Source organism: Streptomyces sp. NBC_00683 (assembly GCF_036226745.1).
In the GTDB taxonomy this organism is placed as follows: domain Bacteria; phylum Actinomycetota; class Actinomycetes; order Streptomycetales; family Streptomycetaceae; genus Streptomyces.
This window is the reverse complement of sequence record NZ_CP109013.1, coordinates 6,933,938-7,045,957: the sequence shown is the minus strand read 5'-3', so window position 1 is coordinate 7,045,957 and position 112,020 is coordinate 6,933,938. Positions and strand designations below refer to the sequence as shown.

Genomic DNA, 112,020 nt, shown 5'->3' with positions numbered 1-112,020 from the left:
TCCTGGTGGACACGGGGGCTGCTCCCTTCCGATGTCTCGTGGAAGCGCGGATGGACGGGGCGTATGCACTCGTTGGCCACGAAGCCGACGATCAGCAGCCCGATCATGATGGTCAGGGAGGTCGAGTAGAGGCTGGGACCGCTGTGGCCTGCGCGCTCCCCCGCGTCGGCGACCCTGTTGACGATCAGCGGACCGAGCACGCCCGCCGTGGACCAGGCGGTCAGCAGCCGGCCGTGGATGGCTCCGACCTGGTACGTGCCGAAGAGGTCCCTCAGATAGGCGGGAGCGGTCGCGAACCCTCCTCCGTAGAAGGAGAGGATCACCAGCGCGCAGCAGATGAAAAGCGGCTTGGAGTCGTTGCCGAGCCGGTCGATCATCACGTACATCAGCGCGCCGACACCGAGGTAGACGCGGTACATGTTCTTGCGGCCGATCAGGTCCGAGGTGGACGACCACAGAAGACGGCCGCCCATGTTGGCCAGCGAGAGCAGGGCGACGAAGCCTGCCGCCGCGGAGACCGACACCGGGGTGGAGGTGTCCGCGAAGAAGTCCTGGATCATGGGCACGGCCTTCTCGAGGATGCCGATGCCCGCGGTGACGTTCATGCACAGGACCACCCACAGGCACCAGAACTGCGGTGTGCGCAGGGCGTTGCGGGCGGAGACCTGGGCGTTGGTGACGAGCCTGCGGGTTTCCTGCTTCGGCTCCCAGCCGTCGGGGAGCCAGCCGTCCGGCGGCACCCGCACCAGGAGGACGCCGAGCGCCATGAACGCCGCGTAGACGACGCCGTGGACGAGGAAGGCGGTCGCGATGCCGGAGCGGTCCGTACCGAAGCTCTCGAGCATGCCCGTGGACCAGGGCGAGGCTATGAGGGCGCCGCCGCCGAAGCCCATGATGGCGATGCCCGTGGCCATGCCGGGGCGGTCGGGGAACCACTTGATGAGGGTGGAGACCGGAGAGATGTAGCCGATGCCGAGCCCGATCCCGCCGATGAAGCCGTAGCCGAGGACGACGAGCCAGTACTGGCCGGTGGCCGCGCCGAGGGCGGCTACGAGGAAGCCGGAGGAGAAGCAGACGAGGGAGACGGCCATCGCCCAGCGGGGACCGTTGCGTTCGACGAGTGTGCCGCCGAAGGCCGCGGAGAGGCCCAGCATCACGATGCCCAGTTGGAACGGGAGGGCGCTCACGGTGCCCGACAGCCCGAGGGCGGATTCGAGCGGGGGCTTGAACACGCTCCAGGCGTAGGCCTGTCCGATGGAGAGGTGCACGGCGAGCGCGGCGGGTGGCACGAGCCAGCGGCTCCAGCCCGGGGGCGCGACAGTTCGGGACCTGTCGAGGAAGTTCATGGCCCCGCACTCTAGGCAGCGATCATGCTCATGACTAGATCAGGAACCGAACTTCGTCGACGGTATGCAATGCGGCGCGACGGGCCCGGACGCAACGCGCCCGGGCCCCGCAGGGGTTCAGGAGGAGAAGAGCATCCGGCCGAAGCTCTTCTGGCGGTGGTGTCCGTGGTGCCCGCCGTGGTGCGGCGCACCCCACGCGGGAGCCGGGGCCGCGGGGTACGCCTGCGGGGCGGCGGGGTACGCCTGCGGGGCGGGCGGAGCGGGCGGGGCCTGCTGCGACCACTGCGACTCCAGGCGGGTCAGCGACTCCAGCTCGCCGTAGTCGAGGAATATCCCGCGGCAGCCGGTGCACTGCTCGATCTGGACACCGTTGCGGTTGTACGTGTTCATCTGCGCATGGCACTTGGGACACTGGATCATCGGGCCGGCTCCTCACCGTCGTTTCGATGTCGCCGGAATGCATGCCCGGCGGCAGTCGGTTCACCCTACGACGAGAGGTCGGGTGTCAACTCGGGCGGGAGGGACGCAATTCGGACACACGCGTCGATCATCAACTGTTCCACCTCATCCGGACTTCGGCCCTCCGCCGCGGACTTGGCGAAGGCGAGCGCCGCCGTCTGCACCGTGAGTGCGCGCGCGGCGACGTCCAGGTCGGGCCACGGGTCCCCCTCTGCGCGTACGGCGGGGCCGCCCGCGGCCCGGTAGGCGGCCAGGAAGCGCAGCCAGACCTCGGGCGCCAGCAGCCCCGCCGCGTACCAGGCCGCGGGGCGCGCCAGGTCCCAGGCGGGGTCGCCGAGGCCCGCGTCGTCGACGTCGATCAGCAGCCAGGGGCCGTGCGGGGCCGGATGGCGGACGAGCTGCCCGAGGTGCAGGTCCCCGTGGCAGACGAAGCGGGCCCGGAGTCCGTCGGCCGGCGCCTCGTCACGGGCCCAGGCGGGCAGGCCGCGCCAGGCTGCGAGCACCGGAGCGGTGTCCGGGTCGCCGGGCCGGGCGGCACACATCCGCGCGACGGCCCGGGCGGCCTTGGCGGGCCCGCGCATGGGCGGCAGCGGATGGGGCGGCGGGGTGCGGTGCAGCCGGGCCAGGAGGGTGCCCGCCTCCTCCCAGGGAGCGGCGTCGGGGTCCGAGGGGTCGACGGGTTCGCCGTGCGGCCAGAGGCTGACGGGGCGCCCGTCGGGTGTCACCCCGGGAAGGACGGCCGGAGGCGCGCCCGCCGGGCGGCCGGGTGCGGGACGCACCGCGGTTTCCGGCTCCTGACGGGGTGCGGGTACCGGCAGGGGCGGGAGCAGGATGCCCGCGAGGAGCGGTGCGGCGGCCAGGGCGATGCGGGCCGCCAGGGCCGGGCGGTCGGTGTCCGGGGCGTGCGCCTTGGCCACCACCGGCCCGCTGCGGACCACCGTTCCGTCGGGCCGGTCGGCGAGCACCCGGGGCGGGGCGCAGTCGCACGCGACGGCGCGAACGTGGCTGCCGGCATGGGCGAGGTCGCCCAGTACGCGTACGACAGGGGTGGTGGTCATCGGTGGGGCTCCCCCGGCGGTGATCGGCCGGCCCGGCGGCCGGTCCCGGCGACGAGCGTACGGGGCGTGACCGCCCGGCCGGAGGTCGCCCGGCAGCCCTGAAGCGGCCCGGACAGCGCGATGTCCGGCCAGCTCCCCAGCTGGCCGGACAAACGCTGCCGTCCGCCGCACCCCCGTCCCCACGGGGTTGTTGGCCGGATGTCCTGGTCCGGACCGCTCTTCCGGACCCGGGACGCCGCTCAGCGCCCCAGCATCACGCCCACGGACGACGCCTGTGTGACCACTGCGTCCCAGCCGCCGAAGACGACTACGAGCAGGGCCGCCAGGGGAAGGACCATGGCTGTCGCCACCAGGGGGTGGCGCGTACCGGACGGGCGTGCACCGAACGAGGCGTAAGCCCTGCGTCCCTGTGCGCGGATCATGGTCCGCGTTGCCGTGTCCGCCATGGTTCCTCTCCTGACCTGTTTCGGAGCGGCGGGCGTTCGACCTCGGGGGACGAGTTCTGCGCCCGCCGCTTGACTTCAACATTAGGGAGGCGGAAGCCCTCGGGCGTCATGCCCGCGTACCGATTACCGGGCCTCCCGGAGGATGAGCCGTCGGCATTCGGTGTACTCCCCTGGGTGGAGACGCGGCGCTACGCCTTGGGGTCTTCCCGGAGGGGACGCTCGGAGTCGTCCTCCCTGGGGACCGGTTGTTCGACCAGGGCGAGCACCCTGGTCGCCATGAAGCGGGCGGTTCGGACAACTGATCCACTTCGGGTGACTTCGCTCACTTCGACCACCCCTCGACGGACTGCTGTCTCCACCCGGCGGCCTGCCCTGGAGGCCACCACCTCGTACGTCCGAGTCGTGTCTCCCGCGTCCACGACTATCTCCACGCGATCGCCCTTCATTGATCCAATCCCCCTTCTGCGACGGTCCTTTGAGATCTCGCACGGGTCACAGGGCCTGGATCTCCGGCTCCCTGACCACTCCTCAATTCTCCCACCGGGCACTGACAATCGATGGGACGGCGAGGGCGCGGCCTCTGAGCGCGCCGCGCCACGGGTACGTAAGCTGTGCCTCGTCAGGCGGACCGGCAGCGGGGATGGGCAGACGATGGCGATGATGCGGCTCCGGCGCGAGGACCCGCGTGTCGTCGGCTCGTTCAGGCTGCACCGGCGACTCGGTGCCGGCGGCATGGGTGTGGTCTATCTGGGTTCCGACCGCAGGGGCCAGCGGGTGGCGCTCAAGGTGATCCGGCCGGATCTGGCGGAGGATCAGGAGTTCCGTTCGCGCTTCGCGCGCGAGGTCTCCGCCGCACGACGGATCCGCGGCGGCTGTACGGCGCGTCTGGTGGCCGCCGACCTGGAGGCGGACCGGCCGTGGTTCGCGACGCAGTACGTACCTGGGCCTTCGCTGCACGACAAGGTCGTCGAGGAGGGGCCGCTGTCGGCGGCGGAGGTGGCCTCCATCGGTGCGGCGCTGTCCGAAGGACTGGTGGCGGTGCACGAGGCCGGGGTCGTCCACCGTGATCTGAAGCCGTCGAACATCCTCCTCTCCCCCAAGGGCCCCCGGATCATCGACTTCGGTATCGCCTGGGCGACCGGGGCGAGCACGCTCACCCATGTCGGGACGGCTGTCGGCTCGCCGGGCTTCCTGGCGCCCGAGCAGGTGCGGGGCGCGGCGGTGACGCCCGCCACGGACGTGTTCTCGCTGGGCGCCACACTGGCGTACGCGGCGATGGCCGACTCGCCCTTCGGGCACGGCAGTTCAGAGGTGATGCTCTACCGCGTGGTGCACGAGGAGCCGCATCTCTTCGAGGTGCACGATGCGCTCGCTCCGCTGGTGCGCGCCTGTCTGGCGAAGGACCCGGAGGAGCGGCCGAGCACTCTGCAGCTCTCGATGCGGCTCAAGGAGATCGCCGCGCGCGAGGCGCAGGGACTGCAGGAGCGCAGGCCGCCCGCCCAGCGGGCCGAGCAGGAACTGGACCGGCCGACCGGTCTCCTCGACGGCCCGTACACCGAGCAGCACACCCGGCGCGCGGCGGCCGGGCCCACTCCGGCGCCCCGTCCTGCGGCCGGGCGCCCCTCGTCGTCGCGCTCGGCTCCGCCCCGTACCGGCGGCTCACGCCCCCAGGCATCGCGCGGCAGCGCACACCCCGGGAAGCGTCCGCAGGGCACCGGCGGAACGAACGGTCGACCGGGCACCCGCCCCGGGGTCCGGACGACCTCCACCGGGAAGGGCGGCAAGCGGCGGCCCGCCAATCCGCGGCTGCTGCGCCAGCGGCTCGTCGTGTTCGTCGTCGTGACCCTGCTCGTGGCGCTGGGGATCGCGGCCGCGCAGGGCTGCCAGGGCCCCTCGCAGGGGCTGGGCGGCAACCCGTCCGGGACCCACGAGGCGTACCGGGCCGTGGATCAGCAGGTGGCGCGGTCCACGTCCACTCAGGCGGAAGCGGGCCGCGTCGCGTAGAAGGCGACGGCCGAGGCCGCGGCGACGTTGAGCGAGTCGACGCCGGCGTCCATCGGGATGCGGACGTGTGCGTCCGCGGCGGCGAGCGCCTCGGGGGTGAGCCCGTCCCCCTCGGTACCGAAGACGAGCGCCAGCTTCTCGTGCTGACGTGCGGCCAGGGCGTCCAGGGTGATCGACTGCTCGCTGAGGCAGAGCGCGGCGGTGGTGAAGCCGGCCGAGCGGATCAGGTCGACGTCCTCGGGCCATGAACCGAGCCTGGTCCACGGGACCAGGAAGACGGACCCCATCGACACCTTCACCGCCCGCCGGTACAGGGGGTCGGCGCAGCGCGGGGTGAGGAGGACGGCGTCGACGCCGAGTGCTGCCGCGTTGCGGAAGGCCGCGCCGAGATTGGCGTGGTCGACGATGTCCTCGAAGACGGCCACCCGGCGGACGTTCCCGGACTCCGGGGCCAGGAGGGAGCCGACGCCGGGCAGCGGCTTGCGCTGCATGGAGGCGAGGGCGCCGCGGTGCACGTGGTAACCGGTGACGCGTTCGGCGAGCTCCGGGGTGACCGCGTACACGGGTGCGCGGGCCTCGTCGATGACATCGCGCATCACCTCGACCCACTTGGCGGAGAGCAGCATGGACCGCATCTCGTACCCGGCGTCCCCGGCCCGTCTGATGACCTTCTCGCCCTCGGCGATGAAGAGGCCTTCGGCGGGCTCCCGACGGCGCCGGAGTTCGACGTCCGTGAGGCCGGTGTAGTCACTCAGACGCGGGTCGTCGGGGTCGTCGACGGTGATGAGCTCAGCCACGGGACGATGCTTCCTCACCGGTGACCGGGCCGGTGCCGACGCCGACGACGGCACCGATGACGATCACGGCAGGCGGACGCACGTCCTCCGCGACGACCCGCTCCCCGACGTCCGCGAGGGTCGCGTCGACCCTGCGCTGAGCGGCCGTGGTGCCCTCCTGGACCAGGGCGACCGGGGTGTCGGGGGACTTGCCGTGGGAGATGAGCGCACGGGCGATGGCGCCGATCTTGTCGACGGCCATCAGGAGGACGAGGGTGCCGCGCAGCTGTGCGAGGGCCTCCCAGTCGACCAGCGAGCGCGGGTCCTCGGGGGCCACGTGACCGCTGACCACGGTGAACTCATGGGCGACTCCGCGGTGGGTGACCGGGATGCCGGCCGCCCCCGGTACGGAGATCGAGCTGGAGATGCCGGGGACGACGGTGCAGGCGATGCCTTCGGCGGCCAGCGCCTGGGCCTCCTCCATCCCGCGGCCGAAGACGAAGGGGTCGCCGCCCTTGAGGCGGACGACGGCCTTGCCCGCCTTGGCGTGGTCGATCAGCGCCTGGTTGATCGCCTCCTGGGCCATGTAGCGGCCGTACGGGATCTTCGCCGCGTCGATCACCTCGACGTGCGGCGGGAGTTCGTCGAGCAGATCGCGGGGACCGAGCCGGTCGGCGATGACCACATCGGCCTCGGCCAGGAGCCGCCGGCCCCGGACCGTGATCAGGTCGGGGTCTCCCGGGCCGCCGCCGACCAGGGCGACACCGGGGGCACGGGTGCGGTGGTGCGGGGCGGCGAGGGTGCCGTCGCGCAGGCCCTCGACGATCGCGTCGCGGACCGCGGCGGAGTGGCGGGGGTCCCGGCCCTGCGAGGTGGTGGTGAGGACGGCGACCGTGATGCCCTCGCTGCGGCCGGTGGCCGGTGTCCAGGCGGTTGCCGCCTCCGCGTCGTCGCTGCGGACGCACCAGGTGCGGGTGCGCTCCGCCTCGGCGGACGCGGCGTCGTTGGCTGCGGCGTCCGTGGACGCGACCAGCGCGTACCAGGTGTCCGCGAGGTCCCCGTCCTCGTACCGGCGGCGCTCCCAGCGGATCTCACCGGCGTCGGCCATCGCCTCGACGGACGGGGTGGCGGACGGGGACACCAGGGTGATGTCGGCGCCGGCAGCGATGAGGGCGGGCAGCCGGCGCTGCGCGACCTGGCCGCCGCCGATGACGACGACGCGGCGCCCGGTCAGGCGCAGTCCGACTGGGTAGGCAGGGTGATCGTCGTGCTCGGCCATGGCGGTGCGGGCTCCTCGTGCAGGGGTGCAGGGTGCGGTGTGCTGCGGGCCGCTGCGGCGGTGGAGCGGCTGTGACGTGAGGCTGTGACGTGTGGCTGTGGCGGTCGGAACCACGATACGGGGTGGTGGGGGCGGTGGTGGGGTGGCGGTGCGGGGGTCCGGTGGGCGCGCGCGGCGGGCTTGTGTCCCTGCCCGCCCTGCCTGTGACCGGGGCTCCGCCCGTCCCCGGTCCTCGGTCGTGCCCGCACACGCGGACCGGTCCCACCCGGGTGGGACCGGTCCTCCTGCGGTGCGGAGCCCGCTACTTCTCCGTGACTCCTGCTGAGTCGAAGGTCGCCACGTCGTGCATCGCACGCGCCGCGCTCTGCACGATCGGCAGGGCGAGCAGGGCGCCCGTGCCCTCGCCGAGCCTGAGGTCCAGGTCGACCAGCGGGCGCAGGCCCAGCTTGTTGAGGGCGGCGACGTGGCCGGGTTCCGCGCTGCGGTGTCCGGCGATGCAGGCGGCGAGCGCCTCGGGGGCGATCGCACGGGCGACCAGGGCAGCCGCGCCCGCGCTCACACCGTCGAGGATGACGGGCGTGCGGAGCGAAGCGCCACCCAGCAGGAAGCCCGCCATCGCGGCGTGCTCCAGGCCGCCGACGGCAGCCAGCACGCCGATCGGGTCGGCGGGGTCGGGCTGGTGCAGCTCCAGGCCGCGCCGGACCACATCGACCTTGCGGGCGTGCATCTCGTCGTTGATCCCGGTGCCCCGCCCGGTCACCTCGGCCGGGTCCATGCCCGTGTACACGCAGATCAGGGCCGCCGACGCAGTGGTGTTGGCGATGCCCATCTCACCTGTGAGGAGGCCCTTGTTGCCCGCCGCCACCAGGTCCCGCGCGGTCTCGATGCCGACCTCGATCGCCGCGAGGACCTCCTCGCGGGTGAGCGCCGGGCCGGTCGTGAAGTCGGCCGTCCCCGGGCGTACCTTCCGGGGAAGGAGGCCGGGTGTCGCGGGCAGGTCGGAGGCGACTCCGACATCGACCACGCAGACCTCGGCGCCGACCTGGGCCGCGAACGCGTTGCACACGGCTCCGCCGCCGAGGAAGTTGGCGACCATCTGGCCCGTGACCTCCTGCGGCCACGCGGTGACGCCCTGGGCGTGCACCCCGTGGTCACCGGCGAAGATCGCGACGGCGGCGGGCTCCGGGACCGGCGGCGGGCAGATCCGCGAGAGTCCGGACAGCTGGGCGGAGATGATCTCCAGCATGCCGAGCGCGCCTGCGGGCTTCGTCATCCGCTTCTGGCGTTCCCAGGCCTCGCCGAGCGCCTTCGCGTCCAGCGGGCGGATGCTCGCGATCGTGTCCTGCAGCAGGTCGTGCGGCTCCTCGCCGGGCAGGGCACGACGGCCGTACGTCTCCTCGTGGACGACCCAGGACAGCGGGCGGCGCTTGGACCAGCCCGCCTGCATCAGCTCGGGCTCCTCGGGGAACTCGTCGACGTAACCGACGCAGAGGTACGCGACGACTTCGAGGTGATCGGGCAGGCCGAGGGCGCGGACCATCTCACGCTCGTCGAAGAAGCTGACCCAGCCGACTCCGAGGCCCTCGGCACGGGCGGCGAGCCACAGGTTCTCGACGGCGAGCGCCGAGGAGTACGGGGCCATCTGCGGCTGGGTGTGCCGGCCGAGGGTGTGGCGGCCGCCGCGGGTGGGATCCGCGGTGACGACGATGTTCACCGGGGTGTCGAGGATGGCCTCGATCTTCAGTTCCTTGAACTGCTTGGCCCGGGCCTTGGGGAGCGACTTGGCGTACGCCTCCCGCTGGCGCTGCGCCAGTTCGTGCATCGAACGGCGGGTCTCCGCGGACCGGATGACGACGAAGTCCCACGGCTGGGAGTGGCCGACGCTCGGTGCGGTGTGCGCGGCTTCGAGCACGCGGAGCAGCACCTCGTGCGGGATGGGGTCGCTGCGGAATCCGTTGCGGATGTCGCGGCGCTCGCGCATGACCTTGAGGACGGCTTCGCGCTCGGCGTCGTCGTAGCCGGGGGCGGGCGGGGACACGGGAGACGGTTCGGCGGCCTCGGGGGCCGCGGCAGGAGCGGCCTCGGCGGCAACAGCCCCGGCAGGAGCCGCTTCGACGAAGACGGCCCCGGCGGGAGCCGCCTGCGCGGACACCGCCTCGGCCTCGCGGGGCTCGGCGTCCGTCGTCACGGCTTCGGGCGCCGCACTGTCCGGGAGCTCGGCGGCCGGGGCAGGGATCTCCAGGGCCGGAGTCTCGATGATCTCCGGTCCGGTACCCGGTTCGGCCTCGGCCTCTGCGGGGAGTTCGGCCTGCGGTACGGGGACGGGCTCCGCGACGGGCTCGGGCTCGGGCTCGGGCTCGGCGACGGGTGCCGGCGTCACGAGCGCGACCGGCTCGGGCTCCGCCACGGCAACCGGCTCGGCCACCGCGACGGGCGCCGGTTCGGCAACCGTGACCGGCTCGACCGGGGCGACGAGGTCCTGCGCCTCGACCGCCTCCTCGGGCTCCGGGGCCTCCACCGGCACCGGCTCGACGGTCACCACGGGAGCGATGGGCTCCGGCGCGATCGGCGCAACGGCTTCCGGGGCGGCCTCGGGGGCGACAGGAGTGGCCGGGGCGGCCACATAGGGCTCCGGCTCGACGACCGCGTCGGGCCGGGCCTCCTCAGCCGTCACAGCCACGGCTTCCGGCTGTACGGGGTCGGCAGCCGGGGCGGCGGGCGTCGGGGCGAGGTGCGGAGTCGTCGGCACGGAGCCTTCCACGGGCACGAACTGCCCCATGGGCTCGGCTGCGGCGGTCTCGACCGGCGCATCGAGGGGCGTCGTGAGGGGAGTTCCCTCAGAGACCTCCTCGGGAAGTCCTTCAGGAGTCCCGTTCTGCGCGGCCGGTGCCGTCTCGGCGACCGGTTCCGGGGCGACCGGTTCCGAAACGACCGGTTCCGGGGCGACCGTTTCTGCGGGGGTCGCCGGCACGGGTTCGGGCCGGAAAGCCTGCTCGGGTGCCTGCGCGCCCCACGGGCCGGCGAGCTGGGGCGGGATCTCGCCCAGCTGCGGGCCCGGCAGCGGGGCCTGGCCGTCGGCCGGGATGTCGAAGTACTCGGGGCCCGTCGTGGGCGGCCCGGCGTGCCGTGCGGGCATCGGGCTCTGCGGGGCGCCGGCAGGGCCGCGGTCGGCGAGTGAGCGCACGACGCCGCCGCTCGGCGCACCGCCGTAGGAGGGGGTGTCGCCGGAGACGGGGCCGCGGTGCAGCGGGCGCCGCGCGGGGGCGGCGGCCTGGGCGGCGACGGGGACCTGGGCGGGAGTCTGCACCGGGGCGGGGGCCGGGATCCGCACCCCGTTGAGGTCGACGGAGCCGGAATCACGGCCTCCGGACTCGTGCGTGCCGGTGGCGGCCGTCTGCGCCTCGGCGGCGTACAGGGGCTGGCCCTGTGCCGGAACATGCGCGTGGTACTGCGGCTGCTGGAAGGCGGACTGCTGTCCTGCCGGCTGCTCGGGCAGGCCCGACGGCGCGGGCGCCGGTGCGGCGGGTGCGTCGCTCCACGCGCCCTGCGGCGCGGGCATCAGCAGAAGGTCTTCGTCCTCGGGTGCGTGCTCGGAGGGGTCGAGGTAGGTGTACGCGTCCGGGGCGGGGATGCCCGGCTGCTCCACCATGCCTGCGTTCTCCGGCAGTCCCTCGCCCGGGATCTGGCCGGTGTCAGTCATGCGTACCCCTCGCCCATCGTCAGTGCTCCTTCGGCCCTTCGCCCGGGATGCCCGAACCACGGCACGCCGGTGCTCGTCAACAAGAACGAGCGGGCTCGCCGCGCGGCACGAAACGCGCGCGGAGCTATACATTCTCGCGGTCGTTCGCCGCCGCGACAGGTAGTTCTGCCACGGCTTGCTGTGGACTGCGCCACGTTGCGCGTCCCCCGGGTTCGCCGTACCACATCGCGGACCAAAACGGGCCACTTTTCCGGACATTGACGAACGAAGCGACGAACGGCCGGGCGCGGTACAACAATCGGTCAGCCTACCTCGCGCTCCGTGGCGAGCAGCTCAGGGGGCGAGGTCGGAACGGAGTGCGGAGAGCAGGAACACCACGGACCGTTCGCGCTCGACCCAAGCGGAGGTGTCGAGTTCGACGGACTGGAGCAGTGCGCATTCGACGGTGTAGCCGTTCTCCGTGAGCGCCGCGCCGAGGGCTTCGGCCTCGTCCCGGTTGGAGGCATGGGTGACGATGCGCTCCGGGCGCCGGGCGGCGACGGCGGTGACGACGGGAACGCCGCCGCCGCCTATCCGTACGACATCGGGCTCGGGCAGGCGTTCGAGAACGTGCGGGGCCCGGCCGTGGACGACCTGGACCGGGACCTGGAAGGTCCGGGCCGCCGCCGTCGTACGGGTACAGGCGTCCGGGTCGCTGTCCACGGCCAGGACCGCCGCGCCGAAGCGGGCGGCCTCCACCGCCAGGGCGCCGCTGCCGCAGCCGATGTCCCAGACCAGGTCGCCGGTGCGCGGGCCGAGGCGGGCCAGCTGGGCGGCCCGCAGGCCGGGCGACTCGCCCTCGCCGGGCTCCGCCCCGACGGGTCCGTAGGTGCCGGCCGGCAGTGCCCAGCCGCGGGCCCCCCGGGGAGGGACCGGCTCGCGGCCGGCGATCCAGGCGCCGGTGGCGGGACTCTCGGGCCCGCCGCCGATGACGATGACGACGTTCGGGTCGCGCCAGGTGTGGTCGGCGGTCTTGTCGGAGGTGAGGACGGTGACCCGTTCGCGTTCGGTGCCGAGCTCCTCGCAGATCACGAAGGTGCGGTGGACGCCTTCCATGAGCAGGGCGAGCTCGGCGGGTCCCGCGCCCGGGGAGGTGAGGACGGCGACCTTGTGGTGGGCGCGGCAGACATTGACCGCGCGGCGCAGTGTGCGCGGGTGGGCCACGACGACCTGGGCGTCGTCCCAGGGCATTCCCGCACGGGCGAAGGCGGCGGCGACCGAGGAGACGGCGGGGACGACTTCGACCTCGAGGCCGTGCTCGGGTGCGCGCAGGGTGCGTACGACCCCGAAGAAGCCGGGATCGCCGTCGGCGAGGACCACGGCGCTGCCCCGGTGGCCTGCGATCCTGCGGGCGGCCAGGTCGATGCTGCCGAGGCGGATCCGTTCGGCGCTCCCGGGGACCTCGGGGAGCGCCAGGTGGTGGGCCGCTCCGGCGACGAGCGTGGCGGCCGAGAGCGCGGCCGTGGCCGCTCTGGTCAGTGGCGAGCCGTCCCAGCCGATCACCGTGACCCGGTCGGCCATCGTCGTCAGTCTCCTGGTGTGTCGCAGGCGTGGGCTCTGCGCGGGGGCGGCGGAGCAAGGGTGAGCGTATCCGGTCCGTACCAAGGGCCGGCCAGCGGCTTCCTGGAAGCCGGAGGAGGCCGTCAGTTCCAGTCGTTGTAGGTGCCGTAACCGCCCGCGTCGGCCAGTTGCTCGGCGACGCCTTCGAGGTCCTCGGGGAGGAGCCCCCAGACGATCAGGTCGGTCCTGATGTCCGTCCAGCCGCCGTCCGTGCCGTTCTCGGTCCGGGTCCGCGCTATCCGCGCGTTGCGCAGCACTCCCTCGCTGATGCAGCCCAGCTTCTGGGCGACCTGCTGGGAGGCGGTGTTGTCGGCGGCCGTGCGCAGCTCGATGCGCTCGAAGCCCTGGTCGCGGAAGAGCCACTCGGCGAGGGCCAGGACGGATTCGGTGGCGTATCCCTCGCCCCGCGCCCAGGGGGCGGTGATGTAGCCGACCTCGGTCGCCAGGGTGCGCCAGTCGGTGTTGAGGAGCCGGACGGAGCCGACGAGGCGCTGGGTGAGGAACTCGGTGACGGCGAAGACGATGCCGTTGCCCTGGGTGCGCTCGGCGGGAGCGATCCTGCGTACCCACCGTTCCGCGTCGACCTGGGTGTAGGGGTGTGGCGCATCGGTCCAGGCGGTGACCAGCTCGTCGTTCATCATTTCGATGTACGCGGGGATGTCCGCCATGTCGAAGGGGCGCAGCACCAACCTGTCCGTGCTGATGGAGATGGACGGGAAGGTGGTATTCATGCGCAGCTCCATGCCGAAGACCGTGTAAAGGCACAGCATGCAGCATCGGGCCGTTGATGTGCATGGCCGGGTCCGCACGGCGGAGCCCCGCACACCCCGGGCGGGGTGTGCGGGGCTCGTGTGACAAGTGGCCCCGGAGGGTCAGGACTTGGCGGGCGCTCCGAAGGCCGGGACGATCGAGCCCTGGTAGGTGTCCTCGATGAACTTCTTGACCTCGTCGGAGTTGAGGAGCTTCGCGAGCTTCTGGACGCGGGCGTCCTTCTCGTTACCTTCCTTGACGGCGAGGAAGTTGGCGTACGGGTTGCCGTCGGCGCTCTCCAGCACCAGCGAGTCCTTGCCCGGCTTCAGGTCGGCCTCGATGGCGTAGTTGCCGTTGATGACCGCGGCGTCGACATCGTTCAGGGCGCGGGGCACGGTTGCGGCCTCCAGCTCCTTGAACTCCAGACCCTTCTTGTCCGTGATGTCGCTGAGCTTGGCGTCGGTGCCGACGCCGTCCTTGAGGGTGATCAGCCCGTTCTCGGCGAGCAGCTGGAGCGCGCGGCCCTCGTTGGTGGTGTCGTTGGGCACGGCGACCGTCTGGCCGGCCTTGATGTCCTTGACGTCCTTGATCTTGTTCGAGTAGAGACCGAGGGGCTCCAGGTGAACGTTGACGACCGGGACGATGTGCGTCTTCTGCTTCTTGTTGAAGTCGTCCAGGTACGGCTTGTGCTGGAAGAAGTTGGCGTCGACCTGGCCGTTCTCGGTGGCGGTGTTCGGCAGGACGTAGTCCGTGAACTCCTTGACCTCGAGCTTGAGGCCCGCCTTGTCCGCCAGGTTCTCCTTGACGAAGTTCAGGATGTCGGCGTGCGGCGTCGGGGACGCGGCGACGACGAGGGCCTTGGAGGTGTCGGCATTGGCGCCGGTCTCGCCCTTCGCGGCCGGGTCGGAGTCCGTGCCGCAGGCGCTGAGGCCGAAGGCGAGGGCGGCGGTGGCGGCGGCTGCAGCGGTGATCTTGATGTTCTTACGCACGAAGAGTGCCTCTTTCCGGTGGTGATGGTGGTGCGCCCGGACAAGGAGTTCGGGCTTCTTGGGGAGGAGAAGTCAGGAGGTGGTGCGGCCCCGGCGGGCCAGCAGGCGTACGGCTCCGTCGCCGATCAGCTGGATCAGGGTCACGATGACGATCAGCAGCACGACGGTGATGAGCATGAACTGGTTGTCGAAGCGCTGGAATCCGTAGGTGACGGCCTTGGAGCCGAGCCCTTCGCCGCCGACCGCGCCGGCCATCGCGGAGTAGCCGATGAGCACGATGACGGTGGTGGTCACACCGGAGACGATCGAGGGCAGCGCCTGCGGAAGCAGGACCTTGCGGACGATCGTGGGGATGGATCCCCCCATCGACTGGACGGCTTCGACGAGCCCGTGGTCGACCTCGCGGATCGCCGTCTCGACGAGGCGCGCGAAGAACGGAATGGCGCCGACGGCGAGCGGCACGATCATCGCCGACGGACCGATGAAGGTGCCGACGACCCAGGTGGTGAAGGGGATCAGGGCGATCAGCAGGATGATGAAGGGCAGCGAGCGGCCGATGTTCACGATCACGCCGATGACCTTGTTGACCACGGTGTTCTGGAGCAGCCCGCCCTTGTCGGTGAGGACCAGCAGAACACCGAGCGGCAGTCCGCCGAGGACGGTGACGACTGCGGACCACAGCACCATGTAGAGGGTGTCGATGGTTCCCTGGGTGAGCAGTGGCTGCATTTCGGACCAGGTCACTTCGCCACCTCCTTGGTGAGCGGGGCGGGGGTCTGTGCGGGGATGGCGGTGGTGCCGGCGGGCGCGCCGTCCACGATCTCGGCCTGGAGGCCCTGCTCGCGCAGGAAGCCGATCGGGACGACGTTCTCCTCGAACCTGCCGGGCAGTTCGATGCGCATCCGGCCGATCTGCCTGCCGCCGACGGTGTCCATCGCGGCGCCCAGGATCGAGATGTCGACGTTGTACGTACGGGACAGCTGCGAGATCAGCGGCCGGGCCGCGGCCTCGCCGTGGAAGGTGACGTCGACGACCGTGCAGTCGGGGCCGGAGGCCGTGCCGCCGACGGGGAAGAGCTCGTGGGCCAGCTCCGAACCGGGCGTGGCCAGCAGTGTGCCGACGGTGCCCGACTCGACGATGCGGCCCTTCCTCATCAGCGCGGCCGAGTCGCAGACCGTCTTGACGACGTCCATCTCGTGCGTGATGAGCAGGACGGTGAGGCCGAGCTCCTGGTTGAGGTCGCGCAGCAGCTGCAGGATGGAGCGGGTGGTCTCGGGGTCGAGCGCGGAGGTCGCCTCGTCGGAGAGCAGCACCTTCGGGTCGCCGGCCAGGGCGCGCGCGATACCGACGCGCTGCTTCTGACCGCCGGAGAGCTGGCCCGGGTAGGCCTTCGCCTTGTCGGCGAGTCCGACGAGGTCGAGGAGCTCGCGGGCCTTGCGGGTGCGTGCCTGGCCGGAGACGCCGAGGATCTCCAGGGGCAGCTCGACGTTGCCGAGGACGGTGCGTGAGGCCAGCAGGTTGAAGTGCTGGAAGACCATGCCGATACGGCTGCGCGCCTCGCGCAGTTCCTTGCCGGCCCGCTTGCCGCGGCCCGCGAGGGCGGTGAGGTCCTGGCCGGCCACGGTCACGGTGCCGGCGGTGGGGCGTTCCAGCAGGTTGACGCATCGGATGAGGGAGGACTTGCCGGCGCCGCTCTGTCCGATGACGCCGTAGACCTCGCCTTCGCGGACATGGAGGTCCACGCCGTCCAGGGCGGTGACCTCACGGCCGCGTGACTGGTAGACCTTCGTGAGGCCCGAAGTGGTGATCACAGGGGGTTTCCGTCACTGTCGAGTGCACGGCGCGGTGTCCGCCGGGCACGGGGCATTCGTCTGAAGAGACTGTTCTCGGTGGTCTCGTGGTCGACCGGTGGGAGTCTCGGCACGGCCGGGCCCGTCGGTGGACGGGGGCGCGGCGCATGCCCGGGCGGGCTCGATCCGTTGGCTACGGACGGCGCGGGCTCGGTCTCGCTTCGGGGCGCGAGGCTCAGGCGGGGGCCCTCAGAAGGCGCGCATTCGACACATACAACGAGCACCGGGCGTGGTGATCGCCTCGGTCGCAGGGATGCGGTAGCTCGTCGTGGTCATGGGCCCAAGTAAAACAGACGTAACGTTCCGGCAGGCCCAACTGTCCGGATAGCGGACAGTCGTGGATGGTCACTCCGCGACACCCGCCCTCCGGCCCCGTTTCCCCCGGACACCGCCCTGACCTGCGGTGATACGAGGGGCGGCATGCCGCCCCCGCCGTGCCCGGCCCGCCCTCGCCGGGCGCGTGCTGTGGTCAAGGCCACGATGTCCGGACGCCCGGGCGGTCCGGACGCCGGTGCCCGCCCGGGGGCCGGGCCCGCACGCAGCGGGTCCCGGGGTCCGTAATACCCTCACTGCATGCTTGACGCCCTGACGGTCGCGGTCGCCGTGACCGCGCTCGCCCTCGCCGCCTGGTGCGGTTACGCCGCGTACCGGGACCAGCCCACGAAGGACTGGCACTTCATCGGGATGGCCGTCGTATCCGTGCTGGCACTGGTCCAGCTGCTGGTGGGGATCGTGCAGATGGCCAGGGGCGAGCGGCCCGACCAGGGCATGACGATCTTCATCGCCTATCTGATCGGCGCCTTCGCGGCCGTGCCCGCGGCGGGCTTCCTGTCGCTGAGCGAGCGGACCCGCTGGGGTTCGGTGACGGTGGCGGCCGGCGCGGTCGTACTGGCCGTGCTCGAAGTGCGGCTCTACGACATCTGGGGAAACTGACCGTGACCGACACCGACCGCACCGGGGACTCCGTCGTTCCCCCCGTACCCGCGGGCCCGAAGCAGCAGTTCGAGCTCGGCACCGGACCCGGGCGCGTACTGGTCTGGTTCTACGGGGTGTTCACCGTGGCCGCCGCGTCCCGCTCGATCGTCCAGATGATCCTGGACTTCGACAAGGCGCCGCTGGCCTACGTCCTGTCCGCCGTCGCCGCAGTCGTATACGGCTTCATCACGTACTCGCTGGTGCGGGGCGGCGAGAGGGCGCGCAGGGCGGCGCTGGTGTGCTGCGCCGCCGAGCTCGCGGGGGTGCTGGTCATCGGCACCTGGACCCTGCTGGAGCCGTCCGCGTTCCCCGATGCCACGGTGTGGTCGGACTTCGGCATGGGCTACCTGTTCATCCCGGTGATCCTGCCGGTCACCGGGATGATCTGGCTGCGCCGCGCGCGGAACGCGTGACTCTCAGGCCTGCCGCGGTCCTTCAGGCACTGGCCACGTAGGCCGGTGCGGCAGCGTCCTTCTCCAGCAGGATCAGACGGACGCCGTCCTCGCCGGTGGCGTTGCCCACCCTGGCGTAGCCGGCCTTGCTGTAGAGCCGCAGGTTCGCCTCGCTGCGCTCTCCGGTGTGCAGCCGGAAGCGCCTGGCCGAACGCCCGTCGGCCAGGCCCGACTCCGCGGCGCGCAGCAGACGCGCGCCGAGGCCGTGCCCCTGGAGCCTGGGGTGGACGCAGAGTTTGCCGATGAGGCCGGTGCCGTCCCCGTCGGTGAAGCCACGTACCGAACCGACGACTTCCTCGCCGAGCCGGGCCACGAACACCAGGTCCGTCGCGACTTCTCCGCGTACCGATTCGAGGGTCTGGATGAGTGGGTCGATCCGGTAGTTGCCGTAGAGCTCCGCCTCGCTCTGGAAGCAGAGGTACTGAAGCTTGAATATCTGCTCGACGTCCTGTGCTGTCGCCGCCGAGATGGTCACGCTCATGCCCATGTGTGCATGCCTCCCGCTCACCTGGTCCGCCGGTTGTCTACCGCTCCTATCCCCGCACTTCAGGAGCTACAACCTCCGCCGCGAGCATTCTGCGCAGACATCCAAGGCATCGGGAACGGATCGGGCCCAAGCTCCCCTGTGACATACCCAACTCCCCTGCGATTTCCCGGTAGGTCGGATCGTGGGGAGCGAGTATCGCCGCCAGCAGCCGGGGGCACCGCCCGGGCAGCCGGTCCACCGCCGCACGCAGCACCCGGCGTTCGTCCGCACCCAGGGCGAGCCGCTCCGGGCAGCCGCTCCAGTCTCCCGGGGGTTCGCCCGCGGTGTACGCGCGCTCGCGCCGGGCTCTGCGGCGTGCCCGGCGCACCTCGGCCCGTACGGCGGCGCGGACCCAGCGGGCGGGATCCGCGGGTGCCCCCTGCCCCGCCGGCCGCTCCAGCAGCCGCAGCCACACGGCCTGTTCCAGGTCCGCCGGATCGACCTCGGCGGCCGGTGCCTCGGCCGTCGCCTCCGCACGCACCAGAGGGAGCAGGGCCCGGACGACAGCGGCCGGGGTGAGCGGGCCCCGGGCCGCCGGAGCTTGATCGGGAAGCGTCATGCCCCGTCAACGCTCCCCGTCCACGGCCGGTTGCCGTGCACGGGGAGCTCCACCCGACCGGGGCATCCCGGCCGGGCCGCTGACGGCGGTGGCTCAGTGGCCGGCGGTGTCCCCGGCGAAGTCGGCCGCCGCGAGCAGCGCGGTGTCCGGGTTGTCCGAGAAGACCCCGTCGATGCCGGCCGCGAAGTACGTGCGGAAGGCACCGAAGGCGTCGCCGTACGCGTTCGGGTCCGTGCCGCGCCGGAAGTCCGCCGGCAGGAAGGAGTTCTCGTTGCGCATCGTGTAGGGGTGCAGGATCAGGCCGCGCGCGTGCGCGTCCCGGACCAGGGTGGTCGGTGTGGTGAGCCGGCCCGAGGAGTCCTTGGGAATGACCAGGTCCAGCGTCGGGCCTATGCCCTGCGCGAAGGACGCGATCCACGTCAGCCCGGCAGGCTTCACGAGGTCGGCGACGGTGCGCGGGTCGCCCGCCTCGACGAAGTCCCAGGGCCGCTCCTTCGGTCCGGACAGCAGGACGACGCGCGGCGTGGCGACGAGCTTCGACAGCCGCTGCACGGAGGTCGGCTCGAAGGACTGCAGGATCAGCGGGGAGTTCGCGCGGTGCCGGTTGTGACGGCGCAGCAGCCGGGCCAGCGGCTCCTCGAGACCGAGCCCGAGGCCACGGAAGTACGAGGGGTGCTTGGTCTCGACGTACAGCCAGACGGGCTTGTTGCGCCTGCGTCCTTCCTGGTCGGCCCAGCGCAGGACCTCCTCGAAGGTGGGGATCTCCCAGCGGCCGTCGTAGAGGGTGTTCTCCTGGCGGGTGCCGGGGATCCGCTCCTTGGCGCGCAGCGTCTTCAGTTCGGCGAGGGTGAAGTCCTCGGTGAACCAGCCGGTGAGGGAGACGCCGTCCACCGTCTTGGTGGTCCTGCGGCCCGCGAACTCGGGGTGGTCCGCGACGTCCGTCGTGCCCGTGATGTCGTTCTCGTGGCGGCAGACGAGATGGCCGTCCTTGGTCGGCACCAGGTCCTGCTCGACGATGTGCGCGCCCATGTCCAGGGCCAGCTGGTAGGAGCCGAGGGTGTGCTCGGGCCGGTAGCCGCTGGCGCCGCGGTGGCCGATGACGGTCGGCACGGGCAGGTCCCGGTAGGAGCCGTGGCCGCCGCCCTGTCCGGCCCTGCCGTGCTCGGCCGCGTTCGCCGTACCGATCGGTCCGAGGGCCGCCGCACCGAGGACGGCCGCTCCCAGCAGGGTCCGCCGGCCGGGACTCTGCGCACGCTCTGTCATGAGTACTCCTCGCATGTGATGTCCGGCACCTGTCGAGCCGGGGTCTTCCGTTTGGATCAGGCCGGATCGGGTCGGGGTCAGGTGCCGTGGATCGCGGGGCGGAGGAGCTGCCCGACGACGAGGAGACGGGGTAACGGTGCACGCGAGCCCGGCCCCATCCGTACGAGAGGCTCGAGTGGCTTGATCGTAGGCAGCTACGCCATCGGTGGGGCGGCACGTGGACGAACATGGCGGAAACACACGTCAACACTGCGTATCCGCTTGGTGAACCCGATGTGCGATTCGGGGGTACCCGCGAGTATCGTCCTCACCTGCACAGACCCTTTAAACTCCCGACCCGGCCGGCCCGGCCACTACACCGGAGGATGCGTTGTCCCGACTCACGGTCATCAAGGCAGTGCTCGGACCGATCCTGCGCCTGATGTTCCGCCCCCAGGTGGAAGGCGCCAAGAACATTCCGGGGACCGGGCCGGTGATTCTCGCGGGCAACCATCTGACGTTCATCGACTCGATGATCATGCCGATCTGCTGCGACCGGCCGGTGTTCTACATCGGCAAGGACGAGTACGTCACCGGCAAGGGCCTCAAGGGCCGGCTGATGGCCTGGTTCTTCACGGGCTGCGGAATGATCCCGGTCGACCGGGACGGGGGCCGCGGAGGCGTCGCCGCCCTGATGACGGGCCGCCGGGTGCTGGACGGGGGCAACGCCTTCGCCATCTACCCCGAGGGCACCCGCTCCCCCGACGGCCGGCTCTACCGGGGCCGTACGGGCATCGCGAGGCTGACGCTGATGACGGGTGCGCCGGTGGTGCCGTTCGCGATGATCGGCACGGACAAGCTGCAGCCGGGCGGCGCCGGGCTGCCCCGTCCGGGCAAGGTGACGGTCCGGTTCGGTGAGCCGATGGAGTTCTCGCGCTACGAGGGCATGGACCGCGACCGCTATGTGCTGCGGGCGGTGACGGACTCGGTGATGGCCGAAGTGATGCGGCTGTCCGGCCAGGAGTACGTCGACATGTACGCAACGAAGGCCAAGGCCGCCTGATCCGGCCGCGCCCGGCGTGAAAGGGCCCATACCCCCGGATGGCGGGGTACGGGCCCTTTCGTGTGTCCGCCGCTCGGGTGGACCCTGTGGCCGGCGTGAGAGGCCCTACTCCACGATGCCTTCCTCCAGCTTCTGGCCGCGCAGCAGGAACCACGCGGCGACGGCGGTCGCCAGCAGCACCACGGCACCGACGGCGGCCGCGACCCTCAGCCCGTTGACGAACGCCTCCTGCGCGGCCCAGATCAGCGCGTCCGCCTGCTCGGAGGGGAGCGCCTCGGCCGAGTCCACAGCGCCGCCGAGTGATTCGTGGGCCGCCTCGGAAGTGGCCGCCGGAACTCCCCTCGGGGTGGCGAAGCCCTGGTAGACGGTGGTGACGATGGAGCCGAGCACCGCGATACCGAGGGCCGCGCCGAGCTCGTACGCCGTCTCGGAGACGGCGGACGCGGAGCCGGCGTGCTCCTTGGGGACGCTGCCGAGGATCACGTCGGCGGTGACGGTGAAGGAGAATCCGGCGCCGACGCCGACCACCAGGAGCACGGCTCCGAGCAGCGGATACGCGGTCTCCTTGTGGATGACGGTGACCACCGCGAGCGCCACCCCGATCGCACCCAGCCCGCCCGCGACGACGGACCGCACCGAGAAGCGCCGGGCAGCCCTGCCCGCCAGCAGCCCCGCGGTCACCGCTCCGATCGCCGCGGGCAGTTCGGCGAGACCGGCCTCCAGCGGGCTGCGCCCCTGGACCAGCTGCAGGAACTGCGAGAGGAAGAAGACCAGGCCGGACAGGCCGAGGATGGTCAGCAGGTCGGCGAGGACCGCGCCGGAGAAGCCCCGGTGGTGGAAGAGCCGCATGTCCAGCAGGGGTGAGGGGAGCCGGAACTGCCGTCGTACGAACCAGACGAGGGCGAGCGCACCGCCGACGGCCGTGAGGGCGACGGCCCAGCTGGCCCCGTGAGCGGCCAGGTCCTTGATGGCGTACACGACGCCGAACATGCCGATGAGGGAGAGCCCCACGCTGGGCAGGTCCCAGGGCCCCGGCTCGGGGTTCTTCGACTCGGGGATCATCTTGATGCCCACGGCCACCAGGACCGCCATGACCGGCAGGTTGATCAGGAAGACCGAGCCCCACCAGAAGTGCTCGAGGAGCACACCGCCGATGACGGGGCCCACGGCCGCACCCGCGGAGGCCATGGCACCCCAGATACCGATGGCGAAGCTTCGCTCGCGCGGATCGTGGAAGAGGTTCCGGATCAGGGCGAGCGTCGACGGCATCAGGGTGGCGCCCGCGACACCCAGCAGCGCCCGGGCCAGGATCATCATCTCGGCGCTGTTCGCATACGCGTTGAGCACGGAGACTGCGCCGAAGGCGGTGGCACCCGTCAGCAGCAGCTTCTTGCGGCCGATGCGGTCGCCGAGGCTGCCCATGGAGACGAGGAGTCCGGCGATGACGAAGGAGTAGACGTCGCCGATCCAGAGCAGCTGGGTCGCCGTCGGTTCGAGGTCCTCACTGAGGAACGGGGTCGCGAGGCCGAGGACTGTGGCGTCGACGGCCACCAGCAGGACGGCGAGGACGAGGACCGACAGGGCGATCCACCGCCCGGGGTGGTACGGGTCGCCCGAGATGCCGGGGCGGTGCTCGCTGCTGGTCATTTCTCCACGCTCCGGCGTGCTCCGCCGAGCAGCAACTCGACGATCATGTACTGGAAGTCCTGTCCGGCGACCCGGCCGGCCTGTACGGCCCATGCCCCGGTGCCGATGAGCCCGTACAGGGCCTCGGTCAGCCAGGCCGGTGTGAGGTCGATCCGGAATTCGCCGCGCTCCTGGCCGCGGCGGAAGAAGGCGGAGACCCGGGCGTCGAGCCGGTTCCATCCCTCGTTCATCTGGTCGCCCTCGAAGAGCTGGTTCTCGTTGACGAGGAAGGACAGCAGTCCGGCAGCGGGCTCGACGGCGGCGACGAGGCGCCGCAGGCCTTCCTCGGCGGTTCCCTCGTCGAGTTCGGCGGTGTCCAGTGCGGCCTCGAATTCCTGGATTCCCAGGTTCTCCAACGCCCTGACCAGTGCATCCCGTCCGGCGAAGTGGCGGTGCAGGGTGGCGCGGCCGATGCCCGCGGCCTTGGCGACCTCGTCCATGGTGGCGGTCGATCTACGGGTCAGCAGTGCGGCGGCACTGCGCAGCACCTGCTCACGGTCGAGAGTCATGAGACGACACTAACCCATCTGAGACATGAATGTCTCACTCCGAGAGCTGGGTGCGTCGCACCCCACGACCGTGCCGCGCATCATGAAGGAATTCTCGAATCCGTCGCCGCATCCGTAGGCTAACGGGAGACCCTCCTGGGCCGACGGCACCGGCGTACGCGGCGCACCGCGGATTCGCGAGGAGGTGGTCCGTCCCGAGCGGACGGCAGAGGGAAAAGAGGAGTACCCACTCCTTTCCACTTTCAACATATAGCGCATGGGGGGCCTTGCGGCAAGGCCCCCGTCATGCCGCAGAATCATCCGTCGAAGCCACTACCTGCGGAAATGGGGGAACCACGACGTGCGCGTGCTGTCGTCTGCGTACGGATCGCGCGGGGATGCCGAATCACCGGTGGCGCCCCGGCCGCCGGGACGGCCGTACTGGGCCGGACGGGTGGCCGCCGAGGGGCTGCCCGGTTCCGCGTGAGCCACGCGGACACGAGCGGCCCGGAAGCCCGGAACACGAGACCTCAACACCCCTGGTGGCCGTTGCCCGCCACGGTCACCAGATTCTTCACGCCGGTCCAGACACCTTGCTGCGCGCAATGGTTGCAAGCGACCTCAGATCGGAGCCAACGCCGTGAACCCGCTGTCCACCAGCGCCTTTGACCTTCCCGACCGCCTCTCCCCCAAGGCCGACCCGGCACTGATCGCCGACGACGAGCAGCACTTCGCGGCCATCGCGGAGTGCCTCGAGCAGTCGATCGCCGAACTGTCCGACCGCCTCGCCGCCGAACTCAGGACCCCCGGCGGGGTGGGCCGGCAGGCCATGGACCGGGACTCCGAGATCCACCGGCTGACCGCCCGTCTGCGCACACTGCGCCGCTTCGGCATGGACCTGTGCCTCGGGCACATGGTCGGCGCGGACACCTCCGAGCCGGTGTACGTCGGACGCCTGGGCCTGACGGACAGCTCGGGCCGCCGGCTGCTGCTCGACTGGCGCTCACCCGCGGCCGAGCCGTTCTTCGGGGCCACTCACGGCAACCCGATGGGGCTGGCGAGCCGCCGCAGGTACCGCTGGACACGCGGCCGCATCAGCGACTACTGGGACGAGGTGTTCACCCCGGACGGCTTCGCCGGGCACGCCGCGCTCGACGACCAGTCCGCCTTCATCGCCAGCCTGGGCAGCAACAGGTCGCCACGGATGCGGGATGTGCTCGGCACCATCCAGGCCGACCAGGACGCCATCATCCGCGCGGGATCACGTGGCGCTCTCGTCGTCGACGGCGGTCCGGGCACGGGGAAGACCGTCGTCGCGCTGCACCGCTCCGCCTACCTCCTCTACTCCGACCCCCGACTCGGTCACCGCCGGGGCGGCGTCCTGTTCGTCGGTCCGCACCAGCCCTACCTCGGCTACGTCGCCGACGTCCTGCCCAGCCTCGGGGAGGAGGGCGTGCAGACCTGCACCCTGCGGGACCTCGTCGCCGAGGGAGCCGCGGCAGCCGTGGAGAGCGACCCGGAGGTGGCCCGCCTGAAGTCGTCCGCGAACCTGGTGAAGGCGGTGGAGGCGGCCGTCAGCTTCTACGAGGAGCCCCCGACCGAGGGGATGACGGTCACGACCCAGTGGTCCGACATCCGGCTGAGCGCCGCCGACTGGGCCGTGGCGTTCGAAGCGGCAGGACCCGGTGCCCCGCACAACGAGGCGCGCGACCTGGTCTGGGAGGAACTGCTCACGATCCTGATGGACAAGTACGAGGGCGAAGGCTCGGAGTACCTGCTGCGCAAGTCGCTGCTGCGGAACAGGGAACTGCTCACGGCCTTCGACCGGGCGTGGCCGCTGCTCGAAGCGGCCGACCTCGTCGGAGACCTGTGGTCGGTACCCGCCTACCTGCGCAAGTGCGCTCCCTGGCTCGGCCCCGATGACATCAAGCGGTTGCAGCGCGGGGACGCCCAGGCCTGGACCGTGTCCGACCTGCCGATCCTGGACGCGGCACGGCAGCGGGTCGGGGACCCCGAGGCGGCGCGGCGCAGGCGTCGGAACGAGGCCGCTGTCGCCGACGAACGCGAGCGCAGGGCCGAGTCCATCACCAGCATGCTGCAGAACATGGTGATCGACGAGAGCGAAGGCGCGCTGGGGATGCTGCACGGCCGGGACCTGCAGGACTCCCTGATCGACGAGAGCGCGCTGCCGGGCACCGAACCGGACCTGCTCGCCGGCCCGTTCGCCCACGTCGTCGTGGACGAGGCCCAGGAACTGACCGACGCGGAGTGGCAGATGCTGCTGCTCCGGTGCCCGTCCCGCAGCTTCACCATCGTCGGGGACCGCGCCCAGGCCAGGCACGGGTTCACGGAGTCGTGGCAGGAACGGCTCGAGCGGGTCGGGATCAACCGGATCAACCTGGCCTCACTGAGCATCAACTACCGGACGCCGGAGGAGATCATGGCGGAGGCCGAGCCGGTCATCCGGGCCGTGCTCCCGGACGCAAACGTTCCGGCCTCCATCCGCAGCAGCAACGTTCCCGTCGTGCACGGGTCCGCTTCGGAGCTGGGCTCGGTCCTCGACACCTGGCTCGCCGAGCATGCCGACGGGATCGCCTGCGTCATCGGCGATCCGGCATTCCGCTCGACGTCCCGCGTCCGGTCGCTGACCCCGGAGCTGTCGAAGGGGCTCGAGTTCGACCTGGTCGTCCTCGTCGACCCGGAGGAGTTCGGCGAGGGCGTCGAAGGGGCGGTCGACCGCTATGTCGCGATGACCCGGGCGACCCAGCAGCTCGTCATCCTCACGAGCTCCTGACGCCTTCCACCCTGTCGGGCGGTGACAGCGGGCACCATGAGGCGATGAAGCCGCTGCTGCTGATCGACATCGACGGCCCCCTCAATCCGTACATGGCGCTGTCCCGCCGCAGGACGCCGGAGGGCTACCGGCGGCACAGCATGCGGCCGACGGGGTGGACGGCGGGGCCGGCGCTGCCGGTCCTGCTCAACCCGGAGCACGGCGACGAACTGCTGGCCCTCACCGACCGGTACGAACTCGTCTGGGCGACCACCTGGAAGGACGAGGCCAACGAGTGGATCGGCCCGCACCTCGGGCTGCCCCCGCTGCCGTACATCGACTGGCCCGAGATGCACGGCGCCACCGCGGACGGGACGTACTGGAAGACGCGGTTCATCGTCGAGTACGCGGCCGGGAGGCCGTTCGCCTGGGTCGACGACGAGATCACGGACCTCGACACGGGCTGGGTGGCGGGGCACCACCCGGGGCGGGCGCTGCTGCGCCCGGTCGACCCCCGGGTGGGGCTGGTGCGGGCGGACTTCGACGCACTCGCCGCCTGGGCGTGATGCCGGCTCAGCTCCAGGGCAGCGAGGAGCGGTGCCGCCAGTACGCCTCCGGCTCCTCCACCAGGGCGTCCAGCCGGTCCAGCCGGTCCGTGTCCAGGTCGAGGAGGGGCGCGTGCAGATTGCCGGCGAGCTGGGTGACGGTGGCCGCTCCGGACAGGACGACGCCCGCCCACGGCCGGTGGAGCACGAAGGCCAGGGCGGCGGCGTCCGCTCCCAGTTCCGCCTCGGCCGCGATCTCCTGGACGACGGCGGGGGCTTCGGTCCCGGCGAGCCTGCCGTTGGCCATGGCCTCCTTGACGATGACGGTGAGCCCTGCGTCGTGCGCCTCGGCGAGTGCCTGCCCCGCCGAGGTCTCCAGCGCGTTGTACGTGGCCTGGACGGTGCGGAAGAGGGGCTCGCCGTCCACCGTGACGGCAAGGGCGGCCCGGATGGCGTCGGCCTGGGCGGGGCCGCTGGTGGAGAGGCCGACGGTGGTGCCCTCCGCGGCCAGTGCGGCCAGGCGCGCGTGCAGGTCCTTGTCGCTCAGTGCCGGGCTGTCGGCGGTCACCGAGTGGATCTGGTAGAGGTCGAGCCGCTCGCCGAGCAGTCCGGCCGTTTCGGCGCGCTGGCGTTCGAACGTGGCGAGGCTGTGGTCCTTGACCTCGTGCGCCTCGGCGTCGACGCGCCAGTCGGCGGTGTAGGTGTAGCCCCACTTGCTGCCGATGACCACGTCCGTCACCTCGGGCCGGGCGGTCAGCCAGTCCGCGAGGAACTCCTCGGAACGGCCGTAGGAGCGGGCCGCGTCGAAGTACCGGACGCCCTGCGCGTAGGCGGCGTCCAGGAGGTCGTGGGTGCGGGAGCGCAGCGCGTCCGCGCTGCGGTCTGCGGGCAGGTCCCGGTCCCGGTGCAGATTGATGTAACCGGGCCTGCCGACGGCGGCCAGGCCCAGCCCGATGTGGGCGGTCGGGGTGGTCGCTCGGTTCAGGCGGGCGAAGGGCATCGCGGACTCCTCCTGGTCGGTTTCATGTACCTGCCCGACCAACGTAGCCCGCGATGCCGCCGGATCAGCCGCGTGCGGTCGCCCAGGCGTGCTGCGTCGCCAGGTCGGCCTTCACCTCGGCGAGCTGGACGGCGACGGCCGACGGGGCCGTGCCACCGCGGCCGTTGCGGGAGGCGAGTGCGCCGGGCACGTTCAGTACCGTGCGCACCTCGGGGGTGAGGTGTTCGGAGATCTTGGCGAACTGCTCGTCCGTCAGTTCGTCGAGTTCGATGCCCTGCTGCTCGCACACCTTGACGCACTCGCCCGCGACCTCGTGCGCGACCCGGAACGGGACGCCCTGCTTGACCAGCCACTCGGCGATGTCCGTGGCGAGCGAGAAGCCGGCCGGGGCAAGCTCCTCCATGCGCTCACGGTTGACGGTGAGCGTGGCCATCATGCCGGTGAAGGCGGGGAGCAGGACCTCCAGCTGGTCGCAGGAGTCGAAGACGGGCTCCTTGTCCTCCTGCAGGTCGCGGTTGTACGCGAGCGGCAGGGCCTTGAGCGTCGCCATCAGGCCCGTCAGATTGCCGATGAGACGGCCGGACTTGCCGCGGGCCAGCTCGGCGATGTCCGGATTCTTCTTCTGCGGCATGATCGAGGACCCGGTGGAGAAGGCGTCGTGGAGGGTGACGAAGGAGAACTCCTTCGTGTTCCAGATGATGATCTCCTCCGCGATCCGGGAGAGGTTGATGCCGATCATCGCGGTGATGAACGCGAACTCGGCGACGAAGTCCCGGGACGCGGTGCCGTCGATGGAGTTGGCGACGGATCCGTGCTCGAAGCCGAGGTCGGCGGCGACCGCCTCCGGGTCGAGCCCGAGGGACGATCCGGCCAGCGCGCCGGAGCCGTACGGGGAGACGGCGGTCCGCTCGTCCCACTGCCGCAGCCGCTCGGCGTCCCGGACGAGGGGCTGCACATGGGCCAGGATGTGGTGGGCGAACAGGACGGGCTGGGCGTGCTGCAGGTGCGTACGGCCGGGCATGGCCACGTCGGAGTGGGCCACGGCCAGTCCGACGAGCGCGTCCTGGAGTTCGGCGATCAGCCCGCCGATGATCCTGGCGTGGTCGCGCAGGTACATCCGGAAGAGCGTGGCGACCTGGTCGTTGCGTGACCGGCCGGCCCGCAGCTTGCCGCCGAGGTCCGGACCGAGACGCTCCAGGAGACCGCGCTCCAGCGCCGTGTGGACGTCCTCGTCGGCGATGGTGCCGGTGAACGAGCCGTCGGCGACGGCGGCTTCGAGCGAGTCGAGGCCGGCGATCATGCGGTCGAGCTCGTCCTCGGTGAGCAGGCCCGCCTTGTTGAGCACCCGCGCGTGGGCGCGGGAGCCGGCGATGTCGTAGGGGGCGAGCCGCCAGTCGAAGTGGACGGAGGCGGACAGCTTGGCCAGCGCCTCGGCGGGTCCGTCGGCGAAACGGCCGCCCCAGAGGCGTACGTCGCTGTTGCCGGTGCCGTTGCTCACTGCGTGCTCCTCGGGAGTGCAAGGGTGGGATGTGCGACCGCCTCCCCGCACGCGTACGGAGGGGAGGCGGTGGGTGACGCCGGGATCGGACGAGGTCTGGTAGGCATAACTATGCAGTCCTCCGTATGGTTTGTCAAAGCTGCTGGTGGGAGGCGCGCGCGATCCCTAGGCTGGTCCCATGCGGAACGTGATCCCCCTGTCCCCCACGTTGTTCCTCTCCCCGCAGGACCGGCTCCTGGTGGGCAAGCCCCTGGCTGCGGCGCTGGACACGGCCGATCCGGAGGCCTGGGTCGATCTCGACCGGCGGATACGTTCGGAGACCGCGCGGCGGAGCGGGGTCCTGCCGCTGGTGTCCCTGCTCCGGGAACGCCGTACGGGCGGACGCGGATCGGTCGACTGGTCGACCGCACCCCACTGGGACGAGGAGGCCGAGGACGTCACCTGGTCGCAGTTCCCGCCCCGCGAAGCGGAGACGGCGATCGCCCTCTGCCACGACCGCCGGCAGGTTCGCGAGGCCGCGCTGGCGTTCACCCCCGGACAGTCCGCCCTCCTGCCCCTGCTGCTGACGCGGTGCGCCGACCGTGACCTGCACGTACGGGAGCGGGCCCGCCGGATGATGCGTGCGGCCCTGCAGGAGCCGGAGGCAGAGCCCGCGGCACTGGTGCCCCTGGCCCTGCGCCTGACCCTGTTCCCGCACGGCGGCTGGGCCCTGGACCGGGTCCTGGCCGCCGCGGGACCCCTGCCGGGGCTGCCGGGCCTGCTCTGCGCGAGCCAGGCGCCGGAGGTCAGGATCTTCGGGGCACGACTGGCACTGGAACGGGAGCTGCTCACGCCCGCCGGGCTGACGGAGCTCACGCTCACCGCCCCGGACCGGATCGTCCGCCACCGGTGCACCGGCGAGTTGCTGGCCCGGGTCACCGCAGGTGATCCGGAGCGGCTCCTGGACCCCCTGCTCGACGCTTCCTCGGCCGTGACGCGGTCCTCCGCGGTGACGGCCCTGCACCGGGCGGACCGCGGACCGGAGGCCGCGTCCCGCCTGACCGACCAGTCGGCCCGCGTGCGTTCCGCCGCCCGCCTGGTCCTGCGCCTGGAGGGCCTGGACTCGCGGGAGCTCTACCACCGGATGTGCTCCGACCCGGCCGCACCGGACCTGCCGCCAGGAGCCCTGTTCGGCCTGGCCGAGTCCGGAGCGCCCGACGCGACGGCCCTGCTGCGGCCGCTGACGGCCCATCCGGAGGGCCGGGTGCGCGCCGCGGCACTCGCCGCCCTGCGCATGCTGGACGCGGTCTCCCCCGACGAGCTGATGGCCGCCATGGACGATCCGCATCCGCCGGTGGTGCGCACCGCCTGCAAGGCGCTCGTCCCGTACGTCCTGCTCGTCCCGGAGGAGTGGCTGGCCTCCTTGGTCGCCCCCGGCCGCCCCCAGCACGTGCGGCGTTCCGCCCTCCGCCTGCTCTGCGCCCACAGCCTCGCTCTGCGCAAACGCGTACTGGCCGCGATGGAGGACGACGAGGACCCCGAGGTCGCCCACGAGGCGCAGCGTGCCCGCTACGAGCCGCTGCCGCCCTTCAGTTCCGGTGGATGAGAAACGCTACGGGCCGAGCCGTCCGGCGACGGATACTTCACTTCATGGGAAAAACGTACGAGCGTATCGACGGACGGCTGCGGACCTTCATCGAGGAGCAGCACATCTTCTTCACCGCCACCTCCCCTCTGGATGCCGACGGCACGGTGAACCTCTCCCCCAAGGGCGTCAGCGGTTCGTTCGCCGTCGTCGACGAACGGACCGTTGCCTACCTCGACTTCGCGGGGAGCAACGCCGAGACCGTCGCCCACCTGCGGGAGAACGGGCGCATCACGCTGATGTGGTGCGCCTTCCAGGGGCCGCCGAACATCGTGCGGGTGCACGGCCGCGGTGAACCGGTCTTCCGCGACGATCCACGGTTCCCGACCCTGCTCGGCCACTTCCCCTCGGTCGACCCGACTCCGCACGGGCTGCGCGCCATCATCGTGGTGACGGCCGAGCTGATCCGGGACACTTGCGGATACGGGGTGCCCTTCATGGCGTACGACGAGGACCGCACCCTGCACGCCGACCGCTTCCGGCGCGAGGACGACGCCAGCCTGAGCGCGTACTTCGGGAAGAAGGAGTACATCGCGACCAGCATCGACGGGCTGCCGGGTCTTCCCCTGCCGCTGCCCGCCCTGCCGGCGCCGCCCGCGGGGTGAGGCGCTGGGCCGTACGGAGCAGGCGCGGTGGGGCCGCGCCGCCGCGGGCCTTACGGTCCGGAACATGCGCAGATCCCTGGTGACCGTGTCGGTTCTGCTGGCGCTGGCGTCCCTCGCGGCCCGGCCGGCAGAACCGGCGCCCCTCCCTGAACGGCTGGCCGACACGGGCGGCGGCAGCCAGCTGATCACCGCCGAGGCCCCCGGCACGGACTCCACCACGGGCACGGTGACGTGGTGGGACCGGCGGTCGGGGACCTGGGTCCGTGCGGGTTCAGCGCCTGCCCGCTTCGGGGCGAACGGACTGACCGAGGGTGCCGCACGTACGCAGGGCACGAACACCACGCCCACCGGCCTGTACGACCTGCCGTACGCCTTCGGCGTCGCTGCCGCCCCGGACAGGACCCGCTATCCGTACCGCTTGGTCAACGAGCGCTCGTGGTGGTGCCAGGACAACGAGTCGCGGGCGTACAACCGCTGGGTGGAGCCGCTGTCCGCGGACTGCCGGGCGGACGAGGCCGAGCATCTGGTGACGTACGGGACCCAGTACGCGCGTGCGCTCGTGATCGGCTTCAACTACCACCGGCCGGTACGGGGCCGGGGTGCCGGGATCTTCCTCCACGTCAACGGCAAGGGCGCGACAGCCGGTTGTGTCTCCGTACCGGCCGCCGACATGGACCGGATCCTGGCGTGGGCCGACCCGGCCCGGCGTCCGCACATCGCGGTCGGGACCGAGTCCGGCCCGACCGCGATCACGCGCTACTGACGGGCGGCCGCTCAGCGCTCGTTCTGGGCGAGCCGCAGCAGGTGGTCGGCCAGTGCCTGGCCGCCGTTCGGGTCACGGCTGATCAGCATCAGCGTGTCGTCACCCGCGATCGTGCCGAGGATCGCCTGGAGTTCGGCCTGGTCGATGGCCGAGGCGAGGAACTGGGCGGCGCCCGGCGGCGTGCGCAGCACCACGAGGTTGGCCGAGGCCTCCGCCGAGATGAGCAGCTCGGAGGAGAGCCTGCGCATCCGCTCCTCCTTCGCGGACCCGCCGAGCGGTGCCTGCGGGGTACGGAAGCCGCCCTCGCTGGGCACCGCGTAGATCAGCTCGCCGCCGGTGTTGCGGATCTTCACAGCGCCGAGCTCGTCCAGGTCCCTGGAGAGCGTCGCCTGGGTGACGCTCAGCCCGTCGTCGGCCAGCAGCCTGGCCAGCTGGCTCTGCGAGCGCACCGGCTGCCTGTTCAGGATGTCCACGATCCGCCGGTGGCGGGCGGTGCGGGTCTGTGGCACCGACGGCCCGCCGTGCTCGGATTCCTGCGCCTCGGTCATCGTCGTCGCCTCATTCTCCGGATCGTCCGTCCCCGTGGGCCGCGTCGAGGGCTCCGGGCAGAATCCGCAGGAACGCGTCCACCTCGGTGTCGCCGATGATCAGTGGCGGCATGAGCCGTACGACATCGGGGGCGGGAGCGTTCACCAGGAGTCCGGCTTCCTGGGCCGCCTTCTGCACCTGCGCCGCGAGGGGCCCGGTGAGCACGATGCCCAGCAGCAGGCCTGAGCCGCGGACGTGGGAGACCAACGGGTGGCCCAGCCCCTCGACACCGTCCCTGATCTTCTCGCCGAGCCGCTTCACCTCGTCCAGGGCGCCGTCGGCGGCGAGGGTGTCAAGGACGGCGAGACCGGCGGCGCAGGCGACCGGGTTGCCGCCGAACGTCGTGCCGTGGTGGCCGGGCTTCAGCAGGTCGGCCGCCGCACCGAAAGCGACGGTCGCGCCGATCGGCAGTCCCCCGCCGAGGCCCTTGGCGAGCGTGACGAGGTCGGGCTCGACGCCCTGGTGGGCCTGGTGCTCGAACCAGTGCCCGCAGCGCCCGATCCCGGTCTGCACCTCGTCCAGGACGAGCAGGGTGCCGGTGGCCCGGGTGATCTCCCGGGCTGCCTCCAGGTAGCCCCTGGGCGGTACGACGACACCGTTCTCGCCCTGGATGGGCTCGATGATCAGCAGGGCCGTGTCGGTCGTCACCGCGGCCCGGAGCGCCTCGACGTCGCCGTACGGCACGTGTGTGACGTCACCGGGCAGCGGCACGAAGGGCTCGCGCTTCTTGGGCTGGCCGGTCAGGGCGAGCGCGCCCATGGTCCGGCCGTGGAAGCCGCCGTCGGTCGCGACCATGTGGCTGCGCCCGGTGAGCCGGCCGATCTTGAAGGCGGCCTCGTTGGCCTCGGCGCCGGAGTTGGAGAAGTAGACCTTGCCCGTCCGGCCGAAGAGCTGCAGCAGGCGCTCCGCGAGCGCGATGGGCGGTTCGGCGATGAAGAGGTTGGAGACATGGCCGAGTGAGGCGACCTGGGCGGAGACGGCTTCGACGACGGCCGGGTGCGCGTGGCCGAGGGCGTTCACCGCGATACCGCCGACGAAGTCGAGGTACTCGGTGCCGTCGGCGTCCCACACACGGGCGCCCGCGCCGCGGACCAGGGACAGCTGCGGGGTTCCGTAGTTGTCCATCAGCGCCCCCTGCCAGCGCTGCGCGAACTGCTCGTTGCTCATGACTCCCCCTGCGCGTGCGGCTGCGTCTCGGTGTGTACGTCGGTCTGTGGATCGGCCGGTGCGCCGGCCTGTGCGTCGGCCTGTGCGTCGGGCACGACCATCGTGCCGATTCCCTCGTCGGTGAAGATCTCCAGCAGGATCGAGTGCTGGACCCGGCCGTCGATGACGCGGGCGGTCTCGACGCCGTTGCGTACGGCGTGCAGGCAGCCCTGCATCTTGGGCACCATGCCGCTGGAGAGATCGGGCAGCAGCTTCTCCAGCTCGGTGGCGGTGAGCCGGCTGATCACGTCGTCGCTGTTGGGCCAGTCCTCGTAGAGGCCCTCGACATCGGTGAGCACCATCAGCGTCTCGGCGTTGAGCGCGGCCGCGAGAGCCGCGGCGGCGGTGTCGGCGTTGACGTTGTAGACGTGGTTGTCCTCGGCGGAGCGCGCGATGGAGGAGATGACCGGGATCCGGCCGTCGTCCAGCAGCGCCTGGATGGCTCCGGTGTCTATGGCGGTGATCTCGCCGACCCTGCCGATGTCGACGGCCTCGCCGTCGATCATCGGGCGGTGCTGGGTCGCGGTGATGGTGTGGGCGTCCTCGCCGGTCATACCGACGGCGAGCGGGCCGTGCTGGTTGAGCAGGCCGACGAGCTCGCGCTGGACCTGGCCCGCCAGCACCATGCGTACGACGTCCATGGCCTCGGGCGTGGTGACGCGGAGGCCTGCCTTGAACTCGCTGACCAGGCCCTGCTTGTCGAGCTGGGCGCTGATCTGCGGACCGCCGCCGTGCACGACGACGGGCTTGAGACCGGCGTGCCGCAGGAAGACGACGTCCTGCGCGAACGCGGCCTTCAGCTCCTCGTCGATCATGGCGTTGCCGCCGAACTTGATGACGACCGTCTTGCCGTTGTGCCGGGTCAGCCAGGGCAGCGCCTCGATGAGGATCTGGGCCTTCGGCAGCGCCGTGTGCTTCCTCGCGGCGCTCATGAGCTGTACGCGCTGTTCTCGTGGACGTACTCGGCGGTGAGGTCGTTGGCCCAGATGACGGCCGTCTCGGTGCCTGCGGCGAGGTCGGCGGTGATCTTGACTTCCCGGTAGCGCATGTCGACGAGGTCGCGGTCCTCGCCGACACTGCCGCTCTTGCAGACCCACACGTCGTTGATGGCGACGTTCAGCTGGTCGGGGTCGAAGGCCGCCTTCGTGGTGCCGATGGCGGACAGGACACGGCCCCAGTTGGGGTCCTCCCCGTGGATGGCGCACTTGAGGAGGTTGTTGCGGGCGATGCTGCGGCCCACCTCGACGGCGTCGTCCTCGGTCGCGGCGTTGATGACCTCGATCCGGATGTCCTTGGAAGCGCCCTCCGCGTCACCGATCAGCTGGCGCGCGAGGTCGGCGCAGACGGTCTGGACGGCGGCCGCGAACTCGGCCTGCCCGGGGGCGATTCCGCTCGCGCCCGAGGCGAGCAGCAGCACGGTGTCGTTGGTCGACATGCAGCCGTCGGAGTCGACCCGGTCGAAGGTGGTCCGGGTCGCGTCGCGCAGTGCGGAGTCGAGGCCCGCGGTGTCCACGTCGGCGTCGGTGGTCAGGACGACCAGCATGGTGGCGAGGCCGGGGGCGAGCATGCCGGCGCCCTTGGCCATACCGCCGACGGTCCAGCCCTCGCCGCCCGCGACCGCGGTCTTGTGCACGGTGTCGGTCGTCTTGATGGCGATGGCGGCCTTCTCGCCACCGTGCTCGCTCAGGGCCGCTGCGGCCTTCTCGATGCCGGGAAGCAGCTTGTCCATGGGGAGCAGCAGGCCGATCAGTCCGGTCGACGCGACCGCGATCTCGCCCGCGCTGTGACCGCTGAGGACCTCGGCGGCCTTCTCGGCGGTCGCGTGGGTGTCCTGGAAGCCCTGGGGGCCCGTACAGGCGTTGGCACCACCGGAGTTGAGGACGACGGCGGTGACTTCGCCGCCCTTGAGTACCTGCTCCGACCAGAGGACGGGTGCGGCCCTGACGCGGTTGGAGGTGAAGACGCCCGCGGCGGCGCGACGGGGCCCGTTGTTGACCACGAGGGCCAGGTCCGGTCCGCCGCTCTCCTTGATTCCGGCGGCGATGCCCGCCGCCGTGAATCCCTTGGCTGCCGTGACGCTCACTGCATCTCCTCGTTCGCTTCTCCGCCCGCGCTGCGCGGCGGCGCGGTCTTCGTCGTTTCCCGCAGCCCGGCGGCCGCGCGTGCGTCGCTCACGGTGCGACTCCGATGGTGGAAAGACCTGTGTCCTCGGGCAGCCCGAGCGCGATGTTCATGCTCTGCAGGGCTCCCGCCGCGGTGCCCTTGGCGAGGTTGTCGATGGCGCTGATCACGATGATCCGGCCGGCTGCCTCGTCGTACGCGACCTGGATCTGGACGGCGTTGGATCCGTACACGGCCGCGGTGGCGGGCCACTGGCCCTCGGGCAGCAGGTCGACGAAGGGCTCGTCCGCGAAGGCCTTCTCGTAGGCGGCGCGCAGTGACTCCGCGCTCACGCCGGGCTTCGCCTTCGCGCTGCATGTGGCGAGGATGCCGCGGGGCATGGGCGCGAGGGTCGGCGTGAAGGACACGGTGACCGGCTCACCGGCTGCGGCGCTGAGGTTCTGGATCATCTCGGGCGTGTGCCGGTGGACACCGCCGACGCCGTACGGGGTCATGTTGCCCATGACCTCGGAGCCCAGGAGGTGCGGCTTGGCGGCCTTTCCCGCCCCCGAGGTGCCGGAGGCGGCGACGATGACGGCCTCCGGTTCGGCGAGCTGGGCCGCGTACGCCGGGAAGAGGGCGAGGGAGACCGCGGTCGGGTAGCAGCCGGGCACCGCGATGCGCTTGGATCCCTCCAGCGCGCTGCGGGCCCCTGGCAGCTCGGGCAGGCCGTACGGCCAGGTGCCCGCGTGCGGGGAGTCGTAGAATTTCTCCCAGTCGGCGGCGGACTTCAGCCGGAAGTCTGCGCCCATGTCGACGACGAGCACCTCGTCGCCGAGTTGCTCGGCGACGGCGGCCGACTGCCCGTGCGGCAGGGCCAGGAAGACGACCTCGTGTCCGGCGAGCACCTCGGCCGTGGTCGGCTGGAGCACCCGGTCGGCCAGCGGCCTCAGGTGCGGCTGCAGGGCGCCGAGCTTCTGCCCGGCGTTGGAGTGGCCGGTGAGGGCGCCGATCTCGACCTGTGGGTGGGTGAGGAGCAGGCGGAGCAGTTCCCCGCCGGCATATCCGCTCGCCCCTGCCACTGCCGCACGTACCACCATCGGAATGCCTCCTAGTCGATGGCATGACTATACGCAGGCCTGCAGTTTTATGCAAAGATTTACTGCTTGGGCGTCAGCTTGTGCAAGCGCGAAGCGGCACAGTGGCCGTTGTGCACGCCTTCGACGTTCTCGGGGCCCCGGTCCGGCGCCGGATACTGGAGCTCGGTCCCGGTCGGCAGTGTCTCAGCATCTGCGGGAGAAGGCGCGAGCGCGGACCGGCAGAGGAAGTGGGCGGACATGACTGGCATCGTCGACGAGATCGACAAGGTGCACCGCGAGGTCGGCACGCGCCAGGGCGGGGCTCAGGAGGCCGGCACGGTGCTGCTGCGGCGCATCTATGAGGCGCCGGCCACGGACGTGTGGGACGCGGTGACCTCGCCCGAGCGGATCGGGCGCTGGTTCCTGCCCGTGAGCGGGGAGTTCGTGGTCGGCGGCCACTATCAGCTGGAGGGGAACGCCGGGGGCGAGATCCTCGAGTGCGTCCCGCCGGGGCGCCTGCGGGTGTCCTGGCTGTTCGGGCCGGAGCCGGGGTTCAGCGAGGTCGAGGTACGGCTCGTGCCGGAGGGCGACGGCCGGACGGTGTTCGAGCTGGAACACGTGGCCGTGGTGCCCGAGGAGTTCCGGGCACAGTTCGGGCCGGGAGCGGTCGGGATCGGCTGGGACCTGACGCTTCTGGGCCTCGCCACGCACCTCGCCGGCGGCGACATCACGCCGGAGGAGGCCGCCGCCTGGCAGTCCACGCCCGAGGCGAGGGCGGTCATGGCGCGCTCCGGCCACGAGTGGGGCGCCGCGTACGCCGCGTCGGGCGCGGACCCGGAGGTCGTGGCGGCCACGACGGCGGCGACGGTCGCGGCCTACACCGGGGCGCAGAGCGCGGAGTAGAGCCGTGCGGCCGGGTTCCCTCACCGCTTCGGGACCCGGCGGCCGTCACCGCCCCGGCCCGCGTCAGGAACGCGAGTCGCCGGACTCCTCGGACCGCGCCGCGTTCTTCTCCTTGATGCGGACCGCTTCCTTGCGGACCTCGGCCTGGGTGGCGCGCTCCTTCTGCAGCCACTCGGGGCTCTCGTTCTTGAGCGCGTCGATCTGCTCGGTGGTGAGCGGCTCCGTGACTCCGCCCCGCGCGAGGCCGGCGATGGAGATGCCCAGCTTCGAAGCGACCACGGGCCGGGGGTGCGGACCGTTGCGCCGCAGCTCCTGCAGCCACTCGGGCGGATCGGTCTGGAGTGCGTTCAGCTCGCTGCGCGAGACGACGCCCTCCTGGAACTCGGCGGGGGTGGCTTCGAGGTACACACCCAGCTTCTTCGCCGCGGTGGCGGGCTTCATTGTCTGGGTGGTCTGGTGCGACGTCATGGTGTCCAGGGTATCGAGCATGTGCGCCGCCTCCGACCACGGCCGGTAACCTGGCGGAGTGACAGGCTCGGAAACCCCCTCTTCGTTCCGGCTCGCCTACGTCCCGGGCGTGACCCCGACCAAATGGGTGCGGATCTGGAACGAGCGGCTGCCCGGCGTCCCGCTGACCCTCGTGGGCGTCCCCGCGGCCGAGGCGGCCGGTGTGCTGCGCGGCGGCGACGCCGACGCCGGTTTCGTACGCCTCCCGGTGGACCGTACGGATCTGAGCGCGATCCCCCTCTATACCGAGACGACCGTGGTCGTGGTTCCCAAGGACCACCTCGTGGCGGCCGTCGACGAGGTGTCGGCCGCGGATCTCGCCGACGAGATCGTGCTGCACCCCCTCGACGACACCCTGGAGTGGGAGCGTCCTCCGGGCCGGCCCGCGCTGGAGCGCCCCGCGACGACGGAGGACGCCGTCGAGCTGGTGGCGGCCGGGGTGGGGCTGCTCGTCGTCCCGCAGTCGCTGGCCCGTCTGTACCACCGCAAGGACCTCACCTACCGGCCGCTCTCGGACGTGCCCGAGTCGCGCATCGCCCTGTCCTGGCCGGAGGAGAGGACCACCGATCTGGTGGAGGAGTTCATCGGGATCGTCCGCGGGCGCACCGTGAACAGCACCCGGGGCCGCCCCCCGACACCCCCGCAGCCGAAGGCCAAGCGCCCGGAGAAGAAGGGCGGCGCACCGCGCAAGCCCGCAGCCGGCAAGGCGACGGGCAAGAACCCCCGCGGGGCGTCCGGCGGGGGCAAGCGCGGCAAGCCCCGGCGTCGCCCGTAGCGGGCATCTGGAGGCGGAGCACCCCCTACTCGTAGTACTCCAGAGCTACGTGACAGGTGCGCTCCTCAGCGGGACGCCGACCACACGGGGCGGTCCATAGCTTCGGTACCGGATTCATCAGGCACATCCGGTACGGAAGGACCACCCATGGCGTCCCGCCCACGCAGCAGCCGTTTGCGTCGCGCGTTGCTCTCCGCGCTCGTCACCGCGACCGTGGCACTGCCGGTTTCGGGGGCGGCCCGCCCCGCCGCTGTTCCGGCACCCGCCCCGGCGGCCCTCGGCCCGCTGGACACCGCGGCCCCGGGCGCGCTGGCGGCGCGTTACGACGCGAACCGTGACGGTATCCGGGCGGCCGAGCGCATGGCCGCCCGGAACGGGGACCGGCAGCGCGCCGCTTCACTGCGGGACATGGCCGGGTCCGCCCGGCACTTCCTCGCGTTCGACGGGCGCGACGGCGGCCGCACCGCCGAGGTCTTCGGGGATCTGTCCCGGGCCGGACGGATCGCCGTACTGGTGCCGGGCGCCGGAGTCGACCTCGACCACTACTGGCGTTTACGGCGCGATGCCGAGGCGCTCCTCGGGGAGCTCGGCGGCGGGTCGGCCGTCGTCGCCTGGCTCGGGTACCGGACACCGGTCACGGTGAGCCCCGGGGCACTGACGTCGGGACGGGCCGCCGAAGCGGCCCCTGGACTGACCTCCTTCGTACGGGAACTGAGTGCGGCACAGCCCGCCGCCCGGGTCTCCGTGCTCTGCCACTCCTACGGTTCCGTCGTCTGTGCCCGGGCGGCGTCACGGCTCGATGTCGCGGAGATCGTGCTGTACGGCAGTCCCGGCACCGGCGCCGACAGCGCCGCCGCGCTGCACACCCGGGCCACCGTCCGGGCCGGCCGGGGCGGTGACGACTGGATCGCGGACGTACCCCACATACGGGTGCGACTGCCGTTCGTCACGGTCGGGTTCGGCACCGACCCGGTCTCGCCGGAGTTCGGCGCCGAGGTCTTCGACGCGGGCGACGGCGGACACAGCGACTATCTGAAGCCCGGATCCGTCTCGCTGCGCAGCATCGGCCGGATCGTCGCGGGGACGGCGGGCCGTCATGCGTGAGCTCGTGCGGCGTATCGAGTCCGCGACGCCTCCGGACCGCGACCGTGCGCTCGACGCCCTGCGCGGCCTCGCCATCCTGGGTGTGGTGTGCGGCCACTGGCTGGTGACGGCTCTGGTCGCCGACAGCGGCACGGTGCACGGTGCGAGTCCGCTCCAGTACATGCCGCAGTTCACCCCGGTCTCCTGGGTGTTCCAGACGCTCGCGGTCTTCTTCCTGGTGGGCGGGCACGTGGGAGCCAAGGGCTATGCCTCCGCCCGGGCGAGGGGCGAGTCCTACGGGCGGTGGCTGCGGGCCCGGATGGGGCGGCTGTTCCGGCCGGTCGCCGTCGTCCTGGTGGTGTGGGCCGTGGCGGCGTGCGTGATGCTGGCCTCCGGCGTGGACCAGGACACCGTGCGCGCGCTGGGCAAGCTGGTGTGGTCGCCGCTGTGGTTCCTGCTGGTCTTCGCGGCGCTGACAGCGGCGACCCCCCTCGTGGCGCGGCTGCATCCGCTGTGGCCGCTCGCCGTGGTCCTCCACGTCGACCTGATCCGCCTGGGCCTCGACGGCCCGGCCGCCCTGGGCCGGGTCAACGTGGCGGCGGGCTGGCTGGTCCCGTACTGCCTGGGCGCCGCCTGGGCGCGGGGCGGGCTGCGCAGCCGCCGGACCGGTTGGGCGCTGTTGCTCGGGGGCGCGGCGGCAACCGCGGGGCTCGTCCTGTTCGCCGGCTATCCGGCGTCCATGGTCGGGGTGCCCGGCGGCGAGCTGTCCAACCTCGATCCTCCGACGCTCGCGGCCGTCACGTTCGGCCTCGCCCAGTGCGGGGCGGCGCTGCTGCTGCTCGGACCGCTGCGCCGGGTCCTGGCGCGTCCCGCCGTCTGGGCGGCCGTGGCGCTGGTGAACCTGTCCGCGATGACCGTGTTCCTGTGGCACCAGACCGCGATGATCGTGGTCACCTCGACCGTCCTGTTCGCCAGCGGCCCGTTGCCCGGTCTGCACACCGTGCCCGACGGCCCGGTCTGGGTCCTCGCACGGCTGGCCTGGCTGCCGGTCTTCGCCCTGGTGCTGCTGGTGCTCCGGCACGCCTTCGGTGCGTACGAGCAGGGGCGGAGCAGCGGATCGACGGTCGTACGGAAGAGTTCCCCCGCCCGGATCCGGGAGTCGCGACGTGCTTAAGGTGGAGAACATGACGGGGTGGGCGGGGGCCGGGGCGGCCGGGCGACGGCTGGCGGCCGCTCTGCGGAGGCTGCCGCGCACGCTGCGCGAGGATCTGTGGACCTCGCCCGTCGATCCGGTACCGCCACCGGGCCGGCCGGGCGCACCGATATGGCGGCCGGTGTTCGGGATGCTGCTGGCGATCGTCGCGTCGGCGATCACGCTGTTCCATGTGTACGACCTGATACCGGACGGCTCCGGCATCCCCGTGTACGCGGTTCTTGTCGCCGTGCTCCAGTCGGCGGCGCTGATCTCCGGTATGGCCCGGCCGCTGTACGCCTGGTGGGCGTCGCTCGGACTCATGGTCGTCAGCGTGCGGCTCGCCGAGCCGGTACTGGGGCCCGACGAGCTGTTCCCGTGGACCATGCCCGAGATCGCGCTGCAGAGCGGTGCGTTGTTCCTGCTGGCACTCCGGGTCCAGCCACGCCGCGCGGTCACCGCGCTGGTGGTCAGTCTCCTGACGGGGCTTGCCGCCAGCACGTTCGCCACGCAGGCCCACAATTACGCCCTCGACCGCGCCGCCCTCGTCGTCGTCGCGGCCGTCGTGGTCGGCAGCGCGCTGCGGGCCCTGCGGGTGGCCCGCACCCAGTTGGTGGAGCAGTCGGAGCTGACGGAGGAGGAACGGGCCCGGCGCACGCTCCTGGAGGAGCGCAACCGGATCGCGCGCGAACTGCACGACGTGGTCGCCCACCACATGTCCGTGATCTCCATCCAGGCCCAGGTCGCCCCGCACCTGGTGGAGAACCCGTCGGACGAGCTCAAGGAGAACCTGGCGGGCATCCGGGAGAACGCCGTGGAGGCGCTCGCCGAACTGCGCCGCGTGCTCGGCGTACTGCGCTCGGAGGACGCCCTGGCGGACGGCGTACGGCACGCGCCGCAGCCCACCCTCGACATGCTGCACGAACTGATCGGGAAGGTACGGGGTGCCGGCATCACCGTCACCACGGAAACGGCGGGTACCCGGCGGCCGTTGCCGCCCGGCGTCGAGCTGTCGGCGTTCCGCATCGTGCAGGAGGCGCTCAGCAATGTGATGCGGCACGCCCCTGGGGCACGCGCCCGGGTGGAGGTCGGCTACCACACGGCGGCCGTCACGGTCCGGGTCACCAACTCCGCCCCGGACGTCCCGCCCGCGCGGTCCGCCGGTGTCGGGCACGGGCTGCTCGGAATGAACGAACGCACCGCCATGCTGGGCGGCGAACTCACCCACGGCCCCACCCCCGGCGGGGGTTACGAAGTAGTGGCGACACTTCCCCTGGAGGAACCCGCATGACCATCCGCGTGCTCATCGCCGACGACCAGATGATGGTCCGCCAGGGCTTCACGGTGCTGCTGAACGCCGAGCCCGGCATCGAGGTCGTCGGCCAGGCCGTGGACGGCGTCGACGCGGTGGAGAAGGTCGCCGAACTGGCTCCCGACGTCGTCCTGATGGACATACGGATGCCCCGTCTCGGCGGGATCGACGCGACCCGCCGCATCACCGAAGCGCCGGGCGCCACCGTCAAGGTCCTCGTCCTGACCACCTTCGACCTCGACGAGTACGTGTACGAGGCGCTGCGCGCGGGCGCCTCGGGTTTCCTGCTGAAGGACGCGTCGGCTGCCGAACTCGCGCAGGCGGTACGGGTGGTGGCGGCCGGCGACGCGCTGCTCGCCCCGAACATCACCAAGCGCCTGATCGCCGAGTTCTCCCGGGTGAGCACCGCGCCGCGCGCCCCGAGCAGGGACCGCGTCGGTGATCTCACGGAACGCGAGACCGAGGTTCTGTTCCTCGTCGCGCAGGGGCTTTCCAACGCGGAGATCGCCGGGCGGCTGATCGTGGCGGAGCAGACGGTGAAGACCCATGTGAGCCGGATCCTGGTCAAGCTGGGCCTGCGCGACCGGACGCAGGCCGCGGTGTTCGCGTACGAGTCGGGGCTGGTGCGCCCGGCCGGCTACTGACCGGACGCCGCCGCGGCCTGGAACGGGGCACGCCGCTGGCCCCGCTCCGGGTCAGAGGGACTGGTACACCGCGTCGATCAGCGCCATCTTGCGTGGGTCGTCGGCGATGTTCGCGCCCATGCGGTTCATGACGTAGCCGAGCGCGATCCCGGCCTCCGGGTCGGCCAAGCCACAGGAACCGCCCGCCCCGTCGTGCCCGACGGCGCGCGGGTTGGGACCGTAGGAGGCGTTCTCGCCGCTCAGCCAGAGGCCGAGTCCCAGCTCGGTGTCGTGGGCGAAGCCCGCGCCGAGTACCAGGTCACGGCAGCTTCCCTGCCCCTCACGGACCCGTTCCGCGGCCTTCTCGGAGAGGATCCGACGGCCGTCGACGCTGCCCCGTCCGGCGAGGATGCCGTAGAGCGCGGCGACCGCGCGGGCTGTTCCGTGGCCGTTCGCGGCGGGGATCTCGGCGGCGCGCCACTCGGGGGTGTTGGCGGCGGCCGTGCCCGTACCGGGGTTGAGCAGGGAGGCGATGGCCACCGGCTCCATCCGGGCGAAGAGGGCGGCCTGTTCACGTGAGACGGTCTTGGGCTGGACGAGCTCGGCGACCCGGTGGGCGTCCTTCTCCGGGAGGCCGATGGTGAAGTCGATGTCCAGCGGGCCGGTGATCTCCTGCCGGAGGAACTCCCCGGGCAGCAGGCCGGTGATCCGGCGGACGACCTCGCCGACGAGGAAGCCGTACGAGATGGCGTGATACCCGGAGCGGGTGCCCGGCTCCCACCACGGCTCGGTCGCGGCGAGCCGGGCCGTGGTCAGCTCCCAGTCGTACAGCTCGGCCAGGGTGTGCGGATCCCGCAGGCCCGCGACGCCCGACCGGTGCGAGAGCAGATGGCGTACGGGCACGGATTCCTTGCCGGCGGCAGCGAATTCGGGCCAGTACGTGGCCACAGGAGCGTCCAGGTCGAGGAGGCCGCGGTCGACGAGGATGTGGGCGCAGAGCGCGGTCGGGCCCTTCGTCGTGGACCACACGTTGACCACGGTGTCCCGCTCCCACGTACGGGTCCGGTCCTTGTCGGCCCAGCCGCCCCAGAGGTCCACCACGGGGGAACCGTCGACGAGGACGGTGACGGCCGCGCCCAGTTCGTCGCGCTCCTCGAAGTTCGCCGCGAACGCGTCGCGCACCGCCGCGAACCGGTCGTCGCAGTGGCCATGGAAGTGCGGCACGGATCACTCCTCGTCTCGGGAGCCCCCACCGTACCGACTGGTCGGACTGGCGGGAAGAAGCCGTGCTCCGGGTTCCTTCGATCGAGGGGAACCGTCAGCGCGGAAGCGCTTCGAGGCTCAGGCTCCAGCGGCCGGGCAGTCCGGTGAGCGTGACGGTGGAGAGCGGGCGGACGTCGACGTTCCAGTACGTCGACGGCGGAGCCTTGAGCGCGTAGACGAGGGCGGCCCGGACGACGGAGGGTTCGGCGACGGCCACGATGGAGCCGTCGCACGCCGGACGGGTGTCGAGCCAGCCGCCTATCCGGGAGATGAAGGCGAGCAGCGGTTCGCCGCCGTGCGGGGCGGATCGCGGGTCGGCCAGCCAGGCGTCGACGGAGGCGGGCTCCCGGGCGGCCACGTCCGCGAGGGTCAGGCCGCGCCAACGGCCCATGTCGCAGTCGCGGAGCGCGGGCTGAGCCATGGGGGCGAAGCCGAGGGCGTCACCGGTGGCGCGGCTGCGCGGCGTGGGTGAGCAGTAGCGCAGCTCGGCCGCGCCGAGCGGCACCAGGGCGTGCGCGGCGAGCTGCACCTCGTGCCAGCCGGTGTGGTCGAGCGGCCGGTCGTCGTCGAAACGCTCGGCGAGCAGGGCGGAGCTGCGCGCTGCCGCGACCAGGGAGACACGAACACTCATGGGCGCGATCGTGGAGCCGAACGCCGCGCCGGTCAAGAGGGCGGCGCGGCGGACACAAGCGCTTCCGGTCAGCTCACCTGGAGGCACATCCACTTTCCCGGTACTTCGAGCGGGGTGAAGCCGACCTTCGCGTAGACCCCGTGGGCGTCGTCCGTGGCGAGGAGGAACCTGCGTACGCCCGTCGGAGCCAGCCGGTCCCGGATCTCGGTGACCAGCCGGGTGCCGATTCCGTGGCCGCGGGCCCCCCGGTCGACGTACACGTCGCAGATCCAGGCGAACGAGGCGTGGTCGGTGACCACCCGGGCGAAGGCGGCCTGTTCACCCGAGGTCACGTCGTACGCGCCGAAGTTGAGGGATCCCGCTATCGCACGGTCCTGCTGCTCACGGCTGCGGCCCAGGGCCCAGTAGGCGTCCGTGGAGAGCCAGTGGTGAATGCGGGCGGGGTCCAGCCGGGAGGGGTCGCTGGAGATCTCGTAGCGCTGCTCGAAGGCCCCTGCGGAGGAGACCTCTACGGAGGAGGCATCGGCAGAGGAGGCAGCGGTCGCATCGGTGGCGGAGGCGTCGGTATCGGTCATGCGCGCAGGCTATCCGTCGGGCCCGGGCGGTCGAACAGCTCGTCGCAGGCGGCCCGCAGACGCCGTACGCCCTCGGCGATCTCCGCGGGGCCGGCGACCGCGGCGAAGCTCAGCCGGATGTGGCCGGCAGGGGGCTCGGCGCAGTGGTACGGGCGGCCGGGAGCGACGGCGACGCCGGCCCGCAGGGCGGCGGAGACCAGGGCGGGCTCGTCGGCCCCCGGCCCGGGGAGCCTGAGCCAGAGGCTGCCGCCGCCCGACGGCACGTGGGGCAGAACGAGCTCGGGCAGCCGGCTCCTCACCGCGGCAGTGATCGCGGTGCGGCGGCTGCCGAGCTCGGCGGCGACCGCACGCAGATGGCGTCCCCAGGCCGGTGAGCCGACGAGTTCGAGTGCGGCCTCCTGGAGCGGGCGGGGCACGAAGAAGCTGTCGACGACCTGGATGGCCCGCAGCCGCTCCAGGACGGGGCCGCGGGCCGCCAGCGCGCCGACGCGCAGGCTCGGCGAGGTGACCTTGGTGAGGGAGCGGACGTGGACGACGACACCGTCCTGGTCGTGCGCGACCAGGGGTACGGGCAGCGGGCCGGCGTCCGCGTGGGCGAGGTGGCGGGCGAAGTCGTCCTCGACGACGAAGGCGCCCGCCTCCCGGGCGGTCCGCACGATCTGCGCACGCCGGTCCGGCCCGAGGACCGCGCCGGTCGGGTTCTGGAAGAGCGGCTGGCAGACGAAGAGCCGCGCCCCGGTGGCGCGGAAGGCGGCGGCGAGCAGGTCGGGGCGTACGCCGTCGGTGTCCACCGGCACGGGAACCGGCCGCAGCCCGGTGGCACGGGCGGCGGCCAGCATGCCGGGATAGGTGGGGGATTCGACGAGAACGGGGGCACCGGGCGGGGCGAGGGCCCGCAGCGCGGTGGCCAGCGCGCTCTGGCCGCCCGCGGTGATCAGGACGTCGGCCCCGGTGAGCGTGCCGCCGATCTCGCGGGCGAACCAGGCGCGGAGCTCGCTCAGGCCGTCGGTGGGCGGCCTCCCCCACGCTCCGGGGCGACGGCCGGCCCGGGCCAGCGCGTCGGACATGGCCCGTTCGGGCTGGAGCGAGGGGTGGAGGTAGCCGCCGTTGAACTCGATGACTCCGGGCCGAGGGGCGGCGAGCGTGACCAGCACTCCGGAGGCGTCGACGGTGCGCGGTACGACCTCGGGTCCGCTGTCGCCGCTGAGCGAGACCTCCTGCCAGGACGTGTCGCCCGGTGCGGGGGCGCCGGTGCGGGCCTCCGCCCGGAAGGCGCCGGAGCCGGGCCGGGTGACGACCAGGCCTTCGGCGGCGAGCTGCGCGACGGCCCGGGAGACGGTCACGGGACTCACCCGGAAGCGCTCGACGAGAGCTCGGCTCGATGGGAGCTTTCCACCAGGTGAGTAGCGGTTGAGTTCCTCACGCAGGGAACTCACCAGCTCTGCCATACTGCTACGCTCATGCATGACAGCACAGGATAGCGCTATTGCGCCCACCACGATAGCGGTCGGCCGGCACGCGGGCCGTGGCGGCGTCCTGCTCGCCGGACTCGGCGTCCTCGCCTTCTCGCTGACCTTTCCGTCCACCGTGTGGGGGCTGGAGAGCTTCGGCCCCTGGTCCCTGGTGGCGCTGCGCAGCCTGGTCGCCGCCCTGATCGCGGGCGGCTTCCTTCTCGCGGGCCGGGTGCCGGTGCCGGACCGCCGCCACTGGGGCGGCCTCGCGGTCGTCGCGGGCGGGGTCGTGGTCGGGTTCCCCCTGCTGACGACGCTCGCCCTGCAGACCTCCACGACCTCGCACGCGGCCGTGGTGGTGGGGCTGCTGCCGCTGACGACCGCGCTCTTCGCGTCGCTGCGCACCGGCTCCCGGCCGCCCCGCGCCTTCTGGATCGCCGCGCTCGCCGGCGCCGCCGTGGTGATCGCCTTCACGGTCCAGCAGAGCGGCGGGGTCCTCTCCCGCGGCGATCTGTACCTGTTCGGCGCGCTGCTGGTCTGCGCGGCCGGGTACACGGAGGGCGGCAGGCTCGCCGGTGTCATGCCGGGCTGGCAGGTCGTCGGCTGGGCCCTGCTCCTCTGCCTGCCGCTCGCCGCGGCGGGCGCTGTCGTGGCCCTGCCCTTCGAGCCGGTGCGGATCACCGCGCACGGGGTGATCGGACTGGTCTGGGTCGCGGCGGGGTCGACCTTCCTCGGCCTGTACGTCTGGTACCGCGGCATGGCGGAGATCGGGGTCGCGCGGGCGAGCCAGCTCCAGCTGGCGCAGCCGCTTCTCACCCTGGTCTGGTCGTTCTTCGCGCTCGGCGAGGAGGTGCCCGCAGCCGCTCCGGTGGCGGCGGTGGCCGTGCTGGTGTGCATCGCCGTCACCCAGCGCGCGGGCAGGGGCGCAGGGCGCTCCGGGGCCCGTGCGGCCGACCGCACGAGAGGCGGCGACCGCGTCCGGCCATAGACTTGTCGACATGGATCGCCACCCGTGAGGAGGTCACTCCCGATGGAGGCACACACGGGCGACCGGCTGCTGATGCACGGCAGGACCGTGGGACAGCACGACCGGGTCGCAGACATCATCGAAGTGCTCGGTGACGGAGGCAGCCCCCCGTACCGCCTGCGCTTCAAGGACGGGCATGAGTCGATCATGTCCCCGGGCCCCGACAGCGTCGTCCAGCACACCGCCCCCGAGGACCGGGACCGGTAACAGGGCAAGCACGCGTGTGCCGGTGACCCCGTGCGGGTCTCCGGCGCACGCGTCCCCGGTCAGCGCGGCGTGCGGGCCCGCACCTGGTAGTGGTCGGCGACCACGCGGGCCATGGCTCCGATCCTGTCGGCCTCGACGTGCTGCGCGGAGAAGAAGACGTGGCCGCCCACCTCCGGGTGGGTGGCGGCGAGGTCGAGGTGGCGGGAGAGTTCGGCGGGGTCCTGCCAGGCGGCGGGCTGGGCGGGATCACCGGCCTTGTAGAGCGCCTCCCCCACGTACAGACCCACTCCCGTGCCCCGGACCGTCTCGGCCCACCAGGGCAGCAGCTTCGCGTAGTCGGCGGCGGCGAAGCCGATGTTCCAGTAGATCTGTGGACAGATGTAGTCGATCCAGCCCTCCTTCACCCACTTGCGGGTGTCGGCGTGCAGGTCGTCGTACGTCTGTACGCCCGCCCTGGTGTCCGAGCCCAGCGGATCGGTCGCGGCATTGCGCCACACCCCGAAGGGGCTGATCCCGAAGCGGGCCCCCGGCTTGATCTCCTTGATCCGTTCGGCCATCCCGCTGACGAGCAGGTCGGTGTTGTCCCGGCGCCAGGCGGCCCTGTCCGGGAAGTCCGCGCCGTACTCCTCGTATGCGGCGTCGTCGGCGAAGACCTGGCCCGCCACCGGGTAGGGGTAGAAGTAGTCGTCCCAGTGGACCCCGTCGATGTCGTAGCGGCTGACCGCGTCGAGCATCGCGTCCTGGACGAACGTCCTGACCTCGGGGAGCCCGGGGTTGTAGTAGAGCTTCCCGCCGTAGGGCAGTACCCAGTCCGGATGAAGTCTGGCCGGGTGGGTGGCGACGAGCCGTGACGGATCCGTGTGGTTCGCGACCCGGTACGGGTTGAACCAGGCGTGCAGCTCCAGACCGCGCGCGTGCGCCTCGCGCACCGCGGTCCCCAGCGGGTCCCAGCCCGGGTCCTGGCCCTGCACCCCGGTCAGGCACTGCGCCCACGGCTCGTACGGCGAGGGCCACAGGGCGTCGGCGGTCGGCCGCACCTGGAGGAACACCGCGTTCAGCCGCAGCTCGACCGCACGGTCCAGATGGGCGGCCAGTTCCGCCTGCTGGGCCGCGGCGGTCAGGCCGGGGGCGGAGGGCTAGTCCAGATTGGCCACCGTCGCGATCCACACACCCCGCAGCTCACCCGGAGCCGCTCTGCGTCGCCTGTGCGCGGCGCCCGGCCGGGGCCGGGCGACCGCATCGCCCGCCGTCATCAGCGCGGCCACCATCCCGGCCGCACCCATCGCGAAGGATCTCCGGCCCATATGCCGCATTCATCACACCTTTCACGCGTCTGTCCCCTGTGCCGTTCCGGTACCGCTCCGGTCATGGCCGGTGACGCAGATCATGCCCACCCCGGGACCTCCCGACCCGCAGGTCACCGCGGCCGGATCGCGGAGTAACGTCGTGGGGTCGAGGCGGGCACCGGAATCAGACGGGAACTGCCGCACGAAGATCAGCGAAAGGCACGAGGTGACGGACTCTATGGCCGACATTGCACGCGTCGGAGTGGTGGGCTGTGGCCAGATGGGCGCAGGCATCGCGGAGGTGTGCGCCCGCAGCGGCCTCGATGTCATGGTGGCCGAGACCACCGGCGAGGCCCTGGAAATAGGGCGTACCCGGCTGCACAACTCCCTCTCGAAGGCCGCCGAACGCGGCAAGATCACTGCGGAGGAGCGCGACGAGACACTCGGCCGCCTCAGCTTCACCACCGACCTCGGTGAGTTCGCGGACCGCGATCTCGTCATCGAGGCCGTCGTGGAGAACGAGCAGGTCAAGACCGAGATCTTCCAGGTGCTCGACCAGGTGGTGACCCGGCCGGACGCGATCCTCGCCTCGAACACCTCCTCCATCCCGCTGGTGAAGCTCGCCGTGGCGACCTCCCGGCCGGACCAGGTCATCGGCATCCACTTCTTCAACCCCGCGCCGGTGCAGAAGCTCGTCGAGCTGATCCCCGCTCTGACGACGTCGGACGAGACGATAAAGCGCGCCGAAGCCGTCGTGCAGAACGTGCTCGACAAGCACGCGATCCGCGCCCAGGACCGTTCCGGTTTCGTCGTCAACGCCCTGCTGATCCCGTATCTGCTCTCGGCGATCCGGATGTTCGAGTCGGGCATCGCCAGCCGCGAGGACATCGACAACGGCATGGAGATGGGCTGCGCCCACCCGATGGGGCCGCTCAAGCTCGCCGACCTGATCGGTCTGGACACCGTGGCCTCGGTCGCCGACTCGATGTACGCCGAGTACAAGGAGCCGCTGTACGCCGCTCCCCCGCTGCTCCAGCGGATGGTGGACGCGGGCCGTCTCGGCCGCAAGACGGGCTCGGGCTTCTACCCGTACGACTGAATTCCCACGGCGCCGTAATCACGCGCCAGGTGCTTTCCGTGTACGTGAAGGGGCCGGCCGGGACACCCCCGGCCGGCCCTTTCGCGCGTCCGTGTGCACTCAGCCCAGCTGCATGTGATGGAGCATCATCAGACCGGCCGCCATGTTGGCCGCCGGGATCTCGCCGCGCGCGATCATGTCGGGCACGAGTTTGAGCGGTATCCACTCACGGCGCGAGGACTCGAAGCCGTCCGCCGGGGGGCCGGTGTACGTCGCCTCCCGCGTCCAGAAGAGATGGTGCCGGGCGTCGATGAGGCCGTTGGCCGGCTCCACCGTCATCAGCGGGCGCAGCTCGCCCGGGCGCCAGCCGGTCTCCTCCTCCATCTCCCGGGCGGCCCCGGCCGCGATGTCCTCGCCGTCCTCGACGACACCCGCGGCGAGCTCCCAGCCCCAGCTGTTGGTGATGAACCGGTGCCGCCACAGCAGGAGTACCTCGTTCGCCTCGTTGACGACGGTCGCCGCGGCCACCGGCCGCAGCCGGATGAGGAAGTGCTCGAGATGCCTGCCGTCAGGGAGGACGACATCTGCCAGATTGACCCGGAACCAGCGGTTCTCATACACAGTCTGTTCGCCTAAGTTCATCCACTGCACAGTTTTGCCACCTTCCGACTGGTCGATGGCAACATCGGAGCAGGGTCAGCCCCGCAAGGGAACGTGCGGCGGCACCTGGGGCGGAGCTCACAGAGGCACGCGCAGCGCCCCGTCGATGAGGCCGGCCGCCGCTTCGGCGTCCGCGCAGCCGCTCGCGGCCAGATGTTCCCGCACGGAGCGCAGCCGGTCGCGCAGCCGCCGCGACTCCATGCCCCGGGCGCGTTCTGCCATTTCCGAGGCGGTGCGGGCCGCCTTGTCCGGCTCTCCCTGGAGCAGTTCGAGATGGGTGAGCATCGCCAGCCTGTGCACGGTGCCGCGGTCGTGCGCGGGGGAGCGTACGGCCGCCGCGGCGTGCTCCCTGGCCCCGGGGAGGTCCCCGAGCCTGAGGAGCGCCTCCGCCACCTGGACGTTGACGAGTCCCGGCTGCACGTATCCCGTCTCGTCCGGTTCGTGGCCCGGGTGGATGCGGCCGTCCTGGGACTCGGCGCGGCGGATGCACTCCAGGGCGCTCCGGTGGTCGCCGAGTTGCGCGTAGGCCTTGGCCTGCATCGCGTACAGATCGGCTGCCAGGGCCGGGGTGATGTGGGAGCCCGCGGCCCGCAGCGCCGCCTCGGCGAACGCGACGGACCGGCGGTAGTCGGCCAGGAACAGCGACTGGTTGACCAGCAGCGCGATCACATAGCCGCCGAGCCCCCGGTCCCCACTGGCCTTGGCGAGGCGCAGCGCCTGGTGGAAGTAGCGCTGCGCGAGTCCATGGGCGTCCGAGTCGTAGGCGCAGATCCCCGCGACGGCCACCAGCCCGCCCGTCGCACGGTGCAGTTGACGGCCCGTCGCGTCGCTGTACCCGCCGCGCAGGAGCGGTGCGGTCTCGGAGTTGAGGAAGCCGACGACGCGCGCCCTGGTCGCGATGCCGCCCGCCTTTCGGTACATCTGCTCGTAGTGGGCGCGGGCCGCACGCAGCATCGCTATGTCGGCCATGCTCACGCGGGACGGCCCGGGGCGGGACACATCGGCGTCCTCGGGCGGGTTCTCCCACTCCCAGACGGGCATCACCGCTGTCGTACCCGTGACGGCGGGAGCGGAGACGAGGTTCGGGCGCTGCTGTTCGTCGGAGCGCCACAGCGCGGTCGCGTGCTCGACGAATCCCGGGAGGGTCGAGCCGTGCGCGACCGTGTACACCCCGGAGGTCCCCATACCGATGTCGTCGAGCGTGACGGGCCGGTCCAGCCGGCTGCCGAGGACCTCGCAGATCAGGTCAGGCACCTGACCGCGCGGGCGCTGCCCCTTGAGCCAGCGGGAGACCGCGGTGTGTTCGTACTTCAGGCACAGGCCGCGGGTGCGGCCCGCCTGGTTGACATGGCCGGCGAGCCCTGCGCGGGACACACCCGCCTCGTCGATCAGGGATTCGAGCAGGACATTGGGCTCCATTGCCCCCCCATGTGCGCGTCGCAATGACCCTAGTGGAGCACGATTCACACGGGGTGTGAACGGAATGCCCGAACCATCCTGCTGTGCGCTCTGCCGCGCCGGGGCACCGGTCGCTTGAATGAGTGCCTCGCAAGAGGCGGCCGGGTCGTCGGCTCCCCCTCGTAAAGTTCGACGACCCGCACCCGCGCCGTCCGTTCTGCCGACCTGCCCGACACTCCGTGGCAGGGCGGACGGCGCCGGATCGCACGACCTACTGCCCCGATGACAGGAGGGTGGATGCGGGACCGGCCGGACCGGGGTTCCCCCCGGCGCCGCCCCGGGGCCCGCGTGCGGTCCACACGCCCGGCGAGACAGAAGAAGGGGCGTATCCGGTGGCCGGATACGCCCCTCCTCACTGTGCGCGAGCCCTGCGCGAGCCCTGCGCCGGCCCTCGTCGCCGAGGGCAAGGGTGCTACGCGCCGCGCAGCACCGCGCCCGTGCGCTCGGCGGCCAGTGCGACCGCGGTGTCACGGGCCGCGGAGGCCTCGTCGACGGTGAGCGTGCGGTCGGTGGCGCGGAAGCGCAGCGCGTACGCCAGGGACTTCTTTCCCTCGCCGATCTGGTCGCCGGTGAAGACGTCGAACAGCCGCAGCGACTCGAGGAGGTCGCCGGCGCCTTCGCGCAGCGCCTTCTCGACCGCGTCGGCGGACACGTCCTGCCCGACCACGAGCGCCACGTCCTGGGTCGCCACCGGGAAGGTGGAGATCCGCGGCGCCTGGAGCGCACCGTCGACGGCCTGCTCCAGGACGTCGAGCTCGACCTCCATGGCGCAGGTCCGCTCCGGCAGGTGGAGCTCCTTGACGACGCGCGGGTGCAGCTCGCCCGCGTGCCCGAAGAGGGTCTCCTCGCCGTTCACCGTGACGTACAGCGCGGCGCACCGGCCGGGGTGCCACGGGGCGTGCTGGTCGCCGCGGACGGTCAGCTCGACGCCCGCCTCACGGGCGATCGTGCGTGCCGCCTCGACGGAGTCCGCCCAGTCGGCGGGGCGGCCCTTGCCCCACCAGCCGGCCTGCTCGCGGGCGCCCGCGAGGACGACGGCGGCGCGGCGCGGCTGACGCGGGAGCGCCGCGTCGAGACCCGCGATCTCCTCGTCGGTGGGACGGCGGTCGACGGGCAGCCGTACGGCCTTCGTCTCCTCGCCGGACGGCCGGAAGACCAGACCGGTCTCGAAGAGCGCGAGGTCGTGGCTGCCCCGCCCGTCGTTGCGCCGCAGTGCCCCGAGCAGACCCGGCAGCAGCGTCGTGCGCAGCGCGGGCTCCTCGTCGGACAGCGGGTTGACCAGCTTGACCGTGCGGCGGCGGGCGTCGTCCTTGTCCAGGCCGAGCTGGTCGAGGGCGGCGTCGCCGATGAACGGGTAGCTGAGCGCCTCGACGTAACCGGCGCCCGCGAGTGCCCGGCCGATGCGCCGGTGCAGCCGCTGGCGGTCGGTGAGCCCCCGGCCGGACGGCGGCGTCGGCAGCGTGGACGGGAGGTTCTCGTAGCCCTCGAGCCGGATGACCTCTTCGGCCAGGTCGTTCGGCGCGGCGAGGTCGGGGCGCCAGGACGGCACCGTGACGATCAGCTCGTCCTGACCGTAGACGTCGCAGCCGACCTGCTGGAGGCGGCGTACGACAGTCTCGCGGCCGTAGGCGACACCGGCCACCCTGTCGGGGTGATCGGCGGGCATGGCGATGGTGCGGGGTGCGGACGGGGCGCTGATCTCGGTGACGCCCGACTCCGCGGTGCCGCCCGCGAGGAGGACCAGCAGGTCGACGGTGCGCTGCGCGGCAGCGGCGGCGGCCTGCGGGTCGACGCCGCGCTCGAAGCGCTTGGACGCCTCCGAGGCCAGCTTGTGGCGGCGCGCGGTCCGGGCGATGGAGATCGCGTCGAAGTGCGCGGCCTCGATGACGACCTCGGTGGTGCCGGCCTCCTCGGCCTGCACGTCGGCGATCTCCGTGTCGGCACCGCCCATGACGCCCGCGAGACCGATCGGCCCGCGGTCGTCGGTGATGACCAGGTCCTGGGCGTCCAGGACGCGCACGGTGCCGTCGAGCGTGGTGAGCTTCTCGCCCTGCTGGGCGCGGCGCACCCCGATCGCTCCCTGGATGCGGGTCCGGTCGTAGGCGTGCAGCGGCTGGCCGAGCTCGAGCATCACGTAGTTGGTGATGTCGACAGCGAGCGAGATCGGGCGCATCCCGGCCTTCTGCAGCCTGCGCTGCATCCAGATCGGGGAGCGTGCCTCGGGCTGCAGACCGACCACGGTGCGCGCGGTGAAACGCGAGCAGCCGATCGGGTCGGCGACCTTCACCGGGTAGCCGTACGCGTTCGGCGCGGGCACGTCCAGCAGCGCCGGGTCGCGCAGCGCCAGACCGTACGCGATCGCGGTCTCGCGGGCGACACCGCGCATCGACAGGCAGTAGCCCCGGTCGGGGGTGACGGCGATGTCGAGGACCTCGTCGATGAGCTCGAGGAGCTCGATCGCGTCGGTGCCGACCTCGTGCTCGGGCGGCAGCACGATGATGCCGTGCGTACCGTCGTCGCCCATGCCGAGCTCGTCGGTGGAGCAGATCATGCCGTGCGAGGTCCTGCCGTACGTCTTGCGCGCGGCGATCGCGAAGTCGCCGGGCAGGACGGCACCCGGGAGGACCACGACGACCTTGTCGCCGACGGCGAAGTTACGGGCGCCGCAGACGATCTCCTGCGGTTCGCCGGTGCCGTTGGCGGTGCCGACGTCGACGGTGCAGAAGCGGATGGGCTTCTTGAAGCCCTCCAGCTCCTCGATGGTCAGTACCTGACCGACGACGAGGGGGCCCTTGAGGCCCGCGCCGATCTGCTCGACGGTCTCTACCTCGAGGCCCACGGCGACGAGCTTGGCCTGTACGTCACGGCCGGTCTCGGTCTCCGGCAGGTCGACGTACTCCCGCAGCCAGGAAAGCGGGACGCGCATCAGATCTCCATCCCGAACGGCCGGGTGAACCGGACGTCACCCTCGACCATGTCTCGCATGTCTTCGACGTTGTGGCGGAACATCAGCATCCGCTCGATGCCGAACCCGAAGGCGAATCCGCTGTACTTCTGGGGGTCGACCCCGCAGGCGACGAGCACCTTGGGGTTGACCATGCCGCAGCCGCCGAGCTCGATCCAGCCCTCGCTGCCGCAGGTGCGGCAGGGGCGGTCCGGGTTGCCGACGGACTCGCCGCGGCAGACGTAGCAGACCATGTCCATCTCGGCGGACGGCTCGGTGAACGGGAAGAAGTTCGGCCGCAGCCGGGTCTTCATGTCCGGGCCGAAGAGCGCCTGGACCATGTGGTCGAGGGTGCCCTTGAGGTCGGCCATGGTGAGGCCCTCGTCGACGGCGAGCAGCTCGATCTGGTGGAAGACCGGGGTGTGAGTCGCGTCGAGCTCGTCGGTGCGGTAGACCCTGCCGGGGCAGACCACGTAGACGGGGGGCTTGCGGCTGAGCAGCGAGCGGGCCTGGACCGGCGAGGTGTGCGTGCGCAGCACGACACCGGACTCGTCGTTCCTGGCACCGTCGGCGCCCTGGACGAAGAAGGTGTCCTGCATCTGCCGGGCCGGGTGGTCGGGCACGAAGTTCAGGGCGTCGAAGTTGAACCACTCCGCCTCGACCTCGGGGCCCTCCGCGATCTCGTAGCCCATCGCGACGAAGACGTCGGCGACGCGCTCCATGATGGTCGTGAGGGGGTGGCGCGCACCGGCCGGGATGCGGTCGTAGGGCAGCGTGACGTCCACTGCCTCCTCGACGAGCACACGGGCGTCACGCTCGGCCTCCAGCTCCGTCTGGCGGGCGGCGAGGGCCTTGGACACGGCGCCGCGGGCCTGGCCCACGCGCTTGCCCGCCTCGGCCTTGGCCTGCGGCGGCAGGGCGCCGATCTCGCGGTTGGCGAGCGACAGGGGCGAGGTGCCACCGGTGTGCGCGGTCTTCGCCTGGGCGAGCGCGTCGAGGTCGCCGGCAGCGGCGAAGGCGGCGAACGCCTCGTCCCGCATGCGCTCGATCTCTTCCGGTTTCAGTGCCTCGACCTCGACTGGGTCGTACGACTTGTTCGGTGCCGACATCTCTTCCCGTGCTTCCGATTGGCTGATACTGCGCTGAACCGGGGAAACCCCGGACCCCGCGGCCCCTCGCTCGACGACTGAGGACGCAAAGGTGCCAAAAGTCGAGTCTAAGGGCCGGGGAGAGGCGAAGGAGCCCGTGGGCCGCTCAGGCCCTCCCGTCGCCCGCCACCACCCTGTCCGATTCGCTGGCGCGAAACCCCTTTATTTCAGATAGGCCGGGGCGCTCACGGGCAGGATAAATCGGAACTCGGCGCCGCCGCCGGGCCCCCGGTCGACGGTGATCGTGCCGCCGTGCGCCTCGACGATGCCCTTGACGATGTAGAGGCCCAGGCCGGTCCCGCCGCGCTTGCTCCCCCGCCAGAAGCGGGTGAAGACGCGGCCCATCGACTCCTCGGGGATGCCGGGACCTTCGTCGCTCACGGTGACTGCCGTTCCGCTCTCGTCGCTCTTCCCCGGTGCGGGTGCAGGGGCGATCTCAATAGTGACCGTTCCCTCGCCGTGGCGCACCGCGTTTTCCAGGAGGTTGCCCAGGACCTGGTCGACCTTGTCGGGGTCGGCCCAGAGGTCGGGCAGCGGCTGCCGGGTGCGAACGAGGAATCGGTCCGGGGCCTGGCCGTTCGCCGTGTGGGCCTGGACGTGGCGTTCGACGGCGGCGGAGATGTCCACGGGCTGGCGGCGCAGTTCCAGGCGCCCGGAGTCGATGCGGGAGATGTCGAGCAGCTCCGCGATGAGCCGGTTGACGCGGTTGGCGTCGGCGTCGACGGTCTCCAGCATGAGCCGCTTCTGGTCGTCGGTGAAACGCTCCCACTTGGCCAGCAGGGTCGCGGTGAACCCCTTGACCGAGGTCAGCGGGGAGCGCAGCTCGTGGGCGACGGTGGCGATCAGTTCGGCGTGGCTGCGCTCGGTGCGGCGGCGCGCCTCGGTGCCGCGGAGCGAGACGACCAGTCGGCGGACCGGGCCGGTCGGGACGTCGCGTACGTACCGTGCCGATACCAGGACCTCGCGGCCGCCGGGGAGCAGCAGGTTCCGCTCGGGCTGTCCGACCCGGGTGGCGAGGCCCCCGTACGGGTCGGTCAGGGCCCACCAGCGGCGGCCCTTGAGGTCTTCGAGGGGCAGCGCGTGCTCGAGGGGGCGGCCCAGGGCCGCGGCCCGCGGTGTGGCGGTGATCCGCGCCGCTGCCGAGTTGAAGCAGATGATCCTGCCGCTCTCGTCGGCGACGACGAGGCCGTCGGGCAGGTCGTCCGGGTCGATGCCCGTCGCCGTGTCCCCGATGATGCCGCTCGTACCTTCCCCGTCGGTGATGGCGCGCACGGCGGCCGTGTGTGTCTGACGCGGCCTGCTCATGCCGACAGCCATATTCCCGTACCCCACCTCTCGAACCGGTGCAGTGGGCCCCCGAGTTCGTCACCCTACTAGGCGCCGGACGGCGAGCGACACCCCGAGGCGGCGCACCGGCGGGTGTGGCTTGGATCGATCGGTGGAGCTTCGGTACCGGGGCGTCTCAGCCGGTGTGCCGCGGGCGCTGGGCCCGCGCGGAGGCGTAGAGGCACACGGCGGCGGCAGTGGCGAGATTGAGGCTCTCCGCCCTGCCGTGGATCGGGACCCGGACGACGGCGTCGGCCAGTGCCCGGGTCTCCTCCGGCAGCCCCCACGCCTCGTTGCCGAACACCCAGGCGGTGGGCCCGCCCATGGTGCCCGCGTCGAGTTCGTCGTCGAGGTCGTCCGCGCCCGCTCCGTCGGCCGCCAGGATGCGCACGCCCGCGTCCCGCAGCCCCTGTACGGCCTGTTCGACGGGCACGCCGACGGCGACCGGCAGATGGAAGAGCGAGCCGACGGAGGCACGGACCGACTTGGGGTTGTACAGGTCCACGGACGCGTCGGTGAGCACGACGGCGTCGGCGCCCGCGGCATCGGCGCAGCGCAGCACGGTGCCGGCGTTCCCGGGGTCCCGTACGTGGGCGAGTACGGCGACCAGCGTGGGCTTCGCCGCGAGGATCTCCTCGAAGGGCGAGTCCAGGAAGCGGCAGACGCCGATCAGGCCCTGCGGGGTGACGGTCTGCGAGACGTCTGCCAGCACGTCGCTGTCCGCGAGGTGCACCCGGGCGCCCGCCTCGTGGGCGGCGTCGATGATGTCGGCGTACCGTTCGGCGGCCTCGACGGTGGCGAAGAGCTCGGTCAGCGTGGGCTCGCCGTCGCTGCCCCGGTGCGCCGCGGCCTCCCGCACGGCCTGCGGCCCCTCGGCGATGAACCTGCGCTCCTTGCCGCGGAAGTTGCGCCTGGCCAGCCGTCGTGCGGCGGCGACGCGCGGCGACCGCGCGGAGATCAGTTCGGGGGTGCCCATGGTCGGCGGCGAGCCTCTCTGCGTATCTCTGCTTCTCTGCGTACGTTTCTCTGCGTACGGATGACTACGTACGCACAGCGTCCTGCAACGCACCGGACCCGCAGACGGCTTGCGCCTGCGGGTCCGGCTCACACACCTGTGAAGAGCTGCCTGGGTCAGGCGGCCTTCGGGGCGTTGACGTCGCTCGGAAGGGCCTTCTGAGCGACCTCGACGAGGGCGGCGAACGCGTTGGCGTCGTTGACCGCGAGCTCGGCCAGGATCTTGCGGTCCACCTCGATGTTGGCGGCGTTCAGACCCTGGATGAGGCGGTTGTACGTCATGCCGTTCTGGCGGGCAGCGGCGTTGATGCGCTGGATCCAGAGCCGACGGAAGTCGCCCTTGCGCTTCTTGCGGTCGTTGTAGTTGTAGACCAGGGAGTGGGTGACCTGCTCCTTGGCCTTGCGGTACAGGCGCGAACGCTGACCGCGGTAACCCTTGGCGGCCTCGAGGATCGCCCGGCGCTTCTTGTGGGCGTTTACTGCCCGCTTGACGCGTGCCACTTTTGACTCCTTACAGCGGGGCCGTGGTTGGACTCACACGGCCCGGAAACGAATTGGTCCCGGTCGGATCGAGGTCGCGCCTCCGGGTTCACCGGAGGCCGCGTCCTCACTTGCCGAGAAGCTTCTTGACCTTCTTGACGTCGGCCGGAGCCACGACGACCGTGCCGGTCAGCGAGCGGGTCTTCTTGGACGACTTGTGCTCGAGCAGGTGGCGCTTGCCGGCCTTCTCACGGAGCACCTTGCCGGAGCCGGTGATCTTGAAGCGCTTGCTGGCACCGCTGTGCGTCTTGTTCTTCGGCATCGCGCCGTTCTCTCCTCGTCAGTGGCGCCCCTCTCGGTGCGGGCACCGGACTGCAGGGGCGTCAGATCTTTGGGTGGCTCCCGAGGGACCTGGGGGCGCCTGGATGGCAGCCCCCAGAGGTCACGCCTCGGAAGGTGTTTCTGCAGGTGTCTCGGCCGGAGCCTCGGCAGCTGCGGCCGGAGCCTCAGCGGCTTCACCCTCGGGCTCGGCGTCGTGGGCGTAACCCTGACGCTCCGCCTTACGGGCGGCCTGGGCCTCACGGGCCTCGGCCATGGCTTCGGTCTTCTTCTTGTGCGGGCCCAGAACCATGATCATGTTCCGGCCGTCCTGCTTCGGGTTGGACTCGATGAAGCCGAGGTCCTCGACATCCGAAGCGAGACGCTGGAGCAGTCGGAAACCCAGCTCGGGACGGGACTGCTCACGACCACGGAACATGATCGTGATCTTGACCTTGTCCCCCTGCTTGAGGAACCGGACGACGTGACCCTTCTTGGTGTCATAGTCGTGCGGGTCGATCTTCGGCCGGAGCTTCATTTCCTTGATGACCGTGTGCGCCTGGTTCTTGCGCGCCTCACGGGCCTTCATGGCCGACTCGTACTTGAACTTTCCGTAGTCCATGAGCTTGCACACGGGGGGACGGGCTGTCGCCGCCACCTCGACCAGGTCGAGGTCGTACTCCTGTGCAAGTTCCAGGGCCTTGGCAAGCGGAACAATCCCGACCTGCTCGCCGCTGGGACCGACAAGTCGCACCTCGGGAACGCGAATCCGGTCGTTGATGCGGGGCTCGGCGCTGATGGATCCTCCTCGGTAGCGCCACGCGACCGCCTGGCGGACAGCCGCGTAGCGTCTGTTTCGTAAGACCAACCGAGCCGGGAAAGTAAAAATGCCCCGGACGGGACACAGGCGGGGCTCCAGGAAATACCGGAACACCGCGCGGTCAACCGCGGGGCGCATCGAGCAGCTCCATCGTCCGTACGGAACGATGGTCGCTACCTGACCGGTGACCCGCCGTCCGTGAGGACGGTCAGGTGGGAGATCGGAGCCTCCACTTGTGGGCCGAGCACATAGGTGTCCGGCCGGTCGTTACACAAGGTTAGCAGCTTCGCGGGGCGGCGGCTAACGCGCGGCCCCGCGCCGCCTCGCAGGTGCTCCCCCAGGTGCTCCCACGGACAGAGCCGTACGGACGTGGCCTTATCGTGTGGGGCATGAGTGACGCGACCCCCAGCACCGAGAACCCCGGCTTCGACGACATGGCCCGCGACATCGCGGAGGTCCCCGCGGTCGAGGTGATCGTGACCGTCGCCGTCAATCTGATGAGCGCGGCCGCCGTGAAGCTCGGTCTGACCGAGGAGGGCGAGCAGCACAAGGACCTGGACGAGGCCCGCAAGCTGGTCCAGGCACTGGCCGGTCTGCTCGACGCGAGCACCACCGAGATCAGCACCTTCCACGCCTCGCCGCTGCGCGACGGCCTGAAGTCGCTCCAGCTGGCCTTCCGTGAGGCCTCGCTCGTACCGGACGAGCCCGGCCAGGGCCCCGGCGAGAAGTACACGGGCCCTGTCTACGGCTGACCCCTCCGCACCGCACACCTACGAGCCCGCTGCCTGCGACAGGCGGCGGGCTCTCGCGTGTGTCAGCGGGTGAAGAGGGGCTCGCCGGGTGCCTCGGCCCCGGCAGGCAGGAGTGCGAGGTCGATACCGCGCACCAGCCTCGCGCGCAGGACCTCGCTGGCCGACAGCGCGTCGGCGACCCGCCGGGCGGCTTCGGCCACCACCGCGTCCGGGCGGAGGACCAGGGCGAGGGTGCCGTCGGCCTGTCCCGGGCCCAGGTGGGCGCGGATCACCGCAGGTTCGGCGGCGACCGCCTCCCGTACCGCGGCGACCACGGCCGGGTCGTCGAGCGGGTCCGTGCTGCTGCGGTTCTCGGCCAGGGCGAGCAGCGCCGGGCCGGTCAGTTCGAAGGCGACGGGCCCCGCGAGGTCCAGGACCACCGTGTCCGCGTTCTCGTGGGCGGCTGCCTGCAGGGCCTGGTGCAGGGGTACGGCGACGGGGCGGGCCTGCGGGTCCCAGCGGGCCAGCGAGGCGGTGGAGGTGAAGGCGGGCAGGGCGCGCCTGTCACCGGCCTGCAGGGTCGGCACGGCCATGTCGCTGGTCTTCTCGCGACGCAGCCCGTTCTCGTCCTCCTCGACCTCGCCGAGGACGGCGACGACCGGGACGAGGAGCCTGGCGCCGCGGAGCGCGGCCAGGACCGGGCCGACGGCCGTCCGGTCCTCCGCCCACGCGGCGAGCGCCGCCGTCAGTTCGGGGGCGGCCGTGCCGTCGTCGTCGGAGAAACCGGGGTCCGGAATGTTCTTGAGCGCCACACGACGAGCGTAGTGGACCGGTTCTCTCATCCGGGCGACAGGTCGGGCACAGGCTGCTGCCAGCTGCGGTTCCTAGCGTCCGGATCATGTCCCGCCACAGAATCCGCAGGTCCGCGCTGTCCGCATCCGTGACGGCCGTCGTGCTGCTGGCGGGTTCCGCCGCCGGGGGCGCGTATCTGGTGGGTCGCTCGCCGGATCGTGCGCCCGCCGCCGTGGCATCCGTATCGTCCGCATCGAGCCCGTCGGCCGCGGCGAGCACGAGCGAGGAGCCCGAGGTGGATCTCGACGCGGAGCTGGCCGACGCGCTGGCGCCCCTGACCGGCGGTGCCGACGTCTCGGTTGCGGTGCTGGACACGGCGAGCGGGGCGGGCGCGGTGTACGGGGACGGGGCGTACGACACCGCGAGCATCGTCAAGGTCGACATCCTGGCGGCCCTGCTGCTCCTCGCCCAGGACGAGGGGCGGGAGCTGAACGGCGCCGAGCACGCGTGGGCGGAGGCCATGATCCGGCGCAGCGACAACACCTCGGCCACCGAGCTACTGAAGACGGTCGGCGGCGCCGAGGGGCTGGACGCGGCGAACGAGCGGCTGGGCCTGTCCGGGACGACTGCCGCGCATGCGTGGGGGCTGACGCAGACCACGGCCACCGACCAGGTACGTCTGCTGAAGGCGGTGTTCGGTACGGATTCGGAGCTGTCGGCGAGCTCGCGCGCGTACCTGACGGAGCTGATGGGCGAGGTCCAGGCGGACCAGCGGTGGGGGGTGTCGGCTGCGGGCAGCGGCGCGGCGCTGAAGAACGGCTGGATGCCCCGCACGACGACCGGTCTGTGGGACATCAACAGCATCGGGCGGGTGGAGAGCGGCGGCAACACCTACCTGGTGGCCGTCCTGTCGCGGGGGCACGCGACGAAGGAGGCCGGTGTCGCCCTCGTCGAGTCGGTGGCGAAGGCCGCTGTCGGTGTGACCGCAGGGGTCAGCGCCACCGGCTGACGCCGGCGAGGGTGCTGCCTCCACCCGGGTGGGCTCTCCTGCCGCGCCACAGGACCACGGCCAGGGCCAGCAGCGCGGCGCCGAGCGCCCCGGCGGACGGGGCCAGCCAGCCGGCAGGCCCGTCGTCCTCGGCCTTCGGGTCGGGGCCGGATCCGAAGTACTGCTTGCCATAACCGGCCGGGGCGGACTTGGCGCCCAGGTTGTCGGGGCGGAGCTTCTCCCCGGCCTCGATCGCGGCGGCGGGATCGACCAGCCCGTAGCCCCGGGCGTCGTCGCGGCCGCCTGCCGGGGAGTTGCGGGCGGTGTCCGCGAGCAGCGTCTTGAGCTGGGCGGGCGACAGCCCGGGGTGGGCGGCGCGTACGAGGGCGACGGCTCCGGAGACGAACGCCGAGGCGGCCGAGGTGCCCCACTCGATGTAGTAGTGGCGGTCGGGGTTGGCGACGACGATGTCGACACCCGGCGCGCTGACGGTGGCGTACCAGCGGCTGGTGGAGAACGCGGCGTGGGTCCCGTACTTGTCGACGGCGGCGACGGCGATCACACCGGGGTAGGCGGCGGGGTAGGAGACGCCGTTGCCCTTCTCACCGCTGTTTCCGGCGGAGGCGACGACGGAGACACCCTTGCTCAGGGCGTACTGGACGGCCGCGTCCTCACCGGGTTCGGGGTGCGCGGACTTGCTGTCGTCGCCGAGGGAGAGGTTGATGACGTCGGCACCGTGGTCGGTTGCCCAGCGGATGCCGTCGGCGAGGGCGGTGCCGCGCGACTGACGGGCCTTGGCGCGGGACGCGTCGTTGGACTCGAGGATGACCCGCACGGGCAGGATCTTCACTTCCGGAGCGACTCCGAGTACGCCGTCGCTCCGCCCGGGCCCGTTGCCGTGGCCTGCGACGATGCCGGCCATCGCGGTGCCGTGGACGGCCCAGGCCCGGTCGCCCTGTCCGGCGCCGAAGCCGATGAGGTCCTTGCCCGGGAGCACTTGGCCCTGGAGGTCGGGGTGGCTGCCGTCGACTCCGGTGTCCAGGACGGCGACGGTGATGCCCTTCCCCTTCGTGGTCTGCCAGGCCCGGTCGGTGTGGAGTGCCTCCAGGGCCCATTGCTGGTCCCGGAGGGCGTCGGCCTGGGCGGGTACTGCGGGCAGTACCGCGAACGCGGTGGCGAGGGTCACCGCGGCGAACGCGCGGAGCCGGCGGGGGCGGGTCATTCCGGCTTCTCCGTGAGGTCGGTGACGGTCCTGCGCAGCGTGCGCTCCACCCGGTCGGCGATGCCCTTCGCCTCGTGGCCCAGTCCGGCCTGGGCGACTGCCGTCGTGGCGCCTGCGGCCATGGCGACGGATGCGGGCTGCGGCTCGGCGACCGCACGGCCGTCGGCGAAACCGGAGACGGCGAACACGACGACGGGCACCTCGGTCAGTACGTTGACCGTCCAGCTGGCACGCTGCTTGTCACCGAAGGCCGCCGCGGCTGTGCCCTTGGCGGGATAGGTACGGGGCATCAGGTCGGCCCGCACGTCGAGGTGCTGGCCGGTGAACCGGCTGCCGAGCGCGCGCATCCCTTCGCTGTCCGCCTCCGTGAAGACCATGCCCACCGTCGTGACACTGCTGCGCGTCGCGTCGGTGTAGGTGGCCCGCACCATGCGTTCGCAGCCGACCGGGCGGAGCGTCTTGAGGAGCAGGGGGTCCAGGCCCGCCGCGCAGCCGCTGTCGGTGGCGACGGCGACGCGGGTCCAGACCCGGTCGGTGGCCCCCGGTCCCGCCCCGTCGCCCTTGAGGGTGCGGGGGAAGAGGGTGTCGACGGGGACGCTGTGCCAGGCGGAGCGGCCGACCGTGTACGCGGTACCGGCTCCGGGCTCGGCCGCGGAGTCCCCCGTGAGCCAGGTGCCGGTGACCGCGCCGCCGATCAGCCCGAGACCGAGCACGACACAGGCCACGGCGGCCGCGGCCCTGGCCGGGTTCCGGGTCTTTATGGGGCGCAGGCGGGTGGTGGTCTCGACGGGCGTCTCGGCGTACGCGTAGTACGCGCCCGGCGGGGCGGGGGTGGCTCCGGGGCGCGGGGTGAGGTCCACCGCGCCGACGGGCCTCCGCCTGGTCGCGGGCGGAGGAGGAGGAGGCGCGGCAAGGGGGGCGGGCGGCACGATGCGCAGCTGGGTGGTCGTCTCCACGGGCGGGGGCGCGTCGTCCGCGGGGGCCTGCGGGCGCGGTGCGGGGGCCTGCGGGGGCTGCGCACCGGGGTGCAGTGCGGCCGGAGGCGCGGGGGTCTGCGTGGGCTGCGCGCCCGTGCGGGGAGCAGCGGGAGCCTGCAGAGGCTGCGCACCGGGGTGCGGTGCGGCCGGAGGCGCGGGGGTCTGCGTGGGCTGCGCACCGGTGCGCGGTGCGGCGGGAGCCGCCGGGGCCTGCACGCCCGTGCGGGGAGCAGCGGGGGCCTGCGCACCCGTGCGCGGTGCGGCCGGAGCCGCGGGAGCCTGCGTGGGCTGCGCGCCCGTGCGCGGTGCGGGGGCTGCGGGCGGGGCCGGGGGCTGGGCGGGGACGGGCGGTGGGGTGGTCGGGCGGGGCGGCACAGGAGCGCGCTGCGCTTCGGTACTCATCCGGCCCCCTGGTTCACGTCCCCGTACCGCCTGCGGATCACAGTTCCGGACCGGCCGTCGGTCATCCGCGTGACCGTCACTCTACGGGGTGGAGGACGCCCCGTGGGCACAGGACCGGGGGTGCGGGGGATCTGCACCGAACGTCCCCCTACCCAGTGGTACGACCGTCTGGCAAGCTGCGGCCATGACTGCCCGCGCCGCTGACCGGACCCGTTACAACCGGGCCACCGCCCATCTCGACGCCCCTGTGGCCGTGGTGGATCTGGAGGCTTTCGACGCCAACGCCGACGACCTCGTGCGCCGGGCGGCCGGGAAACCCGTCCGGGTGGCGAGCAAGTCGGTGCGCTGCCGCGCTCTGCTGGAGCGGGTACTCGCGCGTCCGGGGTTCGCCGGGATCATGTCGTTCACCCTCGCGGAGTCGCTGTGGCTGGCCCGGGCCGGTTTCGACGACGTACTGCTGGCCTATCCGTCGGCCGACCGGTCCGCGTACGCCGAGCTGGCGGCCGATCCCAAGCTGTCGGCGGCCGTGACCGTGATGGTGGACGACCACGCGCAGCTGGAGCTGATCGACGCGGCACGGGCCGGCGGCACCGAGGAGATCCGGGTCTGCCTGGAGCTGGACACCTCGCTGCGGATGCTCGGCGGCCGGGTCAGGATCGGCGCGCTGCGCTCCCCCCTGCGCTCGCCGGCCCAACTCGCCGAGCTGGCCCGCTCGGTGGCCCGTAGGCCGGGCTTCCGGCTGGTGGGGCTGATGGCGTACGAGGGCCATGTCGCGGGAGTCGGGGACTCGGTTGCCGGCCGGCCGCTGCGGTCGCGTGCGGTCCGCCTGATGCAGGCCACGGCCCGCAAGGAGCTGGCGGCGCGGCGGGCGGAGGTCGTGCGGGCCGTCCGGGCGGTGACGCCGGACCTGGAGTTCGTGAACGGGGGCGGCACCGGCAGTGTGCAGCACACCGCGGCGGAGTCGGCGGTGACCGAGATCGCGGCCGGTTCGGGGCTGTACGTACCGCGGCTGTTCGACAACTACACCTCGTTCACGGGCCGTCCGGCCGCCCTGTTCGCACAGCCCGTGGTACGGCGGCCGGGTGTGGGCGTGGTGACGGTGCTGGGTGGCGGCTATCCGGCGTCCGGGGCCGCGGGCGCGGACCGGCTGCCGGTCCCGTACCTGCCCGAGGGGCTTCGCTACGACCCGCAGGAGGGTCCGGGAGAGGTGCAGACGCCGTTGCTCGGCTCGCCCGCCGACGATCTGCTGATCGGGGACAAGGTGTGGTTCCGGCACGCCAAGGCCGGTGAGCTGTGCGAGCGCTTCGACGAACTGCAGCTGATCGAGGGCGACCGGATCACGGCGACCGTGCCGACGTACCGGGGCGAGGGCCGTACGTTCCTCTAGGGTCGTTTGCCCGGAGCGGGGTCAGGGTCCGACCGAGCTGCCGACGCCTCCGCCGGTGGCGCTGTCACCGAGCGGGCGGATGCCCCGGGTGATGGTGTCCATGAGGGAGACCGGCAGCTTGCCCTGGCCGGCGTCGAACGCGAAGCGGACGATGACCGGCGTCTCGCTGCCCACCGCCGAGGGGAAGACGAGCGACTGCACGAATCCGCCGGGGCCCTTGCCCGTGGTGACCTGCCGGCGCACCAGATATCCGGTCCGCCCGGCCACGGTCACGGACCTGGACGCCAGTTCCTTCTGCGCCGTGATGCCGCCGTGGACCGGGTCCCCGACGAAGTTCTCGCCGTAGGCCTTGTCGGCGGCGGTCTTGATGTCCTGTTTGGCCGGAGCCTCGGCGGAGGTGACGTCGGTGCCGCTCGCGGTGCGGACGGTGACCGTGCCGTGGTAGCAGTAACTGCCGGAATCGCCGGGGCAGGTGTAGGACTCGACCGTACGCATCGTGGTCGCGTCGTCGAGCGTGCTCTCCGGCTTCTCCCAGCCCTCGGGGACCGGCAGGGTGATCCCGTTGAGCTGGTCGACGAGCAGCTTCGGGTCGTCCGCGGGGGCGTCGTCGGCCGACGGGGTGTCCGTGCTCGGGGTGTCGGTGGCACCGGTCGCCGGTGCGGAGCTGCTGGGCCCGGGGCCTGCCTGCGTGCCGGTCCCGTCGTCCTCGCCCAGCACCACGATTCCGGTGACGGCCGCGCCGGCGATCACCAGGACCGCCAGCGCGACCGCGACGACCCGGGTGGTCCGGCCGCCGCCGGGGGCGAGGGCCGGAGCCTGCGGTGCGAACTGCTGCTGGAACGCGACGGGCTGCGCGACGGCGGACGGCCGGGTGTGCCCGGTCCAGGCCGTGCCGTCCCACCAGCGCTCGAAGCCGGTGGTACTCGCGTCCGGGTACCAGCCGGGAGGGGTCGCGTTGCTCATGCCCCCACTCTAGGTTCCGGTGCGAGAGCCCCTAGAGGGGAGTCACGTACGCCCCCGAGATCCCGCCGTCCACGAGGAAGTCGGTGGCGTTGACGAACGAGGAGTCGTCGCTGGCCAGGAAGGCGACGGCTGCCGCGATCTCCGTGGCCTCGGCGAACCGGCCGACGGGAATGTGCACCAGCCTGCGGGCGGCCCGCTCCGGGTCCTTGGCGAACAGCTCCTGGAGCAGCGGGGTGTTGACCGGCCCCGGGCACAGGGCGTTGACCCGGATCCCCTCCCGGGCGAACTGCACACCGAGTTCGCGGGACATCGCGAGCACTCCGCCCTTGGACGCGGTGTACGAGATCTGGGAGGTCGCCGCTCCCATCCGGGCCACGAAGGAGGCGGTGTTGATGATCGAGCCGCGCCCCTGGCGCCGCATGTAGGGGAGGGCCGCCTTGCAGCAGAGGTAGACGGAGGTGAGGTTGACGTCCTGGACGCGCTTCCACGCCTCGAGCCCGGTGGTGAGGATGGAGTCGTCGTCGGGTGGCGAGATACCGGCGTTGTTGAAGGCGATGTCCACGGACCCGTAGGTGTCGTACGCGGCCTTGAACAGCGCCTCGACCTGCTCGGGGTCGGTCACGTCGACCTGTACGAAGGTGCCTCCGGCCTCCTTGGCGGCCGCCCTGCCCGCGGTTTCGTCGATGTCGCCGCAGACGACGTTGGCGCCTTCGGATGCCAGCCTGCGGGCGGTGGCGAGACCGATTCCGCTGCCCGCTCCGGTGATGACGGCGGTGCGGCCGGTCAGGCGGCGGCAGATGTTCCCGGTGTCGGTGGTCATGCGTGTTCAGGCCTCCGTGCCGATGAAGACGTTCTTGGTTTCGGTGAATGCCGCGAGGGCGTCGGGCCCGAGTTCACGGCCGAGTCCGGACTGCTTGTAACCGCCGAACGGTGTCCAGTAGCGAACGGCGGAGTGGGAGTTGACGGAGAGGTTCCCGGCCCGCACCGCCCGGGAGACGCGCAGGGCGCGGCCCACGTCGCGGGTCCAGATGGAGCCGGCCAGGCCGTACTCGGTGGCGTTCGCCAGCCGGATCGCGTCCGCCTCGTCCTCGAAGGGCAGCACGACGGCGACCGGCCCGAAGACCTCCTCGGTGGCGACGCGCGCGTCCGCGTGGACGTCGGTGAGGACGGTCGGCGGGAACCAGAACCCGGGCCCTTCGGGGGCGCTGCCCCGGATGCCGGCCGCGTCCTCGGGAACGTAGGAGCGGACCCGCTCCAGTTGGGTGCGGGAGATCAGCGGTCCCATCTGGGTCTTCTCGTCGGAGGGATCGCCCACCACCACCGAGGCGAGGGCGGGGGCGAGGAGTTCCAGGAAGCGTTCGTGGACGGAGCGCTGGACGAGGATGCGGCTGCGGGCGCAGCAGTCCTGGCCCGCGTTGTCCAGGAAGGACATGGGTGCGGCGGCTGCGGCGGCCTCGATGTCGGCGTCCGCGAAGACGATGCTGGGGCTCTTGCCGCCGAGTTCGAGGGTGAGCCGCTTCACGCGGTCGGCGCACGCGGCCATGATCTGTTTGCCGACCCGGGTGGAGCCCGTGAAGACGATCTTGGCCACTCCGGGGTGTTCCACCAGGGCCCTGCCCGCGACCTCGCCCGCGCCGGGCAGCACCTGGAAGAGGTGCTCGGGCAGACCCGCTTCCCGGGCGAGCCCGGCCAGGTGCAGGGCGGTGAGCGGGGTCGTCTCCGCCGGTTTGAGGAGTACGGCGTTACCGGCGGCGAGTGCCGGGGCGACGCCCCAGGCGGCGATCGGCATGGGGAAGTTCCAGGGGGCGATCACCCCGATGACGCCGAGGGGTTCGAGGAAGGTGACGTCGATGCCGCCGGGCACGGGGATCTGACGCCCGGTGAGGCGCTCCACTCCCCCGGCCGCGTAGTCCAGCAGATCGCGGACGTTACCGGCCTCCCAGCGGGCGCTGCCCAGGGTGTGGCCCGCCTCGGTGACCTCCAGCCGCGCGAGCCGTTCGCCCTGTTCGTCGACGAGGACGGCGAAGCGGCGCAGCAGCCGGGCACGGTCGGCGGGAGCGAGTGCGACCCAGACCTGCTGCGCCGCCGCGGCCCGCGTGACGGCGGTGTCCACCTCGGCGACGGTGGTGGCGGGAACGGTGGCGACGAGCTCTTCGGTCGCCGGGTTCAGTACTCGGTGCTCGGTGATCACAGGTGCCTCACAGGCGTTCGAAGGAGCGGCGGAGCTCCCAGTCGGTCACCGCGGCGTCGAAGGCTTCGAGTTCGACACGCGCCATGTTGCGGTAGTGCGCGACGATCTCCTCGCCGAAGGCCTCCCGGGCCACGTCGCTGTCCTCCCAGAGGGCGGCCGCTTCGCGCAGCGTGGTGGGGACCTGGTCGTATCCGGCGGTGTAGGCGTTGCCCTCGCACGCCTCGGGGAGTTCGAGTGCGTGCTCGATGCCGTGGAGTCCCGCGGCGACGAGGCCCGCGACGGCGAGGTACGGGTTGACGTCTCCGCCGGGGAGCCGGTTCTCGAAGCGCATCGAGCGGCCGTGTCCGACGACGCGCAGGGCGCAGGTGCGGTTGTCGTGGCCCCAGGCGACGGCCGTCGGGGCGAAGGAGCCGGGCTGGAAGCGTTTGTAGGAGTTGATGTTCGGCGCGTAGAGCAGGGAGAAGTCGCGCAGGGCGGCGAGCTGTCCGGCGAGGAAGTGCCGCATCACGGCGGACATCGTGCCGTCCTCGCCCGCCATGACGCTGTGTCCGCCTTCGTCCCGGAGCGAGAGGTGGATGTGGCAGGAGTTGCCCTCGCGCTCGTTGAACTTGGCCATGAAGGTGAGCGCGACGCCCTCCTGGGCGGCGATCTCCTTGGAGCCCGTCTTGTAGACGGCGTGCTGGTCGCAGGTGACCAGTGCCTCGTCGTAGCGGAAGACGATCTCGTGCTGGCCGGGGTTGCACTCGCCCTTGGCCGACTCGACGGTGAGGCCGGCGGCGGCCATCTCGTTGCGGATGCGGCGCAGCAGGGGCTCGATGCGGCCGGTTCCGAGGACGGAGTAGTCGATGTTGTACTGGTTGGCCGGGGTGAGATCTCGGTAGTTGCGGTCCCAGGCCTGCTCGTAGGTGTCCTTGAAGACGATGAATTCGAGCTCGGTGCCGACATGGGCGGTCAGGCCGTGTGCGGCGAGCCGCTCCAGCTGGCGGCGGAGGATCTGGCGGGGCGCGGCGACGACGGGTGAGCCGTCCTCCCAGGCGAGGTCGGCGAGAACCATGGCCGTGCCCTCGTGCCAGGGCACCCTGCGCAGGGTGGTCAGGTCGGGGTGCATCGCGAAGTCGCCGTAGCCGTTGGCCCAGGAGGACATCGCGAATCCGTCGACGGTGTTCATGTCCGTGTCGACGGCGAGCAGGTAGTTGCAGCCCTCCGTGCCGTGTTCCAGCACCTCGTCGACGAAGAAGGACGACGCGAACCGTTTGCCCTGCAGCCGGCCCTGCATGTCGGGGAAGGCAAGGACGACGGTGTCGATCTCGCCGCTCGCGACGAGCAGACGCAGCTCCTCGGGCCGGAGCGGGGGTGTTCGGTCTGCCACGGGGTACTCCTCGTTCGGTCAGCCGGAAGGCTTAAGGTATGGGACAGAACCATTGAGGGGAAGGGGATCGGGACGTGGCGCAGGAGACCGGGGAGACCGGGCCCTTCGACCGGCTGCTGCCCGTACTGAGGCCGGTGCGCGCGGGCAACGGCTTCGAGGAGGCGCTGGAGCAGGTCCTCCAGGTGGTCCGGCTCGGTCTGGTGCCCAGCGGCGGGCGGCTGCCCGCCGAGCGGGATCTGGCGGAGCTGCTGGGGATCAGCCGCGTCACACTGCGCGAGGTCCTGAAGGTGCTCCAGGACCAGGGGCTGGTCGAGGCCAGGAGGGGCAGGTACGGCGGTACGTTCGTCCTCCCCCGCGCCGGCGGGGCCGGCGGCGGCGAGCTGCGCCGCCGGGTGGAGGGGGTCGACATCGAGGACGTCCTGCGCTTCCGCGAGGTGCTGGATGCCGGGGCGGCCGGGCTGTGCGCGGCACACGGCCTCGACGACGAGGGCGTGGACCGGCTGCGCAGGGCACTGATCGCGACACACGAAGCACCCCTGCCCGACTACCGCAGGCTCGACACCCTGTTTCACCTGACGCTGGCCGAGCTCTCCGGCTCCCCCTCGCTCACCGCCCAGTACGCCGCCGTCCGTGCGACCGTGAACGACCTGCTGGACTGCATACCCCTGCTGGTGCGGAACCTCGAGCATTCGCAGCACCAGCACACGGTGCTCGTCGACGCGGTGCTCGACGGCGACGAGGAGGCCGCGCGCGCGGTGATGCGCGAGCACTGCGCCGGAACGGCGGCGCTGCTCCGCGGTTTCCTGGCTTGAACCCGATCTTCCGGATCGCGTCTCTTGCGTACCGGCCCGGTACGCACAAAGGTATGACGCATCACCATTGCACCGGGCCCGGTCCGCGGACCGCCCGCCGGAGGGACCGCACCATGCACGAACCGCTCATCGGCGTCACCACCTACCTGGAGCCGGCGGCTCGCTGGGGTGTCTGGGAGCTCCCCGCAGCGGTGCTCCCCTCGGCGTACCCCCGACTGGTCCAGCGGTCCGGCGGCCTGGCGGCCCTGTTGCCGCCGGACGCCCCGGAGCGCGCCTCGGCCGTCGTGGCCAGGCTCGACGGGCTCGTGATCGCGGGCGGCGCGGACATCGACCCCGGACTGTACGGCGCGGAGCGCGACTTCAGGACCGGGCCGCCCGCGCACGAACGCGACGCCTGGGAGCTTGCGCTGCTCCGCGCGGCGATGGAGGCCGGCACCCCGGTGCTCGGTATCTGCCGCGGCATGCAGCTGCTCAACGTGGCGCTGGGCGGCACACTGAGCCAGCATCTGGACGGGCACACCGGTCCGTTCGGCAAGGCGGGGGTCCTCGGTGAGCACGCGGTGTCGCCTGTGCCGGGGACTCTGTACGCCTCGCTCGTGCCCGAGGAGGCGTCCGTACCCACGTACCACCACCAGGCCGTGGACCGGCTCGCTCCGGGTCTCGTGGTGTCCGCGCACGCGGCGGACGGCACGGTCGAGGCGGTCGAGCTGCCCGGTCCGCAGTGGGTGCTCGGGGTGCAGTGGCACCCCGAGATGGGCGAGGACCTCCGGATCATGCGGGCCCTGGTCACGGCGGCCCTGGCACGGACGAGCACGTCCGCCGTCTGAGGACCGGGGCCGCGAAGCGGTCCGGGGCCCAGGAGAAGCCGGGCCGGGAAGCGGACAGTCCCGGGGCCTACGCCCCGTCGGCCGTCAGTGAGAGCAGGTCGCGGGCGGGGCCCGTGGGGCGGTGGCCCGCGGGCCAGACCGCCCGCAGCTGACGTCTGAGCCGGACACCCGCCACGGGGACCTTGACCAGGCGCCGGGCCGACAGCTCCTCGCCGAGAGCCAGTTCGCTCAGCACGCAGGGACCGGCCCCGCTCTCCGCCGCCCCCTTCACCGCGGTGGTCGAGGAGAGCTCCAGCAGCGGCCGCGCGAGTCCGCCGTGCACGGCGAGGGCGGCGTCCAGGACCTGCCGGGTGCCCGAGCCGTGCTCCCGCAGGATCAGGGGTGTCGCCGCCAGCTCCTGCGGGGTCAGCTGACTGCGGCGGCGGGCCCACGGGTGCGTGGGCGCGACGACGACGACGAGGCGGTCGTGCGCGATGACCGTGCCGTCGAGCCCCTCCGGCACCGACAGCCCCTCGACGAAGCCGAGGTCGGCCTCACCGGCGAGCAGCCGCAGGGCGACCACGGCCGAATTGCCCGCGGTCAGGGACACGGCGGTTCCGGGGCGTGCGGCGCGCAGCGCGATCAGCCAGCCCGGCAGCAGGTACTCCGCGATGGTCATGCTCGCGGCGACCCGCAGCCGGGAGTCGCGCCGGTCCCGCAGCGCCTGCGCCCCCGCGTCGAATGCCTCGGCGGCCTCGACGACCCTGCGCGCCCAGTCGGTGACGAGGGCGCCCGCGTCGGTCAGCTTGGAGCCGCGTGGCGAACGGTCCAGGAGCGCGACGCCGAGCTGCCGCTCCATCGACCGGATGCGGCTGGAGGCAGCGGGCTGGGTGATGCCGACGTCCCGCGCGGCGCGGCCCAGGCTGCCGTGCCGGGCGACGGCCAGGAGCAGCACCATCGCCCCGAGATCGGGCACCCGGTGGGACAGGGGGCCGTGTTCGTCACCGGGGGCGGGAGGCGGGGCACTGGACATCGGTATGGACATAAGCCCAGCTTATGACGTCATAGGTCCGGGCTCCCTGGTGGGCAGGAACATGCCCGCCGAGAATCGTGGCATGGCCATCTTTCCGCAGATCCAGTCCCGGGTGCTCGCCCCCGCCCCCGCTCCCGCCCCTCTCCGGCTCCCGTCCCTGCGGTACATCGGCCCCAACTGGTACGCGACGGTCATGGGCACCGCGATCGTCGCCACGGCAGGGGCGGGGCTGCCCGTTCACGTGCCGGGGCTGCGCGGTGTCTGCCTCGCGGTCTGGGCCGTGTCCGCGGTGCTGCTCGTCGTGGTCCTCGCGGCCCGCGCCGGGCACTGGGTCCTGCACCGGGACCAGGCCCGTGCCCACCTCCTGGATCCTGCCGTGGCCCCGTTCTACGGCTGCCTCTCCATGGCGCTGCTCGCGGTCGGCGCGGGCACCCTGCTGGTCGGCCGGGACGTCATCGGGCATTCCGCCGCGGTCGCCGTGGACGCGGTGCTGTTCACGCTGGGCACGGTGACCGGCCTCGCCGCGGCGGTCGCGATCCCGTACCTCATGGTCGTACGGCACCGTCCGGCACCCGGCACCGCGTCGCCGGTCTGGCTGCTCCCCCTCGTGGCGCCGATGGTCTCCGCCGCCGTCGGTCCGCTGCTCGTGCCGGAACTGCCCGCGGGCCAGTGGCGCGAGGCGCTGCTGCTCGCCTGCTACGCGATGTTCGGGCTGTCGCTGCTGGCGACCCTGGTGATCCTTCCGCTGGTCTTCGGCCGGCTGGTGCACCAGGGCCCGTTGCCGCTCGCGCTGACACCGACCCTCTTCCTGGTGCTCGGCCCGCTGGGCCAGTCGACGACCGCGGTCAATCAGCTGGCCGATGTGGCACCGGGTGCGATCGGGGCGCCGTACGCCTCGGCGTTCGGCGCGTTCGCCGTGCTGTACGGGGTACCGGTGATGGGGTTCGCGCTGCTGTGGCTGGGACTGTCCGTGGCGATGGTGGTGCGGGCCGCGCGGCGCGGTATGCGGTTCACGATGACGTGGTGGGGCTTCACGTTCCCCGTCGGTACGTGTGTCACGGGCGCGGCGGGACTGGCCAGGCACACCGGGCTCACCGCCTTCGTCTGGCTGGCCGTAGCGCTCTACGTGCTGCTGGTGGCCGCCTGGGCGGTGGCGGGCGTACGGACGCTGCGGGGAGTGGTCAGCGGAGGGCTGCTCGCAGCGCCGCAGCCGCTTCGGTCAGCGACGGCCCGTACCACGTGAGGTGGCGGCCGTCGACGAGCGCGGCAGGCAGTCCGGGAAAGGCCTCGGGGCCGTCGGTGGCGGTGAAGCGGTACGGCTCGTCGGGCAGGACGACCAGCTCGGCGCCTGCCGCGTTCAGCTCGGCCACCGGGATACGGGGATAGCGCTCCGCGTGGTCCGCGTACACATTGCGAACGCCGAACCGTGCCAGCAGGTCGCCGGCGAACGTGTCGCGGCCCAGCACCATCCAGGGCCTGCGCCAGACCGGGACGACCGCGGGTCGCGGGGTCGCGGGAGGCGGCAGCGCCGCCCAGGCGGCCTCGGCCTCGTCCAGCCAGCGCGGCCGGCTCAGGCCGCATCCGGTGACCAGGACCCGGTCCAGTTCGGTGAAGGCCTGGCCGAGGGTGCGGACCTCGGTGACCAGGACGTTCAGCCCGGCCTCCCGCAGGGCGGCGAGGTCGGCTTCCCGGTTCTCCTCCTCGTTGGCGACGACGAGGTCGGGGCGCAGTGCCACGACGGCCGCCACGTCGGGATTCTTCGTACCGCCGATCCGGGCGGCGGTGAGCTCCGGCGGGTGGGTGCACCAGTCGGTGGCTCCGACCAGCAGGCCGGGGGCGGTGACGGCCACCGCTTCGGTCAGTGAGGGAACCAGGGACACGACGCGCACGGCGAAACCCTTTCGGCTCAGCGACGCGAGTCGTACGTCGCGTCGATGTGCTCGGCAACCGCGACGACGAGCAGCCGGGTGCCGGGAACCGTCGCGCGCCACCGGTGCCGGACCCCGCCGGAGAGGAAGAGGGTGTCGCCACGGCCCAGCCGGTAGGCCTGGCCCTCCGCCTCGACCTCGGCGGCGCCCTCCACGACGTACATCACCTCGTCGTTGCGGTGCTGGAACTCGCGTCCGAGGTCCTGCTCGCCGACGAACTCCAGGACGCTGAGCTGGTGTCGTCCGCGCACCAGTCTGCGTACGCCGTCGTCGTCACCCGCCCGCACGACGTCCACGGAACGCGCCGAGTCCGCCGCGGCCCGCAGCCGCTCGGTCGTGGTCTCCAGCGCTTCGGCCACCCGGTCCAGGGAACGGGCGCTGGGTCTGGCCCGCTCGTTCTCGATCTGGCTGAGGAACGGCACGGACAGGCCGCTGCGCCCGGCCACCGCGGCCAGCGTGAGACCCAGGGTCCTGCGCCGTCGGCGAACCGCGGCACCCACTCGAAGGGCTTCCTTGTCGTCCATGTCCGGCTCCCTCCCCGGATCGCCATCCTCCCCGTTGCCAGCACCCTACGCATGTCGTTTGCGGGATGGAGCCGAAGTGAATGGCCGGGAAACCCTCCGGGAGGGCTCCGACCAGCCCGAAGGGGACGGCCCCGGCTCACTGCCGGGACCGTCCCCTTCAGGGTGTTGGATGCTGACGCGGACGACTCAGCTGCCGACAGGGGCCAGCTTGTCCACCACATCCGGGTTGGCGTCCATCCAGTGGCGGGCGGACTCCTTCTCCTTGCCCGCCCCGCCCTTCTGGATCTCCACCTCGAGCGAGGCCAGCTGCGCCTCGGTGAGCTTGAAGTCCTTCAGCCAGCCGGTGAACTCCGGGAAGTCCTTGGCGAAGTCCTTCTTGGCGACCGTGTGGATCTGCTCGCCCTCGCCCCAGGCACCCTTGGGGTCCTTGAGCTTCTTCAGGTCGTGCTTGCCGTAGGCCCAGTGCGGCGACCACAGGGTCACCACGACCGGCTCCTTCTTCTTGATCGACCGGTTCAGCTCGGCCAGCATCGAGGAGGTGCTGGAGGAGACGACCTTGTACTCGCCCTCCAGGCCGTACTCCTTGAGCACCTTCTCGTTCAGCGTGCCCATCATCCCGGCACTCGACTCGATACCGATGATCTTGCCGTTGAACTTCTTGCCCTGGCCCTTGAGGTCATCGAGCGAGTCGATGCCCTTGACGTACGAGGGAACCGTCAGCTCCAGCGAGGTCGGCCCGTACCAGGAACCGAGATCGGTGAGGTTGTCCTTGTACCGCTCCCAGTAGTCCTTGTGCGTGGTCGGCAGCCAGGAGTCGAACTGGACGTCCAGCTGTCCCTGCGCGAGGCCGGTGTAGAGCGGGCCCGGGTCGAGCTGCTTGACGGTGGTCTTGTACCCACGGTCCTCCAGCATGTTCTGCCAGAGGTAGGTGGAGGCGATGGCCTCGTCCCACGGGAAGTACCCCATGTTGACGGTCTTGCCCGCGTCCTTGCCCTGCTTCGCACCGCCCGCACCGCCGGGCACCGGCGCCAGCTTGTCGACGAGGCCGGGGTTCTTCTTCAGCCAGCTGCGTACGCCGTCCTGCTCCTTGCCCTGGCCGGCTCCCTGGATCTCGTTCTCCAGGCTCGTGAGCTGCTTCTCGGTGAGCTTGAACTTCTTCAGCCAGTCGGCGACAGCCGGTGCCTTCTCGGCGAAGCCCTTGTGGGCGACGGTGTGGACCTCTTCGCCCTTGCCCCAGGCACCCTTGGGGTCCTTGAGCTTCTTCAGGTCGTGCTTGCCGTAGGCCCAGTGCGGCGACCACAGGGTCACCACGACCGGCTCCTTCTTCTTGATGGAGGCGTTCAGCTCGGCCAGCATCGAGGAGGTGCTGGAGGAGACGACCTTGTACTCGCCCTCCAGGCCGTACTCCTTGAGCACCTTCTCGTTCAGCGTGCCCATCATCCCGGCACTCGACTCGATACCGATGATCTTGCCGTTGAACTTCTTGCCCTGGCCCTTGAGGTCATCGAGCGAGTCGATGCCCTTGACGTACGAGGGAACCGTCAGCTCCAGCGAGGTCGGCCCGTACCAGGAACCGAGATCGTCCAGCTGGTCGCTGTACTTGTCCCAGTAGTCCTTGTGCGTGGTCGGCAGCCAGGAGTCCGTCTGGAAGTCGATGTCGCCGCGGGCGACGCCGGAGTAGAGCGGACCGGCGTCGAGCTGGGTGATGCCCGTGGTGTAGCCGCGCTGCTCCAGGAGCTCCTTCCAGAGGAAGGTGGAGGCGATGCCCTCGTCCCAGGGGATGTAGCCCAGGTTGATCTTCTGGCCCTTGCCGACGTTCCCGCTGTCGGCAGTGGCGGTCCCGGAGTCGTTCGAGGCCGAGCCGGCGATGTTCAGCCCGCCCGCGACGAGCGCGAGGACGACGACACCGGTCATCGCGACAGCGGTTCCCGGCTTGTAGTGCGTGAACTTCAGACGGCGCGCACCGGCGGCGACCTTGGCGGCCGCTCGGCGGCCGAGCGGCGAGACCCGCTCGTTGAGCGCTCCGGTCATCCGGTCGAGGTACATGGCGAGGATGACGACGGCGATCCCGCTCTCGGCGGCGAGGCCGACCTGGAGCTGGGTGATCGCGGCGTACACCTTCTCGCCGAGGCCTCCGGCGCCGGCCATGCCGCCGATGACGACCATCGACAGGGCCAGCATGATGACCTGGTTGATTCCGGCCATGATCGTCGGAAGCGCGAGCGGAAGCTGCACCCGGGTCAGGGTGTCCTTGGGCGTGGTGCCGAACGCCGCGGCCGCCTCGACCAGCTCGCTGTCGACCTGGCGGATGCCGAGCTCGGTCATCCGGACGCCGGGGGGCATCGCGAAGACGATGGTGGCGATGACACCCGGGGTGACGCCGACGCCGAAGAACATGACGCCGGGGATCAGGTAGACGAAGGCCGGCATCGTCTGCATGACGTCGAGCACCGGCCGCAGCGCGGCGCTCACCCTGTTGTTGCGCGCGGCCCAGATACCCATGGGCACCGCGATCACGATGGTGATGACGGCTGCCACCACGACCAGCGAGAGCGTCGCCATCGCCTCGTCCCACAGGGCGAGGGAGTCGATCAGCGCGAAGCCCGCGAAGGTGAGCACGGCCGGGACGATGCCGCGCAGCCAGAAGGCGATCACGGCGAAGATCGCCGCCATCAGCAGCGGCTCACCGCCGCCGAGTACCGCGTTGACACCGTCGTACATGCCGCCGAGGACGGCCTTGATGGCGTCGAAGATCCAGGTGAGGTTCGACTGGAGCCAGTCGACGGCGCTCTCGACCCACTCGCCGAAGGAGACCCTAGGCACCGGCGTTCACCTTCTTGATGTCACGCTGGGCCGGCAGCACGTTCTCGACCTTCGGTTCCTCGCCGAGAGCGGCGAGCAGACGGTTGCGCGGCACGACGCCGATGACGCCGCCTTCCGCGTCGGTGACGGCCACGGCGACCCCGCTGGTGGAACAGGGGGTGAAGAGCTCCGCGATGGGCGTCTCGGCGGACACCGTCGCGGGGGCCTCGGCCATGAGGTCCTCGTCGGAGCGGCCCGCTTCGGGCTTCTCCATGATCGATCCGGCGGTGAGCACGCGGGAACGGTCGACGTCCTGGATGAAGGAGGCCACGTAGTCGTTGGCCGGCCGGACGAGGATGTCCTCGGCGGTGCCCTGCTGGACGATCTCGCCGTCCCGCATCACGGCGATGCGGTCACCGAGGCGCATGGCCTCGTTGAGGTCGTGGGTGATGAAGACGATGGTCTTCTTCAGGCGCTTCTGCAGTTCGAGCAGCTGGTCCTGCATGTCGCGGCGGATCAGCGGGTCGAGCGCGCTGAAGGACTCGTCCATCAGCAGCAGATCGGCGTCGGTGGCGAGCGCGCGGGCCAGACCGACACGCTGCTGCATACCGCCGGACAGCTCGTCGGGCCAGGACTTCTCCCAGCCGGCAAGGCCGGTCATCTCCAGGGCGTCGGCGGCGCGCTTCTCGCGCTCGGCACGCGGTACGCCCTGCACCTCCAGCCCGTACGCGGCGTTCTCGAGCACGCTCCTGTGGGGGAAGAGCGCAAAGTGCTGGAAGACCATGCTGATCTTGGAGGAGCGGACGCCGCGCAGCTCACGGGGGCTCAGGGCCGTGAGGTCCTGCCCGTCGAACAGCACACGTCCGGCGGTGGGGTCGAGCAGCCCGTTGAGCATCCGCAGCAATGTGGACTTTCCGGATCCGGAGAGCCCCATGACGACGAAGATCTGGCCCGGTTCCACGGTGAACGAGGCGTCGATCACCGCTGCGGTCGTTCCGTCGGCGCGCAGCTCGTCGCGGTGGGTACCGCTCTCGAGCTTCTGCACGGCTTGATCGGGTCGTCTGCCGAACACTTTGTACAAGTGCTCCGCTTGCAGCCTTGACACATACACCTCACGCGTTGAACCAAAAACGGTCTGCCACCCCCGCCGGCAGACCGTGGAGCAGTGCGGATTCGGTCCGCAAAGCACGGGCATCAGTCGAAAAATGGACGTGGTCCGCTCCGGTGGCGCGCCTGCCCTCACTTACGCAACCCAAACACGTGTGTGATCCAGTTCACCTCGGGGTGACGGTGGCGGCGGGACGGCAGGCGTCGGCAGCCGGCGGTGTCGGTGCGGTGCGGCATCATCGGGGTGTGACGCGACGCCTGATGCTCCTCGACACCGCTTCCCTCTACTTCCGCGCCTACTTCGGCGTCCCGGACTCGGTGCGCGCACCGGACGGCACTCCGGTCAACGCCGTGCGCGGGCTGCTCGACTTCATCGCCCGGCTGGTCCAGGACCACCGGCCCGACGACCTGGTCGCCTGCATGGACGCGGACTGGCGGCCGCACTGGCGGGTCGAGCTGATCCCCACCTACAAGGCGCACCGGGTGGCGGCCGAGACACCCGAGGGGGTCCCGGACGAGGAGGAGACCCCCGACACCCTGTCCCCGCAGGTCCCGATCATCGAGGACGTCCTGGACGCCCTCGGCATCGCCAGGGTGGGTGTCGCCCCGTACGAGGCGGACGACGTGATCGGCACGCTCGCCGGCCGGGCCACCGGCCCGGTGGACATCGTGACCGGCGACCGTGACCTGTACCAACTGGTCGACGACTCCCGCGAGGTGCGGGTGCTGTATCCGCTGAAGGGCGTGGGCACCCTCCAGATGACCGACGAGGCGTGGCTGCGGGAGAAGTACGGTGTCGACGGCGCCGGCTACGTCGATCTCGCACTGCTGCGCGGAGACCCGAGCGACGGCCTGCCGGGGGTCCCCGGCATCGGCGAGAAGACCGCGGCGAAGCTGCTGGACGCCTACGGCGATCTGGCCGGGATCATGGCCGCGGTCGGCGATCCGGCCTCGAAGCTGACCCCGTCGCAGCGCAAGCGCCTGGACGAGGCGCGGGACTACGTGGCGGTCGCACCGAAGGTGGTCCGGGTGGCCGGCGACGTACCGCTGCCCGAATTCGACCCGGCACTCCCCGACGAGCCGCGCGACCCGGCGGCTCTCGAGGCCCTCGCGGCCCAGTGGGGCCTGGGCGGCGCATTGCAGCGCCTGCTCGTCACACTCCAGGCGTGAAAGTGCTAACTTAGGCAAACCTAAGTACCGAGGTTCGCTACGCACCCAGAGCAGGGAGTCCCTTGTGGCAGAGCGGCAGGAACGCCGGGCACCGACGGCGCAGGGGGCGCAGGTCGTGCGCACCGAGCAGATCACCCCGCACATGGTGCGGGTGGTTCTCGGCGGCGACGGCCTGGCGGGCTTCGAGCTCGCGGGGTTCGCCGACCACTACGTCAAGCTGTGCTTCGCGCCCGAGGGCGCGGACTACGCGCACCCCTTCGACATGGCCAGGATCCGCGAGGAGTACCCGCGCGCTCAGTGGCCCACCACCCGTACGTACACGGTGCGTTCGTGGGACCCGGCCGCCCGTGAGCTCGCCATCGACTTCGTGGTGCACGGCGACGAGGGCCTCGCGGGTCCGTGGGCGAGCCGGGCACAGCCCGGCGACCAGGTGACGTTCCTGGGCCCCGGCGGCGGATACGGGCCGCAGGCCTCGGCCGACTGGCACCTGCTCGTCGGCGACGAGAGCGCGCTGCCGGCGATCGCCGTGGCCCTGGAGCAGATGCCGGCGGGCGCGCTGGTGCACGCCTTCGTCGAGGTCGCGGACGCCGCGGAGGAGCAGAAGATCGTCACGCCCGACGGAGCGGTGGTGACCTGGCTGCACCGGGGTGACCGTCCCGTCGGAGAGGCTCTCACCGCCGCGGTGAAGGGTCTTGAGTTCCCCGAGGGCGAGGTGCAGGCCTTCGTCCACGGCGAGGCGGGCTTCGTGAAGGAGATCCGCCGGCACCTCCGGCTGGAGCGCGGGATCCCGCTCGGTCAGCTGTCGATCTCCGGTTACTGGCGCCTCGGCCAGAACGACGACGCCTGGCGCTCGGTCAAGCGCGAGTGGAACGAGCAGGTCGAGCGCGAGCAGGAGAACGCCGCGTAGCGAGCCCGGCGCACCCCTGCGGCCCGGTCCCCGTCATCGACGGTGGCCGGGCCGTGCGACGATTCCGGCCCACCGACCAATCCGTACGGCCGCCGGCTTCGAATCACCCAGGAAACCGATGCGTGCCCTGGGAGGAACATCCGCGTGAAAGAGGCCGTATACATCAGCGGGGCACCCGCGCCGGGGCCCGATCTGCAGGCGCTGCTCGTCATGGTCGCCCGTGGGGACCAGGACGCCTTCACCGAGGTGTACGACATGGTCAGCGGGTCGGTCCTCGGCCTGGTGCGCAGTGTCCTGCGCGACCCCGCCCAGTCCGAGGAGGTCGCCCAGGAGGTGCTCGTCGAGGTGTGGCGCACGGCCGCCCGCTTCCAGCCGTCCCGGGGCAGTGCCATGAACTGGGTGCTCACCCTGGCCCACCACCGCGCCGTCGACCGGGTCCGGTCGGCCGAGGCGAGCGCGGCGCGGGAGCACAGGGCCGCGCTGCTGGACCGCACGCCCGACTTCGACGAGGTCTCCGAACAGGTCGAGTCCCGGCTGGAGAGGGAACAGGTCCGGCGCTGCCTGCGGACGCTCTCCGAGCTCCAGCGGCAGTCCGTGACCCTGGCGTACTACCGGGGGCTGACCTATCGGGAGGTCGGCGAGCTGCTCTCCGTACCACTGGGAACGATCAAGACCCGGTTGCGCGACGGGCTGATCCGGCTGCGCGACTGCCTGGGGGTGAACGCATGAGCACCGCCGATCTGCACACGCTGACCGGGGCCTATGCCCTGCATGCCCTGCCGGAGGACGAACGCCTCGCGTTCGAGCGGCACCTGGATGCCTGCGAGGCGTGCGCCCAGGAGGTACGGGAGCTGTCCGCCACCGCCGTCCGGCTCGGGCTCGCGGTGTCCACCACTGCGCCGCCCGCTTTGCGCGACCGGGTGCTGCGGGAGATCACGACGGTACGGCAGGAGCCGCCGGCCGACGGCCGGACCGGCCGCGCCGGTGCCCCCGCGGGCCGGGCGGGCCGCTGGTCGACGTACGCGCTGGCCGCCTGTGTCGCCGCCGCTGCCGCGTTCGGCGGGGTTGCCGTGTGGCAGAACCAGGTCGCGCAGGACGCCCGTCAGGAGGCGGACCGGGCACAGCAGCAGAACGAGCAGCTGGCCCGAGTGCTCTCGGCCCCGGATGCCAGGACCGGATCGAGCGACCTGAAGGACGGCGCCCGCGGGGCCGTCGTCGTCTCCCAGAGCGAGAACCAGGCGGTCTTCCTTGCCTCCGGCCTGGCCCGGCCGCCCGGCGGCAAGGTCTACCAGCTGTGGTTCAACGACGACGGGACCATGCGGTCCGCCGGTCTGATGGACCCCTCGGCGCCGGACGACGCCGTACTGCTGGACGGGCCGGTCGACGGGGCGTCCGGCATGGGCATCACCGTCGAGCCGGCGGGTGGATCCGAGCAGCCGACCTCGGCGCCCGTGGCCCTGATGGATTTCCCGGGCGCCTGAGTCGGAGCGAGAGGCCCCTGGGCGCGTGCGCCCAGGGGCGGTTCAGCGTTTCCTGCCCGGCGGCCACGGGAGGAATCCGCTGGTACGGGCCCGGTAGTCGTCGTAGCCGGGCCGTCCCGCCATGTGCCGCTCCAGCAGCGCCTTGCCGCTGCCCTTGATCAGCAGGAGGCTCATCACCACGGGCGCCACGAGGGTCGCCGCCGCGACCGCGGGGTCGGAGCACACGACGAGGAACAGCCCCCACCAGACGCAGAAGTCGCCGAAGTAGTTCGGGTGCCGGGTCCAGGACCACAGTCCCCGGTCCATGATCCGGCCCTTGTTCGCCGGATCGCTCCTGAACCGGGCCAGTTGCCGGTCTCCCACCGCCTCGAAGCCGAGCCCCACCGCCCACAGCGCGGTGCCCGTCCAGGCCCACCCGTCCAGCGGCCCCGGCAGGTAGTAACCGGCCTGTACCGGCAGGGAGATGAGCCAGACCAACGCCCCCTGCAGCAGGTACACCTTGCGCAGGGCGTACAGGTCGGGACTGCCCGGCGCCTTGGCCAGCATGGCCGCGTACCGCGGATCCTCCCCGTGGCCCCGGCCCCGCCGTCCGATGTGCACGGCGAGCCGCAGCCCCCAGACGACGGTGAGCGCGGTCACCAGGAGCCTGCGCGCCTGGTCCCCGTCCTGCGCCGACATGGCGTAGGAGACGAGGGCGACGGCCGCGAAGCCGACGCCCCACGCCACGTCGACGATCCGGTGCAGGCGCCTGCGCAGGGCGATCAGGAACGTCACGAGCATGACGGCGAGCGCGGCACCCGCCGCCGCGGCCAGGTTCTGGGCGAATGCCCCCCAGGCGAAGCCGTTCACCGGCCGGACCCCGGGCGCGGCCCCGCGATGACCGGTTCGGCGGGTACGCCACCGTCCTGTCCGGCCGCGGCGCCGAGGCCCGTGTGCCAGTCGTGGCGGGTGGCGGGCAGGCCGGCCGATCCTTCCGCGTCCGGCCGCACGGACAGGATCTGGTCGACCCCCATGCGCCGTTCCTCGAACGCCAGGGCGCCCCCCACCAGGTAGAGCCGCCACACTCGCGCGGTCTCCTCGCCGACCAGGGCGACGAACTCGGGCCAGCGCTCCTCCAGGGTCCGGTGCCAGGCCTCGACGGTCAGCACGTAGTGCTCACGCATCGACTCCACGTCACGTACCTCCAGCCCCGCCCCTTCGAGGAGTCCGACCGTCTCACCGAGCGGGCGCATGTGCATGTCCGGCGCGATGTACGACTCGATGAAGGCCCCGCCGCCCGGAGCGGTGGAGCCGCGGGACATCTGCTGGACCAGGGCGCGCCCCCGCGGCCGGAGCACCGAGTGCAGCAGCGCGGTGAAGGCCGGGTATTCGGCGTCCCCGACGTGTTCCCCCATCTCGACGGTGGACACGGCGTCGTACCCGCCCTGGAAGCCGGGCAGGGCGGCGACGTCGCGGTAGTCGCAGGCGTGCACCTCGACGAGATCCTCCAGGCCGCGCTCCGCCACCTGGCCGCGTACGTACGCCGCCTGCTCCTTGGCCAGCGTGACCGCGGTGACGCGGACCCCGTGCCTGGCGGCCGCGTGCAGCGTCAGGGACCCCCAGCCGCAGCCGATGTCGAGGAGCCGTGCCCCGGGCCGGAGCCCGAGCTTGCGGCAGATCAGCTCCAACTTGTCGCGCTGGGCGTCGGCCGGTCCGTAGTCCGGCCCGGTGCCGGTCCAGTAGCCGCACGAGTACGCCATGGTCTCGTCGAGGAGCAGCGAGTAGAACGCGTTGGACAGGTCGTAGTGGTGACTGATGGCCGCACGGTCCCGGGCCCTGCTGTGCAGTGCGCCGCTGAGCCCGGCCCGGGCCGCGGGGACCGGCGGGCGGGGGCCGACCGCTCCGAGGCGCAGGGCGGTTCCGGCCGCACGGAGGCGGTCGGCGACGCCGGGGCGGGGCAGTTGCACGCCCTGCTCCCGTGATGCGCGGCGCATGGCGCGCAGTCCGGCCGCGAGGTTGTCTGCGATGTCGATGTCACCGGTGATGTAGGCCTCGGCCAGGCCCAGTTCGCCCGGCTGCCAGAGGAGGCGGCGCAGCGCCCTGCGTGAACGGACATGCACCGTGGGTGCGTCCTCGGGGCCGGTCTCGCTGCCGTCCCACATCCTGATCCTGACCGGCGGCGGCCCACCGAGGAACTGCTCGATGACCGGCGCGATGCGCTGCGCGGCCCCGTACCCCGGGGTGTGGGTGATGGTGTTCACGCGGTGTCCTCACGGGTCAGGAGAATCTGCTGCACGTCGAGGTAGCCGGACCGGAATCCGGCCTCGGAGTAGGCGAGGTAGAAGGTCCACATGCGCCGGAATGTCGCGTCGAAGCCGAGGGCGCCGACCTGGTCCGCCCGCTCCTCGAAGCGCTCACGCCACAGCCTGAGGGTCTCGGCGTAGTGCATGCCGTAGGTGCTGCGCTGCCTCGTCCGCAGGGCCGTGTGCGCGGTGGTGACGCGCTCGATCGACTCGGTGGAGGGGAGTAGCCCGCCCGGGAAGATGTACTTCTGGATCCAGGTGTGGGTACTGCTGCTGGCCTGCATCCGGTCGTCCGGCATGGTGATCGCCTGGAGCGCGATACGCCCGCCGGGGGCGAGGCAGCGGTCCAGCGTGCGGAAGTACGCCGGCCAGAACTCCTGGCCGACGGCCTCGATCATCTCGACGCTGACGACCGCGTCGTACTCCCCGGTGACGTCCCGGTAGTCGCACAGCCGCACGTCCACGCGGTCCTCGTGGCCGGCCTCGCGGATCCTGTCCCTGGCCAGTTCCTGCTGTTCCCGGGAGAGCGTCAGCGTGGTGACGCGGGCGCCGCGAGCGGCGGCACGGAGGGCGAGTTCGCCCCAGCCGGTGCCGATCTCGAGCAGCTCGGTGCCCCCGGCGACGCCGGCCATGTCGAGCAGCCGGTCGATCTTGCGGTGCTGGCCGGCGGCCAGCAGGTCGTGCTCGGCGGGGAATCCGCGGAAGACGGCGGAGGAGTACGTCAGCGTGTCGTCGAGGAAGAGGGCGAACAGGTCGTTCGACAGGTCGTAGTGGTGGCTGATGTTGTCGCGCGAGCCCTCGGGGGTGTTGGCCTGGGCGGCGGGCTGCCGCGGTGCCCACAGTCTCCGCAGCTTCTGCAACGGCGCGGGGACGAGGTCGGCCGCGTTGCCGGCGAGGACCGTCAGGACGCCGACGAGGTCCGGCGAGTCCCATTCGCCGGCCATGTACGACTCGCCGAAGCCGACCAGCCCGCTCACGCCGATCCTCCGGAAGAACGCGTCGGGCCGCCGGATCTCCATGAGCGGCCCGCCCAGTCCGATGCTGTCGCGGCCGGCGAGCCGGGCGCGCAGCGGGAGCCGTGAGAGGGCGTGCCGGACGAGCCGTTCGGCTACGGCGGTCCTGACCCCGGACGCCCGCGGCTGGGCCGCGACATCGGGCCATCTGTCCGGGTCGACGTCTGTGAGGGAGGCCGTGGCGCCTCTGACCTGGGCCGGAATCCTGCCGCTGCGGGCGGGAGCCATGGGCGGGGCTGAGGGAGTGGGAGAGGTGGGCACCTTCACTGCATGCCTTCCTGTGTGCGGTGACGGGGACGTGGCTGCACGGGCAGCCGGCGCAGGAACAGCCGGATGCCGTGCAGCCTGATGGCGGCGGACACGACAACGGTGGAAAGGGGGTGGCGGAGGAAGAGCCGGAGCAGCTGGGCAGGCGTACCGGGGCGCCGCGTTCCCCGTACGGTCGCCGTGAACGGACGTGTTCCCGCTCGCTCCAGATGGACCGTCAGGTTCAGCCCACCGTCGGGCTCGGGCAGCCGCATGCGGTAGTCGCCGTCCACGGGGAAGAACGGCGACACGTAGAACTCCTTGCCGGTCACCGCCCGTTCGGCCGCGTCCGGGTGCAGCAGGTAGCAGTGACGTTCCCCGTAGGTGTTGTGCACCTCCGCGACCACGCAGAGCGGCGTTCCGTCGGGGCGGTGGCACCAGTAGACGGTCAGCGGATTGAAGACGTGGCCGAGGACCCGGGCCTGGGTGAGCATGGTGACGGTGCCGTCGGCGAGGTCGATGCCCCGGGCGGTGAGGAACCGCTCCAGCCCGGCCCGGATCGTGGGTGCCGTGCCGCCGAAGTGGTCGCGCGCGTCGAAGCGGGCCAGCGGGCGCAGGACGGCCGGGAGCCGTGGCGGCCGGTCCGGGTCGATCAGCCACAAGTAGCCGCGGTGCCGCAGGTCGTACCGGCGGGGCGCCGTGCGTACGTGGGTGATGGCGCACGGATAGAGGGCGCTCACCAGTTCACCCCCAGAGCGGCGGCCGCCTCGGCTCCGGAACGGCAGCCGTCCTCGTGGAACCCCCAGCCGTGGTAGGCCCCGGCGTAGGCGGTGACCGGTCCCGAGAGGGCCGGCAGCCGACCCTGGGCTGCGACCGATTCCGGGGTGAAGACGGGGTGTTCGTAGACCATGCGGGCCCGGACGAGGCCGGGGTCGACCCTGTCCGCACCGTTCAGCGTGACGACGAACCCCTCGGGGGCGTCCAGCCGTTGGAGCCGGTTCATGTCGTAGCTGACGGTGACCCGGTCGGCGTCTGCCGCGCAGGACGGCATCAGGTAGTTCCACGAGGCCGCGGCGCGCCGGCTGCGCGGCAGGACCGCGGTATCGGTGTGCAGCAGCGTGGGGTTGCGAGAGTAGCGGAAGGCTCCGAGGGTGCGCCGTTCCTCGTCGGTGGGGTCGGCGAGCAGGCGGAGCGCCTGGTCGGGGTGGGTGGCGACGACCACCTCGTCGTACTCCTGCGTGGCACCGTCCTCGGTGACGATCTCCACGCCGTCGCTGTGCCGGCGGACCGCCCGCACGGGAGTGGAGGTACGCACGGAGTGCACCTGCTTGGCGATGCGGTCGACGTAGGCGCGCGATCCGCCGGTGACGGTCCGCCACACCGGTGACCCGCCGATCGAGAGCATTCCGTGGTGGTCCAGGAACCGGAAGAGGTAGCGGGCCGGGTAGTGCAGCGCGGTCACCGGGTCGCAGGACCAGACGGCGGAGACCATGGGTGTCAGGAAGTGGGCCGTGAAGTACGGGGAGAAGCGGCCCCGGGCGGCGAACTGCCCCAGGGTCATGGCGGACGCGCCGTCGTCCCGGGCGAGCAGGGCCCGGGCGGCCCGGTGGAATCGGGGCACTTCCGCGAGCATGCGCAGGTACGGGCCCCGCAGGACGGCGCCCGGCCGGGCGAACAGTCCCGCGGCGCCCCGGGCGCCCGCGTACTCCAGGCCGCAGCCCTCGCAGCGCACGGACATGCTCATCTCCGACTCCTGGGTGGCCACACCGAGTTCGTCGAAGAGCCGGAGCAGATGGGGGTAGGTACGCCGGTTGTGCACGATGAACCCCGAGTCGACGCGGTGTATGCGGCCGTCCGAGGAGGTCAGGTCGTGCGTGTGGGCGTGGCCCCCGACGCGCTCGTCGGCCTCGTGGAGTGTCACGTCCCGCGCCCTGCCCAGGACGTACGCGGCGGTCAGCCCCGCCACTCCGCTGCCGACCACGGCTGTGCGCCGCCGGTCCGTTGTCATGGGTGTTCCTTCCGGTGTTCCACGGCTGACCGGGGCTCGCCGGAGAGCCCCTCAGAGGTCATTCGGTGCAGGTCGGCACGCGGATTGGCCGCTGCCCGAACTTCCTTCGACCGGGTGAACGACCAATCCGCGGGGCCCCCGGTGCCGAACTCCTGGTGTGAGCACAGACCGATACGTTTCGCAGAAGGACGGGGCCTCCGCGTCCCGGGGATCCCGCTGGGCACGCGCCGCGTTCGCCGCGCTCAGCGGTCTGATCGCCGGGTTCACCGCCCTGTGCGTGGCCGAACTCGTCGCGGCTGCCGTACGTCCCGAGGCGGGGCCGGTCACGGCGGTGGGCGGAGCGGTCATCGACCGGACTCCCCCTGCCGTCAAGGACTTCGCCGTACGGAACTTCGGCACCGGCGACAAGCTGGTGCTGCAGTTCGGGATCCTCGTACTCCTGGCGCTCTTCGCCATGGCGGTCGGGGTCCTCGCGCTGCGGCACCGGCGGAGCGGCGCTGCGGCTGTACTGGTCTTCGGTGTGGTCGGCGCAGTCGCGGCGGCCGGGCGGCCGGAAGGCCGTCCGGGTGACGCGCTGCCGTCGGTCGTGGGCGCCGTGGTGGCCGCGGGGGTCCTGTACCTCCTGGCCGGACGGCTCGCGCCGGCAGCCGGCCCGTCTCCCGCGGCGGGTGAGACGGACGGCGGGGCGCGGGGTGCCTTCGACCGCCGCGGATTCGTGATCGCGGCGACCGCTGCCGCGGCGGCCTCGGCCGGTGCCGGACTCCTGGGCCGTCGGCTCCAGGCGTCCGAACTGGCCGGGGTCTCCGCCTCACGCGGCGAGATCGCACTCCCCGCACCCGCCTCACCGGCTCCCGCGGTACCCGAGGGCGCCGATCTGGGGATCCGGGGGCTGAGCTCCTTCGTCACGCCGAACAAGGACTTCTACCGGGTGGACACCGCCCTGGTGGTCCCGCGCGTCGACGCCGACCGGTGGCGGCTGCGGATCCACGGCAAGGGGGTGGCGCGACCCGTCACCCTCGGCTTCCAGGACCTCCTGCGGCGCGAACTCGTCGAACGGGACATCACGCTGACCTGCGTGTCCAACCAGGTGGGTGGTCCGTACGTGGGCAACGCCCGGTGGATCGGCGTACGACTGGCCGACCTGCTGGGCGAGGCCGGGGTCAAGCCCCCGTCGAAGGGCGGGCCCGCGGACCAGATCGTGGCGCGTTCCGTCGACGGGATGACGATCGGCACCCCGGTCGAGGCGGTCATGGACGGCCGCGACGCACTGCTCGCGGTCGGCATGAACGGCGAACCCCTGCCGTTCGACCACGGCTTCCCCGTCCGGATGGTCGTTCCCGGTCTGTACGGCTACGTCTCGGCCTGCAAGTGGATCCGGGACATCGAACTCACGACGTTCGACGCGTACGACGCGTACTGGGTCGAGCGCGACTGGTCGCGCGAGGCTCCCGTCAAGACCCAGTCACGCATCGACACGCCCCGCCCCTTCGCCTCCCCGCGCGCGGGCACCGTTCCCGTCGCCGGCGTCGCCTGGGCCCAGCACCGGGGCATCGCCCGGGTGGAGGTCCGGGTGGACGGCGGCGCGTGGCACACCGCACGGCTGGCCGCCGAGGCCGGTCGTGACACCTGGCGCCAATGGGTGTGGGAGTGGCCGGCCACGACCGGCCACCACACCCTCGAGGTCCGCGCGACCGACCGTACCGGCGTCACCCAGACCGACAAGCGTGTCGGCACCGTGCCGAACGGTGCGACCGGATGGCACTCGGTGGTGGTCGACGTGTCCTGACCGCCCGGCCCTCCACCGATCCCTCTTCCTTTCCCCTTTCCCTTTGTTGATCGACAACCCTCACAGGAGAACACCATGAACAACCGTCACCTCCGCCGCGTCGCCGTCGCCGTCTCCGCCGCCGCCCTGCTGCCGCTGGCGATGACCGCCTGCTCCAGCGACTCCGACACCGCGGCGTCCGGCTCCGACTCCGGTGCGGACAAGGCCGCGTCGAGCGCTCCGGCCAAGGAGACCCAGCCCATGGACGAGCCTTTCGGCCCGGCCTGTGCGACGGTCCCGAAGGACGGCGCGGGCTCCTTCAAGGGGATGGCCCAGGACCCGGTCGCCACGGCGGCGTCGAACAACCCGGCGCTGTCCACCCTGGTCACGGCCGTCAAGCAGGCCGGCCTCGTCGACACCCTGAACAGTGCGGAGAACATCACGGTGTTCGCCCCGACCAACGACGCCTTCGCCAAGATCCCGAAGGCCGACCTGGACAAGCTGCTCGCCGACAAGGCCGCGCTCACCAAGGTGCTCACCTCGCACGTCGTGGGCGAGAAGCTGGCGCCCTCGCAGCTGGACAAGGGCTCCTTCGACACTCTGGCCAAGACGCAGCTGACGACGTCCGGTTCGGACATGACGTACACCGTGAACGACTCCTCGAAGGTCGTCTGCGGCAACGTCCCCACCTCCAACGCCACGGTCTACATCATCGACACCGTCCTGATGCCGGCCGCCTGACGTTCCCCCTTGCTCGTACGCTGACCGTATGAGCAGAACGGGCCCCGAGGGCCGCACTCCTGGAACGAACGAGCCGGGGAAGGCGGCCCGGAGGGACCGGGCCGCCGGTGCCGTGGTCGGCTCCGCGGCCGGCGACGCACTGGGCGCCCCCTTCGAGTTCGGGGCGCCCGGCGTGTTCGGCGCCCGCTTCCCGGACGGCGTGGGGACGCTGTGCGGGGGCGGGGGCTGGGATCCGGGCGAGGCGACGGACGACACGCAGATGGCCGTTCTCGTCGGCGAGTCCCTGCTGGAGAACGGCGGTCTCGAACTCTCCGACATCTTCGCCCGGTTCAGGCGCTGGGCGGCCGGCGAACCCAAGGACATCGGGCTGCAGACCGAGGACGTCCTGACGAGCGGTGATCCCTAGGACCTGGCCGCAGCCCTGCACTTCCAGGTCAACGCGCGTGCGGCGGGGAACGGTTCGCTGATGCGGGCGGCCACCTCCGCGGTGTACTTCGCGCGACAGGGACGGGCGGCGACCATGGACGCCGCCCGCCGTATCGCGGCCCTGACCCATGGCGACCGGGCCGCGTGGGAAGGGACCGCCGTCTTCCACGAGCTGGTGCGCGCGGCCCTGGACGGCGACGATCCCCTCGCCGCCGTACCCGGCGCCCTCGCCGAGGTGCACGGCGACCACCGGGACCGTTGGGCGACCGTCCTCGCACCGGACTGGCATCCGGACCACGCGACCGAGTTCAACGGCGCGGTGTGGCCGTGCCTCGGCACCGCGCTCTGGGCACTGCGCACCACCTCCGGCTTCGAGAGCGCGCTCGCCGCCGCGGTCGACGTGGGCGGGGACACCGACACGGTCGCGGCGGTCACCGGCGGGCTGGCGGGAGCGGTGTACGGGCTCGGCGCCGTCCCGGAACGCTGGACGCGAACCCTGCATGTGCCGCTGCCGGGGTACGGGGACCGGGTGCTGCGGGCCGCGGACCTGGTGTCACTGGCCGACCGCCTCGACGGAAACGCAGGAATCCACCGCCAGAAAACCTACACATAAGGGACATATAAGAGCACACTGGCTGGAGGGACGATGACCGCGCCATCCGTACCGCGGTCGCCCTTCCAAGGTACGAAGGAGACGATCTCATGAGTAACGTCTCGCACAGGAGTGACCTGTCGGGCCATCCCGATGTCGATGAGATGCGGGAGCGCCACGACCGCGTGATGAGCGGCGGCGGCCGCAGTACCGCTCTCGCCGACGCGCCTGTGTTCCTCCTCGGTATCTACTGCGCCGTCTCGCCCTGGGTGCTGCACTTCACGGCGAGCCAGCCGGCCCTGGTGACACACAACCTCGTCATCGGTATCGCGATCGCCGTCCTGGCACTGTGCTTCACCGCCATGCCGGAACGGATGACCGGCATGAGCATCGCCATCTGCGCCCTGGGCGCCTGGCTGATCGTGTCGCCCTGGATCGTGGGCTCGAGCCCCGATATGGGCGTCATCCTCAACAACGTGATCGTCGGCGGCCTGGCTGTCGTGCTGGGGGCGGTCTGCGCGGGCCTCGCGGTGATGAACAGGAAGACGTAGCGGAGAGGACCGCGAACGCAATAAGAGGACTGCGGACGCGCAAAGTGGCCACAGGCACGAACACGCCTGCGGCCACTCCGCTGTTGTTCCGACCCGGCTGCGTCACCCGGCCGGGATCAACCGTCCGGGATCACCCCACGGAGCTGTACGCCACCACACCCCGCAGTACCCCGTCGACGGCCTTGTGCGCGTTCTTCGCCACCGAACTCCCGTCCCGGGGCGCGGCGGCCGCGATCTGGCCGAGCACGTCGATGACCTGCTTGCACCAGCGCACGAAGTCGCCGGCCGGCATCTCCGCCTCCCGCAGCACCTCGTCCAGCGTCCGCCCCGAGGCCCACATGTAGACGGCCCAGGCGAAACCGAGGTCGGGTTCGCGCTGGCCGACCCCCTCCGTCTGGCTGATCTTGAAGTCCTCCTCCAGGGCGTCGAGCCTGCCCCAGATGCGGACCATCTCACCCATCGCCGTCTTCGCCGGACCGGACGGCAGCTTGGGCGCCACCGCGTCGTCCGCCTGACGCGACTCGTAGACCAGCGCCGACACGCACGCGGCGAGCTCGGCAGGGTTCAGCCCCTCCCAGACGCCTTCGCGCAGGCACTCGCTCGCCAGCAGGTCGAGCTCGCCGTAGAGCCGTGCCAGCCGCCGGCCGTTGTCCGTGACCTCGCTGCCCCGCAGATAGTCGAGCTCGGTGAGAAGCGCGACGATGCGGTCGAAGGTGCGGGCGATCGTGTTCGTCCGCCCCTCGATCCGGTGCTCCAGCTGCCGGGTGTCTCGCTGCAGCCGGTGGTACCGCTCCGCCCACCGCGCGTGGTCCTCACGCTCGTCGCACCCGTGGCACGGGTGCGCGCGCAGCTCGGTACGCAGCCGGGCGATCTCCCGGTCGTCGGCCGCAGCGGCCCGCTCCTTGCGGTGGCGTCGCGGATCGATGTGCCCGGCCTTGCTGCGCAGCGCGGACGCCAGATCACGGCGCGACTGCGGGGAACGCGGGTTGAACGACTTGGGGACCCGCATCCGCTCCAGTGCCTCCACCGGCACCGGGAAGTCGATGTGGGCCAGCCGCTTGACCTGACGCTCGGCGGTCAGCACCAGGGGGCGCGGCCCGTCGTGGTACTCCAGCCCGCGGTGCCCGTTGGTGCGCCCCCCGGGCAGGCCCGGGTCCAGCACCAGCGCGAGTCCCGCGAACTTGCCGGTCGGCACATGGATGATGTCACCGGGCTTGAGCTTCTCCAGCGACGACGCGGCAGCGGCACGCCGCTGCGCCGCACCCTGCTTGGCCAGGTCCGTCTCCCGGTCCTTGAGGTCGCGGCGCAGCCGCGCGTACTCCTCGAAGTCCCCGAGATGGCAGGTCATGCCCTCGCGGTAGCCCTCCAGTCCCTCCTCGTTGCGCTGGACCTGCCGGGAGATGCCGACGACCGAACGGTCCGCCTGGAACTGCGCGAAGGAGGTCTCCAGCAGCTCGCGCGACCGGTGCCGCCCGAACTGCTGCACGAGGTTCACGGCCATGTTGTACGAGGGCCGGAAGCTGGAACGCAGCGGATACGTACGGGTACCCGCGAGTCCGGCGAGCGCGCCCGGGTCCATGCCCCGCTGCCACAGGACCACCGCGTGGCCCTCGACGTCGATGCCTCGGCGCCCGGCCCGCCCGGTCAGCTGCGTGTACTCGCCGGGAGTGATGTCGGCGTGCTGTTCGCCGTTCCACTTGACGAGCTTCTCCAGCACCACGGAGCGCGCCGGCATGTTGATGCCGAGCGCCAGGGTCTCCGTCGCGAAGACCGCCTTGACCAGGCCGCGGACGAACAGCTCCTCGACGACCTCCTTGAAGGTCGGCAGCATGCCGGCGTGGTGCGCGGCAATGCCCCGCTCCAGGCCTTCGAGCCACTCGTAGTACCCGAGGACATGGAGGTCCTCGGGGGGAATGGACGCGGTCCGCTCCTCGACGATCTCCCGCACCAGACGGCGCTTGTCCTCGTCGTTGAGCCGCAGCCCCGCCTGCAGGCACTGCTGGACGGCCCCCTCGCAGCCGGCCCGGCTGAAGATGAACGTGATGGCGGGCAGCAGCCCCTCGGCGTCGAGCCGGTCGATGACCTCGGGCCTGGCCGGGGTCCAGATCCGGCTGCGCTGACGCCGCTCGCGCTCGCGGTCGGCCTCGCGCACCATCTTGCCCCGGCGGCGCTCGCGCGGGTTGTATCCGCGCTGGTTCTCCATGCGGGCGAGCCTGACGAGGTCGGGGTTGACCTCGCGCCGTCCGGTGCCCCGGCCGCCGTGGTCGGTCTCCTCCTCGAAGAGGTCGTACATCCGCCGGCCGGCCATGACGTGCTGCCACAACGGAACCGGCCGGTGCTCGGAGACGATCACCTGGGTGTCACCCCGGACGGTGTCCAGCCAGTCGCCGAACTCCTCGGCATTGGACACGGTCGCCGACAGCGACACCAGGGTCACCGACTCCGGCAGGTGGATGATCACTTCCTCCCACACGGCGCCGCGGAAGCGGTCGGAGAGGTAGTGCACCTCGTCCATCACCACGTAGCCGAGGCCGGTGAGGGACTGGGAGCCCGCGTACAGCATGTTGCGCAGCACCTCGGTCGTCATGACGACGACGGGTGCGTCCGCGTTGACGCTGTTGTCCCCGGTGAGGAGCCCGACCTTGTCCGCGCCGTAGCGCCTGACGAGGTCGGTGAACTTCTGGTTGGAGAGCGCCTTGATCGGCGTGGTGTAGAAGCACTTGCGGCCCTGCTCCAGGGCCAAATGCACGGCGAATTCGCCGACGATCGTCTTGCCCGACCCCGTGGGGGCCGCGACCAGCACCCCCTTGCCCGCCTCCAGGGCCTGGCAGGCCTCGATCTGGAACGGGTCCAGTCCGAACTCGTACATCTCGCGGAAGGGCCCGAGGGCGGTGGCCTGCTCGGCCGCACGGACCCGGGAAGCCTGGTATCGCTCAGCTGGTGAGAGGTCCTCTGTCATCTTGATACGAGCCTACCCGCCAGGTATGACAGTCAGCCCGATCTTTAAATTCACGACGAAAGGACCCTCACGGCGCCCGGTACACAGGTCGCGGTGAGGGGCAGCGCCCCCAGCGGCTCGCCGTCGGCGTACGCGGTGACACCGGCTGCGGCCAGCTCGATCGAGGCGACCCGGTGCACGGTGACCTGGGGGTGGTCGAGATGCGTCCCCCTGTAGACCTTCGGGAACACCTTGAGCAGGGTGGACCGGCTGCAGTCCCCGACCACGGTGACGTCGAAGAGCCCGTCGTCCATGACCGCGTCCGCGCAGATCCGCATGCCACCGCCGTACGTGGACCCGTTGCCGACGGCGATCAGCGTCGCCTCGATCTCGCGCACCGGACCTCCGTCCAGCCGGATCCGGTACGGAATCGGCCGGAAGGCCGCCAGTTCGGCGAGGATCGCCAGGTCGTACTTGAACCGTCCGCCCCAGCGCATCCGGTTGCCGCGGTCGTTGACCCGCGAGTCGAACCCGGAGGCGAGCACGGAGCCGAACCAGCGCTCGCCGACCCGGCCGAGGTCGATCTCGCGCTCCGTCCCCGCCTTGAGCGCCTCTGCGGCCAGCCGTCCGGCCGCGGCCGGATCACGGATCGGCAGCCCGAGCGCGCGGGCGAAGTCGTTGCCGGTGCCGACCGCGACGACGCCCAGCGGTGTCCCGGTCCCGGCGACGGCCTGGAGGGCGAGGGACATCATGCCGTCCCCACCCACGGCTATCAGTGCACCGGTCCCGGCGGCCACGGCCTCGCGGGCCCGCCTCAGGGCGTCGTCGGCATCCTCGCCCAGCACGGTCCGCACGGAGAATCCGGCGTCCCGCAACGCGGAAGCGGCCGGCTGCGCGGCACGCGCGCCCCGGCCGCGTCCTGCGGTGGGATTGACGAAGAGGGTGATCTCGCTGGTCACTGGGGTCCCCTTGGACGGAGTCTGGGGGAGGACCCTACAAGATCAGGTGATGTCGTCGTAACCGTTGAGGCGGTGAGATCGGGCACCGTCCGAATCGACACCGGCCTGCTCGGGCAGGGCTGCCCGTGAGGCGGAGACACCCTCGACCGCGCCGACGTCCTCGGGTGTGAGGTCGAGTTGCGAGGCCTCGTCGTCGTCCAGTTCGGCGTCGGGGTTGCGGCGCCGCCTGCGCTTGTCGTTGAGGAGGGAGAAACCGACCGCGATGAAGTAGAGCACCGCGAGCGGGCCCGCCAGCAGGAGCATCGAGATGGGCTCGCCGCCCGGCGTCGCGATGGCCGCGAACGCCGTGAGTCCGACGAGCATCCCGCGCCACCAGCGCAGCATGCGGGCTCCGGAAAGGACCCCGGTCATGTTGAGCAGGATGAGCAGCAGCGGCAGCTCGAAGGCCAGCCCGAAGACGAGCACCATCCGCGTGATCAGGTCGAGGAAGTCGTCGAGGGGCAGCAGGTTCTTCACGTTGTCCGGCGTGAAGCCGAGCATGATCTCCGCGGTCTGCGGCAGGATCATGTACGCGAGGTAGGCACCGGCGAGGAACAGCGGAACGCCGGCCGCCACGAAGGCCATCGAGTAGCGCTTCTCCTGCTTGTGCAGGCCCGGCGCGACGAACGCCCACAGCTGGTAGAGCCAGACAGGCGTGGCCACCAGCACGCCCGCCATCAGGGACACCTTCAGAGCGATGGTGAAGGGCGACAGCAGACCGTTGGTGGTCATCTCCGCACACGGCCGACCGTTGACCATGGTCACGGCGCCGTTCTTGCAGCCGACCGAGTCCAGGATCGGCTTCATCAGGAACTCGAAGATTTCCTTCTGGAAGAACGCTGCCGCGATCACGGCGATCACGATGGCAAGTACCGACTTCAGCAGTCGGTTGCGCAGCTCACGCAGGTGATCGAGGAGGGGCATCCGCCCCTCGTCGTCCTTCTCCTGCTTGCGGGCAGACTTGAGCAACCCACTTCCCTCGTCTCGTGCGGCAGCTGTCGGTGGAGCGTGTCAGCTGTCAGCTCTGGGTGGTGGGCTTGGCCTCGCTGACCGGGCGGGAGCTGGTGACGTCTCCCGGGGCGGCCTGGATCGTCTTGGCGGGGGTCGGCTGCGGGGTGGTGTCCGCGACGGTCTCCGTCGTGTGCGGCGCGGGATCCGCGTCGTCCTTCTTCATGGCCTTGGCCTCGCTCTTGAGGATGCGGGCCGACTTGCCGAGCGAACGCGCCATGTCAGGAAGCTTCTTGGCACCGAAGAGCAGCAGGATGACAGCGATGATCAGAACGATCTCGAGGGGCTTCAGATTGCCGATCATGTGCGACTTCCTTCTCACTGAGGCGACTGGAGGGTGGGCTCGCTACCCGTTCGACCGGACGTACGTCCGACCTGCGCGCTGGCAGCGATCGTAACCCGCAGGGGTAAACGCGAGGCAATGCCCGTGCATACTCCCGTCGGCGGCCCGCACCTCCCTAGCCTGGGCCGACTCCAGCAGCGTACCCCCCGAACCGGTGAATCCTTAAGGCCGCTCCCCTGCTATCGCAGGGCCTCACCGGTGTCCGCGAGACCGGTGGCCGCTCGTTCGAGATCCTCTGCCGCTCGATTGATCCGCTTCGTGGTGGCCGAAACCTGGTGGCCGAGCCGTTGCGCCTCGATGAAGACCTTGACGGCCAGGATTCCGAGCACGGCCAGGCCGAGGAATCCCAGAGCGATGGCGAGCATGGGCCAGAACATGGACGGAGCCTCGATGTTTTCTCGTTACTGCGGGGCGGTCACCGCAGGGCGGTGTGGAGGCGGAGGGTCCGCACTCCGCCGCCGGTGAGGAGTTCGATGATGCGCTCCCCGGCAGGCTTGCGGACGGCGGAGCCGCACTCGGGGCAGGTGAAGGTGTAGAAGGTCGTGCGACGGCTCGCACCTATCGCGAGGCGCAGGGCACCCGCCGCCAGCTCGAATCTCTCGCGGCAGTCCGGGCAGGCCGCCCGGAACCGGACGGTGGCGGGCACCGGTACCGCTACCGGTCCGGTCTGCCTACTCGATATCGCAGTCATACGGCCTCTGTCTCCTCCGTGTTCCGGTAGCCGCCGCTCAGAGGGCACCGTCATAGGCGGCGAGCGCTTCCCGGGCCGCCGTCCGCGCACTCTGCGCGAGGTCCTCGGGCGCCGTGATGCGCCCTTCTCCGCCCAGCCTCAGGGCGAGCCTGCGCAGCGAGGCGGGGTCGGGGGTACGGAGTGTGATCCGCAGGCCCCCGTCGGGCAGTTCCTCCGCGCTGTCGTGCGGGTAGTACTCGGCGACCCACCGGCCCCCGGGTCCCACCTCGACGACGACCTCCGGGTCCTCGGCCGCCGGCTGCACCAGGCCCTCCGAAAGATCACGCAGTTCGAGCTCCGGCGGTGCGGCCGGGGCGTCGAGCAGCCGGATCTCGGCGACCCTGTCGAGCCGGAACGTGCGCCGGGCCTCGGAGAGCCGGCACCAGCCCTCCATATAGGTGTGGCCGACGGCGAACAGGCGGATCGGGTCCACCTCACGCTCGGTGAGCTCGTCGCGCGCGGGAGAGTAGTAGCGCAGCCAGAGGCGGCGGCGCTCGGAGATCGCGCGGTCGACCTCGGCGAAGACCCCGCCCTCGGACTCGAAGATGACCGAGAGCCGCGAACTGGCCGCCCCGACCTCTCCGGCCGCCGTCTCCAGCTTCGCGGTCGCGCGCACCAGCGCCTGCCGGTCGCTCTCGCGCAGTCCGGGCAGCGTGGCCACGGCACGGGCCGCGACGAGCAGCGCCGTGGCCTCGTCCGCGGCCAGCCGGAGCGGCTCCGCGACGTCGTCCGGGTTGTGCCACCAGATCCGGTCGCCGTCGGTGTCGATGTCGAGGAGGTCACCGCCGCGGAAGCTGGTGCCGCACATGGGGAGTACGTCGAGGTCGGAGATCAGCTCGTCCTCGGTGATCCCGAAGGCCCGGGCGACGTCCTGGACGTGGGCGCCAGGGCGCTCGCGCAGGTACGTCACCAGGGAGAGCATCCGCCTGGTCTGGTCGATCGCGTTCGTGGCCACGAGTACGGGTCCCCTCAGTCCTTGGCCACGGCGCGCAGCCGGTCCATCACATCGGCCCGCAGATCGGCGGGTTCCTCCACGACGACGTCGGGTCCGAACTCGACGAGCCAGGCGTCCAGTCCGTGTCCGTACGGAATCTCCAACTCGTCCCAGCCGTCGCCGAGTTCCCGTACGGATATTGCGCGGGAGCGCAGCGGGTAGCCGGACCCGGCGCGCAGCCTGATCCGGGCGGTCCTGGTCGCGGTCTCCCCCGCCCAGCTCTCCACGGTCTCGCGCACGGTCACCACATCGGGCACCGGGGCCGTGAAGGCCCCGGCCCGGGAGCGGACCCGGCCGGAGATCCTGGACAGCCGGAAGACCCTCTCGGCGCCCCTGTCGCGGTCCCAGCCGGCCAGGTACCAGTGGCCGCGCCAGCACTCGAGCGTCCAGGGCTCCACCTGGCGCTGCTCGGGGCGGGCGGCGTTGGCCTTGCGGTAGTCGAAGGTGACGGGGCGGCGGTCCCGGCAGGCGAGCATCAGCGGCTCGAAGGCGGCCTCGTGGACCGGGATACGGGGTTCGAGGGCGCTGTGCACCTCGTACGCGTCCTCGGCCTCCGGCATGCCCGCGGCGCGCAGCTTCTGCAGGGCGCCGCTGGCGGCCCCGGCCAGCCTTGCCTGCTGCCAGACCTTGGCGGCGAGCCCGAGGGCGGCGGCCTCCTCGGCGTCCAGCGTGATGGGGGGCAGCCGGTTGCTGTCGCGGCGCGCGAGGTAGCCGGTGTCGCCGTCCAGGTTCTCCACGGTCTCGATGACCAGACCGAGTTCGCGCAGATCGTCCTTGTCGCGCTCGAACATCCGGTTGAAGGATTCGTCCGAGCCCGCTTCCATGTAGGCCTCGATGGACCCGCGGAGCTCACGTTTGCTGAGCGGGCGCCGGGTACCCAGCAGACACAGTGCCAGGTTCATCAGCCGTTCGGCCTTGGCAATCGCCATCGACGCCCTTTCTCTACGTGCTACGACCGTCGACCGTACCGCCCCGGGGTGTCCGGACCAAAGCGAGGGCCCGCGCCTTGCGGCGCGGGCCCTCGCTCCTGAGTCCGGACGGATCAGACGCCGACCAGGTCACAGACGAAGATGAGCGTCTCGCCGGGCGCGATGGCGCCGCCACCCGCGCCGCGGTCGCCGTAGGCGAGGTTCGCGGGGATGGTCAGCTGGCGACGGCCGCCGACCTTCATGCCCTGGACGCCCTGGTCCCAGCCGGCGATGACCTGACCGGCACCGAGCTGGAACTGCAGCGGGGTGCCGCGGTTCCAGGAAGCGTCGAACTCCTCGCCGGTGGAGAACGCCACACCCACGTAGTGCACGGAGACGGTCTGGCCCGCCTGGGCCACCTGTCCGTCGCCCTCCCAGATGTCCTTGATCTCCAGGTCGGCCGGCGGCTCGCCACCCGGGAAGTCGATCTCGGGCTTCTCGATGCTCACTGAACTGCTCCTCTAAATGATGAACTGGGCAACCGGGACAGTCTTACATCTTTGTCAGGATGTCCACGGACCACACGAGCGTCGAGTTGGCAGGAATGGTCTGCTGCGCCTCGTTGCCGAAAGCCTGGTCCGGCGGGATGACGAGCAGCACGCGACTGCCGACCTTCTTGCCGACCAGCCCGTTCTTCAGACCCTTGACGGTGATCTGGGCCAGCGGGAAGGTCGCGGTCTTGCCCGTGTCGTAGGTGCTGTCGAACTTCTTGGCACCCTTCCACAGGAAGGCCTCGTAGTTCACGACGATGCTGTCGGTCTCCTTGACGACGTCCCCGTCGGACTCCAGGACGTAGTTGGAGACCAGCTTCTTGGGCGGGTTGCCCTTCGGGAACGTGACCGTCGGTGCCTTGCCGTCGGTGTTCGTGCCGACCTTCGGCAGGTCGATGTTGTCCTGGGCGACCGGTGTGCCCTTGGCGGACTTCGGAACCTGCGTCGCCTTCACCACGTCGACGACGAAGACGAGGGTGGCGTTGGGCTTGATGTCTCCCTGCCCCTGCGCGCCGTAACCGAGCTCCGGCGGGATGACGAGCTGGACGCGGCTGCCGACCTTCTGGCCGACCAGACCCTTGTCCCAGCCCTGGATGACCATGCCCGCACCGAGCGTCAGGTCGAAGGGCTGGCCCTTGTCGAAGCTGTTGTCGAACGGCTTGGTGGAGTCCCACGCCTGCCCGAGGTAGTTGACCTGGATCGCGTCGCCGTTCTTGAGCTTCGCGCCGTCACCCTCACTGATGACTTCGGTCTTCAGCTCCTTGGGCGGATCGCCCTCACCCTTCGCCAGGGTGGGCTTCTCGCCGAATTTCGCTCCCGCGGTGATCGCGGGGTTGCCCTCGGACGAGGCGGAGTCGGAGGCCTTGTCGTCGCCGCATGCCGCTGTGGACAGCAGCAGAAGGGGGACGACGAGAAGGCCGGCAAGTCGGCGCACTGGTTCCTCAGATCTCAGACGGCACGTGAATGGGTCCCCGACACTCTAGGCCGAGCGAAGGGCCCCGCACGAGGAACGTACGGGGCCCGGTCGCCTGCGGGGCGGGAGATCTCCCGTCCGGATCACATACCCGCGATCAGTTTCTCCACCCGTTCGTCGACGGAGCGGAACGGGTCCTTGCACAGCACGGTGCGCTGCGCCTGGTCGTTGAGCTTGAGGTGGACCCAGTCGACGGTGAAGTCCCGCCGCTGCTCCTGGGCCCTGCGGATGAAGTCACCGCGCAGCCGTGCCCTGGTCGTCTGCGGGGGCACCGATTTGCCCTCGAAGATCTTCAGGTCGTTGCAGATGCGGGCGGTCTGGCCCTTGCGCTCCAGGAGGTAGTAGAGCCCGCGCCGCCGGTGGATGTCGTGGTAGGCGAGGTCTATCTGAGCGACCCTCGGGTTCGACATGGTCATGTTGTGCTTGGCCCGGTACCGCTCGATGAGCTTGTACTTCATGACCCAGTCGATCTCGGTGCCGATCCGGTCGAGGTCCTCGGCCTCGATGGCGTCCAGCGTGCGGCCCCACAGTTCGAGGACCTGGTCGACGGTGCCGGTGCGGATGCCGCGGCGTTCGACGAAGTCGACGGCCTTCTCGTAGTACTCGCGCTGGACCTCGATGGCCGATGCCTCCCGGCCGCTGGCCAGGCGCACCTTGCGCTGCCCGGTGATGTCGTGGCTGACCTCGCGGATGGCCCGGATCGGGTTCTCCAGGGTCAGGTCGCGCATCACCGTGCCCGCCTCGATCATGCGGAGCACCAGGTCGGTCGCGCCGACCTTGAGCAGCATGGTCGTCTCGGACATGTTGGAGTCACCGACGATGACGTGGAGGCGGCGGTACCGCTCCGCGTCGGCGTGCGGTTCGTCCCTGGTGTTGATGATCGGCCGGGAGCGCGTCGTGGCGGAACTGACGCCCTCCCAGATGTGCTCGGCACGCTGGCTGACGCAGTAGACCGCGCCACGCGGGGTCTGCAGCACCTTGCCGGCACCACAGATCAGCTGCCGGGTGACGAGGAACGGAATGAGGATGTCCGCGAGCCGGGAGAATTCTCCGTGCCGGGCCACGAGGTAGTTCTCGTGGCACCCGTAGGAGTTTCCAGCCGAGTCGGTGTTGTTCTTGAAGAGATAGACGTCGCCCGCGATTCCCTCCTCGTGCAGGCGGCGTTCGGCGTCGACGAGCAGGCCTTCGAGAATGCGTTCGCCTGCCTTGTCGTGCGTGACCAGTTCGGTCACGTTGTCGCATTCGGGTGTCGCGTATTCCGGATGCGATCCCACGTCGAGGTAGAGGCGGGCGCCGTTCCGCAGAAAGACATTGCTGCTGCGGCCCCATGACACAACACGGCGGAAGAGGTAGCGCGCCACTTCGTCAGGTGACAGTCGGCGCTGTCCCCTGAACGTGCACGTGACGCCGTACTCGTTCTCCAGCCCGAAAATGCGGCGGTCCATGACTGAACATTACGCCTTACGGCCTGAGCTGAAACCGGGTTCGGCAGCACCGTTTCGATCATTTTCCGATCCCGTCACAACAGCGGGCCCACGCCCGGGAACTGCGAGGACCCTTCCGGTGGCCAGCAGAACCAGCAGCGCCGCCACTCCCCCGGCCCCCGCGACGGCGAAACCCGACGCCGTTCCGCCGAGCTCGACGGCCGGGCCCGCCACGGCCGTTCCGGCCGCGGCACCCACGCCGAACGTCGTCACGAGCCAGGAGAACGCCTCGGTCACCGTGCCCCGCGGGGCGTGCCGGTCGACCACGATGAACGAGCAGGCGATGGCCGGCGCGAGGAACACCCCCGCGAGCGCGGACAGCGCGGTCATGGCGGGCACACCGGGGGTCAGCATCAGCGGCAGGTAGCACAGGGCCAGCAGCGCGACGATGACCCGCAGCCGCCGCTCGGGGGCCCCGGCCCACTGGCGCGCCCCGTACGCCACGCCGCCGATCAGCGCGCCCAGTCCGAGGGCCGCCATCAGCCAGCCGTACACGGACTCCCGGCCGTGGTCGTCGGCGTACGCGACCCCCGCCACCGTGATCGAGCCGAGCGCGAGCCCGACGAAGAAGAACGCGCCCAGCAGGGCCAGCAGCCCGCTCGAGCGCAGCGCCCCGAGCCAGTGCGCCTCGCGGGGAGCGGAGCGCCAGGTCCGGGACGGCTCGGACAGCACCACGGAGAGCGCGCCGAGGACGCCGATGGCGTTGATGACCAGCAGCGCGGCAGCCGGTGACCAGAGCGACACCAGGACCGTGACGAGGAGCGGGCCCAGGGTGAACATCACTTCCTGGGCCACCGCGTCCATGGCGTACGCGCGGTGGACCCGGTCCTCGCGGCCCAGCACTGTCGGCCACAGGGCCCGCAGGCCGCCCTCCAGCGGCGGTGTGAAGACTCCGGCCACGATCACCGCCGCGACGGCCAGCGGGAGCGAGCCGAGGCCCACCAGGGCCAGCGCGGCCATGCCGAGTGCGGAGAGCACGGCGGCGGGGAACTGGACGCGCGGCTGGCCGTAGAGGTCCACGGCCCTGCCGAGGAGGGGCTGCCCCACGGCCGTGGCCAGGCCGTACGCGGCGGCGAGGCCGCCGGCCAGCGTGTAGCTGCCGCCCTCGGCCCGGGTGAACAGGACGATCGCGATGGGGGCGGTGCCGTTCGGCAGCCGCCCCACCAGGGTTCCCGCCAGCAGCCGGGCGGCATGCCGCGCCCGGAGGATGTCCAGATATCCCGCGGCCATGTCCGCCTCTCTCCCCCGGTGCGCTTCGTGCTCCACCGAAGTTTTACGTATAACTTCGAGGTTCATACGTACCATGTGCGCAGTCCGCGAGTCCATCCCACGGCAGCTGGCCGGTCCAGCACGGAGGCACGAGTGAGCAGCGCGCAGCGGCCCGCCCCACCCCGGCCCACCAGCCGCGACGTGGCCCGGGCCGCGGGTGTCTCGCAGGCCACCGTCTCGCTCGTGCTCGGCGGCAAATGGCACGGACGGGTGTCCGAGGCGACCGCCGGGCGTGTCCGCGACAGCGCCCGGGACCTCGGTTACCGGCCCAACCTCGCCGCCCGCAGCCTCCGGCTCGGCCGCACCCGCACCGCGCTCCTCGTGGTGCCCGCGCTCACCAACGAGTTCTTCGCCCGGGTCTACACGGGCGCCGCCGCCGTCGCGGCCGAGCACGACTTCGGCGTCGTCCTCTACCCCTCGCCCGATGGCACAGGGCCGGCCAAGGACCCGTTCGCATCGGCCCGCGCGGCGCTCGACGGTGTCATCGCCTCCTCGATGGCCGCCGACGCCCTGGGGGCGCTCCGCGGCGCGGACCTGCCCCTGGTGATGCTGGACAGCGACCCCGATGAGGACGGCGCGGCGGCCCAGGTGAACCTCGACATCGCGGACGGCATGCGCCAGGTGGCGGAGCATCTGCTGACCCTCGGCCACCGCCGCTTCGTCCACCTCGCCTCCGGCGTGGACACCTGGACCTTCGCGGAGCGGGCCCGCGCCCTGGCGGACGCCGTGCGGGACGTCCCCGGAGCCGCCGTCCGCCGCGTGGCGTCCCCGCTGGACGTACGGGCCGGGCGCGAGGCCACGGAGGCCGTCCTGGCCGCTCCCGGGCCGCTCCCGACGGCGATCGTCTGCGACGACGACATTCTGGCTGCCGGTGCCTGCAAGGCGGTACGCCGGCGCGGGCTGCGGGTGCCCGAGGACATCTCCGTGACCGGCTTCGACGACCTCGCCCTCGCCACCGCGGTGGAACCGGAGCTCACAACGGTGCAGCTCCCGGCCGAACAGGTGGGCGAGCGCGGTATGACGGCCCTGCTCGCCGTCCTGGACGGCCGGCCCGTGGAGCCGGGCAGCCTCCCCGTGCGCCTCGTGGTCCGCGGCTCCACCGCGCCCCCTGCCGACGGCGTCCGGACGTGACGATGCCCCCGACAGCCGGTCGTGGCTGTCGGGGGCACCGGGACGGACACCTGCCCGGCCGGACTACTCCTGCGTGGACTCGCCGGTGCTGCCACCGGTGCTCTCGCCGGTCGTCCCGTCCGGGGCGTCGGCTTCCTCGGTGTCGGACGGAGCGTCCGTCGGGGTCGCTCCCGCACCGTCCGCGTCCAGCAGCCGTGTCAGCTGCCGGCCCACGATCCGCTTGAACTTGCGCTGCTGCGGCCTCGTACGGTCCAGGACCGCGACTTCGAGCCGCTCGGCGGGAATCTCCCGCTCATTGCCGTTGGCCTCGCGGGACAGCGCCTGCACGGCCAGCTTGAGCGCCTCCGCGAGCGACATCCCGTCACGGTGGCGCTGATCGAGGAAGGTGCTGATCTGCTCGGCGTTGCCGCCGACCGCGACCGAGCCGTGCTCGTCCACGATCGAACCGTCGTGCGGAAGCCGGTAGATCTGGTCGCCCTCCGGCCCGGCACCGACCTCGGCGACCACCAGCTCCACCTCGTACGGCTTCTCGGCGGCGCTGGAGAAGATGGTGCCGAGGGTCTGCGCGTAGACGTTGGCCAGCCCACGGGCCGTCACATCGTCGCGGTCGTAGGTGTATCCGCGCAGATCCGCGTAGCGCACACCGCCGATCCTGAGGTTCTCGTACTCGTTGTACTTGCCGGCGGCGGCGAAGCCGATCCGGTCGTAGATCTCGCTGAACTTGTGCAGCGCACGGGACGGGTTCTCGCCGACGAACACAATGCCGTCGGCGAACTGCAGCACAACCAGGCTGCGACCACGGGCGATGCCCTTCCGGGCGTATTCCGCCCGGTCGGCCATGGCCTGCTGGGGTGAGACATAGAACGGCGTCGACACCGGCTATCCGTCCCTTTCTGTCAGTGACGAGTGCATCGGAGAAGCATCAGGGACCGGTCAGAGCAGCGCGGCACGCGGGCCGTCGGGCTGCTCGAGCCGGCGCTCCAGGATCGAGCGCGCGATCTCGGCGGATTCCGCGTCGTTCAGCTTCCTGAAGCCCTCGTCCGTGATGACGGTGACGATCGGGTAGATCCGGCGTGCCACGTCGGGGCCACCGGTCGCCGAGTCGTCGTCTGCCGCGTCGTACAGCGCCTGCACGACCAGAGTGAGTGTCTGCTCCTCCGTCAGGTCCTCGCGGTACAGCTTCTTCATCGACCCGCGGGCGAAGATCGAGCCCGAGCCGGTGGCCGCGTAACCGTGTTCCTCGGAACGTCCGCCGGTGACGTCGTACGAGAAGATCCGGCCCTTCTCGCGGTCGACGTCGTAGCCGGCGAACAGCGGGACGACCGCCAGGCCCTGCATGGCCATCGCCAGATTGCTGCGGATCATCGTGGACAGCCGGTTCGCCTTGCCCTCCAGGGAGAGTGTGGCGCCCTCGACCTTCTCGAAGTGCTCCAGTTCGAGCTGGAACAGCTTGACCATCTCCACGGCGAGACCGGCCGTGCCGGCGATCCCCACCGCCGAGTACTCGTCGGCCGGGAACACCTTCTCGATGTCCCGCTGCGCGATCATGTTCCCCATGGTCGCCCGCCGGTCACCGGCAAGCACCACACCACCCGGGAAGGAGGCCGCGACGATCGTCGTACCGTGCGGCGCCTCGATCGCTCCCTTCAGCGGTGGCAGGTTCCGGTTGCCCGGAAGCATCGAGGGCGACTGGTCGGACAGGAAGTCCATGAACGAGGACGAACCCGGCGTCAGGAAGGCAGCTGGTAGACGCCCGGTGCTACGAGTGTTGGCTTCCACGCGTTTCCCTCCAGGTATGCGATGGCCCTGCGCAAGGAGTCAGGATCATCCCCCAACTTGCCGATGGCCGAATTGCAGTTGAAGCAGTACGCCAGGGACCCTACCCGCCCGGTGACAGCGATCAACCTGGTGCAGAGGCGCTTCCGCGGGATGTCCGCCGAGGGCGAAGACATCCCGCGGAAGCGGCCGCCGACGGCGCGAGTCCGTCGGCGGGCGGACCGGGTCGGAGCGCCGGCTGCTACTCGCCGCCCTTTTGAACGAAGCTTCGAACGAAGTCCTCAGCGTTGGCCTCGAGCACATCGTCGATCTCGTCGAGGACGTCGTCGACGTCCTCGCCCAGCTTCTCCTGCCGCTCCTTGAGGTCCTCGGATGCCTGCGCTTCCTGCGCCTGCTCCTCGGCCTCCTCGGTGGAACGTGTCGCCTTCTGCTGTCCGCCGCCGGTGTCCTTGGTCGCCATGTAGCTCACCCCGCTCGGTTCGAAGCACTTGATCAGACCCTACCTACGGAGTCCGACATTGGCCCGGTACTTGTCTCAACGTCCGGAGGTCATCTGATTGATTCCCAGCCGGAGGGCCTTTCAGCCGCCCGACAGCGTCCGGACCAGCTCTTCCGCCGTGCGGCAGCGGTCCAGGAGCTCCTTCACGTGGTCACGTGTACCGCGCAGCGGCTCCATCGTGGGCACCCGTTGCAGTGAGTCACGGTCGGGCAGGTCGAAGATGACCGAATCCCAGGAGGCCGCGGCCACGTCGTCCGCGTACTGCTCCAGGCAGCGGCCCCGGAAATAGGCTCTGGTGTCCTCGGGAGGCTTCGTACGGGCCCGCTCGACGTCGTTCTCGTCGAGCAGGCGCTTCATCTTGCCGCGGGCCGCCAGACGGTTGTACAGGCCCTTGTCGGCCCGCACGTCGGCGTACTGGAGGTCCACCAGGTGCAGGCGGGGAGCGTCCCAGTCCAGGCTGTCGCGCCGCCTGTACGCCTCCATGAGCTCCCGCTTGGCGATCCAGTCCAGTTCGCCCGACAGGCTCATCGGATCGGTCTCCAGGCGGTTCAGGGTGTCCTCCCAGCGGACCAGGACGTCCTTGGTCTGCTCGTCGGCGTCCGCCCCGTAGCGCTCCTCGACGTACTTGCGGCCCAGCTCGAAGTACTCCATCTGAAGTTGTACCGCGGTGAGTGTCCGGCCGCTGCGGAGCGTGATCAGCTGCTGCAGGGTCGGGTCGTGCGAGACCTGGTGGAGGGTGCGTACCGGCTGGTCGACGGCCAGGTCGACATTGATGAAGCCGTCCTCGATCATGGAAAGCACCAGCGCCGTGGTGCCGAGCTTCAGATAGGTCGAGATCTCGGAAAGGTTGGCATCGCCGATGATCACGTGCAGCCTGCGGTACTTCTCGGCGTCCGAGTGCGGTTCGTCGCGGGTGTTGATGATGGGGCGCTTGAGCGTGGTCTCGAGGCCGACCTCGACCTCGAAGTAGTCGGCGCGCTGACTGATCTGGAACCCGTGCTCGTGGCCGTCCTGGCCGATGCCGACCCGGCCCGCGCCGGTGACGACCTGCCGGGACACGAAGAACGGGGTCAGGTGGCGCACGATGTCCGAGAAGGGGGTCTCCCGCTTCATCAGGTAGTTCTCGTGCGTGCCGTAGGACGCGCCCTTGTTGTCGGTGTTGTTCTTGTAGAGGTGGATCGGCTGGGCACCGGGGATGGCGGCGGCCCGCTCGGCGGCTTCGGCCATGACGCGCTCGCCGGCCTTGTCCCAGAGCACCGCGTCCAGCGGATTGGTGATCTCCGGTGAGCTGTATTCGGGGTGTGCGTGGTCGACGTACAGCCGCGCACCGTTGGTGAGGATGACATTGGCGAGGCCGATGTCCTCGTCGGTGAGCTGGCTGGAGTCGGCGGTCTCGCGGGCGAGGTCGAAGCCTCGCGCGTCGCGCAGCGGATTCTCCTCCTCGAAGTCCCAGCGGGCGCGGCGCGCCCGGTGCATCGCCGCCGCGTAGGCGTTGACGATCTGGGACGAGGTGAGCATGGCATTGGCGTTGGGGTGACCGGGGACGGAGATCCCGTACTCCGTCTCGATGCCCATTACTCGCCGTACGGTCATGCGGCCCTCCTTGCCCGGCGGTGCCCCCGTCCGGGAGCGCCGCTCAAGTACCGCTGCTGGTCCGGTACGCGTGCGGTGCCCGTCCCCGCACTGCGCGACTCGGCGGTACAGCAGAGCCTAGAGCGCCTCTGCGCCGGTGGGGAGATCAATTACGTCATTGTTCGGGTATGGCCGGAGCTGCCGGGAAAACGGCCGGCTGCGGATGCCCTGCCGGGCATCCGCAGCCGGTCTGCGTTTTACAGGTACTGTCCGGTATTTGCCACCGTGTCGATGGAACGACCGGTGTCCGCCCCCTGCTTTCCGGTGACGAGTGTGCGGATGAAGACGATCCGCTCGCCCTTCTTTCCGGAAATCCTGGCCCAGTCGTCCGGGTTCGTCGTGTTGGGCAGGTCCTCGTTCTCCTTGAACTCGTCCACGCATGCCTGGAGGAGGTGGGAGACGCGCAGGCCCTTTTGGCGCTGCTCGAGGAATGCCTTGATGGCCATTTTCTTTGCCCGGTC

The 112,020-nt window shown here is 71.4% G+C and carries 106 protein-coding genes and 3 pseudogenes (3 of these 109 cut by a window edge); 33 read left to right on the top strand and 76 right to left on the bottom strand.

The genetic code is table 11. The annotated features are described in order from the left end of the window. Window positions 1–13 carry the start of an MFS transporter small subunit gene (locus OG257_RS37275; protein WP_443054508.1) on the bottom strand. The gene continues 104 nt to the left of window position 1, outside the view, so 13 of the gene's 117 nt are visible here — the first part of the coding sequence; its start codon is at window positions 11–13; the stop codon falls past the left edge of the window. Continuing rightward, a protein-coding gene (locus OG257_RS31415; protein WP_329212880.1) for an L-lactate MFS transporter crosses the window boundary here: on the bottom strand, window positions 1–1,346 show its 5' portion. Its footprint begins 7 nt before the window's first position; only the first 1,346 of its 1,353 coding nucleotides appear in the window; the start codon lies at window positions 1,344–1,346; the stop codon falls past the left edge of the window. The genes OG257_RS37275 and OG257_RS31415 overlap by 20 nt, the downstream gene beginning before the upstream one ends. 117 nt (window positions 1,347–1,463) lie before the next feature. Next, complete coding sequence (locus OG257_RS31410; protein WP_329212879.1) at window positions 1,464–1,766, bottom strand: TFIIB-type zinc ribbon-containing protein; 303 nt, start codon at window positions 1,764–1,766, stop codon at window positions 1,464–1,466. Window positions 1,767–1,831: 65 nt separating this feature from the next. Then, a complete protein-coding gene (locus tag OG257_RS31405; RefSeq protein ID WP_329212878.1) occupies window positions 1,832–2,863 on the bottom strand; it encodes a phosphotransferase enzyme family protein in 1,032 nt (343 codons plus the stop codon). A gap of 239 nt (window positions 2,864–3,102) precedes the next feature. Continuing rightward, a complete protein-coding gene (locus OG257_RS31400; protein WP_329212877.1) occupies window positions 3,103–3,309 on the bottom strand; it encodes a hypothetical protein in 207 nt (68 codons plus the stop codon). Window positions 3,310–3,497: 188 nt separating this feature from the next. Further along, entirely contained in the window at window positions 3,498–3,755 is a 258-nt protein-coding gene (locus OG257_RS31395; RefSeq protein ID WP_329212876.1) for a hypothetical protein, read from the bottom strand. 205 nt (window positions 3,756–3,960) lie between these two features. Here OG257_RS31395 and OG257_RS31390 point away from each other — a divergent pair, with 205 nt between their 5' ends. Next, complete coding sequence (locus tag OG257_RS31390) at window positions 3,961–5,313, top strand: serine/threonine-protein kinase (protein ID WP_329212875.1); 1,353 nt, start codon at window positions 3,961–3,963, stop codon at window positions 5,311–5,313. On the opposite strand, the gene OG257_RS31385 is transcribed toward OG257_RS31390, so the two are convergent. The 8 genes from OG257_RS31385 to OG257_RS31350 all read right to left on the bottom strand — a co-directional run bounded on the left by OG257_RS31385 (window position 5,286) and on the right by OG257_RS31350 (window position 16,217). Next, window positions 5,286–6,110 (bottom strand): TrmH family RNA methyltransferase, encoded by an 825-nt coding sequence (locus OG257_RS31385; protein ID WP_329212874.1) that lies wholly within the window; start codon window positions 6,108–6,110, stop codon window positions 5,286–5,288. The two genes, OG257_RS31390 and OG257_RS31385, sit on opposite strands and share 28 nt — an antisense overlap. After that, on the bottom strand, window positions 6,103–7,368 hold the full coding sequence (gene cobA, locus OG257_RS31380; protein ID WP_329212873.1) for a uroporphyrinogen-III C-methyltransferase: 1,266 nt from the start codon (window positions 7,366–7,368) through the stop codon (window positions 6,103–6,105). Before cobA ends, OG257_RS31385 begins: the two co-directional genes overlap by 8 nt. 301 nt (window positions 7,369–7,669) lie before the next feature. Beyond that, window positions 7,670–11,068: a nicotinate-nucleotide--dimethylbenzimidazole phosphoribosyltransferase gene (gene cobT, locus OG257_RS31375; protein ID WP_329212872.1), complete on the bottom strand. Its 3,399-nt coding sequence runs from the start codon at window positions 11,066–11,068 to the stop codon at window positions 7,670–7,672. Between the two features lie 333 nt (window positions 11,069–11,401). Then, a complete protein-coding gene (gene cbiE / locus OG257_RS31370; protein WP_329212871.1) occupies window positions 11,402–12,628 on the bottom strand; it encodes a precorrin-6y C5,15-methyltransferase (decarboxylating) subunit CbiE in 1,227 nt (408 codons plus the stop codon). Window positions 12,629–12,750: 122 nt separating this feature from the next. Continuing rightward, window positions 12,751–13,437: a GNAT family N-acetyltransferase gene (locus OG257_RS31365; RefSeq protein ID WP_329212870.1), complete on the bottom strand. Its 687-nt coding sequence runs from the start codon at window positions 13,435–13,437 to the stop codon at window positions 12,751–12,753. 102 nt (window positions 13,438–13,539) lie between these two features. Further along, a complete protein-coding gene (locus OG257_RS31360) occupies window positions 13,540–14,406 on the bottom strand; it encodes a MetQ/NlpA family ABC transporter substrate-binding protein (protein WP_329212869.1) in 867 nt (288 codons plus the stop codon). Between the two features lie 72 nt (window positions 14,407–14,478). Continuing rightward, window positions 14,479–15,150 carry a methionine ABC transporter permease gene (locus OG257_RS31355; protein ID WP_329212868.1) on the bottom strand — a complete coding sequence of 224 codons (672 nt, stop codon included), beginning with the start codon at window positions 15,148–15,150 and terminating at the stop codon, window positions 14,479–14,481. After that, entirely contained in the window at window positions 15,147–16,217 is a 1,071-nt protein-coding gene (locus tag OG257_RS31350; protein WP_329212867.1) for a methionine ABC transporter ATP-binding protein, read from the bottom strand. Before OG257_RS31350 ends, OG257_RS31355 begins: the two co-directional genes overlap by 4 nt. Window positions 16,218–16,829: 612 nt before the next feature. Between OG257_RS31350 and OG257_RS31345 the strand changes: the two genes are divergently transcribed. Beyond that, window positions 16,830–17,189 carry a hypothetical protein gene (locus OG257_RS31345; protein ID WP_329212866.1) on the top strand — a complete coding sequence of 120 codons (360 nt, stop codon included), beginning with the start codon at window positions 16,830–16,832 and terminating at the stop codon, window positions 17,187–17,189. A 2-nt stretch (window positions 17,190–17,191) separates the two neighbouring features. Beyond that, window positions 17,192–17,644 carry a hypothetical protein gene (locus OG257_RS31340; protein WP_329212865.1) on the top strand — a complete coding sequence of 151 codons (453 nt, stop codon included), beginning with the start codon at window positions 17,192–17,194 and terminating at the stop codon, window positions 17,642–17,644. 22 nt (window positions 17,645–17,666) lie between these two features. Here the strand turns inward: OG257_RS31340 and OG257_RS31335 are convergent, their stop codons facing one another. The 3 genes from OG257_RS31335 to OG257_RS31325 form a co-directional block, all read right to left on the bottom strand. After that, window positions 17,667–18,170, bottom strand: a complete 504-nt coding sequence (locus OG257_RS31335) for a GNAT family N-acetyltransferase (protein WP_329212864.1) — start codon at window positions 18,168–18,170, stop codon at window positions 17,667–17,669. Between the two features lie 46 nt (window positions 18,171–18,216). Then, window positions 18,217–18,768, bottom strand: coding sequence for a sigma-70 family RNA polymerase sigma factor (locus tag OG257_RS31330; RefSeq protein WP_329212863.1), 552 nt, complete (start codon window positions 18,766–18,768; stop codon window positions 18,217–18,219). A 93-nt stretch (window positions 18,769–18,861) separates the two neighbouring features. Continuing rightward, a complete protein-coding gene (locus tag OG257_RS31325) occupies window positions 18,862–20,031 on the bottom strand; it encodes a glycerophosphodiester phosphodiesterase (protein WP_329212862.1) in 1,170 nt (389 codons plus the stop codon). A 370-nt stretch (window positions 20,032–20,401) separates the two neighbouring features. Between OG257_RS31325 and OG257_RS31320 the strand changes: the two genes are divergently transcribed. Further along, window positions 20,402–21,073, top strand: a complete 672-nt coding sequence (locus tag OG257_RS31320; protein WP_329212861.1) for a lysophospholipid acyltransferase family protein — start codon at window positions 20,402–20,404, stop codon at window positions 21,071–21,073. A gap of 105 nt (window positions 21,074–21,178) precedes the next feature. Here OG257_RS31320 and OG257_RS31315 read toward each other — a convergent pair whose 3' ends face one another. Both OG257_RS31315 and OG257_RS31310 read right to left on the bottom strand, forming a co-directional pair. Then, window positions 21,179–22,720 (bottom strand): MFS transporter, encoded by a 1,542-nt coding sequence (locus tag OG257_RS31315; protein ID WP_329212860.1) that lies wholly within the window; start codon window positions 22,718–22,720, stop codon window positions 21,179–21,181. Beyond that, window positions 22,717–23,268 (bottom strand): TetR/AcrR family transcriptional regulator, encoded by a 552-nt coding sequence (locus OG257_RS31310; protein ID WP_329212859.1) that lies wholly within the window; start codon window positions 23,266–23,268, stop codon window positions 22,717–22,719. Before OG257_RS31310 ends, OG257_RS31315 begins: the two co-directional genes overlap by 4 nt. A gap of 619 nt (window positions 23,269–23,887) precedes the next feature. On the opposite strand from OG257_RS31310, the gene helR reads away from it, so the two are divergent. Together helR and OG257_RS31300 are read left to right on the top strand one after the other, a co-directional pair. Beyond that, the gene (gene helR / locus OG257_RS31305) at window positions 23,888–26,041 is read left to right on the top strand and encodes an RNA polymerase recycling motor ATPase HelR (protein WP_329212858.1); all 2,154 of its coding nucleotides are present in this window, start codon (window positions 23,888–23,890) and stop codon (window positions 26,039–26,041) included. A 44-nt stretch (window positions 26,042–26,085) separates the two neighbouring features. Then, window positions 26,086–26,586: a hypothetical protein gene (locus tag OG257_RS31300; RefSeq protein ID WP_329212857.1), complete on the top strand. Its 501-nt coding sequence runs from the start codon at window positions 26,086–26,088 to the stop codon at window positions 26,584–26,586. Between the two features lie 7 nt (window positions 26,587–26,593). Here OG257_RS31300 and OG257_RS31295 read toward each other — a convergent pair whose 3' ends face one another. After that, the gene (locus OG257_RS31295; protein WP_329212856.1) at window positions 26,594–27,565 is read right to left on the bottom strand and encodes an aldo/keto reductase; all 972 of its coding nucleotides are present in this window, start codon (window positions 27,563–27,565) and stop codon (window positions 26,594–26,596) included. A gap of 64 nt (window positions 27,566–27,629) precedes the next feature. Beyond that, window positions 27,630–29,063 carry an argininosuccinate lyase gene (gene argH / locus OG257_RS31290; RefSeq protein WP_329212855.1) on the bottom strand — a complete coding sequence of 478 codons (1,434 nt, stop codon included), beginning with the start codon at window positions 29,061–29,063 and terminating at the stop codon, window positions 27,630–27,632. 178 nt (window positions 29,064–29,241) lie between these two features. On the opposite strand from argH, the gene OG257_RS31285 reads away from it, so the two are divergent. The 3 genes from OG257_RS31285 to OG257_RS31275 all read left to right on the top strand — a co-directional run bounded on the left by OG257_RS31285 (window position 29,242) and on the right by OG257_RS31275 (window position 32,055). Beyond that, window positions 29,242–30,648: a HEAT repeat domain-containing protein gene (locus OG257_RS31285; protein ID WP_329212854.1), complete on the top strand. Its 1,407-nt coding sequence runs from the start codon at window positions 29,242–29,244 to the stop codon at window positions 30,646–30,648. A gap of 44 nt (window positions 30,649–30,692) precedes the next feature. Beyond that, window positions 30,693–31,292 carry a pyridoxamine 5'-phosphate oxidase family protein gene (locus OG257_RS31280; RefSeq protein WP_329212853.1) on the top strand — a complete coding sequence of 200 codons (600 nt, stop codon included), beginning with the start codon at window positions 30,693–30,695 and terminating at the stop codon, window positions 31,290–31,292. A 64-nt stretch (window positions 31,293–31,356) separates the two neighbouring features. Beyond that, on the top strand, window positions 31,357–32,055 hold the full coding sequence (locus OG257_RS31275; protein ID WP_329212852.1) for a L,D-transpeptidase family protein: 699 nt from the start codon (window positions 31,357–31,359) through the stop codon (window positions 32,053–32,055). 11 nt (window positions 32,056–32,066) lie between these two features. Here the strand turns inward: OG257_RS31275 and OG257_RS31270 are convergent, their stop codons facing one another. The 5 genes from OG257_RS31270 to argC form a co-directional block, all read right to left on the bottom strand. Continuing rightward, entirely contained in the window at window positions 32,067–32,603 is a 537-nt protein-coding gene (locus tag OG257_RS31270) for an arginine repressor (protein ID WP_329212851.1), read from the bottom strand. Window positions 32,604–32,613: 10 nt separating this feature from the next. After that, complete coding sequence (locus OG257_RS31265) at window positions 32,614–33,810, bottom strand: acetylornithine transaminase (protein ID WP_329212850.1); 1,197 nt, start codon at window positions 33,808–33,810, stop codon at window positions 32,614–32,616. Then, window positions 33,807–34,781, bottom strand: coding sequence for an acetylglutamate kinase (gene argB / locus OG257_RS31260; RefSeq protein WP_329212849.1), 975 nt, complete (start codon window positions 34,779–34,781; stop codon window positions 33,807–33,809). The genes OG257_RS31265 and argB overlap by 4 nt, the downstream gene beginning before the upstream one ends. Further along, window positions 34,778–35,932, bottom strand: coding sequence for a bifunctional glutamate N-acetyltransferase/amino-acid acetyltransferase ArgJ (gene argJ, locus OG257_RS31255; RefSeq protein ID WP_329212848.1), 1,155 nt, complete (start codon window positions 35,930–35,932; stop codon window positions 34,778–34,780). Before argJ ends, argB begins: the two co-directional genes overlap by 4 nt. 88 nt (window positions 35,933–36,020) lie before the next feature. After that, window positions 36,021–37,049, bottom strand: a complete 1,029-nt coding sequence (argC, locus tag OG257_RS31250; RefSeq protein ID WP_329212847.1) for an N-acetyl-gamma-glutamyl-phosphate reductase — start codon at window positions 37,047–37,049, stop codon at window positions 36,021–36,023. A 237-nt stretch (window positions 37,050–37,286) separates the two neighbouring features. Between argC and OG257_RS31245 the strand changes: the two genes are divergently transcribed. Then, complete coding sequence (locus OG257_RS31245) at window positions 37,287–37,931, top strand: SRPBCC family protein (RefSeq protein WP_329212846.1); 645 nt, start codon at window positions 37,287–37,289, stop codon at window positions 37,929–37,931. Between the two features lie 63 nt (window positions 37,932–37,994). Here OG257_RS31245 and OG257_RS31240 read toward each other — a convergent pair whose 3' ends face one another. Further along, window positions 37,995–38,399, bottom strand: a complete 405-nt coding sequence (locus OG257_RS31240) for a DUF5997 family protein (RefSeq protein ID WP_329212845.1) — start codon at window positions 38,397–38,399, stop codon at window positions 37,995–37,997. A gap of 58 nt (window positions 38,400–38,457) precedes the next feature. Between OG257_RS31240 and OG257_RS31235 the strand changes: the two genes are divergently transcribed. From OG257_RS31235 to OG257_RS31215, 5 genes are all read left to right on the top strand, one after another. Continuing rightward, window positions 38,458–39,213 carry a LysR family substrate-binding domain-containing protein gene (locus tag OG257_RS31235; protein ID WP_329212844.1) on the top strand — a complete coding sequence of 252 codons (756 nt, stop codon included), beginning with the start codon at window positions 38,458–38,460 and terminating at the stop codon, window positions 39,211–39,213. Window positions 39,214–39,360: 147 nt separating this feature from the next. After that, complete coding sequence (locus tag OG257_RS31230) at window positions 39,361–40,317, top strand: alpha/beta hydrolase (RefSeq protein WP_329212843.1); 957 nt, start codon at window positions 39,361–39,363, stop codon at window positions 40,315–40,317. Beyond that, window positions 40,310–41,470 (top strand): acyltransferase family protein, encoded by a 1,161-nt coding sequence (locus OG257_RS31225; protein ID WP_329212842.1) that lies wholly within the window; start codon window positions 40,310–40,312, stop codon window positions 41,468–41,470. The genes OG257_RS31230 and OG257_RS31225 overlap by 8 nt, the downstream gene beginning before the upstream one ends. A gap of 10 nt (window positions 41,471–41,480) precedes the next feature. Next, window positions 41,481–42,779, top strand: coding sequence for a sensor histidine kinase (locus tag OG257_RS31220; RefSeq protein WP_329212841.1), 1,299 nt, complete (start codon window positions 41,481–41,483; stop codon window positions 42,777–42,779). Beyond that, the gene (locus OG257_RS31215) at window positions 42,776–43,444 is read left to right on the top strand and encodes a response regulator transcription factor (RefSeq protein WP_329212840.1); all 669 of its coding nucleotides are present in this window, start codon (window positions 42,776–42,778) and stop codon (window positions 43,442–43,444) included. Before OG257_RS31220 ends, OG257_RS31215 begins: the two co-directional genes overlap by 4 nt. Before the next feature lie 51 nt (window positions 43,445–43,495). Here the strand turns inward: OG257_RS31215 and OG257_RS31210 are convergent, their stop codons facing one another. The 4 genes from OG257_RS31210 to OG257_RS31195 form a co-directional block, all read right to left on the bottom strand. After that, window positions 43,496–44,647 (bottom strand): serine hydrolase domain-containing protein, encoded by a 1,152-nt coding sequence (locus tag OG257_RS31210; protein WP_329212839.1) that lies wholly within the window; start codon window positions 44,645–44,647, stop codon window positions 43,496–43,498. 94 nt (window positions 44,648–44,741) lie between these two features. Next, complete coding sequence (locus OG257_RS31205) at window positions 44,742–45,317, bottom strand: histidine phosphatase family protein (RefSeq protein WP_329212838.1); 576 nt, start codon at window positions 45,315–45,317, stop codon at window positions 44,742–44,744. A 68-nt stretch (window positions 45,318–45,385) separates the two neighbouring features. Beyond that, window positions 45,386–45,892 carry a GNAT family N-acetyltransferase gene (locus tag OG257_RS31200; RefSeq protein ID WP_329212837.1) on the bottom strand — a complete coding sequence of 169 codons (507 nt, stop codon included), beginning with the start codon at window positions 45,890–45,892 and terminating at the stop codon, window positions 45,386–45,388. Next, window positions 45,889–47,358 carry an aminotransferase-like domain-containing protein gene (locus tag OG257_RS31195; protein ID WP_329212836.1) on the bottom strand — a complete coding sequence of 490 codons (1,470 nt, stop codon included), beginning with the start codon at window positions 47,356–47,358 and terminating at the stop codon, window positions 45,889–45,891. Before OG257_RS31195 ends, OG257_RS31200 begins: the two co-directional genes overlap by 4 nt. Here OG257_RS31195 and OG257_RS31190 point away from each other — a divergent pair. Then, window positions 47,357–48,331 carry a DMT family transporter gene (locus OG257_RS31190; protein ID WP_329212835.1) on the top strand — a complete coding sequence of 325 codons (975 nt, stop codon included), beginning with the start codon at window positions 47,357–47,359 and terminating at the stop codon, window positions 48,329–48,331. The genes OG257_RS31195 and OG257_RS31190 overlap by 2 nt on opposite strands. Window positions 48,332–48,373: 42 nt before the next feature. Then, a complete protein-coding gene (locus OG257_RS31185; RefSeq protein WP_329212834.1) occupies window positions 48,374–48,577 on the top strand; it encodes a DUF1918 domain-containing protein in 204 nt (67 codons plus the stop codon). Window positions 48,578–48,636: 59 nt separating this feature from the next. Here OG257_RS31185 and OG257_RS31180 read toward each other — a convergent pair. Then, a pseudogene (locus tag OG257_RS31180) lies at window positions 48,637–49,890 on the bottom strand (glycoside hydrolase family 10 protein). A gap of 211 nt (window positions 49,891–50,101) precedes the next feature. Between OG257_RS31180 and OG257_RS31175 the strand changes: the two are divergent. Then, window positions 50,102–50,962, top strand: a complete 861-nt coding sequence (locus tag OG257_RS31175; protein ID WP_329212833.1) for a 3-hydroxybutyryl-CoA dehydrogenase — start codon at window positions 50,102–50,104, stop codon at window positions 50,960–50,962. A gap of 99 nt (window positions 50,963–51,061) precedes the next feature. Here OG257_RS31175 and OG257_RS31170 read toward each other — a convergent pair whose 3' ends face one another. The 9 genes from OG257_RS31170 to infC all read right to left on the bottom strand — a co-directional run bounded on the left by OG257_RS31170 (window position 51,062) and on the right by infC (window position 61,157). Then, window positions 51,062–51,592, bottom strand: a complete 531-nt coding sequence (locus OG257_RS31170) for an NUDIX hydrolase (protein WP_329212832.1) — start codon at window positions 51,590–51,592, stop codon at window positions 51,062–51,064. An 87-nt stretch (window positions 51,593–51,679) separates the two neighbouring features. Next, a complete protein-coding gene (locus OG257_RS31165) occupies window positions 51,680–53,020 on the bottom strand; it encodes a transcriptional regulator (protein WP_329212831.1) in 1,341 nt (446 codons plus the stop codon). Window positions 53,021–53,471: 451 nt separating this feature from the next. Continuing rightward, on the bottom strand, window positions 53,472–55,985 hold the full coding sequence (pheT, locus tag OG257_RS31160) for a phenylalanine--tRNA ligase subunit beta (protein ID WP_329212830.1): 2,514 nt from the start codon (window positions 55,983–55,985) through the stop codon (window positions 53,472–53,474). After that, window positions 55,985–57,112 (bottom strand): phenylalanine--tRNA ligase subunit alpha, encoded by a 1,128-nt coding sequence (pheS, locus tag OG257_RS31155; RefSeq protein ID WP_329212829.1) that lies wholly within the window; start codon window positions 57,110–57,112, stop codon window positions 55,985–55,987. Before pheS ends, pheT begins: the two co-directional genes overlap by 1 nt. A 201-nt stretch (window positions 57,113–57,313) precedes the next feature. Further along, window positions 57,314–58,468, bottom strand: coding sequence for a sensor histidine kinase (locus tag OG257_RS31150; RefSeq protein WP_329212828.1), 1,155 nt, complete (start codon window positions 58,466–58,468; stop codon window positions 57,314–57,316). A gap of 145 nt (window positions 58,469–58,613) precedes the next feature. Next, window positions 58,614–59,453: a TrmH family RNA methyltransferase gene (locus OG257_RS31145; protein WP_329212827.1), complete on the bottom strand. Its 840-nt coding sequence runs from the start codon at window positions 59,451–59,453 to the stop codon at window positions 58,614–58,616. Between the two features lie 155 nt (window positions 59,454–59,608). Continuing rightward, window positions 59,609–59,992, bottom strand: a complete 384-nt coding sequence (gene rplT / locus OG257_RS31140; protein ID WP_329212826.1) for a 50S ribosomal protein L20 — start codon at window positions 59,990–59,992, stop codon at window positions 59,609–59,611. A gap of 106 nt (window positions 59,993–60,098) precedes the next feature. Further along, window positions 60,099–60,293 carry a 50S ribosomal protein L35 gene (rpmI, locus tag OG257_RS31135; RefSeq protein ID WP_031097481.1) on the bottom strand — a complete coding sequence of 65 codons (195 nt, stop codon included), beginning with the start codon at window positions 60,291–60,293 and terminating at the stop codon, window positions 60,099–60,101. Window positions 60,294–60,413: 120 nt separating this feature from the next. Continuing rightward, the gene (gene infC, locus OG257_RS31130; RefSeq protein WP_329212825.1) at window positions 60,414–61,157 is read right to left on the bottom strand and encodes a translation initiation factor IF-3; all 744 of its coding nucleotides are present in this window, start codon (window positions 61,155–61,157) and stop codon (window positions 60,414–60,416) included. A 341-nt stretch (window positions 61,158–61,498) separates the two neighbouring features. Between infC and OG257_RS31125 the strand changes: the two genes are divergently transcribed. After that, complete coding sequence (locus OG257_RS31125) at window positions 61,499–61,861, top strand: DUF1844 domain-containing protein (protein WP_329212824.1); 363 nt, start codon at window positions 61,499–61,501, stop codon at window positions 61,859–61,861. A gap of 62 nt (window positions 61,862–61,923) precedes the next feature. Here OG257_RS31125 and OG257_RS31120 read toward each other — a convergent pair whose 3' ends face one another. Further along, on the bottom strand, window positions 61,924–62,652 hold the full coding sequence (locus tag OG257_RS31120) for an SseB family protein (RefSeq protein ID WP_329212823.1): 729 nt from the start codon (window positions 62,650–62,652) through the stop codon (window positions 61,924–61,926). An 86-nt stretch (window positions 62,653–62,738) separates the two neighbouring features. On the opposite strand from OG257_RS31120, the gene OG257_RS31115 reads away from it, so the two are divergent. Continuing rightward, window positions 62,739–63,641, top strand: a complete 903-nt coding sequence (locus OG257_RS31115) for a serine hydrolase (protein ID WP_329212822.1) — start codon at window positions 62,739–62,741, stop codon at window positions 63,639–63,641. On the opposite strand, the gene mycP is transcribed toward OG257_RS31115, so the two are convergent. Both mycP and OG257_RS31105 read right to left on the bottom strand, forming a co-directional pair. Continuing rightward, a complete protein-coding gene (gene mycP / locus OG257_RS31110) occupies window positions 63,625–64,842 on the bottom strand; it encodes a type VII secretion-associated serine protease mycosin (protein ID WP_329212821.1) in 1,218 nt (405 codons plus the stop codon). The genes OG257_RS31115 and mycP overlap by 17 nt on opposite strands. Further along, a complete protein-coding gene (locus OG257_RS31105; RefSeq protein WP_329215444.1) occupies window positions 64,839–65,702 on the bottom strand; it encodes a hypothetical protein in 864 nt (287 codons plus the stop codon). Before OG257_RS31105 ends, mycP begins: the two co-directional genes overlap by 4 nt. A 703-nt stretch (window positions 65,703–66,405) precedes the next feature. Here OG257_RS31105 and OG257_RS31100 point away from each other — a divergent pair. Then, on the top strand, window positions 66,406–67,608 hold the full coding sequence (locus tag OG257_RS31100; RefSeq protein WP_329212820.1) for an amino acid deaminase/aldolase: 1,203 nt from the start codon (window positions 66,406–66,408) through the stop codon (window positions 67,606–67,608). Between the two features lie 21 nt (window positions 67,609–67,629). On the opposite strand, the gene OG257_RS31095 is transcribed toward OG257_RS31100, so the two are convergent. From OG257_RS31095 to OG257_RS31080, 4 genes are read right to left on the bottom strand one after another with little or no spacing between them, the layout of a single operon-like run. After that, window positions 67,630–68,571, bottom strand: coding sequence for a DUF2510 domain-containing protein (locus tag OG257_RS31095; protein WP_329212819.1), 942 nt, complete (start codon window positions 68,569–68,571; stop codon window positions 67,630–67,632). Window positions 68,572–68,602: 31 nt separating this feature from the next. Further along, the gene (locus OG257_RS31090; RefSeq protein WP_329212818.1) at window positions 68,603–69,391 is read right to left on the bottom strand and encodes a 3-oxoacyl-ACP reductase; all 789 of its coding nucleotides are present in this window, start codon (window positions 69,389–69,391) and stop codon (window positions 68,603–68,605) included. 6 nt (window positions 69,392–69,397) lie between these two features. Further along, window positions 69,398–70,762: an aldehyde dehydrogenase family protein gene (locus OG257_RS31085; protein ID WP_329212817.1), complete on the bottom strand. Its 1,365-nt coding sequence runs from the start codon at window positions 70,760–70,762 to the stop codon at window positions 69,398–69,400. 7 nt (window positions 70,763–70,769) lie between these two features. After that, a complete protein-coding gene (locus OG257_RS31080) occupies window positions 70,770–72,131 on the bottom strand; it encodes a glutamine synthetase family protein (RefSeq protein WP_329212816.1) in 1,362 nt (453 codons plus the stop codon). Window positions 72,132–72,205: 74 nt separating this feature from the next. Between OG257_RS31080 and OG257_RS31075 the strand changes: the two genes are divergently transcribed. Next, entirely contained in the window at window positions 72,206–72,943 is a 738-nt protein-coding gene (locus OG257_RS31075) for a FadR/GntR family transcriptional regulator (protein WP_329212815.1), read from the top strand. 113 nt (window positions 72,944–73,056) lie between these two features. After that, on the top strand, window positions 73,057–73,770 hold the full coding sequence (locus tag OG257_RS31070; RefSeq protein WP_329212814.1) for a gamma-glutamyl-gamma-aminobutyrate hydrolase family protein: 714 nt from the start codon (window positions 73,057–73,059) through the stop codon (window positions 73,768–73,770). Window positions 73,771–73,837: 67 nt separating this feature from the next. On the opposite strand, the gene OG257_RS31065 is transcribed toward OG257_RS31070, so the two are convergent. Next, window positions 73,838–74,782, bottom strand: coding sequence for a LysR family transcriptional regulator (locus OG257_RS31065; protein ID WP_443054587.1), 945 nt, complete (start codon window positions 74,780–74,782; stop codon window positions 73,838–73,840). An 82-nt stretch (window positions 74,783–74,864) separates the two neighbouring features. Here OG257_RS31065 and OG257_RS31060 point away from each other — a divergent pair, with 82 nt between their 5' ends. Further along, complete coding sequence (locus tag OG257_RS31060) at window positions 74,865–76,025, top strand: TDT family transporter (RefSeq protein ID WP_329212812.1); 1,161 nt, start codon at window positions 74,865–74,867, stop codon at window positions 76,023–76,025. Here the strand turns inward: OG257_RS31060 and OG257_RS31055 are convergent. The 4 genes from OG257_RS31055 to OG257_RS31040 form a co-directional block, all read right to left on the bottom strand. Continuing rightward, a complete protein-coding gene (locus OG257_RS31055; RefSeq protein WP_329212811.1) occupies window positions 75,964–76,671 on the bottom strand; it encodes a helical backbone metal receptor in 708 nt (235 codons plus the stop codon). The genes OG257_RS31060 and OG257_RS31055 overlap by 62 nt on opposite strands. A 17-nt stretch (window positions 76,672–76,688) precedes the next feature. Then, window positions 76,689–77,234 carry a helix-turn-helix domain-containing protein gene (locus OG257_RS31050; RefSeq protein ID WP_329212810.1) on the bottom strand — a complete coding sequence of 182 codons (546 nt, stop codon included), beginning with the start codon at window positions 77,232–77,234 and terminating at the stop codon, window positions 76,689–76,691. Between the two features lie 186 nt (window positions 77,235–77,420). Then, entirely contained in the window at window positions 77,421–80,057 is a 2,637-nt protein-coding gene (locus OG257_RS31045; protein WP_329212809.1) for an ABC transporter permease/substrate binding protein, read from the bottom strand. Next, entirely contained in the window at window positions 80,050–81,141 is a 1,092-nt protein-coding gene (locus OG257_RS31040; protein ID WP_329212808.1) for a quaternary amine ABC transporter ATP-binding protein, read from the bottom strand. Before OG257_RS31040 ends, OG257_RS31045 begins: the two co-directional genes overlap by 8 nt. Before the next feature lie 263 nt (window positions 81,142–81,404). On the opposite strand from OG257_RS31040, the gene OG257_RS31035 reads away from it, so the two are divergent. The 4 genes from OG257_RS31035 (at window position 81,405) to OG257_RS31020 (ending at window position 84,701) form a co-directional block, all read left to right on the top strand. Beyond that, window positions 81,405–82,313, top strand: a complete 909-nt coding sequence (locus OG257_RS31035; RefSeq protein WP_329215442.1) for a 5'-3' exonuclease — start codon at window positions 81,405–81,407, stop codon at window positions 82,311–82,313. Window positions 82,314–82,377: 64 nt separating this feature from the next. Beyond that, window positions 82,378–83,220, top strand: coding sequence for a siderophore-interacting protein (locus tag OG257_RS31030; protein WP_329212807.1), 843 nt, complete (start codon window positions 82,378–82,380; stop codon window positions 83,218–83,220). A 144-nt stretch (window positions 83,221–83,364) separates the two neighbouring features. After that, on the top strand, window positions 83,365–83,949 hold the full coding sequence (locus OG257_RS31025; protein WP_329212806.1) for a sigma-70 family RNA polymerase sigma factor: 585 nt from the start codon (window positions 83,365–83,367) through the stop codon (window positions 83,947–83,949). After that, complete coding sequence (locus tag OG257_RS31020) at window positions 83,946–84,701, top strand: anti-sigma factor (protein ID WP_329212805.1); 756 nt, start codon at window positions 83,946–83,948, stop codon at window positions 84,699–84,701. Before OG257_RS31025 ends, OG257_RS31020 begins: the two co-directional genes overlap by 4 nt. Before the next feature lie 42 nt (window positions 84,702–84,743). Here OG257_RS31020 and OG257_RS31015 read toward each other — a convergent pair whose 3' ends face one another. From OG257_RS31015 to OG257_RS30995, 5 genes are read right to left on the bottom strand one after another with little or no spacing between them, the layout of a single operon-like run. Further along, window positions 84,744–85,550 carry a DUF1295 domain-containing protein gene (locus OG257_RS31015; RefSeq protein ID WP_329212804.1) on the bottom strand — a complete coding sequence of 269 codons (807 nt, stop codon included), beginning with the start codon at window positions 85,548–85,550 and terminating at the stop codon, window positions 84,744–84,746. Beyond that, complete coding sequence (locus tag OG257_RS31010; protein WP_329212803.1) at window positions 85,547–86,941, bottom strand: cyclopropane-fatty-acyl-phospholipid synthase family protein; 1,395 nt, start codon at window positions 86,939–86,941, stop codon at window positions 85,547–85,549. Before OG257_RS31010 ends, OG257_RS31015 begins: the two co-directional genes overlap by 4 nt. Next, entirely contained in the window at window positions 86,938–88,224 is a 1,287-nt protein-coding gene (locus tag OG257_RS31005; protein ID WP_329212802.1) for a cyclopropane-fatty-acyl-phospholipid synthase family protein, read from the bottom strand. Before OG257_RS31005 ends, OG257_RS31010 begins: the two co-directional genes overlap by 4 nt. 35 nt (window positions 88,225–88,259) lie before the next feature. Then, window positions 88,260–88,985: a DUF1365 domain-containing protein gene (locus OG257_RS31000; RefSeq protein WP_329215440.1), complete on the bottom strand. Its 726-nt coding sequence runs from the start codon at window positions 88,983–88,985 to the stop codon at window positions 88,260–88,262. Continuing rightward, a complete protein-coding gene (locus tag OG257_RS30995; RefSeq protein ID WP_329212801.1) occupies window positions 88,979–90,250 on the bottom strand; it encodes an NAD(P)/FAD-dependent oxidoreductase in 1,272 nt (423 codons plus the stop codon). The genes OG257_RS31000 and OG257_RS30995 overlap by 7 nt, the downstream gene beginning before the upstream one ends. Before the next feature lie 250 nt (window positions 90,251–90,500). Here OG257_RS30995 and OG257_RS30990 point away from each other — a divergent pair, with 250 nt between their 5' ends. The 4 genes and pseudogenes from OG257_RS30990 (at window position 90,501) to OG257_RS30975 (ending at window position 94,325) form a co-directional block, all read left to right on the top strand. Then, the gene (locus tag OG257_RS30990; RefSeq protein ID WP_443054586.1) at window positions 90,501–92,036 is read left to right on the top strand and encodes a molybdopterin-dependent oxidoreductase; all 1,536 of its coding nucleotides are present in this window, start codon (window positions 90,501–90,503) and stop codon (window positions 92,034–92,036) included. Between the two features lie 75 nt (window positions 92,037–92,111). Next, complete coding sequence (locus OG257_RS30985) at window positions 92,112–92,756, top strand: fasciclin domain-containing protein (RefSeq protein ID WP_329212799.1); 645 nt, start codon at window positions 92,112–92,114, stop codon at window positions 92,754–92,756. 28 nt (window positions 92,757–92,784) lie between these two features. Beyond that, window positions 92,785–93,795, top strand: a pseudogene (locus OG257_RS30980) (ADP-ribosylglycohydrolase family protein). 89 nt (window positions 93,796–93,884) lie between these two features. After that, window positions 93,885–94,325, top strand: a complete 441-nt coding sequence (locus OG257_RS30975) for an SPW repeat protein (protein WP_329212798.1) — start codon at window positions 93,885–93,887, stop codon at window positions 94,323–94,325. 130 nt (window positions 94,326–94,455) lie between these two features. Here the strand turns inward: OG257_RS30975 and OG257_RS30970 are convergent, their stop codons facing one another. The 12 genes from OG257_RS30970 to OG257_RS30915 form a co-directional block, all read right to left on the bottom strand. Beyond that, window positions 94,456–97,284 carry a DEAD/DEAH box helicase gene (locus OG257_RS30970; RefSeq protein WP_329212797.1) on the bottom strand — a complete coding sequence of 943 codons (2,829 nt, stop codon included), beginning with the start codon at window positions 97,282–97,284 and terminating at the stop codon, window positions 94,456–94,458. Window positions 97,285–97,334: 50 nt separating this feature from the next. Beyond that, the gene (locus OG257_RS30965) at window positions 97,335–98,222 is read right to left on the bottom strand and encodes a diacylglycerol kinase (protein WP_329212796.1); all 888 of its coding nucleotides are present in this window, start codon (window positions 98,220–98,222) and stop codon (window positions 97,335–97,337) included. A gap of 42 nt (window positions 98,223–98,264) precedes the next feature. Further along, window positions 98,265–99,230 carry a twin-arginine translocase subunit TatC gene (gene tatC / locus OG257_RS30960; RefSeq protein ID WP_329212795.1) on the bottom strand — a complete coding sequence of 322 codons (966 nt, stop codon included), beginning with the start codon at window positions 99,228–99,230 and terminating at the stop codon, window positions 98,265–98,267. Window positions 99,231–99,279: 49 nt separating this feature from the next. Further along, window positions 99,280–99,573: a Sec-independent protein translocase subunit TatA gene (tatA, locus tag OG257_RS30955; RefSeq protein ID WP_329212794.1), complete on the bottom strand. Its 294-nt coding sequence runs from the start codon at window positions 99,571–99,573 to the stop codon at window positions 99,280–99,282. 218 nt (window positions 99,574–99,791) lie between these two features. After that, window positions 99,792–99,989 (bottom strand): hypothetical protein, encoded by a 198-nt coding sequence (locus tag OG257_RS30950; RefSeq protein WP_329212793.1) that lies wholly within the window; start codon window positions 99,987–99,989, stop codon window positions 99,792–99,794. 38 nt (window positions 99,990–100,027) lie between these two features. Continuing rightward, the gene (locus OG257_RS30945) at window positions 100,028–100,303 is read right to left on the bottom strand and encodes a hypothetical protein (protein ID WP_329212792.1); all 276 of its coding nucleotides are present in this window, start codon (window positions 100,301–100,303) and stop codon (window positions 100,028–100,030) included. Window positions 100,304–100,340: 37 nt separating this feature from the next. Next, window positions 100,341–101,297, bottom strand: coding sequence for a helix-turn-helix transcriptional regulator (locus OG257_RS30940; protein WP_329212791.1), 957 nt, complete (start codon window positions 101,295–101,297; stop codon window positions 100,341–100,343). A 14-nt stretch (window positions 101,298–101,311) separates the two neighbouring features. Beyond that, a complete protein-coding gene (locus tag OG257_RS30935) occupies window positions 101,312–102,265 on the bottom strand; it encodes a helix-turn-helix transcriptional regulator (protein ID WP_329212790.1) in 954 nt (317 codons plus the stop codon). A 113-nt stretch (window positions 102,266–102,378) separates the two neighbouring features. Beyond that, window positions 102,379–102,753: an FKBP-type peptidyl-prolyl cis-trans isomerase gene (locus OG257_RS30930; RefSeq protein WP_329212789.1), complete on the bottom strand. Its 375-nt coding sequence runs from the start codon at window positions 102,751–102,753 to the stop codon at window positions 102,379–102,381. A 43-nt stretch (window positions 102,754–102,796) separates the two neighbouring features. Next, window positions 102,797–103,729: an FKBP-type peptidyl-prolyl cis-trans isomerase gene (locus OG257_RS30925; RefSeq protein ID WP_329212788.1), complete on the bottom strand. Its 933-nt coding sequence runs from the start codon at window positions 103,727–103,729 to the stop codon at window positions 102,797–102,799. 122 nt (window positions 103,730–103,851) lie between these two features. Further along, on the bottom strand, window positions 103,852–105,213 hold the full coding sequence (gene pafA, locus OG257_RS30920) for a Pup--protein ligase (protein WP_329212787.1): 1,362 nt from the start codon (window positions 105,211–105,213) through the stop codon (window positions 103,852–103,854). 9 nt (window positions 105,214–105,222) lie between these two features. Continuing rightward, window positions 105,223–106,482, bottom strand: coding sequence for an MFS transporter (locus OG257_RS30915; protein WP_329212786.1), 1,260 nt, complete (start codon window positions 106,480–106,482; stop codon window positions 105,223–105,225). Window positions 106,483–106,614: 132 nt separating this feature from the next. Here OG257_RS30915 and OG257_RS30910 point away from each other — a divergent pair, with 132 nt between their 5' ends. Then, the gene (locus OG257_RS30910; protein ID WP_329212785.1) at window positions 106,615–107,652 is read left to right on the top strand and encodes a LacI family DNA-binding transcriptional regulator; all 1,038 of its coding nucleotides are present in this window, start codon (window positions 106,615–106,617) and stop codon (window positions 107,650–107,652) included. Between the two features lie 63 nt (window positions 107,653–107,715). Here OG257_RS30910 and prcA read toward each other — a convergent pair whose 3' ends face one another. The 6 genes and pseudogenes from prcA to arc form a co-directional block, all read right to left on the bottom strand. Then, a complete protein-coding gene (gene prcA / locus OG257_RS30905; protein ID WP_329212784.1) occupies window positions 107,716–108,528 on the bottom strand; it encodes a proteasome subunit alpha in 813 nt (270 codons plus the stop codon). Window positions 108,529–108,585: 57 nt separating this feature from the next. Next, on the bottom strand, window positions 108,586–109,431 hold the full coding sequence (gene prcB / locus OG257_RS30900; RefSeq protein WP_329212783.1) for a proteasome subunit beta: 846 nt from the start codon (window positions 109,429–109,431) through the stop codon (window positions 108,586–108,588). Continuing rightward, window positions 109,383–109,572, bottom strand: a pseudogene (locus OG257_RS30895) (endonuclease domain-containing protein); the annotation flags it as partial. The pseudogene OG257_RS30895 and the gene prcB, both read right to left, overlap by 49 nt. A gap of 97 nt (window positions 109,573–109,669) precedes the next feature. Next, the gene (locus tag OG257_RS30890) at window positions 109,670–109,888 is read right to left on the bottom strand and encodes a ubiquitin-like protein Pup (protein WP_329212782.1); all 219 of its coding nucleotides are present in this window, start codon (window positions 109,886–109,888) and stop codon (window positions 109,670–109,672) included. A gap of 120 nt (window positions 109,889–110,008) precedes the next feature. Continuing rightward, window positions 110,009–111,520 (bottom strand): depupylase/deamidase Dop, encoded by a 1,512-nt coding sequence (gene dop, locus OG257_RS30885; protein WP_329212781.1) that lies wholly within the window; start codon window positions 111,518–111,520, stop codon window positions 110,009–110,011. 236 nt (window positions 111,521–111,756) lie between these two features. Next, window positions 111,757–112,020 carry the final stretch of a proteasome ATPase gene (gene arc / locus OG257_RS30880; protein WP_329212780.1) on the bottom strand. It continues 1,503 nt past the right edge of the window, so only the last 264 of its 1,767 coding nucleotides appear in the window; its start codon lies beyond the right edge, outside the window — the gene reads right to left on this strand; its stop codon occupies window positions 111,757–111,759.

What these genes read in the sequence shown, in the direction of transcription:
- OG257_RS31410 (WP_329212879.1), bottom strand. Translation starts at nt 1,766, where the DNA reads ATGATCCAGTGTCCCAAGTGCCATGCGCAGATGAACACGTACAACCGC.
- OG257_RS31405 (WP_329212878.1), bottom strand. Translation starts at nt 2,863, where the DNA reads ATGACCACCACCCCTGTCGTACGCGTACTGGGCGACCTCGCCCATGCC.
- OG257_RS31400 (WP_329212877.1), bottom strand. Translation starts at nt 3,309, where the DNA reads ATGGCGGACACGGCAACGCGGACCATGATCCGCGCACAGGGACGCAGG.
- OG257_RS31395 (WP_329212876.1), bottom strand. Translation starts at nt 3,755, where the DNA reads ATGAAGGGCGATCGCGTGGAGATAGTCGTGGACGCGGGAGACACGACT.
- OG257_RS31390 (WP_329212875.1), top strand. Translation starts at nt 3,961, where the DNA reads ATGGCGATGATGCGGCTCCGGCGCGAGGACCCGCGTGTCGTCGGCTCG.
- cobA (WP_329212873.1), bottom strand. Translation starts at nt 7,368, where the DNA reads ATGGCCGAGCACGACGATCACCCTGCCTACCCAGTCGGACTGCGCCTG.
- cobT (WP_329212872.1), bottom strand. Translation starts at nt 11,068, where the DNA reads ATGACTGACACCGGCCAGATCCCGGGCGAGGGACTGCCGGAGAACGCA.
- cbiE (WP_329212871.1), bottom strand. Translation starts at nt 12,628, where the DNA reads ATGGCCGACCGGGTCACGGTGATCGGCTGGGACGGCTCGCCACTGACC.
- OG257_RS31365 (WP_329212870.1), bottom strand. Translation starts at nt 13,437, where the DNA reads ATGCTGTGCCTTTACACGGTCTTCGGCATGGAGCTGCGCATGAATACC.
- OG257_RS31345 (WP_329212866.1), top strand. Translation starts at nt 16,830, where the DNA reads ATGCTTGACGCCCTGACGGTCGCGGTCGCCGTGACCGCGCTCGCCCTC.
- OG257_RS31335 (WP_329212864.1), bottom strand. Translation starts at nt 18,170, where the DNA reads ATGGGCATGAGCGTGACCATCTCGGCGGCGACAGCACAGGACGTCGAG.
- OG257_RS31330 (WP_329212863.1), bottom strand. Translation starts at nt 18,768, where the DNA reads ATGACGCTTCCCGATCAAGCTCCGGCGGCCCGGGGCCCGCTCACCCCG.
- OG257_RS31325 (WP_329212862.1), bottom strand. Translation starts at nt 20,031, where the DNA reads ATGACAGAGCGTGCGCAGAGTCCCGGCCGGCGGACCCTGCTGGGAGCG.
- OG257_RS31315 (WP_329212860.1), bottom strand. Translation starts at nt 22,720, where the DNA reads ATGACCAGCAGCGAGCACCGCCCCGGCATCTCGGGCGACCCGTACCAC.
- OG257_RS31310 (WP_329212859.1), bottom strand. Translation starts at nt 23,268, where the DNA reads ATGACTCTCGACCGTGAGCAGGTGCTGCGCAGTGCCGCCGCACTGCTG.
- OG257_RS31300 (WP_329212857.1), top strand. Translation starts at nt 26,086, where the DNA reads ATGAAGCCGCTGCTGCTGATCGACATCGACGGCCCCCTCAATCCGTAC.
- OG257_RS31295 (WP_329212856.1), bottom strand. Translation starts at nt 27,565, where the DNA reads ATGCCCTTCGCCCGCCTGAACCGAGCGACCACCCCGACCGCCCACATC.
- OG257_RS31285 (WP_329212854.1), top strand. Translation starts at nt 29,242, where the DNA reads ATGCGGAACGTGATCCCCCTGTCCCCCACGTTGTTCCTCTCCCCGCAG.
- OG257_RS31280 (WP_329212853.1), top strand. Translation starts at nt 30,693, where the DNA reads ATGGGAAAAACGTACGAGCGTATCGACGGACGGCTGCGGACCTTCATC.
- OG257_RS31275 (WP_329212852.1), top strand. Translation starts at nt 31,357, where the DNA reads ATGCGCAGATCCCTGGTGACCGTGTCGGTTCTGCTGGCGCTGGCGTCC.
- OG257_RS31270 (WP_329212851.1), bottom strand. Translation starts at nt 32,603, where the DNA reads ATGACCGAGGCGCAGGAATCCGAGCACGGCGGGCCGTCGGTGCCACAG.
- OG257_RS31265 (WP_329212850.1), bottom strand. Translation starts at nt 33,810, where the DNA reads ATGAGCAACGAGCAGTTCGCGCAGCGCTGGCAGGGGGCGCTGATGGAC.
- argB (WP_329212849.1), bottom strand. Translation starts at nt 34,781, where the DNA reads ATGAGCGCCGCGAGGAAGCACACGGCGCTGCCGAAGGCCCAGATCCTC.
- argC (WP_329212847.1), bottom strand. Translation starts at nt 37,049, where the DNA reads ATGGTGGTACGTGCGGCAGTGGCAGGGGCGAGCGGATATGCCGGCGGG.
- OG257_RS31245 (WP_329212846.1), top strand. Translation starts at nt 37,287, where the DNA reads ATGACTGGCATCGTCGACGAGATCGACAAGGTGCACCGCGAGGTCGGC.
- OG257_RS31240 (WP_329212845.1), bottom strand. Translation starts at nt 38,399, where the DNA reads ATGACGTCGCACCAGACCACCCAGACAATGAAGCCCGCCACCGCGGCG.
- OG257_RS31230 (WP_329212843.1), top strand. Translation starts at nt 39,361, where the DNA reads ATGGCGTCCCGCCCACGCAGCAGCCGTTTGCGTCGCGCGTTGCTCTCC.
- OG257_RS31225 (WP_329212842.1), top strand. Translation starts at nt 40,310, where the DNA reads ATGCGTGAGCTCGTGCGGCGTATCGAGTCCGCGACGCCTCCGGACCGC.
- OG257_RS31220 (WP_329212841.1), top strand. Translation starts at nt 41,481, where the DNA reads ATGACGGGGTGGGCGGGGGCCGGGGCGGCCGGGCGACGGCTGGCGGCC.
- OG257_RS31215 (WP_329212840.1), top strand. Translation starts at nt 42,776, where the DNA reads ATGACCATCCGCGTGCTCATCGCCGACGACCAGATGATGGTCCGCCAG.
- OG257_RS31205 (WP_329212838.1), bottom strand. Translation starts at nt 45,317, where the DNA reads ATGAGTGTTCGTGTCTCCCTGGTCGCGGCAGCGCGCAGCTCCGCCCTG.
- OG257_RS31200 (WP_329212837.1), bottom strand. Translation starts at nt 45,892, where the DNA reads ATGACCGATACCGACGCCTCCGCCACCGATGCGACCGCTGCCTCCTCT.
- OG257_RS31190 (WP_329212835.1), top strand. Translation starts at nt 47,357, where the DNA reads ATGACAGCACAGGATAGCGCTATTGCGCCCACCACGATAGCGGTCGGC.
- OG257_RS31195 (WP_329212836.1), bottom strand. Translation starts at nt 47,358, where the DNA reads ATGCATGAGCGTAGCAGTATGGCAGAGCTGGTGAGTTCCCTGCGTGAG.
- OG257_RS31185 (WP_329212834.1), top strand. Translation starts at nt 48,374, where the DNA reads ATGGAGGCACACACGGGCGACCGGCTGCTGATGCACGGCAGGACCGTG.
- OG257_RS31175 (WP_329212833.1), top strand. Translation starts at nt 50,102, where the DNA reads ATGGCCGACATTGCACGCGTCGGAGTGGTGGGCTGTGGCCAGATGGGC.
- OG257_RS31165 (WP_329212831.1), bottom strand. Translation starts at nt 53,020, where the DNA reads ATGGAGCCCAATGTCCTGCTCGAATCCCTGATCGACGAGGCGGGTGTG.
- pheT (WP_329212830.1), bottom strand. Translation starts at nt 55,985, where the DNA reads ATGCGCGTCCCGCTTTCCTGGCTGCGGGAGTACGTCGACCTGCCGGAG.
- pheS (WP_329212829.1), bottom strand. Translation starts at nt 57,112, where the DNA reads ATGTCGGCACCGAACAAGTCGTACGACCCAGTCGAGGTCGAGGCACTG.
- OG257_RS31150 (WP_329212828.1), bottom strand. Translation starts at nt 58,468, where the DNA reads ATGGCTGTCGGCATGAGCAGGCCGCGTCAGACACACACGGCCGCCGTG.
- OG257_RS31145 (WP_329212827.1), bottom strand. Translation starts at nt 59,453, where the DNA reads ATGGGCACCCCCGAACTGATCTCCGCGCGGTCGCCGCGCGTCGCCGCC.
- rpmI (WP_031097481.1), bottom strand. Translation starts at nt 60,293, where the DNA reads ATGCCGAAGAACAAGACGCACAGCGGTGCCAGCAAGCGCTTCAAGATC.
- OG257_RS31125 (WP_329212824.1), top strand. Translation starts at nt 61,499, where the DNA reads ATGAGTGACGCGACCCCCAGCACCGAGAACCCCGGCTTCGACGACATG.
- OG257_RS31115 (WP_329212822.1), top strand. Translation starts at nt 62,739, where the DNA reads ATGTCCCGCCACAGAATCCGCAGGTCCGCGCTGTCCGCATCCGTGACG.
- mycP (WP_329212821.1), bottom strand. Translation starts at nt 64,842, where the DNA reads ATGACCCGCCCCCGCCGGCTCCGCGCGTTCGCCGCGGTGACCCTCGCC.
- OG257_RS31100 (WP_329212820.1), top strand. Translation starts at nt 66,406, where the DNA reads ATGACTGCCCGCGCCGCTGACCGGACCCGTTACAACCGGGCCACCGCC.
- OG257_RS31095 (WP_329212819.1), bottom strand. Translation starts at nt 68,571, where the DNA reads ATGAGCAACGCGACCCCTCCCGGCTGGTACCCGGACGCGAGTACCACC.
- OG257_RS31090 (WP_329212818.1), bottom strand. Translation starts at nt 69,391, where the DNA reads ATGACCACCGACACCGGGAACATCTGCCGCCGCCTGACCGGCCGCACC.
- OG257_RS31070 (WP_329212814.1), top strand. Translation starts at nt 73,057, where the DNA reads ATGCACGAACCGCTCATCGGCGTCACCACCTACCTGGAGCCGGCGGCT.
- OG257_RS31065 (WP_443054587.1), bottom strand. Translation starts at nt 74,782, where the DNA reads ATGTCCAGTGCCCCGCCTCCCGCCCCCGGTGACGAACACGGCCCCCTG.
- OG257_RS31060 (WP_329212812.1), top strand. Translation starts at nt 74,865, where the DNA reads ATGGCCATCTTTCCGCAGATCCAGTCCCGGGTGCTCGCCCCCGCCCCC.
- OG257_RS31050 (WP_329212810.1), bottom strand. Translation starts at nt 77,234, where the DNA reads ATGGACGACAAGGAAGCCCTTCGAGTGGGTGCCGCGGTTCGCCGACGG.
- OG257_RS31035 (WP_329215442.1), top strand. Translation starts at nt 81,405, where the DNA reads ATGCTCCTCGACACCGCTTCCCTCTACTTCCGCGCCTACTTCGGCGTC.
- OG257_RS31020 (WP_329212805.1), top strand. Translation starts at nt 83,946, where the DNA reads ATGAGCACCGCCGATCTGCACACGCTGACCGGGGCCTATGCCCTGCAT.
- OG257_RS31005 (WP_329212802.1), bottom strand. Translation starts at nt 88,224, where the DNA reads ATGGCTCCCGCCCGCAGCGGCAGGATTCCGGCCCAGGTCAGAGGCGCC.
- OG257_RS30995 (WP_329212801.1), bottom strand. Translation starts at nt 90,250, where the DNA reads ATGACAACGGACCGGCGGCGCACAGCCGTGGTCGGCAGCGGAGTGGCG.
- OG257_RS30985 (WP_329212799.1), top strand. Translation starts at nt 92,112, where the DNA reads ATGAACAACCGTCACCTCCGCCGCGTCGCCGTCGCCGTCTCCGCCGCC.
- OG257_RS30975 (WP_329212798.1), top strand. Translation starts at nt 93,885, where the DNA reads ATGAGTAACGTCTCGCACAGGAGTGACCTGTCGGGCCATCCCGATGTC.
- OG257_RS30970 (WP_329212797.1), bottom strand. Translation starts at nt 97,284, where the DNA reads ATGACAGAGGACCTCTCACCAGCTGAGCGATACCAGGCTTCCCGGGTC.
- tatA (WP_329212794.1), bottom strand. Translation starts at nt 99,573, where the DNA reads ATGATCGGCAATCTGAAGCCCCTCGAGATCGTTCTGATCATCGCTGTC.
- OG257_RS30950 (WP_329212793.1), bottom strand. Translation starts at nt 99,989, where the DNA reads ATGTTCTGGCCCATGCTCGCCATCGCTCTGGGATTCCTCGGCCTGGCC.
- OG257_RS30945 (WP_329212792.1), bottom strand. Translation starts at nt 100,303, where the DNA reads ATGACTGCGATATCGAGTAGGCAGACCGGACCGGTAGCGGTACCGGTG.
- OG257_RS30935 (WP_329212790.1), bottom strand. Translation starts at nt 102,265, where the DNA reads ATGGCGATTGCCAAGGCCGAACGGCTGATGAACCTGGCACTGTGTCTG.
- pafA (WP_329212787.1), bottom strand. Translation starts at nt 105,213, where the DNA reads ATGGACCGCCGCATTTTCGGGCTGGAGAACGAGTACGGCGTCACGTGC.
- OG257_RS30915 (WP_329212786.1), bottom strand. Translation starts at nt 106,482, where the DNA reads ATGGCCGCGGGATATCTGGACATCCTCCGGGCGCGGCATGCCGCCCGG.
- OG257_RS30890 (WP_329212782.1), bottom strand. Translation starts at nt 109,888, where the DNA reads ATGGCGACCAAGGACACCGGCGGCGGACAGCAGAAGGCGACACGTTCC.
- dop (WP_329212781.1), bottom strand. Translation starts at nt 111,520, where the DNA reads ATGACCGTACGGCGAGTAATGGGCATCGAGACGGAGTACGGGATCTCC.